Origin of the sequence: Streptomyces sp. M92, from assembly GCF_028473745.1 — a bacterium.
Taxonomy (GTDB): Bacteria; Actinomycetota; Actinomycetes; order Streptomycetales; family Streptomycetaceae; genus Streptomyces.
Genome location: NZ_CP101137.1, coordinates 2,502,664 through 2,611,542, shown reverse-complemented (window position 1 = coordinate 2,611,542; position 108,879 = coordinate 2,502,664). Strand labels below are relative to the sequence as shown.

Annotated in this window: 120 protein-coding genes, 4 tRNA genes and 2 pseudogenes (2 of these 126 cut by a window edge); 32 read left to right on the top strand and 94 right to left on the bottom strand. The window is 70.0% G+C overall.

The features are described 5' to 3' along the window. On the top strand, positions 1-298 hold the 3' portion of the coding sequence (locus M6G08_RS12010) for a hypothetical protein (RefSeq protein WP_272587131.1). It extends 257 nt beyond the left edge of the window; the window shows 298 of its 555 coding nt (coding positions 258-555); its start codon lies off the left edge, out of view; the stop codon is at positions 296-298. Between the two features lie 24 nt (positions 299-322). Here the strand turns inward: M6G08_RS12010 and M6G08_RS12005 are convergent, their stop codons facing one another. The 4 genes from M6G08_RS12005 to alr all read right to left on the bottom strand — a co-directional run bounded on the left by M6G08_RS12005 (position 323) and on the right by alr (position 3,676). After that, positions 323-484 (bottom strand): hypothetical protein, encoded by a 162-nt coding sequence (locus M6G08_RS12005; protein ID WP_272587130.1) that lies wholly within the window; start codon positions 482-484, stop codon positions 323-325. A gap of 164 nt (positions 485-648) precedes the next feature. Beyond that, the gene (gene tsaE / locus M6G08_RS12000) at positions 649-1,191 is read right to left on the bottom strand and encodes a tRNA (adenosine(37)-N6)-threonylcarbamoyltransferase complex ATPase subunit type 1 TsaE (protein WP_272587129.1); all 543 of its coding nucleotides are present in this window, start codon (positions 1,189-1,191) and stop codon (positions 649-651) included. Further along, entirely contained in the window at positions 1,157-2,416 is a 1,260-nt protein-coding gene (locus M6G08_RS11995; protein ID WP_272587128.1) for an alpha/beta fold hydrolase, read from the bottom strand. Before M6G08_RS11995 ends, tsaE begins: the two co-directional genes overlap by 35 nt. Before the next feature lie 93 nt (positions 2,417-2,509). Then, entirely contained in the window at positions 2,510-3,676 is a 1,167-nt protein-coding gene (gene alr, locus M6G08_RS11990) for an alanine racemase (protein ID WP_272587127.1), read from the bottom strand. A gap of 81 nt (positions 3,677-3,757) precedes the next feature. Here alr and M6G08_RS11985 point away from each other — a divergent pair, with 81 nt between their 5' ends. Next, positions 3,758-4,129: a holo-ACP synthase gene (locus tag M6G08_RS11985; RefSeq protein ID WP_272587126.1), complete on the top strand. Its 372-nt coding sequence runs from the start codon at positions 3,758-3,760 to the stop codon at positions 4,127-4,129. A 16-nt stretch (positions 4,130-4,145) separates the two neighbouring features. Here M6G08_RS11985 and M6G08_RS11980 read toward each other — a convergent pair whose 3' ends face one another. Next, positions 4,146-4,775 (bottom strand): helix-turn-helix domain-containing protein, encoded by a 630-nt coding sequence (locus M6G08_RS11980; protein WP_272587125.1) that lies wholly within the window; start codon positions 4,773-4,775, stop codon positions 4,146-4,148. A gap of 69 nt (positions 4,776-4,844) precedes the next feature. Here M6G08_RS11980 and M6G08_RS11975 point away from each other — a divergent pair, with 69 nt between their 5' ends. Beyond that, positions 4,845-6,308 (top strand): NAD(P)H-hydrate dehydratase, encoded by a 1,464-nt coding sequence (locus M6G08_RS11975; RefSeq protein WP_272587124.1) that lies wholly within the window; start codon positions 4,845-4,847, stop codon positions 6,306-6,308. 123 nt (positions 6,309-6,431) lie between these two features. Here the strand turns inward: M6G08_RS11975 and glmS are convergent, their stop codons facing one another. Together glmS and M6G08_RS11965 are read right to left on the bottom strand one after the other, a co-directional pair. After that, entirely contained in the window at positions 6,432-8,279 is a 1,848-nt protein-coding gene (glmS, locus tag M6G08_RS11970; RefSeq protein ID WP_272587123.1) for a glutamine--fructose-6-phosphate transaminase (isomerizing), read from the bottom strand. Between the two features lie 100 nt (positions 8,280-8,379). Then, a complete protein-coding gene (locus tag M6G08_RS11965) occupies positions 8,380-9,192 on the bottom strand; it encodes a hypothetical protein (RefSeq protein WP_272587122.1) in 813 nt (270 codons plus the stop codon). A gap of 271 nt (positions 9,193-9,463) precedes the next feature. Here M6G08_RS11965 and coaA point away from each other — a divergent pair, with 271 nt between their 5' ends. Both coaA and M6G08_RS11955 read left to right on the top strand, forming a co-directional pair. Then, positions 9,464-10,432 carry a type I pantothenate kinase gene (gene coaA / locus M6G08_RS11960; protein WP_272587121.1) on the top strand — a complete coding sequence of 323 codons (969 nt, stop codon included), beginning with the start codon at positions 9,464-9,466 and terminating at the stop codon, positions 10,430-10,432. 31 nt (positions 10,433-10,463) lie between these two features. Beyond that, a complete protein-coding gene (locus M6G08_RS11955) occupies positions 10,464-11,405 on the top strand; it encodes a TIGR00271 membrane domain-containing protein (protein ID WP_272587120.1) in 942 nt (313 codons plus the stop codon). A 116-nt stretch (positions 11,406-11,521) separates the two neighbouring features. Here the strand turns inward: M6G08_RS11955 and glmM are convergent, their stop codons facing one another. From glmM to M6G08_RS11935, 4 genes are all read right to left on the bottom strand, one after another. Then, entirely contained in the window at positions 11,522-12,880 is a 1,359-nt protein-coding gene (gene glmM / locus M6G08_RS11950) for a phosphoglucosamine mutase (RefSeq protein WP_272587119.1), read from the bottom strand. A 221-nt stretch (positions 12,881-13,101) separates the two neighbouring features. Further along, positions 13,102-13,614 (bottom strand): 30S ribosomal protein S9, encoded by a 513-nt coding sequence (gene rpsI / locus M6G08_RS11945; RefSeq protein WP_073725049.1) that lies wholly within the window; start codon positions 13,612-13,614, stop codon positions 13,102-13,104. Positions 13,615-13,656: 42 nt separating this feature from the next. After that, positions 13,657-14,100 carry a 50S ribosomal protein L13 gene (gene rplM / locus M6G08_RS11940; RefSeq protein ID WP_043380986.1) on the bottom strand — a complete coding sequence of 148 codons (444 nt, stop codon included), beginning with the start codon at positions 14,098-14,100 and terminating at the stop codon, positions 13,657-13,659. Positions 14,101-14,307: 207 nt separating this feature from the next. Further along, positions 14,308-15,519: a glycosyltransferase 87 family protein gene (locus M6G08_RS11935; RefSeq protein ID WP_272587118.1), complete on the bottom strand. Its 1,212-nt coding sequence runs from the start codon at positions 15,517-15,519 to the stop codon at positions 14,308-14,310. Between the two features lie 74 nt (positions 15,520-15,593). Between M6G08_RS11935 and M6G08_RS11930 the strand changes: the two genes are divergently transcribed. Further along, positions 15,594-16,490 (top strand): hypothetical protein, encoded by an 897-nt coding sequence (locus tag M6G08_RS11930; protein ID WP_272587117.1) that lies wholly within the window; start codon positions 15,594-15,596, stop codon positions 16,488-16,490. Positions 16,491-16,501: 11 nt separating this feature from the next. Here M6G08_RS11930 and M6G08_RS11925 read toward each other — a convergent pair whose 3' ends face one another. Further along, positions 16,502-17,875 carry a cellulose binding domain-containing protein gene (locus tag M6G08_RS11925; protein ID WP_272587116.1) on the bottom strand — a complete coding sequence of 458 codons (1,374 nt, stop codon included), beginning with the start codon at positions 17,873-17,875 and terminating at the stop codon, positions 16,502-16,504. A 394-nt stretch (positions 17,876-18,269) separates the two neighbouring features. Between M6G08_RS11925 and M6G08_RS11920 the strand changes: the two genes are divergently transcribed. Together M6G08_RS11920 and M6G08_RS11915 are read left to right on the top strand one after the other, a co-directional pair. Beyond that, positions 18,270-19,463, top strand: a complete 1,194-nt coding sequence (locus M6G08_RS11920) for a glycosyltransferase family 2 protein (protein ID WP_272587115.1) — start codon at positions 18,270-18,272, stop codon at positions 19,461-19,463. A gap of 4 nt (positions 19,464-19,467) precedes the next feature. Continuing rightward, positions 19,468-19,677 carry a hypothetical protein gene (locus M6G08_RS11915; RefSeq protein WP_272587114.1) on the top strand — a complete coding sequence of 70 codons (210 nt, stop codon included), beginning with the start codon at positions 19,468-19,470 and terminating at the stop codon, positions 19,675-19,677. Between the two features lie 88 nt (positions 19,678-19,765). Here M6G08_RS11915 and M6G08_RS11910 read toward each other — a convergent pair whose 3' ends face one another. The 32 genes from M6G08_RS11910 to rpsJ all read right to left on the bottom strand — a co-directional run bounded on the left by M6G08_RS11910 (position 19,766) and on the right by rpsJ (position 38,885). Then, positions 19,766-21,268, bottom strand: a complete 1,503-nt coding sequence (locus M6G08_RS11910; protein WP_272587113.1) for a polysaccharide deacetylase family protein — start codon at positions 21,266-21,268, stop codon at positions 19,766-19,768. Between the two features lie 196 nt (positions 21,269-21,464). Continuing rightward, a complete protein-coding gene (truA, locus tag M6G08_RS11905; RefSeq protein WP_272587112.1) occupies positions 21,465-22,319 on the bottom strand; it encodes a tRNA pseudouridine(38-40) synthase TruA in 855 nt (284 codons plus the stop codon). A 140-nt stretch (positions 22,320-22,459) separates the two neighbouring features. Continuing rightward, a complete protein-coding gene (gene rplQ / locus M6G08_RS11900; RefSeq protein ID WP_272587111.1) occupies positions 22,460-22,951 on the bottom strand; it encodes a 50S ribosomal protein L17 in 492 nt (163 codons plus the stop codon). Between the two features lie 204 nt (positions 22,952-23,155). Next, the gene (locus M6G08_RS11895; protein WP_003966937.1) at positions 23,156-24,178 is read right to left on the bottom strand and encodes a DNA-directed RNA polymerase subunit alpha; all 1,023 of its coding nucleotides are present in this window, start codon (positions 24,176-24,178) and stop codon (positions 23,156-23,158) included. Positions 24,179-24,302: 124 nt separating this feature from the next. After that, the gene (rpsK, locus tag M6G08_RS11890; protein ID WP_007443997.1) at positions 24,303-24,707 is read right to left on the bottom strand and encodes a 30S ribosomal protein S11; all 405 of its coding nucleotides are present in this window, start codon (positions 24,705-24,707) and stop codon (positions 24,303-24,305) included. A gap of 66 nt (positions 24,708-24,773) precedes the next feature. Beyond that, positions 24,774-25,154 (bottom strand): 30S ribosomal protein S13, encoded by a 381-nt coding sequence (rpsM, locus tag M6G08_RS11885; protein WP_004984507.1) that lies wholly within the window; start codon positions 25,152-25,154, stop codon positions 24,774-24,776. Between the two features lie 202 nt (positions 25,155-25,356). After that, the gene (rpmJ, locus tag M6G08_RS11880) at positions 25,357-25,470 is read right to left on the bottom strand and encodes a 50S ribosomal protein L36 (RefSeq protein ID WP_003974245.1); all 114 of its coding nucleotides are present in this window, start codon (positions 25,468-25,470) and stop codon (positions 25,357-25,359) included. Between the two features lie 68 nt (positions 25,471-25,538). After that, on the bottom strand, positions 25,539-25,760 hold the full coding sequence (infA, locus tag M6G08_RS11875; RefSeq protein ID WP_003948620.1) for a translation initiation factor IF-1: 222 nt from the start codon (positions 25,758-25,760) through the stop codon (positions 25,539-25,541). Positions 25,761-25,910: 150 nt separating this feature from the next. Beyond that, entirely contained in the window at positions 25,911-26,747 is an 837-nt protein-coding gene (gene map / locus M6G08_RS11870) for a type I methionyl aminopeptidase (protein WP_272587110.1), read from the bottom strand. A 155-nt stretch (positions 26,748-26,902) separates the two neighbouring features. Then, positions 26,903-27,556, bottom strand: a complete 654-nt coding sequence (locus M6G08_RS11865) for an adenylate kinase (RefSeq protein ID WP_272587109.1) — start codon at positions 27,554-27,556, stop codon at positions 26,903-26,905. Next, positions 27,556-28,869, bottom strand: coding sequence for a preprotein translocase subunit SecY (gene secY, locus M6G08_RS11860; RefSeq protein ID WP_272587108.1), 1,314 nt, complete (start codon positions 28,867-28,869; stop codon positions 27,556-27,558). The genes M6G08_RS11865 and secY overlap by 1 nt, the downstream gene beginning before the upstream one ends. A gap of 241 nt (positions 28,870-29,110) precedes the next feature. After that, positions 29,111-29,566 carry a 50S ribosomal protein L15 gene (gene rplO / locus M6G08_RS11855; RefSeq protein WP_023547373.1) on the bottom strand — a complete coding sequence of 152 codons (456 nt, stop codon included), beginning with the start codon at positions 29,564-29,566 and terminating at the stop codon, positions 29,111-29,113. Positions 29,567-29,568: 2 nt separating this feature from the next. Further along, positions 29,569-29,751 (bottom strand): 50S ribosomal protein L30, encoded by a 183-nt coding sequence (gene rpmD / locus M6G08_RS11850; protein WP_003974250.1) that lies wholly within the window; start codon positions 29,749-29,751, stop codon positions 29,569-29,571. A gap of 2 nt (positions 29,752-29,753) precedes the next feature. Then, complete coding sequence (gene rpsE, locus M6G08_RS11845; RefSeq protein ID WP_004927232.1) at positions 29,754-30,359, bottom strand: 30S ribosomal protein S5; 606 nt, start codon at positions 30,357-30,359, stop codon at positions 29,754-29,756. 41 nt (positions 30,360-30,400) lie between these two features. After that, entirely contained in the window at positions 30,401-30,784 is a 384-nt protein-coding gene (rplR, locus tag M6G08_RS11840; RefSeq protein ID WP_043381015.1) for a 50S ribosomal protein L18, read from the bottom strand. A gap of 3 nt (positions 30,785-30,787) precedes the next feature. After that, the gene (rplF, locus tag M6G08_RS11835; RefSeq protein ID WP_043381017.1) at positions 30,788-31,327 is read right to left on the bottom strand and encodes a 50S ribosomal protein L6; all 540 of its coding nucleotides are present in this window, start codon (positions 31,325-31,327) and stop codon (positions 30,788-30,790) included. Between the two features lie 24 nt (positions 31,328-31,351). Beyond that, positions 31,352-31,750 (bottom strand): 30S ribosomal protein S8, encoded by a 399-nt coding sequence (rpsH, locus tag M6G08_RS11830; RefSeq protein ID WP_026248232.1) that lies wholly within the window; start codon positions 31,748-31,750, stop codon positions 31,352-31,354. Between the two features lie 209 nt (positions 31,751-31,959). Next, positions 31,960-32,145, bottom strand: coding sequence for a type Z 30S ribosomal protein S14 (locus M6G08_RS11825; protein WP_003948630.1), 186 nt, complete (start codon positions 32,143-32,145; stop codon positions 31,960-31,962). Between the two features lie 5 nt (positions 32,146-32,150). After that, complete coding sequence (gene rplE / locus M6G08_RS11820; protein ID WP_189229139.1) at positions 32,151-32,708, bottom strand: 50S ribosomal protein L5; 558 nt, start codon at positions 32,706-32,708, stop codon at positions 32,151-32,153. Further along, a complete protein-coding gene (gene rplX / locus M6G08_RS11815) occupies positions 32,708-33,031 on the bottom strand; it encodes a 50S ribosomal protein L24 (protein ID WP_003992365.1) in 324 nt (107 codons plus the stop codon). The genes rplE and rplX overlap by 1 nt, the downstream gene beginning before the upstream one ends. Positions 33,032-33,033: 2 nt before the next feature. Further along, positions 33,034-33,402 (bottom strand): 50S ribosomal protein L14, encoded by a 369-nt coding sequence (gene rplN / locus M6G08_RS11810; RefSeq protein WP_003992364.1) that lies wholly within the window; start codon positions 33,400-33,402, stop codon positions 33,034-33,036. A gap of 99 nt (positions 33,403-33,501) precedes the next feature. Continuing rightward, positions 33,502-33,789, bottom strand: a complete 288-nt coding sequence (gene rpsQ / locus M6G08_RS11805) for a 30S ribosomal protein S17 (protein ID WP_272587107.1) — start codon at positions 33,787-33,789, stop codon at positions 33,502-33,504. Then, positions 33,789-34,013, bottom strand: coding sequence for a 50S ribosomal protein L29 (rpmC, locus tag M6G08_RS11800; RefSeq protein WP_007494763.1), 225 nt, complete (start codon positions 34,011-34,013; stop codon positions 33,789-33,791). The genes rpsQ and rpmC overlap by 1 nt, the downstream gene beginning before the upstream one ends. Then, complete coding sequence (gene rplP / locus M6G08_RS11795; protein ID WP_019329635.1) at positions 34,013-34,432, bottom strand: 50S ribosomal protein L16; 420 nt, start codon at positions 34,430-34,432, stop codon at positions 34,013-34,015. The genes rpmC and rplP overlap by 1 nt, the downstream gene beginning before the upstream one ends. 5 nt (positions 34,433-34,437) lie before the next feature. Continuing rightward, positions 34,438-35,268, bottom strand: a complete 831-nt coding sequence (gene rpsC, locus M6G08_RS11790) for a 30S ribosomal protein S3 (RefSeq protein ID WP_019329636.1) — start codon at positions 35,266-35,268, stop codon at positions 34,438-34,440. Beyond that, positions 35,268-35,615: a 50S ribosomal protein L22 gene (gene rplV, locus M6G08_RS11785; RefSeq protein ID WP_003974262.1), complete on the bottom strand. Its 348-nt coding sequence runs from the start codon at positions 35,613-35,615 to the stop codon at positions 35,268-35,270. The genes rpsC and rplV overlap by 1 nt, the downstream gene beginning before the upstream one ends. Positions 35,616-35,659: 44 nt before the next feature. Further along, entirely contained in the window at positions 35,660-35,941 is a 282-nt protein-coding gene (gene rpsS, locus M6G08_RS11780; protein WP_003974263.1) for a 30S ribosomal protein S19, read from the bottom strand. Between the two features lie 12 nt (positions 35,942-35,953). Beyond that, the gene (rplB, locus tag M6G08_RS11775; protein ID WP_019329639.1) at positions 35,954-36,790 is read right to left on the bottom strand and encodes a 50S ribosomal protein L2; all 837 of its coding nucleotides are present in this window, start codon (positions 36,788-36,790) and stop codon (positions 35,954-35,956) included. A 41-nt stretch (positions 36,791-36,831) separates the two neighbouring features. Then, positions 36,832-37,251: a 50S ribosomal protein L23 gene (gene rplW, locus M6G08_RS11770; protein ID WP_107477109.1), complete on the bottom strand. Its 420-nt coding sequence runs from the start codon at positions 37,249-37,251 to the stop codon at positions 36,832-36,834. Continuing rightward, positions 37,251-37,907 (bottom strand): 50S ribosomal protein L4, encoded by a 657-nt coding sequence (gene rplD, locus M6G08_RS11765; protein ID WP_043381026.1) that lies wholly within the window; start codon positions 37,905-37,907, stop codon positions 37,251-37,253. The genes rplW and rplD overlap by 1 nt, the downstream gene beginning before the upstream one ends. A gap of 8 nt (positions 37,908-37,915) precedes the next feature. Beyond that, positions 37,916-38,560, bottom strand: a complete 645-nt coding sequence (gene rplC, locus M6G08_RS11760) for a 50S ribosomal protein L3 (protein ID WP_073725083.1) — start codon at positions 38,558-38,560, stop codon at positions 37,916-37,918. A 16-nt stretch (positions 38,561-38,576) separates the two neighbouring features. Then, on the bottom strand, positions 38,577-38,885 hold the full coding sequence (gene rpsJ, locus M6G08_RS11755) for a 30S ribosomal protein S10 (RefSeq protein ID WP_003948644.1): 309 nt from the start codon (positions 38,883-38,885) through the stop codon (positions 38,577-38,579). A gap of 517 nt (positions 38,886-39,402) precedes the next feature. On the opposite strand from rpsJ, the gene M6G08_RS11750 reads away from it, so the two are divergent. Next, complete coding sequence (locus M6G08_RS11750) at positions 39,403-39,840, top strand: hypothetical protein (protein ID WP_272587106.1); 438 nt, start codon at positions 39,403-39,405, stop codon at positions 39,838-39,840. A 116-nt stretch (positions 39,841-39,956) separates the two neighbouring features. Here M6G08_RS11750 and gdhA read toward each other — a convergent pair whose 3' ends face one another. Continuing rightward, entirely contained in the window at positions 39,957-41,315 is a 1,359-nt protein-coding gene (gene gdhA, locus M6G08_RS11745; RefSeq protein ID WP_272587105.1) for an NADP-specific glutamate dehydrogenase, read from the bottom strand. Positions 41,316-41,580: 265 nt separating this feature from the next. On the opposite strand from gdhA, the gene M6G08_RS11740 reads away from it, so the two are divergent. After that, entirely contained in the window at positions 41,581-41,847 is a 267-nt protein-coding gene (locus tag M6G08_RS11740) for a hypothetical protein (RefSeq protein WP_272587104.1), read from the top strand. A 152-nt stretch (positions 41,848-41,999) separates the two neighbouring features. Continuing rightward, on the top strand, positions 42,000-42,956 hold the full coding sequence (locus M6G08_RS11735) for a trypsin-like serine peptidase (protein ID WP_272587103.1): 957 nt from the start codon (positions 42,000-42,002) through the stop codon (positions 42,954-42,956). Between the two features lie 61 nt (positions 42,957-43,017). Here M6G08_RS11735 and M6G08_RS11730 read toward each other — a convergent pair whose 3' ends face one another. Together M6G08_RS11730 and M6G08_RS11725 are read right to left on the bottom strand one after the other, a co-directional pair. Then, entirely contained in the window at positions 43,018-43,230 is a 213-nt protein-coding gene (locus M6G08_RS11730; RefSeq protein WP_272587102.1) for a tautomerase family protein, read from the bottom strand. 1 nt (position 43,231) lies between these two features. Next, positions 43,232-44,005, bottom strand: a complete 774-nt coding sequence (locus M6G08_RS11725; protein WP_272587101.1) for an SDR family oxidoreductase — start codon at positions 44,003-44,005, stop codon at positions 43,232-43,234. A gap of 77 nt (positions 44,006-44,082) precedes the next feature. On the opposite strand from M6G08_RS11725, the gene M6G08_RS11720 reads away from it, so the two are divergent. Beyond that, positions 44,083-44,988, top strand: coding sequence for a helix-turn-helix transcriptional regulator (locus M6G08_RS11720; RefSeq protein ID WP_272587100.1), 906 nt, complete (start codon positions 44,083-44,085; stop codon positions 44,986-44,988). Here the strand turns inward: M6G08_RS11720 and M6G08_RS11715 are convergent. Both M6G08_RS11715 and M6G08_RS11710 read right to left on the bottom strand, forming a co-directional pair. Next, the gene (locus M6G08_RS11715; protein WP_272587099.1) at positions 44,936-45,136 is read right to left on the bottom strand and encodes a DUF397 domain-containing protein; all 201 of its coding nucleotides are present in this window, start codon (positions 45,134-45,136) and stop codon (positions 44,936-44,938) included. The two genes, M6G08_RS11720 and M6G08_RS11715, sit on opposite strands and share 53 nt — an antisense overlap. Then, positions 45,133-46,008, bottom strand: coding sequence for a helix-turn-helix domain-containing protein (locus M6G08_RS11710; RefSeq protein ID WP_272587098.1), 876 nt, complete (start codon positions 46,006-46,008; stop codon positions 45,133-45,135). The genes M6G08_RS11715 and M6G08_RS11710 overlap by 4 nt, the downstream gene beginning before the upstream one ends. Positions 46,009-46,166: 158 nt before the next feature. Between M6G08_RS11710 and M6G08_RS11705 the strand changes: the two genes are divergently transcribed. From M6G08_RS11705 to M6G08_RS11685, 5 genes are all read left to right on the top strand, one after another. Further along, positions 46,167-46,598 carry an ATP-binding protein gene (locus M6G08_RS11705; protein ID WP_272587097.1) on the top strand — a complete coding sequence of 144 codons (432 nt, stop codon included), beginning with the start codon at positions 46,167-46,169 and terminating at the stop codon, positions 46,596-46,598. Positions 46,599-46,838: 240 nt separating this feature from the next. Next, on the top strand, positions 46,839-47,705 hold the full coding sequence (locus tag M6G08_RS11700; RefSeq protein WP_272587096.1) for a helix-turn-helix domain-containing protein: 867 nt from the start codon (positions 46,839-46,841) through the stop codon (positions 47,703-47,705). 51 nt (positions 47,706-47,756) lie between these two features. Continuing rightward, complete coding sequence (locus tag M6G08_RS11695) at positions 47,757-48,623, top strand: hypothetical protein (RefSeq protein ID WP_272587095.1); 867 nt, start codon at positions 47,757-47,759, stop codon at positions 48,621-48,623. Between the two features lie 237 nt (positions 48,624-48,860). Beyond that, the gene (locus M6G08_RS11690) at positions 48,861-49,685 is read left to right on the top strand and encodes a hypothetical protein (RefSeq protein ID WP_272587094.1); all 825 of its coding nucleotides are present in this window, start codon (positions 48,861-48,863) and stop codon (positions 49,683-49,685) included. Positions 49,686-49,909: 224 nt separating this feature from the next. Next, the gene (locus M6G08_RS11685) at positions 49,910-50,248 is read left to right on the top strand and encodes a hypothetical protein (protein WP_272587093.1); all 339 of its coding nucleotides are present in this window, start codon (positions 49,910-49,912) and stop codon (positions 50,246-50,248) included. A gap of 18 nt (positions 50,249-50,266) precedes the next feature. Here the strand turns inward: M6G08_RS11685 and M6G08_RS11680 are convergent, their stop codons facing one another. Next, the gene (locus M6G08_RS11680; RefSeq protein ID WP_272587092.1) at positions 50,267-50,659 is read right to left on the bottom strand and encodes a VOC family protein; all 393 of its coding nucleotides are present in this window, start codon (positions 50,657-50,659) and stop codon (positions 50,267-50,269) included. Between the two features lie 73 nt (positions 50,660-50,732). On the opposite strand from M6G08_RS11680, the gene M6G08_RS11675 reads away from it, so the two are divergent. The 3 genes from M6G08_RS11675 (at position 50,733) to M6G08_RS11665 (ending at position 54,222) form a co-directional block, all read left to right on the top strand. Then, entirely contained in the window at positions 50,733-51,698 is a 966-nt protein-coding gene (locus tag M6G08_RS11675) for a helix-turn-helix transcriptional regulator (RefSeq protein ID WP_383140269.1), read from the top strand. Positions 51,699-51,762: 64 nt separating this feature from the next. Then, a complete protein-coding gene (locus M6G08_RS11670) occupies positions 51,763-52,710 on the top strand; it encodes a LysR family transcriptional regulator (protein WP_272587091.1) in 948 nt (315 codons plus the stop codon). 135 nt (positions 52,711-52,845) lie between these two features. Continuing rightward, on the top strand, positions 52,846-54,222 hold the full coding sequence (locus M6G08_RS11665; RefSeq protein ID WP_272587090.1) for a carbohydrate-binding protein: 1,377 nt from the start codon (positions 52,846-52,848) through the stop codon (positions 54,220-54,222). A 152-nt stretch (positions 54,223-54,374) separates the two neighbouring features. Here M6G08_RS11665 and M6G08_RS11660 read toward each other — a convergent pair whose 3' ends face one another. Then, positions 54,375-55,499 (bottom strand): serine/threonine-protein kinase, encoded by a 1,125-nt coding sequence (locus tag M6G08_RS11660; RefSeq protein WP_272587089.1) that lies wholly within the window; start codon positions 55,497-55,499, stop codon positions 54,375-54,377. A gap of 46 nt (positions 55,500-55,545) precedes the next feature. Continuing rightward, complete coding sequence (locus M6G08_RS11655; protein ID WP_272587088.1) at positions 55,546-55,914, bottom strand: hypothetical protein; 369 nt, start codon at positions 55,912-55,914, stop codon at positions 55,546-55,548. Between the two features lie 132 nt (positions 55,915-56,046). Here M6G08_RS11655 and M6G08_RS35990 point away from each other — a divergent pair. Further along, positions 56,047-56,355 (top strand): annotated as a pseudogene (locus tag M6G08_RS35990) (DUF5959 family protein); the annotation flags it as partial. A gap of 156 nt (positions 56,356-56,511) precedes the next feature. Here M6G08_RS35990 and M6G08_RS11650 read toward each other — a convergent pair. The 7 genes from M6G08_RS11650 to M6G08_RS11620 form a co-directional block, all read right to left on the bottom strand. Then, a complete protein-coding gene (locus M6G08_RS11650; protein ID WP_272587087.1) occupies positions 56,512-56,997 on the bottom strand; it encodes an SMI1/KNR4 family protein in 486 nt (161 codons plus the stop codon). Positions 56,998-57,142: 145 nt separating this feature from the next. Further along, entirely contained in the window at positions 57,143-57,808 is a 666-nt protein-coding gene (locus M6G08_RS11645) for a hypothetical protein (protein ID WP_272587086.1), read from the bottom strand. Between the two features lie 198 nt (positions 57,809-58,006). After that, a complete protein-coding gene (tuf, locus tag M6G08_RS11640; protein WP_073725144.1) occupies positions 58,007-59,200 on the bottom strand; it encodes an elongation factor Tu in 1,194 nt (397 codons plus the stop codon). 173 nt (positions 59,201-59,373) lie between these two features. Then, positions 59,374-61,500, bottom strand: a complete 2,127-nt coding sequence (gene fusA, locus M6G08_RS11635; RefSeq protein WP_272587085.1) for an elongation factor G — start codon at positions 61,498-61,500, stop codon at positions 59,374-59,376. A 39-nt stretch (positions 61,501-61,539) separates the two neighbouring features. After that, positions 61,540-62,010 carry a 30S ribosomal protein S7 gene (gene rpsG, locus M6G08_RS11630; protein WP_003974303.1) on the bottom strand — a complete coding sequence of 157 codons (471 nt, stop codon included), beginning with the start codon at positions 62,008-62,010 and terminating at the stop codon, positions 61,540-61,542. Positions 62,011-62,012: 2 nt separating this feature from the next. Beyond that, the gene (gene rpsL, locus M6G08_RS11625) at positions 62,013-62,384 is read right to left on the bottom strand and encodes a 30S ribosomal protein S12 (protein ID WP_003948652.1); all 372 of its coding nucleotides are present in this window, start codon (positions 62,382-62,384) and stop codon (positions 62,013-62,015) included. A 285-nt stretch (positions 62,385-62,669) separates the two neighbouring features. Continuing rightward, positions 62,670-63,698, bottom strand: a complete 1,029-nt coding sequence (locus tag M6G08_RS11620; RefSeq protein WP_272587084.1) for a glycosyltransferase — start codon at positions 63,696-63,698, stop codon at positions 62,670-62,672. A gap of 122 nt (positions 63,699-63,820) precedes the next feature. Here M6G08_RS11620 and M6G08_RS11615 point away from each other — a divergent pair, with 122 nt between their 5' ends. The 3 genes and pseudogenes from M6G08_RS11615 (at position 63,821) to M6G08_RS11605 (ending at position 66,625) form a co-directional block, all read left to right on the top strand. Next, positions 63,821-65,125, top strand: coding sequence for a putative hexosyltransferase (locus M6G08_RS11615; protein WP_272587083.1), 1,305 nt, complete (start codon positions 63,821-63,823; stop codon positions 65,123-65,125). A gap of 22 nt (positions 65,126-65,147) precedes the next feature. Continuing rightward, positions 65,148-65,522: pseudogene (locus tag M6G08_RS11610) on the top strand (Crp/Fnr family transcriptional regulator); the annotation flags it as partial. A 137-nt stretch (positions 65,523-65,659) separates the two neighbouring features. Beyond that, positions 65,660-66,625 carry a M48 family metalloprotease gene (locus tag M6G08_RS11605; protein ID WP_272587082.1) on the top strand — a complete coding sequence of 322 codons (966 nt, stop codon included), beginning with the start codon at positions 65,660-65,662 and terminating at the stop codon, positions 66,623-66,625. Positions 66,626-66,698: 73 nt separating this feature from the next. Here the strand turns inward: M6G08_RS11605 and M6G08_RS11600 are convergent, their stop codons facing one another. From M6G08_RS11600 to M6G08_RS11550, 11 genes are all read right to left on the bottom strand, one after another. Beyond that, entirely contained in the window at positions 66,699-70,598 is a 3,900-nt protein-coding gene (locus M6G08_RS11600; RefSeq protein ID WP_272587081.1) for a DNA-directed RNA polymerase subunit beta', read from the bottom strand. A gap of 97 nt (positions 70,599-70,695) precedes the next feature. Beyond that, positions 70,696-74,181 (bottom strand): DNA-directed RNA polymerase subunit beta, encoded by a 3,486-nt coding sequence (gene rpoB, locus M6G08_RS11595; protein ID WP_272587080.1) that lies wholly within the window; start codon positions 74,179-74,181, stop codon positions 70,696-70,698. Between the two features lie 588 nt (positions 74,182-74,769). After that, on the bottom strand, positions 74,770-75,159 hold the full coding sequence (rplL, locus tag M6G08_RS11590) for a 50S ribosomal protein L7/L12 (protein ID WP_217245510.1): 390 nt from the start codon (positions 75,157-75,159) through the stop codon (positions 74,770-74,772). A gap of 118 nt (positions 75,160-75,277) precedes the next feature. Beyond that, positions 75,278-75,808, bottom strand: a complete 531-nt coding sequence (gene rplJ, locus M6G08_RS11585) for a 50S ribosomal protein L10 (protein WP_052839547.1) — start codon at positions 75,806-75,808, stop codon at positions 75,278-75,280. A gap of 292 nt (positions 75,809-76,100) precedes the next feature. Further along, complete coding sequence (locus tag M6G08_RS11580; RefSeq protein ID WP_272587079.1) at positions 76,101-76,949, bottom strand: SCO4651 family lipoprotein; 849 nt, start codon at positions 76,947-76,949, stop codon at positions 76,101-76,103. A 177-nt stretch (positions 76,950-77,126) separates the two neighbouring features. Then, positions 77,127-77,936: an SCO4651 family lipoprotein gene (locus tag M6G08_RS11575; protein WP_272587078.1), complete on the bottom strand. Its 810-nt coding sequence runs from the start codon at positions 77,934-77,936 to the stop codon at positions 77,127-77,129. 117 nt (positions 77,937-78,053) lie between these two features. After that, on the bottom strand, positions 78,054-78,779 hold the full coding sequence (rplA, locus tag M6G08_RS11570; protein WP_272587077.1) for a 50S ribosomal protein L1: 726 nt from the start codon (positions 78,777-78,779) through the stop codon (positions 78,054-78,056). 81 nt (positions 78,780-78,860) lie between these two features. After that, the gene (gene rplK, locus M6G08_RS11565; protein ID WP_073725164.1) at positions 78,861-79,295 is read right to left on the bottom strand and encodes a 50S ribosomal protein L11; all 435 of its coding nucleotides are present in this window, start codon (positions 79,293-79,295) and stop codon (positions 78,861-78,863) included. A gap of 169 nt (positions 79,296-79,464) precedes the next feature. Then, positions 79,465-80,352 carry a transcription termination/antitermination protein NusG gene (gene nusG / locus M6G08_RS11560; protein WP_272587076.1) on the bottom strand — a complete coding sequence of 296 codons (888 nt, stop codon included), beginning with the start codon at positions 80,350-80,352 and terminating at the stop codon, positions 79,465-79,467. 80 nt (positions 80,353-80,432) lie between these two features. Next, positions 80,433-80,720 carry a preprotein translocase subunit SecE gene (gene secE / locus M6G08_RS11555; protein ID WP_073725168.1) on the bottom strand — a complete coding sequence of 96 codons (288 nt, stop codon included), beginning with the start codon at positions 80,718-80,720 and terminating at the stop codon, positions 80,433-80,435. Between the two features lie 108 nt (positions 80,721-80,828). Beyond that, positions 80,829-80,901, bottom strand: a tRNA-Trp gene (locus M6G08_RS11550). Between the two features lie 317 nt (positions 80,902-81,218). Here M6G08_RS11550 and M6G08_RS11545 point away from each other — a divergent pair. Together M6G08_RS11545 and M6G08_RS11540 are read left to right on the top strand one after the other, a co-directional pair. Next, positions 81,219-82,445 (top strand): pyridoxal phosphate-dependent aminotransferase, encoded by a 1,227-nt coding sequence (locus M6G08_RS11545; RefSeq protein ID WP_272587075.1) that lies wholly within the window; start codon positions 81,219-81,221, stop codon positions 82,443-82,445. 125 nt (positions 82,446-82,570) lie between these two features. After that, complete coding sequence (locus M6G08_RS11540; RefSeq protein WP_272587074.1) at positions 82,571-83,602, top strand: adenosine deaminase; 1,032 nt, start codon at positions 82,571-82,573, stop codon at positions 83,600-83,602. 359 nt (positions 83,603-83,961) lie between these two features. On the opposite strand, the gene M6G08_RS11535 is transcribed toward M6G08_RS11540, so the two are convergent. Beyond that, a complete protein-coding gene (locus M6G08_RS11535) occupies positions 83,962-84,567 on the bottom strand; it encodes a TetR/AcrR family transcriptional regulator (protein WP_272587073.1) in 606 nt (201 codons plus the stop codon). A gap of 104 nt (positions 84,568-84,671) precedes the next feature. Between M6G08_RS11535 and M6G08_RS11530 the strand changes: the two genes are divergently transcribed. Continuing rightward, the gene (locus M6G08_RS11530; RefSeq protein WP_272587072.1) at positions 84,672-85,304 is read left to right on the top strand and encodes an NAD(P)-dependent oxidoreductase; all 633 of its coding nucleotides are present in this window, start codon (positions 84,672-84,674) and stop codon (positions 85,302-85,304) included. 4 nt (positions 85,305-85,308) lie between these two features. Here M6G08_RS11530 and M6G08_RS11525 read toward each other — a convergent pair whose 3' ends face one another. The 8 genes from M6G08_RS11525 to M6G08_RS11490 form a co-directional block, all read right to left on the bottom strand. After that, positions 85,309-86,364, bottom strand: a complete 1,056-nt coding sequence (locus tag M6G08_RS11525) for a UDP-N-acetylmuramate dehydrogenase (protein WP_272587071.1) — start codon at positions 86,362-86,364, stop codon at positions 85,309-85,311. Positions 86,365-86,473: 109 nt separating this feature from the next. Further along, entirely contained in the window at positions 86,474-87,949 is a 1,476-nt protein-coding gene (locus M6G08_RS11520; protein ID WP_272587070.1) for a DHA2 family efflux MFS transporter permease subunit, read from the bottom strand. Between the two features lie 121 nt (positions 87,950-88,070). After that, positions 88,071-88,643, bottom strand: coding sequence for a TetR/AcrR family transcriptional regulator (locus M6G08_RS11515; RefSeq protein WP_272587069.1), 573 nt, complete (start codon positions 88,641-88,643; stop codon positions 88,071-88,073). 119 nt (positions 88,644-88,762) lie between these two features. After that, on the bottom strand, positions 88,763-89,191 hold the full coding sequence (locus M6G08_RS11510) for a MaoC family dehydratase (protein ID WP_272587068.1): 429 nt from the start codon (positions 89,189-89,191) through the stop codon (positions 88,763-88,765). 7 nt (positions 89,192-89,198) lie between these two features. Continuing rightward, on the bottom strand, positions 89,199-89,651 hold the full coding sequence (locus M6G08_RS11505; protein ID WP_272587067.1) for a MaoC family dehydratase N-terminal domain-containing protein: 453 nt from the start codon (positions 89,649-89,651) through the stop codon (positions 89,199-89,201). Positions 89,652-89,790: 139 nt separating this feature from the next. After that, positions 89,791-89,955: a 50S ribosomal protein L33 gene (gene rpmG / locus M6G08_RS11500; RefSeq protein ID WP_003948671.1), complete on the bottom strand. Its 165-nt coding sequence runs from the start codon at positions 89,953-89,955 to the stop codon at positions 89,791-89,793. An 89-nt stretch (positions 89,956-90,044) separates the two neighbouring features. Further along, positions 90,045-90,117 (bottom strand) — tRNA-Met (locus M6G08_RS11495). A gap of 46 nt (positions 90,118-90,163) precedes the next feature. After that, positions 90,164-90,236, bottom strand: a tRNA-Thr gene (locus M6G08_RS11490). 212 nt (positions 90,237-90,448) lie between these two features. Here M6G08_RS11490 and M6G08_RS11485 point away from each other — a divergent pair. Together M6G08_RS11485 and M6G08_RS11480 are read left to right on the top strand one after the other, a co-directional pair. Continuing rightward, entirely contained in the window at positions 90,449-91,714 is a 1,266-nt protein-coding gene (locus M6G08_RS11485; RefSeq protein WP_272587065.1) for an amidohydrolase family protein, read from the top strand. A gap of 137 nt (positions 91,715-91,851) precedes the next feature. After that, positions 91,852-92,508, top strand: coding sequence for an NAD(P)H-binding protein (locus M6G08_RS11480; protein ID WP_272587064.1), 657 nt, complete (start codon positions 91,852-91,854; stop codon positions 92,506-92,508). 47 nt (positions 92,509-92,555) lie between these two features. Here M6G08_RS11480 and M6G08_RS11475 read toward each other — a convergent pair whose 3' ends face one another. Next, positions 92,556-92,774, bottom strand: a complete 219-nt coding sequence (locus tag M6G08_RS11475; protein ID WP_272587063.1) for a hypothetical protein — start codon at positions 92,772-92,774, stop codon at positions 92,556-92,558. Positions 92,775-93,071: 297 nt separating this feature from the next. Continuing rightward, positions 93,072-93,153: transfer RNA gene (locus M6G08_RS11470), tRNA-Tyr, on the bottom strand. A gap of 237 nt (positions 93,154-93,390) precedes the next feature. Here M6G08_RS11470 and M6G08_RS11465 point away from each other — a divergent pair. Further along, positions 93,391-93,879 carry a YajQ family cyclic di-GMP-binding protein gene (locus M6G08_RS11465; protein WP_217245524.1) on the top strand — a complete coding sequence of 163 codons (489 nt, stop codon included), beginning with the start codon at positions 93,391-93,393 and terminating at the stop codon, positions 93,877-93,879. Positions 93,880-94,028: 149 nt separating this feature from the next. On the opposite strand, the gene M6G08_RS11460 is transcribed toward M6G08_RS11465, so the two are convergent. The 13 genes from M6G08_RS11460 to M6G08_RS11400 form a co-directional block, all read right to left on the bottom strand. Further along, positions 94,029-94,295 (bottom strand): GlsB/YeaQ/YmgE family stress response membrane protein, encoded by a 267-nt coding sequence (locus tag M6G08_RS11460; protein WP_272587062.1) that lies wholly within the window; start codon positions 94,293-94,295, stop codon positions 94,029-94,031. 214 nt (positions 94,296-94,509) lie between these two features. Beyond that, the gene (locus M6G08_RS11455) at positions 94,510-94,926 is read right to left on the bottom strand and encodes a YccF domain-containing protein (RefSeq protein WP_073725196.1); all 417 of its coding nucleotides are present in this window, start codon (positions 94,924-94,926) and stop codon (positions 94,510-94,512) included. After that, positions 94,923-95,786 (bottom strand): zinc metalloprotease HtpX, encoded by an 864-nt coding sequence (htpX, locus tag M6G08_RS11450; protein WP_073725198.1) that lies wholly within the window; start codon positions 95,784-95,786, stop codon positions 94,923-94,925. Before htpX ends, M6G08_RS11455 begins: the two co-directional genes overlap by 4 nt. A 314-nt stretch (positions 95,787-96,100) precedes the next feature. Next, the gene (locus tag M6G08_RS11445) at positions 96,101-97,648 is read right to left on the bottom strand and encodes an NADH-quinone oxidoreductase subunit N (RefSeq protein WP_272587061.1); all 1,548 of its coding nucleotides are present in this window, start codon (positions 97,646-97,648) and stop codon (positions 96,101-96,103) included. Next, on the bottom strand, positions 97,645-99,219 hold the full coding sequence (locus M6G08_RS11440) for a complex I subunit 4 family protein (RefSeq protein WP_272587060.1): 1,575 nt from the start codon (positions 99,217-99,219) through the stop codon (positions 97,645-97,647). The genes M6G08_RS11445 and M6G08_RS11440 overlap by 4 nt, the downstream gene beginning before the upstream one ends. A 6-nt stretch (positions 99,220-99,225) precedes the next feature. After that, complete coding sequence (locus M6G08_RS11435) at positions 99,226-101,220, bottom strand: NADH-quinone oxidoreductase subunit 5 family protein (protein WP_272587059.1); 1,995 nt, start codon at positions 101,218-101,220, stop codon at positions 99,226-99,228. Beyond that, positions 101,217-101,654 carry an NADH-quinone oxidoreductase subunit NuoK gene (gene nuoK / locus M6G08_RS11430; protein WP_272587058.1) on the bottom strand — a complete coding sequence of 146 codons (438 nt, stop codon included), beginning with the start codon at positions 101,652-101,654 and terminating at the stop codon, positions 101,217-101,219. The genes M6G08_RS11435 and nuoK overlap by 4 nt, the downstream gene beginning before the upstream one ends. After that, positions 101,654-102,298, bottom strand: a complete 645-nt coding sequence (locus tag M6G08_RS11425) for an NADH-quinone oxidoreductase subunit J family protein (protein ID WP_272587056.1) — start codon at positions 102,296-102,298, stop codon at positions 101,654-101,656. Before M6G08_RS11425 ends, nuoK begins: the two co-directional genes overlap by 1 nt. Continuing rightward, a complete protein-coding gene (locus M6G08_RS11420; RefSeq protein ID WP_272587055.1) occupies positions 102,295-102,900 on the bottom strand; it encodes a NuoI/complex I 23 kDa subunit family protein in 606 nt (201 codons plus the stop codon). The genes M6G08_RS11425 and M6G08_RS11420 overlap by 4 nt, the downstream gene beginning before the upstream one ends. Positions 102,901-102,902: 2 nt before the next feature. Next, on the bottom strand, positions 102,903-103,871 hold the full coding sequence (locus tag M6G08_RS11415; RefSeq protein WP_272587054.1) for a complex I subunit 1/NuoH family protein: 969 nt from the start codon (positions 103,869-103,871) through the stop codon (positions 102,903-102,905). Continuing rightward, positions 103,868-105,259, bottom strand: a complete 1,392-nt coding sequence (locus tag M6G08_RS11410) for an NADH-quinone oxidoreductase subunit C (protein ID WP_272587053.1) — start codon at positions 105,257-105,259, stop codon at positions 103,868-103,870. Before M6G08_RS11410 ends, M6G08_RS11415 begins: the two co-directional genes overlap by 4 nt. Next, a complete protein-coding gene (locus M6G08_RS11405) occupies positions 105,256-105,903 on the bottom strand; it encodes an NADH-quinone oxidoreductase subunit B (protein ID WP_272587052.1) in 648 nt (215 codons plus the stop codon). The genes M6G08_RS11410 and M6G08_RS11405 overlap by 4 nt, the downstream gene beginning before the upstream one ends. Further along, positions 105,894-106,289, bottom strand: a complete 396-nt coding sequence (locus M6G08_RS11400; RefSeq protein ID WP_217170232.1) for an NADH-quinone oxidoreductase subunit A — start codon at positions 106,287-106,289, stop codon at positions 105,894-105,896. The genes M6G08_RS11405 and M6G08_RS11400 overlap by 10 nt, the downstream gene beginning before the upstream one ends. 252 nt (positions 106,290-106,541) lie before the next feature. Between M6G08_RS11400 and abrC1 the strand changes: the two genes are divergently transcribed. Both abrC1 and abrC2 read left to right on the top strand, forming a co-directional pair. Next, positions 106,542-107,780 (top strand): sensor histidine kinase AbrC1, encoded by a 1,239-nt coding sequence (abrC1, locus tag M6G08_RS11395; protein WP_272587051.1) that lies wholly within the window; start codon positions 106,542-106,544, stop codon positions 107,778-107,780. Positions 107,781-107,929: 149 nt separating this feature from the next. After that, positions 107,930-108,879, top strand: the 5' portion of a protein-coding gene (abrC2, locus tag M6G08_RS11390; protein WP_272587050.1) for a sensor histidine kinase AbrC2. The gene runs 421 nt beyond the window's last position; 950 of the gene's 1,371 nt are visible here — the first part of the coding sequence; the start codon lies at positions 107,930-107,932; its stop codon lies off the right edge, out of view.

Genomic DNA, 108,879 nt, shown 5'->3' with positions numbered 1-108,879 from the left:
CAACCGGGTCCGGCGCACCTTCGAGGTCACACCCAGCACGGTCGACCCGGCGCCGGGCACCTACGCGGTCACGTCCCGGTCCAACCGCGTCACCGGATCGGACGGCGTCCCGGTGGAACACGTCGTGCGCTTCACCAGCGTCGACGGCGTGGTCATCGGGTTCAGCGCGGCCGTGAACGGCTCGACGGCGAAACCCGACCCGGGCGAGCGCACCGGCGGCATCCGCGAGACACGGGCGGACGGCGACGCCATGTGGCGGTTCGCGACGATCGGGCAGCAGGTCGTCGTCGTCCGCTGACCCTCCGCCGGGACGACCGCGGGATCAGGCGGCCTCGCGGTGCTCCGGGAGGGGCGCCCGGCGGGCCTCCGGCTCGGGCGCGTACGGCGGTGTCGAGACCGCCGCGGCGGCGGCGCAGGACGCGAGCAGGTCGGACATGGACACACCGGTGGGCACGGGCCCCGGCTGCGGCTTGGTCTCCGGCATGGACGCCTCCTGATGGGCGGGGGCGGGCGTAGTTAGGCATGCCTAACTACGAGCTGGGTACCATGTGACCACGCGCGAGACCCCGAGCGCAATATCTTGCCGACGTCTTGTCGGAACATCGGCGTCCTGCCGGAACGCCCCACGGCGGGCGCGGGACCGGCGGCTCAGACGGCCAGCACGCTCAGGTCGGCCGAGGCCCAGCGCTCGCCGATCCCGGCCAGTGTCACGTGCCGCACCTCGTCGGTGGTGTCGCCCTCGGCCCGGTGGATCCGCAGCTGGAGCCGGTCGTCGGTCAGCTCCTCGACCTTGCCCTCGCCCCACTCCACGACGATCACCGAGTCCGGCAGCGAGACGTCGAGGTCGAGGTCCTCCATCTCGTCGAGGCCGCCGGAGAGCCGGTAGGCGTCGACGTGGACGAGCGGCGGGCCGTCGCCGAGCGAGGGGTGGACGCGGGCGATCACGAAGGTCGGGGAGGTGACGGCGCCGCGCACGCCCATGCCCTCGCCGAGTCCCCGGGTCAGCGTCGTCTTGCCCGCGCCCAGCTCCCCGCTGAGCATCAGCAGGTCACCGGCGCGCAGCACCTTGGCGAGCTTGCGGCCCAGTTCCCGCATCTGCTCCGGGGAGGTGACGGTGATCTCGACGGCGGGGGCGGAGTGGGAGGCCCCGGAGGGGTCAGCCGGGTCCTGGTGTGCTGCTGGTGCTTCCATAGCCATTCACGGTAGCGGCTGCCGGGACGGCACCGGCGCGGGCGAGCAGGTCGGCGAGCCGGTCGGTGACCAGCTCCGGATGCTCCAGCATCACCAGATGGCCCGCGTCGGGCACGAGCACCAGCTCCGCGTCCGGCAGCAGGCCGGCGATGGCCTCGCTGTGCTCGCTGGGCGTCACCAGGTCCCGCACCCCGGCCAGCACGAGCACCGGCAGATCCGCGAAGCGGGCTAGGGCGTCGGTCTTGTCGTGGTCGTTGAAGGCCGGGTAGTACTCGGCGACCACGTCGATCGGCGTCGACTCGATCATCCGCTCGGCGAACCGCGCCACGGCCGGGTCGACGTCCCGGGAGGCGAACGAGTACCGCTTGATGATCCCGGCGAACAGGTCCGCCGTCGCCCGCCGCCCCTTCTCCACCAGCTCGGCCCGCTGCCCCAGCGCCTTCAGCACGCCCGGCAGCACCCGCCGCACCGCGTTCACCCCGGCCACGGGCAGCCCGAAGTTCACCTCGCCGAGCCGCCCGGAGGAGGTGCCGACGAGGGCGACGCCGACGACCCGCTCGCGGATCAGGTCGGGGTACGCGTCGGCCAGCGCCATCACCGTCATGCCGCCCATGGAGTGCCCGACCAGCACGATCGGGCCCTCGGGGGCGGCAGCGTCGATCACGGTCCTCAGGTCACGGCCCAGCTCGTCGATGGTGACCGGCCGGTCCTCCCGCACCTGGGCCACGCCCCGGCCGGACCGGCCGTGGCTGCGCTGGTCCCAGTGGACGGTGCGGACGACACCCCTGAGGGCCGCCCGCTGGAAGTGCCAGGAGTCCTGGTTGAGGCAGTAGCCGTGGCTGAAGACGACGGTCACGGGGGCGGGGGCCTTGCGGCCGAAGAGCCGGCGCCGGCGCCGGGTGAGCGCGGTCTCCGTCTCCGGCTCGACGTCGTCGACCTCGTAGTACAGCTCGGTGCCGTCGTCGGCGTACGCCCTGCCGGGGGTGCCGCGCAGTCCGCCGTACGGTCCTGCCGAGTCGAGGGCGACCCGCGCCCTGTGGCGCATGCCGCGGCCGACGGTCAGCCGCTCTATCGCCACGCCGGCCGCGGCCCCCGCCGCGACCACGCCTATCGCGACGCCGGCGATGCCGGTCGCCCGGCGCCAGCCGCCGGCGGCGGCCTCCGTGGCGGCCTCGGTGGCGGAGGCGACGGCCGACGCGACGGCCTGCGCGTTGCTCTCGCTCACGTACACCGCTCCTCTTCGCCGGGCCCGCGGGCTGCTGTGCGGACACCCGCTGGTCGTTGACTCGACTGAACCTGAAAGCGCGGACCGCGCGCGTCACTCGTCGACGTAGACGCGCGGAACGCGTGATCCGATCCGGGTGACGATCTCGTACGCGATGGTGCCGGCCGCCTGCGCCCAGTCCTCGGCGGTGGGCTCGCCGCGGTCGCCGGGGCCGAAGAGCACCGCCTCGGCGCCCGGCTCCGGCCGCTCCCCGCCCAGGTCGACGACGAACTGGTCCATCGCGATCCGCCCCGCGACCGTGCGCCACTTGCCGCCGACCAGGACCGGCCCGGCGGACGAGGCGTGGCGCGGGACGCCGTCGGCGTAGCCGAGGGGGACGAGGCCGAGGGTGGTCTCGCCGGGGGTGGTGTAGTGGTGCCCGTAGCTGACGCCGTGGCCGCCGGGGACCTGCTTGACCAGGGCCAGCGAGGCGGACAGCGTCATCACGGGGCGCAGTCCGAAGTCGGCGGGGGCGCCGATCTCGGGGCTGGGCGAGACGCCGTACATCGCGATGCCGGGGCGTACGAGGTCGAAGTGGGTCTCGGGGAGGGTGAGCGTGGCCGGCGAGTTGGCGATGTGCCGCACCTCCGGGCGTACGCCCTGCCGCTCCGCGTACGCCGTCATCTCGCGGAAGCGGGTGAGCTGCGCGGCGATGGAGGGGTGGCCGGGTTCGTCGGCGCAGGCGAAGTGCGACCAGAGGCCGGTGACGCGGAGCAGCCCCTCGCTCTCGGCGCGCAGGGCCGCGCGGACCAGTTCCTCCCAGTCCCCGCCCGGCTGGCAGCCGCCTCGCCCGAGTCCGGTGTCGGCCTTGAGCTGCACCCGCGCGGGCAGCGCGGCGCGGCGTGCGGCCGCGACGACCTCCTCCAGGGCCCACATCCCGCTGACGGACACGTCGAGTCCGGCTTCGACGGCCTCCCGCCAGGGCCCGCCCGGCGTCCACAGCCAGCACATGATCCGCACGTCGTCCGGCAGTGCCGGGTCCGCGCGCAGGGCGAGGGCCTCCTGCGGCGTGGCGGTGCCGAGCCAGGTCGCGCCCGCCGCGACGGCCGCGCGGGCGCACGGCAGCGCGCCGTGACCGTAGGCGTCGGCCTTGACCACGGCCATGAGAGCCGCCCCGGGGGCCCGTTCGCGCAGCGCGCGGACGTTGGCCCGCAGGGCGGCCAGGTCGATCTCGGCACGGGCCCGCGTCCCCGCGTCCCGCCCAGCAGCTGTCTCACTCATCGTGGCCCCAGTCTCTCAGAGCGCCCGCCCCCCGCTTCCGCCACGGACCGCGCCCCGGCCTCACTCGCTAGGGTGCCCGGCATGAGCATCATCGGGGTCGGTATCGACGTGGCCGAGATCGAGCGGTTCGGCGCGGCGTTGGAACGTACGCCGGCCTTGGCCCGGCGGCTCTTCCGGGAGAGCGAGTTGCTGCTGCCCGGCGGGGAACGCCGGGGCGTCGCCTCGCTCGCCGCCCGGTTCGCGGCGAAGGAGGCGCTGGCGAAGGCGCTGGGCGCGCCGGGCGGGCTGCACTGGACGGACGCGGAGGTGTACGTCGAGGACAGCGGGCAGCCGCGCCTGCGGGTGACGGGGACGGTGGCGGCGCGGGCGGCGGAGCTGGGGGTGGCGTCGTGGCACGTGTCGCTCAGCCATGACGCCGGGGTGGCGTCGGCGGTGGTGATCGCGGAGGGGTGATCCGGGCCCGGTGGGGTCAGTTCCCGGCCGGCTGGACGCGGATGTGCATGCGCTCGCCCTGTGCTCCGTACAGGGCGATCCATTCGACGGGCCGGTCCCCCGCGTTGGCGATCCCGTGCGGGACGCGGGTGTCGAACTCCGCCGTCTCACCGGCCGTCAGGACGAGGTCGTGGTCGCCGAGGGCGAGGAGCAGGCGCCCGGAGAGGACGTAGATCCATTCGTGGCCCTCGTGGGAGCCCTGTTCGGGGCGCGGGGTCCACTCGGTGCGGGCGGTCGCGGGGGCGGGCAGGATCTGCTTGTACGCGTGCAGCCCGTCGTTGGGGTTGCGGGTGAGGGGGACCCAGGTCTGGCCGTGCCGGGTGAAGGGGCGCGGGTGGACGCGCGGGTCGCCGGTGCGGGAGCCGACCAGTTCGTCCAGGGGCAGCCGGTGGGCCCTGGCCAGCGGCAGCAGGTGCCGCAGCCCCGGCTCGCGCCGCCCCGACTCCAGCCGGGACAGGGTGGACACCGAGATGCCGGTGACGGCGCCGAGCTGCGCCAGCGTGAGACCCCGGGCCTGCCGGATGGCGCGCAGGCGGGACCCGAGCGAGGTCATGACCTGTGCCGTCTCCTCGTCGCCGATGCCACCCGTGCCACCCGTGTCACCCATGGAACTACTGTCCACCATCGCGGACGGCGGGCCGTGCGTGATCACGGTGCACGGGGAAGACTCGATGCCATGCGGACTGCGTACAGCGTGGAGACGGTCAGGAACGCCGAACGGGAGCTGATGGCGCGGCTCCCCGAGGGGACGTTGATGCAGCGGGCGGCGGCCGGGCTGGCCGTCGCCTGCGCCCAGGTGCTCGGCCGGGTGGCCGGCCGGGTCTACGGCGGCCGGGTGGTGCTGCTGGTCGGCAGCGGGGACAACGGCGGCGACGCCCTGTACGCCGGTGCCCGGCTGGCCCGGCGGGGCGCGGGGGTGACGGCCGTGCCGCTCTCCCCGGAACGGGCGCACGGCGGTGGGCTCGCGGCGCTGCGCCGGGCGGGCGGCCGCGTCGCCGGGAGCGCCGGTGCCCGGGACCTGATCGAGCGGGCGGACCTGGTCGTCGACGGGATCGTCGGGATCGGCGGCAAGGGCGGACTGCGTGAGGAGGCGGTGCCGCTCGCGGACGCGGCGGCGCGGTCGCGGGCCTCCGTCGTCGCGGTCGACCTGCCGAGCGGGGTCGACGCGGACACCGGACAGGTGCGCGGGGCGGCCGTGCGGGCCGACCTGACGGTGACGTTCGGGGCGCACAAGCCGGGGCTGCTGGTCGATCCGGCGCGGGAGTACGCGGGGTCGGTGCGGCTGGTGGACATCGGGCTGCCGCTGCCGGACGAAGCGGCCGAACTGGAGGCGTTGCAGCACGCGGACGTGGCGCGGCTGCTGCCGGTGCCGGGGGCGGAGAGCGACAAGTACCGGCGGGGGGTCGTGGGCATCGCCGCCGGGTCGGCGCGCTACCCGGGCGCGGCCGTGCTCGCCGTCGCCGGTGCGCTGCGGGGCGGGGCGGGGGCGGTGCGGTACGTCGGTCCGGCCGGGGACGCGGTGATCGCGCGGTACCCGGAGACGCTGGTGTCGGACCAGGGCCCGAAGCGGGCGGGGCGGGTGCAGGCGTGGGTCGTCGGGCCGGGGGCCGGGGACGACGCCGGGACCGTGGCCCAGGTGCTGGCGGCCGAGGTGCCGGTCCTGGTCGACGCGGACGGGCTGCGGCTGGCGGACGCCACGGCGGTGCGGGTGCGCAGGGCGCCGACGCTGATGACGCCGCACGCCGGGGAGGCGGCGGCGCTGCTCGGGGTGGGCCGCGAGGAGGTCGAGGGGGCGCGGCTGGCCTCGGCGCGGGAGCTGGCGCGGCGGTACGGGGCGACGGTGCTGCTGAAGGGCTCGACGACGGTGGTGGCCGGGGCGGAGGGCGGACCGGTGCGGGTCAACTCGACGGGGACGTCGTGGCTCGCCACCGCGGGCAGCGGGGACGTGCTGTCCGGGCTCGCGGGGTCACTGCTGGCGGCGGGGCTGTCGGCGCGGGACGCGGGGAGCGCGGGGGCGTACCTGCACGGGCTGGCGGGGCGGTTCGCGGCGGAGGGGGCGCCGGTGGGGGCGCACGACGTCGCCGGGGCCGTGCCGAGGGCCTGGCGGGATGTGGCCCGGGGCGGTGAGCACACGGTGTGACCTGTGTCGGTGCTCGTGGTGTGTCAGGCGTCGGGCTGCGGCCCTGCGGGTCCTCGGGCAACCTCTCGACCGGGGTGGAGCCTTCCCGCCTGCGCCGACCGGCTCGTCAGGGGGATCCTCCGCTCACTCCACCGTCACCGACTTCGCCAGGTTCCGCGGCTGGTCCACCTCGTTGCCCCGTGCCGTCGCCAGCTCGCAGGCGAAGACCTGCAACGGCACCGTCGCCACCAGCGGCTGGAGCAGCGTCGGGGTGGCCGGGACGCGGACCAGGTGGTCGGCGTAGGGGACGACCGCCTCGTCGCCCTCCTCGGCGATGACGACGGTGCGGGCGCCGCGGGCGCGGATCTCCTGGATGTTGGACACGATCTTGTCGTGGAGGACCGAGCGCCCGCGCGGGGACGGCACCACCACGACGACCGGCACGTCCTTTTCGATCAGCGCGATCGGCCCGTGCTTCAGCTCGCCCGCCGCGAAGCCCTCGGCGTGCATGTACGCCAGCTCCTTGAGCTTGAGGGCGCCTTCGAGGGCGACCGGATGGCCCACGTGCCGGCCCAGGAACAGCACCGTGTTCTTGTGGGCGAGGGAGCGGGCCAGCTCCCGTACGGGCGTCATCGTCTCCAGGACCTGCTCGACGGCGCCGGAGATCCGGGAGAGGTCGCGCACGACGTCGCGGATCTCGTCGCCGTACTGCGTGCCCCGCACCTGCCCGAGGTACAGGGCGACGAGGTAGCAGGCCACCAGCTGGGTGAGGAAGGCCTTGGTGGAGGCGACGGCGACCTCGGGGCCGGCGTGCGTGTAGAGGACGGCGTCGGACTCGCGGGGGATCGTCGAGCCGTTGGTGTTGCAGACGGCCAGCACCTTGGCGCCCTGTTCGCGGGCGTGGCGCAGGGCCATGAGGGTGTCCATGGTCTCGCCGGACTGGGAGATCGCGACGACCAGGGTCTGCTGGTCCAGGATCGGGTCCCGGTAGCGGAACTCGCTGGCCAGCTCCACCTCGCAGGGGACGCGCGTCCAGTGCTCGATGGCGTACTTGGCGATCAGCCCGGCGTGGAAGGCCGTACCGCACGCGACGACGACGACCTTGCCGACCTCGCGCAGCACGTCCGCGGGGATGCGCACCTCGTCCAGGCTCAGCGCGCCGGAGCCGTCGATGCGGCCCAGGAGGGTGTCGGCGATCGCCTGCGGCTGCTCGGCGATCTCCTTGAGCATGAAGGAGGCGTAGCCGCCCTTCTCGGCGGCCGAGGCGTCCCAGTCGACGTGGTAGGAGCGGACGTCGGCCGGGCTGCCGTCGAAGCCGGTGACCGTCACGCCGCCCGGCCGCAGCTCCACCACCTGGTCCTGCCCCAGCTCGACGGCGTTCCGGGTGTGTGCGATGAAGGCCGCCACGTCCGAGGCGAGGAAGGCCTCGCCCTCCCCCACGCCCACCACGAGCGGCGAGTTGCGGCGGGCGCCGACGACCACGTCCGGCTGGTCGGCGTGCACCGCGACCAGCGTGAACGCGCCCTCCAGACGCCGGCACACCAGCCGCATCGCCTCGGCGAGGTCGGCGCAGGCGGAGAACTCCTCGGCGAGCAGGTGGGCGACGACCTCGGTGTCGGTCTCGGAGGCCAGCGCGTGGCCGCGCTCCTCCAGCTCGGACCGCAGCGGCGCGAAGTTCTCGATGATGCCGTTGTGGACGACGGCCACCCGGCCCGCGTTGTCGAGGTGTGGATGGGCGTTGGCGTCGGTCGGCGCGCCGTGCGTGGCCCAGCGGGTGTGACCGATGCCGGTCACGGCGCTCGGCAGCGGCCGCTCGGCCAGTTCCTTGTCCAGGTTGACGAGCTTCCCGGCGCGCTTGGCGGTGGCGAGGCCGCCGTCCGCGAGCACGGCCACGCCCGCCGAGTCGTATCCCCGGTACTCGAGTCGCTTCAGCCCGGCCATCACGACGTCGAGCGCCGACTGAGACCCCACGTATCCCACGATTCCGCACATGACCGGCAGCCTACGATCAGATTCGATCGCGAACCGGCCTTCCCGTGCCCGAAATCGGAAATTCCCACCGGGGTACGAACGTCACCGGACGCACCCCGCGTCAGCCGAGCTTCGCGACCTGCGCGTCCACGACGTCCATGGGGACCTCGAAGTCCGCACCGCTCATCATGGAGGAGAGGTTGGTGGCACTGAAGGTGGCGAGCGTGCCGCCCTCGCGGACCAGGACGATCTTCATGGGCGAGGCGGTCTCCTTGCCGATGTCGATGCCGACGGTGGCGGCGACGCCTTCGTCCCCGCCCTCGGGGGCGGCGGTCGTGGTGACTGCGGCGACCCGCATCTTCTCGCCGTCCACGGTCGCGTTGAAGCCGCCGGCGCACTTCTCGGTGGCCGTCTTCAGCTCCGTCAGCGCCTGCTCGGCGCCGCCGCCCGCGTACGAGGCGACGTTCAGCCTGATCATGTTCACCTGGGTCTCGGTCATGTCCTGACCGTCCGGGCCCGATCCCTCGGAGAGCGTGTCCGTCCGCCCCTCCCAGGATCGCTTCACCTCGGCCCCCGGCTCGCCCTGGGCCACCGCCGCGACGGCGAGCGCGACCGGCAGACAGGCCTCGTCGTCCGTGGAGACCTTGTCCCTGGAAACATCCTCGTCGGCCGGGATCTCGGTGGCGACCTTGCCGCTCTTGACGTCGACCTGGGCGAGAGCGACCTTCTCCAGTTCCGCGGCGCCCAGCGCGCCGCCCTCGGGGGCGGCCTGCTCCGACTCCGTCTTGCCGTCACCCGCCGGAGCGGACTGGTCCGACGTGGCCTTCGCCTCGTCGCCGTCTTCGTCGGACGAACCCCCGCAGGCCGTGACGAGCAGGGCAAGGGCGGCGGCCGAGGCCGCGAGGGCGGCGCGGCGGACAGCGGTCGGTCTCACGTCGGCACTCTTTCATCGGGGTGATGTCGGATCACGCGGCGGATCGTGTCGGATCACGTCGAGGTCTGCCGGGACAGGCAGACGGATTCCGTTCGAAGTTGTGCACCATACACACGGCAATCGCACCTGTGATCGATAACCAGCCACCCGTACCCGCCCGTAACTTCGGCGGAGTCGTCGATCGCCGGCGGCCCGGCCGACGTGACACACCCCACCTGCCGCCCCGTTCGAACTCCGTTAACAATGGACTGTGATCTCTCCGGTCTCCTCGATGCCCCGGAGCGCCCACCGGCAACGTCCGGAGGCGACTCCCTACGTCGACCTCACCCGCCCCGAGTGGAGCGCGCTGCGCGACAAGACGCCGCTTCCGCTGACCGCCGAGGAGGTCGAGAAGCTGCGCGGCCTCGGTGACGTCATCGACCTCGACGAGGTCCGCGACATCTACCTCCCGCTGTCCCGGCTCCTCAACCTCTACGTCGGCGCCACCGACGGTCTGCGCGGCGCGCTGAACACCTTCCTCGGCGAACAGGGCTCCCAGTCCGGCACCCCGTTCGTCATAGGGGTCGCCGGATCGGTGGCCGTCGGCAAGTCCACCGTCGCCCGCCTGCTCCAGGCGTTGCTCTCCCGCTGGCCCGAGCACCCGCGCGTCGAACTGGTCACCACCGATGGCTTCCTGCTGCCCACGAAGGAGCTGGAGGCCCGGGGACTGATGTCGCGGAAAGGTTTCCCCGAGTCCTACGACCGCCGGGCTCTGACCCGTTTCGTCGCGGACGTCAAGGCGGGCAAGGCGGAGGTGACCGCGCCCGTCTACTCCCACCTCATCTACGACATCGTCCCCGACCAGAAGCTCGCCGTCCGCCGCCCGGACATCCTGATCGTCGAGGGCCTGAACGTCCTCCAGCCCGCGCTGCCCGGCAAGGACGGCCGCACCAGGGTCGGCCTGGCCGACTACTTCGACTTCAGCGTGTACGTCGACGCCCGCACCGAGGACATCGAGCGCTGGTACCTCAGCCGCTTCCGCAAGCTGCGCGAGACCGCCTTCCAGAACCCGTCCTCGTACTTCCGCAAGTACACCCAGGTGTCGGAGGAGGAGGCCCTCGACTACGCCCGCACCACCTGGCGCACCATCAACAAGCCCAACCTGGTGGAGAACGTGGCGCCCACCCGCGGCCGGGCCACCCTCATCCTGCGCAAGGGACCCGACCACAAGGTGCAGCGGCTGAGCCTGCGCAAACTGTGACGGCGCCCGTCCCAGCCGGTAGAAATGCCGGATGCTGCATCTGCGCCTGATCACCCCGGCCGACCGCACCGACGGGGTCGTCCACCTGATCGACCGGACGGTCGGCACCACGCACCTGGTCGTCCTGCCGGGCGCCGCCCGGGATCCGGTGGGCGACGTGGTCATGTGCGACGTGGCCCGCGAGGCCGGCGACGAGCTCATCAACCGGCTCCGCGCCCTGGGCGTCGACAGCTACGGCGCCATCACCGCCGAGAAGATCGACCTGTCGTTGTCCGAGCGGGCCGACCGGGCGGAGAAGGAGGCGCCGGGCGAGCCCGCCGACGCGGTGCTGTGGGAGCAGCTGGAGGAGGCGACGCAGGAGGAGTCGACCCTCTCGATCACCTACATCGCCTTCATCACGCTCGCCACGATGATCGCGGCCTGCGGTGTGGTGCTCGACAACGCGATCCTGATCGTGGGCGCGATGGCGGTCGGCCCGGAGTTCGGCCCGCTGGCCGGCATCTGCACGGCGATCGTCCAGCGGGCCCCGCGGCTGGCGCTGCGCTCACTGATCGCCCTGCTGGTGGGGTTCGCGGTGGCGATGGCCGTGACGGTCGGTTTCAGCCTCTTCATGGACGCCGTGGACCTTTTCAGCGAAGCCCAGTTGGACGCGGAGCGCCCCAACACCGGGTTCGTGTACGCCCCCGACTGGTTCTCCTTCGTGGTGGCGATCCTCGCCGGCATCGCGGGGACGCTGTCGCTGACGTCGGCGAAGTCCGGCGCCCTGGTGGGCGTGGCCATCTCCGTCACCACGGTCCCGGCCGCCGCGAACGCGGCCGTCGCCCTCTTCTACGAGGACGCCCACCAGGCCTGGCTCTCGACCGAGCAGCTACTGCTCAACCTGGCCGCGATCATCCTGGCCGGCACCCTGACGCTCCTGACCCAGAAGGCCCTGTGGGCAACCCGAAGACGCCGGATGACGAAACGCACCTAAGGGGCGCGGGGGCTCTGTCGATGTGCGGCTCCGCCGCGTGGGCGCGCCCGGCCACGACGAACCCCGCAGCCCGCAACGACACAGAACCCCCCACCCCGAACCCGGCAGCCGGAAAACTACCCCAGCGCCGACTTGACCGAATCCGCCAGCCGCCCGGCAACAGCCCGAGCCTGCTCGATGTCCGCCGCCTCGACCATCACCCGCACGAGCGGCTCGGTCCCGGAGGGACGCAGCAGCACCCGCCCGGTGCTCCCCAGCTCCCGCTCGGCCTCGCAGACCGCCGTGGCCAGCTCGGCGGAGCTCGTCACCCGCGACTTGTCCACGTCCGGCACATTGATCAGCACCTGTGGCAGCCGCTCCATGACGGCCGCGAGGTCCCGCAGCGTACGCCCGGTCTGCGCCACCCGCGCCGCCAGCATCAGGCCGGTCAGCGTGCCGTCACCCGTCGTGGCGTGGTCGAGGATGATGACGTGCCCGGACTGCTCGCCGCCGAGGGCGTAGCCGTGCTCCTTCATCTCCTCCAGGACGTACCGGTCGCCGACACCGGTCTGCGCGAACCGGATGCCCTCGCGCTCCATGGCCAGCTTGAAACCCAGGTTGGACATGACGGTCGCGACGACGGTGTCGGAGCGCAGCGCGTCCCGCTCCCGCATCGCCAGCGCCAGCACGGCGAGGATCTGGTCGCCGTCCACCTCCGCGCCGGTGTGGTCCACGGCCAGGCAGCGGTCGGCGTCGCCGTCGTGGGCGATACCCAGGTCGGCGCCGTGCTCGACGACGGCGGCCCTGAGCAGGTCGAGGTGGGTGGAGCCGCAACCGTCGTTGATGTTGAGGCCGTCCGGCACGGCACCGATGGTGACGACCTCGGCACCGGCCCGCGCGAACGCCTCGGGCGAGACCCGGTGGGCGGCGCCGTGCGCCTCGTCGAGGACGATCTTCAGCCCGTCGAGGCGGTTGGGCAGGACTCCGACGAGGTGGGCGACGTACTGGTCGAGCCCCTGGTCGTAGTCGCGGACACGGCCGACGCCGGCGCCGGTCGGGCGGTCCCAGGGGGCGCCGGTGCGGTGGTCGGCGTAGACGGACTCGATGCGGTCCTCCAGCTCGTCGGCGAGCTTGTGGCCGCCGCGGGCGAAGAACTTGATGCCGTTGTCGGGCATGGCGTTGTGGCTCGCGGAGAGCATCACGCCGAGGTCGGCACCGAGCGCGCCGGTGAGGTGGGCGACGGCGGGCGTCGGCAGCACGCCGACGCGCAGCACGTCCACGCCGGCGCTGGCCAGGCCGGCGACCACGGCGGCCTCCAGGAACTCCCCGGAGGCGCGCGGGTCCCGTCCGACCACGGCGGTCGGCCGGTGTCCGGCGAAGGTGCCCGCCTCGGCCAGTACGTGCGCCGCGGCGACGGAGAGACCGAGCGCCAGCTCGGCCGTCAGATCCGCGTTGGCGACGCCGCGCACGCCGTCCGTGCCGAAGAGTCGTCCCACTTGTCCTCCTGAGGAAACGTCACGGACGGGAGCGCTGCCGGTGCGGCCCACGCAGCGGGCTCCCATCGCCCCCGGGCGCGCACCGCCCGACATCCGATCACATGAGCCTAAGAACGTCTTGTGCCGTTATACGCCCAACGGCGGGGATAAACGAATGCCCCGGCAGCACAGTGGCGTGCCGCCGGGGCGTTCGGAGTACAGCCGTTACCAGCCGGTGCGACTTAGCGCTTGCTGTACTGCGGGGCCTTGCGGGCCTTCTTCAGACCGGCCTTCTTGCGCTCGACCGCACGGTCGTCGCGCTTGAGGAAGCCGGCCTTCTTCAGCGGGCCGCGGTTGTTGTCGACGTCGGCCTCGTTCAGGGCGCGGGCGACACCGAGACGGAGCGCACCGGCCTGGCCGGAGACACCGCCACCGGCGATGCGGGCGACGACGTCGTAACGGTCGTCCAGCTCGAGCACCTTGAAGGGCTCGTTGACCTCCTGCTGGTGCACCTTGTTGGGGAAGTAGTCCTCAAGGGTGCGGCCGTTGATCTTCCACTTGCCGGTGCCCGGGACGATCCGGACACGGGCGATGGCGTTCTTGCGGCGGCCCAGGCCGGCGGCCGGCTGGGGCTCACCGAAGGCGGAGGCCATGGACTCCGAGGTGTACTCGCCCTCGACGGGGACCTCGGACTCGGTGGTGTAGCTGTCGATGTCGATCTCTTCGAGCGGCTGCTCGGCAGTGGTCTCGGCCACGATGCTCCTCAGATTCTCTTCAGTCTTAGGGGGTGGCCGGACTTACTGCGCGACCTGGGTGATCTCGAACGGCTGCGGCTGCTGCGCGCCGTGCGGGTGCTGGTCACCCTTGTAGACCTTCAGCTTCGAGAGCATCTGACGGCCCAGGGAGTTCTTGGGGAGCATGCCCTTGATGGCCTTCTCGACGGCCTTCTCCGGGTTCTTGTCCAGCAGCTCGTCGTAGCGCACCGAGCGCAGACCGCCCGGGTAGCCGGAGTGGCGGTACGCCATCTTCTGGGTCCGCTTGTTGCCGGAGAGGTGCACCTTGTCGGCGTTGATGATGATGACGAAGTCACCAGCGTCGACGTGCGGCGCGTAGATCGGCTTGTGCTTGCCGCGCAGGAGGGTGGCGGCAGTGGTGGCGAGACGGCCCAGGACGACGTCCTGAGCGTCGATGACGTGCCACTGGCGCGTCACATCGCCGGGCTTGGGGCTGTACGTACGCACGGTTCGTAGCCTTCGCTTCTTCAGTGAGTGGTCCTGACATGGTCACCGAAGACGATCACGACAGCCCTGACCGCACCGCGGTGACGCAAACCGCGTGCTGGTCGCTGGTCATCGGTCCCGGTGGACCGGTGTAAGGGCCCCTCACGTGAGAATGAGCAAGCCAATACACATACGACTGTGCAGAGTACCCGGGGTGGCACAGCCTGGTCAAAACGGAGCCGCGGCGGCCCGCGCATCCCTCGCCCCGGCCCCGGCGCCCGCCTCGTCGACTCCGTCCGCGGACGGACGCCCCGTATTCGCCTGCCGGGCGACCGTCACCGCCAGCACACACAGTGTGAACGCGTCCCGGAAGGCCCGCCGCTTCTCCGACTCCAGCCAGGGCCAGGTCACCCCCGGCACCTGCGGCACCAGGGAGATCCAGAACCAGACCACGCGGGCCGCCGAACCGGCGTACGGCAGTCCGGCGAGCAGTAGCGGCAGGACGACCAGCAGGTAGTGGTCGTAGGAGGGCCGGGAGACGAGGAAGGCCGCCAGCATCAGCCCCGCGCCGGTCTCCGCGAGCCGCAGCGGACCGGGGTCGGCGCGGCGCCAGCGGACGTACGCGCACAGCACCGCGGCCCCGGCCGCCGCCACCGCCAGGGCCTGGGCGAGCGCCTCCGGCACCCCGAGCCGGGGCAGCACGGCCGCCGGGGAGGCCTCGTACAGCCGGACGAAGCCGTCGTCGCCGTGCAGGAGGAAGGGCAGGGTGCGGGTGAAGAAGCCGGCCGGGTCGGGCAACAGCAGCGCCGCGGCGCCGGAGGCGAGCGCGGGCAGGGCCACGGCCGCCGCCAGCGCCCGCCACCGCCCGGCGAACACGAAGAGCAGGACGACGGGCGCGAGCAGCGGCTTGAGCGCCACCGCGGCGCCGATCACCACCCCGGCCCCCGTCCACCGCCCCCGGCTCGCCAGCAGCAGGGACAGCGGCAGGGCGACGGCCGCCGTCACCGTCCAGTTGCCGAGCCGCACCAGGTGCCCGAACGGCGCGAAGCCCGCCGCGAGCCCGGTGAGCCCGAGAACCGCGAGCCTGCTGCCGAGCGGCACCCGGTGCAGCCGCAGCGCGCCCGCCCAGCCCGCCGCCAGCAGGGCGGTCACCGCGCACGGCACCAGCCACCGCAGTACCGGACCGGGCAGCATCGCCTGCGGTGCGGCGGCCAGGACCGCGCTCGGAAGGTAGAGGAAGTGCGGATCCTCGTACGGGGAGCCCCCGGCCAGCCAGGTGCGGGCGGCCCGCACGACGATCGCGTTGTCCATTCCCCCGTCCGGGGTCGCCCGTGCCGCGTGCCCCGCGCACGCCGCCAGCACCGCCAGGAGCGCCGCCCACAGCGGCCCACCCGCCGGCCGCGCCAACCACCCCGAGATGTCGCTTTTGCCCGTCCGCATGGACGGAACGCTAGGTCCTGCGGGGCCTCAGGAGCCGCACCAGCACGCCGCACGGCCCGTCTAAGATGCCGCCCATGAGCTTTGGGCAGGGGGGACCTCAGTCGCAGTGGGATCCCTGGAAACCGCAATCGCAGCAGCCGTCCCAGCAGCCCTGGAACAGCGGTCAGGGCGACAACACCCCTGACTGGGCCGCCCTCGCCGAGGCTTCCGAGGCCCGCGCCAAGCGCCGCCGGCTGCTCTTCATCGGCGGCGGCGCCCTGGCCACCGTGGCGATCGCCGGCGCCGTCGCCGTGGCCGTGGTCTCGGCGAACGGCTCCGGGCAGGCGTCGGACGGGCCCTCCTCGCAGCTGCCCGCGACGGCGGACATACCCAGCGCGTCGGCCACCGCCCCCTCGTTCGCGCCGACCAGCGCCCCGCCCCCGCTGGACCCCAAGGACTTCGTCTCCAGCGCCAAGAAGGACAAGGCCCCCCTCAGCCCCGACGGGCTCTTCCCCGGCACCCAGCTCACCATGGGCGGGACGGTCTACAGGAAGGGCCCGACGGCGGACACCCGGACCTGCGGATCCGCGGCCCAGAAGACGCTGCCGAAGGTCCTCACCGACAACGACTGCACCCGCTTGATGCGGGTCACCTACACCCAGGGCGACGTGGCGGTGACGGTCGGCGTGGCCGTCTTCGACACCGAGGCGCAGGCCGTCAAGGCCAAGCAGCAGGCCGACGAGAAGAGCATCATCCGCTCCCTGTCCGGCGGCGGCGTGAAGTCCTTCTGCACCGGCGCCGTCTGCCGCTCCACGACCAACTCCTACGGCCGCTACGCCTACTTCACCGTCGCCGGCTTCACCGACGGCAAGGACGTGACGGAGAAGACCACCGAGGTGTTCAAGGCCGGCGACGACCTGGCCGAGTTCGCCTTCCGCCAGATCCGCCGCCGCGGCGAGGCCCAGGCGTCGGCGGCGGCCCAGGCGGGCTGACCGCCGCCCGGTCAGTCACTCCCCGCGAGCGTGTTCACGTGCCTGGTGCCCGCGGCGGCGTAGGCGGCGGCGGCCTTCGCCGCCTCGTCCGGGGCGACGACCTCACCGGTCATGAGGTAGACCCAGTCGACCTTCATCTCCCAGGAACGCTCCCCCTTGAAGGGGAGGTCGATGAACCAGTTGCTGAAGTTGACGCTCATCGGCTCGCGCGGGAGGTACTTCCTCCCGCTGGTGAACAGCGTCTCGCCGTCCACCGAGTAGGTGACCTTGCCGTCGGCCGCGGTCATCGCCAGGGTGTGCCAGCCGCCGAGCTTCAGCTGGTGGGGCTGGGTGACCCGGTCGCCCTCTTCGCTGTTGCGCCAGCTGGTGGTGTCGAGAAGCGGACCGTAGCGGCCCCAGCCGCCGTTCGCCATGTACTCGAAGTCGAGTTCGCTGTACTTCTCCGACCTGTGGTCCGGCGAGATGGCGAAGACGGACTGGGAAGCGTGATCACCGTCCTCGCCGGTCACCGGTTCGTCGGTGAAGTACACGCGGGCGACGAACGTGCCTTCCCGGAACACCGGGCGCGCGGTGTGGAATTCGGACTGCACCGTGCCCTTCTCGGTGCCGTCGGTACGGGCCTCCAGCCGCAGCGCCTGCCCGCCCTCGCCCTTCTCGCCGGCGGGGAACGTGACCCCCTTCGCCGACCACGAGTCCTCGACGCCCGGGCCGCCCGCGCCGTCGCGCACCTCCCAGCCGTTGGCGGCGAGCGCCGGGTCCTCGGGACCCGTGTAGGCGAAGTCGTCGAAGAGGAGGCCGTCGGGCGGCCGCACCGCTTCGGCGGGGGCTCCCGCGTTCGTGCGCTTCCCCGATCCCGTGGTCTCCCCCCGCGGCCCCTCGCCCCACACCTGGGCCCCGGCCAGATAGGCCGTGACCCGCTCGGACTCCTGGTACGACGTCTTCTCCGCGTCGAACGAGTAGTCGTCCGCCTGGTCCAGCTTCTTGTCGTCGACGCGGTACAGCTGGAGCCCGATCGCCTGGGTCGTGCCGCCGGGCTTCAGGGTGCCGGCCTCTCCCGTGAAGCCGATCTCCAGATAGCGGTCGGCCTTCGGACCGGCCTTCTGCGCGGGGGCCGTGCGCAGGGTGACCTTGGAGCAGTCGAGGGACGTCTGCACGCAGTTGGCCGCGAACTGGGCGCCGTCGTCGGCGGTGTAGTGGTACCGGACGGTGACGTCGGCGAGGTCGACCGCCTTGCCCGACGTGTTGACGACTTCCAGCCACGGCTTGGCGGCGTCCGTCACCGTCGAACCTTCGGTGCGGTAGCGGACGGTCAGGGCCGTGGACTCCTCGTCCGACGGCCACCATCGATAGGCGGCCGCACCGGCGGCGGCCAGGAGGACCACCACAAACACAATGATAAGGGCACTTCGCCCTTTACCAGATGATTTATTGCGATGGGACACGAAATACCCCGGATTCGACGGCCGACTGTCGTGCGAATCTTAGGCACACGCTCACCTCACCCTCACAGCCAACCCCATCCCGTCACGGCAGTGACCTTCATCACGCCGAAATAGCACAACCCCTGCCGTGATTGCCTGAATTGCTTGGGTTCACAAACCGATGACGGATAACGGGGGTCTAACGCCATGTCCAATTTGCGCTGGATACCCCTACAAGTAGTGACCTGCTCAACCACTCAGGAGTCGGACATGCTTGCGGTATCTTCACAAGCGCCTTCGCACTGCCCACAGGGAGTGGGTGTGTCATCTCAGAAGAAAACAGGGTGGGGGGATCGCCTTGTCCGTCATCGACACGGGCCACGACCGGGCTGAGTCGCAGCCGCCGGCCCGGAGCCGTCACCGAAGAGGCCGCGGTGGGGACGTCCGCGCCGCCCCCGCCCAGACCACCATGGTCTACGAGACCGTCGTCCTGGTTCCCGCGAGGAACGAGGAGGTCGGAGTCTTCACCTCTCTTGAGTCCCTGTCCCAGCAGACCCGCCGGCCCGACCTGATCGTCGTGGTGGTCAACAACTCCACCGACCGTACCGAGGACTACGCGCTCCAGTTCGCCGAGGACGAGAGCACGCCGCCGACCGTCGTGCTGAACTTCCCGGACAACCCCCACAAGAAGGCCGGCGCCCTCAACTACGGTCTGAGCTGGCTCAGACAGGCCGTCGGCGGCCGTCTCAACGGCCGCGTGGGCCACATCCTCGTCATGGACGCCGACACCGAACTGCACTCCCGGTTCATCGAGCGCGCCCGCAACGTCATCTTGTCCGATCCCGAGATCGGCGGTGTCAGCGCGGCCTGCTTCGGCCGTACCGACCTGTGGCGCAGCCCCTGGCAGCGGTTCCTGGTCGGCATGCAGATCATCGAGTACGGCCGGGCGGCCAACTCGCGCTTCCGCAAGGACGTCCACACCATGTCGGGCGCCGGCTCCTTCTACCGGGCCGAGGCGCTGCAGGGCCTGATCGACTGGCGCGGCGAGGTGTTCTGGGAGGACCACCGCAACCTCGTCGAGGACTACGAGACCACACTGGCGCTCAAGGAGTCCGGCTGGAAGGTCACGGCCAATCAGCTGTGCATCGCCTACACCGACCTCATGCCCACCCTGCGCGAGCTGATCCAGCAGCGCGAGCGGTGGAGCCGGGGCACCGTGGACGCACTGCGCCGCCGTGGCTGGACCAAGTTCACCTGGCACTCCATCATCACGATGATCCTGGGCCTGTTCGGCTTCTCGTACATCTTCATCTGGGGCGCCCGCCAGCTCATCGCCGCGGCCCAGTACAGCCTGAGCACCCACCCGCTGCTGTGGGCCCTGCTCGCCTTCTGGATCATCTATCCCGCGCTGCGGGTACGGACCCTGGGCTGGAAGGCGATGCTCGTCGAGGCCCTGCTCATCCCCGAGTTGGTCTACACCGTCGTACGGGCGTACTGGCTCGTGTCGTCCATCCTCAAGTCCTACGTGACGCGTGTGTCCGCCTGGAAGTAGAAGAATGAACACCCTCAGAGGCCTCGGAGCCTGCGCGGTCCTCGCCGGCATCGCCTACACCGTCACGAAGGTCACCCAGGTCGAGATCGTCGTCCTCGGCTTCACGTGCCTGGCCGTCACCCTGACCCTGCTGGGCTGGATACTCTCCGTCAAGCGGAGCCGGCACGACCGCCGGGCGGCCGGCGGCGGCAGGAGGCGGGCGCGCCGCTCCTGACCGCACGCCGCACGCGTACGAACGCCGGGGGCGCCGCACAGATCCTGTGCGGCGCCCCCGGCGTCGTCGTGCGGACGGCCCGAAGGCCTTAGGTGTAGTGCGCCATCGCCTCCTGCACCGTCAGCACCTCGATGCCCCGCTCGTCGATCTCCCGCATCAGGCGTTCGAGGCCCTCGGTGCTCAGCTCCGTGTTCTGCGTGGGAACACCCTGGACGATCCGGTGCAGGCACAGGATGAGCCAGTCGCCGTTCTGCGCACAGCGGTCCAGCGCGCCGCCCTTCTCGATCACGTCGGCCAGCGTCTCACCGCCGATCTTCTTCCCGTCGTTGATCCCGGTCAGCGCCTTGAGCCGGTACGGCATCGCCGGGGCGAAGCTCTCGGTCGTCTCGGAGATGATGGAACGCGCGGTGGTGAAGTGCCGGGCCGCCAGCAGGTCGACGGGCACGCCGTCGCGGGTCTTGCCGAACGCCCCGTGCGGATAGGCGAAGTGCTCACTGGTGAAACCCCGGCCGACCAGCCACTCGCGCAGCTTGCGGAAGTCGTCGTCGACCTCCTCCGCGGTGAGTTTCGGGTAGCTCGCCTCATGGGCCTTGAGCGAGTAGGCGTGTCCGGCCATCTCCCAGCCGGACGAGTCCTGCAGGGAACGCATCTGCCCGATGCTCATGAAGGGCTCGGTGTCTATCGCGTCGGCGATGTTGTAGAGCGTGCCGGGCATCTGGAACCGGTCCATGACCGGGCGGGCGAAATCGTGCACCGACCCGTGCGAGTCGTCGAAGGTGATCGAGACGACGCCCTTGGGGAAGACGTCCGTGGTGTCCGGCACCACCTCGACGGCCTGGAGGCGGTAGGTGACCGGCCCCTTCCCGTCGTCGTACACGGCGAACGACATGTCGGTGAAGCCTGACCGGTCCGACGGCTCACCGCGCGACGACAGCTCGTAGTCGCCGGCCGCCCCGGTGACGTCCGCCCACTGCAGGTGGACGGTGACCCACTCCCCCGACTGCACGTAGTTGGTGCCCTCGGCCGCGTGGTAGTGGAAGACCCAGCTGAAGTTGTCCGCCAGCTTCCGGCTGCCCAGGTAGAACTCCATCCGCTCCAGATGGGCGACGTCCTCCACCTGGAAGACGAGCCGGAGCATCTTCCCCTTGAGGCTCACCGCTTCCATGCCGGTACGGCGCACGAAGGACTGGACACCGTCGCCGCGCGTGGTGACCCGGTACGAGCGGTCACCCCGGGTGAAGACCTCGGCGTCGGAGTCGGAGGACGCGGTGCCCTCGCCGCCGGCCGACCACTCGTGCCCCTCCTGGAACTGCTCGCTCCAGGTCGCCCGCCGGTACTGCGGACGGCGCCCGGTCGGGGCGTACGTCGGCGGGGTCAGATTCTTGGCGCTCCCGCCCACACCGAGGTCGACGGCCCCGGCGGCGCTCTCCGCCGACGCGGGCAGGATCAGGTCCCTGCCCGCCACGCCCGCGGCCACGCCGCCGGCCGTCAGCAGGCCGCCGAGCCCCAGCAGGCCGAGGGCCGAACGCCGGCCCACCTTCGCCCTGGAGTCTCTGTCGGCGGTCGCCGAATGCTTTCTCGCTCTGCTCATAGTGCCCCCAGCTCGGATCGGACCCGGCCGCGCAGCGACGCACCGGACGGCCGCCCCCCGAGGGCGCGTCCGGTGTCCAGTGATGAAGTCGTGGCGGCCCGACGGTCTCGCCGTCCCGTCGGCGGGGTTCCGGCGGACGACACGGACGAGACAACGTCGAACGGGAGTCTAGCGGGGGCGCTTGTGCCTCATGCGCTCAGCAGCAGCCGTTCCCCGGCAGCGTCCGCCTGTTCCGCGCCTCGCGGTTGCGCGCCGCCAGCAGTTCGTCCGCCGGGTAGCCGACCTCCTCCAGGGTCAGGCCGTGCGGCCGTACGACGTGCACCGCCGAGTCCCGTACGCCGGCCGCGAGCACCTTGGCCGGCCAGTCGGGCGGGCGGTGGCCGTCTCCGACGAAGAGCAGGGCGCCGATGAGCGAGCGCACCATGTTGTGGCAGAAGGCGTCGGCACGGACGGTGGCGGTGATGATCCCGTCGTCGCCCCGGACCAGGCTCAGCTCCTGGAGGGTCCGGATGGTCGTGGCCCCCTCCCGCTTCTTGCAGTAGGCGGCGAAGTCGTGCTCCCCCAGCAGCCCGCGGGCGGCCTCGTTCATGGCGTCCACGTCGAGCGGCCAGTCGTGCCACAGGACGTGCCCGCGCAGCAGCGGGTCGACACCGCCGGGGTTGTCGGTGACGCGGTAGGCGTAGCGGCGCCAGACGGCGGAGAACCGGGCGTTGAAGCCGCTCGGCGCCTCCCGGAGCGCCCAGACCCGTACGTCCCTGGGCAGCCGCCCCGCGAGCCGCTTGAGCAGCTTCACGTGGTGCTCGGCCCACACCTCGCGCTCCAGATCGACGTGGGCGACCTGGCCCCGGGCGTGCACGCCCGCGTCGGTTCGCCCGGCCACGGTCAGGTCGTACGTCCGCCCGGACCGCGTGACCGTCCGCAGCGCGTCCTCGATCTCCCCCTGCACGGTCCGCCGCCCGCCGGCCTGCTTGGCCCACCCGGAGAACTCGGACCCGTCGTAGGAAAGATCCAGCCGCACCCGCACGAACCCGGGCTCTACTTCGTCACTCACCCAGAAATCCTCTCACCCACGAGAAAGCGGGCCCGCCCCTCGAAAGGAACGGACCCGCAACGCCCTGAAGGGGCGCGGGGAACTGCGCGACCAGCCACGACGGTGCCGCAGCCGCGACCGCACAGGCCCCGGCAGAACGCTTACGCGTCCTTGGACTCCTCGGCGGGAGCCTCGTCGGCCTTGGTCGTGTCGACCTTGGCCACGGAGCCCTCGGCGTCCTTGGCGGCACGCTTGGTGGCGGCCTCGGCCTCGCCGGTCGCCTCCTGCGCCACGGTCAGCGCCTCGACCAGCTCGATGACGGCCATGGGCGCGTTGTCGCCACGGCGGTTACCGATCTTGGTGATCCGCGTGTAGCCACCGGGACGGTTCTCGTAGCGCGGGCCGATCTCGGTGAAGAGCGTGTGGACGACGCTCTTGTCCGTGATCACCTGGAGCACCTGACGGCGGTTGTGAAGGTCGCCCTTCTTCGCCTTGGTGACCAGACGCTCGGCGTACGGACGCAGCTTGCGCGCCTTCGCCTCGGTGGTGGTGATCCGGCCGTGCTCGAAGAGGCTCTTCGCGAGGTTCGCGAGGAGCAGCTTCTCGTGCGCGGCGCTGCCGCCCAGACGGGCACCCTTGGTGGGCTTCGGCATGGTGATTCTCCTAGGTGTCTGCCCCGGCCGTATCAGGTACCGGAGTCAGTATCCGAGCAGGCGGCCGCCTGTCGGAGATCCGGGGCGGCCCCGAAGGGGCGCCCCGGAAGGGGCGCGGGGCGGTGTCGATATGCGACTCCGTCGCGTGGGCGCGACCAGCCACAGCGCACCCGCACCCGAGTACGGACCGAAAGGCCCGAGCTCTTAGTACTGCTCGGTCTCGACGAAGCCCGCGTCCGCGTCGTCGTCGGCACCGAACGCGTCCGCGGCGGCGGTCGGGTCGAATCCGGGCGGGCTGTCCTTCAGGGCCAGGCCCATGCCGGCCAGCTTCGCCTTGACCTCGTCGATGGACTTCGCACCGAAGTTGCGGATGTCCAGGAGGTCGGCCTCGGAGCGGGCGACCAGCTCACCCACGGAGTGGATGCCCTCGCGCTTGAGGCAGTTGTACGACCGAACGGTGAGCTCCAGCTCCTCGATCGGCAGCGCCAGGTCGGCGGCGAGCGCGGCGTCCGTCGGGGACGGACCCATGTCGATGCCCTCGGCGTCGATGTTCAGCTCGCGGGCGAGACCGAACAGCTCGACCAGCGTCTTACCGGCGGAGGCCATGGCGTCGCGCGGACGCATCGCCTGCTTGGTCTCGACGTCGACGATCAGCTTGTCGAAGTCGGTGCGCTGCTCGACACGCGTGGCCTCGACCTTGTACGTGACCTTGAGAACCGGCGAGTAGATCGAGTCGACCGGGATGCGCCCGATCTCCTGACCGACCTGCTTGTTCTGCACGGCGGAGACGTAGCCGCGACCGCGCTCGACGGTCAGCTCCATCTCCAGCTTGCCCTTGCCGTTGAGCGTGGCGAGGACGAGGTCGGGGTTGTGCACCTCGACACCGGCCGGGGGCGCGATGTCGGCGGCGGTGACCAGACCCGGGCCCTGCTTGCGCAGGTACATCACGACCGGCTCGTCGTGCTCCGAGGAGACGACCAGCTGCTTGATGTTGAGGATCAGGTCGGTGACGTCCTCCTTGACGCCCGGCACGGTGGTGAACTCGTGCAGGACGCCGTCGATGCGGATGCTGGTGACAGCAGCGCCGGGGATCGACGACAGGAGGGTGCGGCGGAGGGAGTTGCCGAGGGTGTAGCCGAAGCCCGGCTCCAGCGGCTCGATGACGAACCGGGAGCGGAACTCGTCGACGACCTCTTCGGTCAACGAGGGACGCTGAGCGATCAGCATGTGGTGATCCTTCAGTCAGGGGCGCCCGCTATTTGACGCCCGACTAGTACTGCAAGGGTACGGGCGATACGACCCGAAAGAGCCGTACCGCCCGAAAAACCCTGGTGAAGCAGGTGAAGCGAGATCAGACGCGACGACGCTTCGGCGGACGGCAGCCGTTGTGCGGGGTGGGCGTGACGTCCTGGATGGAGCCGACCTCGAGGCCGGTCGCCTGCAGGGAGCGGATGGCGGTCTCACGACCGGAACCCGGGCCCTTGACGAAGACGTCGACCTTGCGCATGCCGTGCTCCTGCGCGCGGCGGGCAGCCGACTCGGCGGCCATCTGCGCGGCGAACGGCGTGGACTTCCGGGAGCCCTTGAAGCCGACGTGGCCGGCGGAGGCCCAGGAGATCACGTTGCCGGTCGGGTCCGTGATGGACACGATCGTGTTGTTGAACGTGCTCTTGATGTGCGCGTGGCCGTGAGCGACGTTCTTCTTTTCCTTGCGGCGCACCTTCTTGGTCGCGCCCTGACGTCCCTTGGGGGGCATGTCGTTCTCCTACGGGAGGTGGTCGGTCCTACAGCGAAGACCGCTGGACGGCGAGTCCGCTGCGGACTACTTCTTGCCCGGCTTCTTCTTGCCGGCGATGGCGCGACGCGGGCCCTTGCGGGTGCGGGCGTTCGTGCTGGTGCGCTGACCGCGGACGGGCAGACCGCGACGGTGACGGAGACCCTGGTAGGTACCGATCTCGACCTTGCGGCGGATGTCGGCCTGGATCTCGCGACGGAGGTCACCCTCGGTCTTGATGTTGTTGTCGACGTACTCGCGGATCGCGACGAGCTGCTCCTCGGAGAGGTCCCGAACACGGGTGTTCGGGTCCACGCCGGTCGCGGCGAGCGTCTGCTGCGAGAGGGTCCGGCCGATGCCGAACACGTAGGTGAGGGCGATCTCCACGCGCTTTTCGCGCGGGATGTCAACACCGGAAACGCGTGCCATTCAATGGCTCCAGTTGATTGTCGGAGGTCTTCCACAGAACCGGATCCCGGCCGCCGGCACCTTCTTCAAAGGCTTGGTACGGCTCGGGTCCCCGGCCTCCGAACCGGGGGTGTCAGGCGGTCTTCCGCCCGGGTCCTGCGTATGAACATGTTCAGCTCGCGTCGCGCGAAGTCATGCGAATCGCGGAGGGAACGGTCAGGCGTCAGCCCTGGCGCTGCTTGTGGCGCGGGTTGTCGCAGATGACCATGACCCGACCGTGACGGCGGATCACCCTGCACTTGTCGCAGATCTTCTTGACGCTCGGCTTGACCTTCATGGGTGTGAGGTTCTCCGGGTCAGTTGCCGGCGGACCCGCGCGCGGGGCGCGCGGGACGTGGGCAAGATCTACTTGTACCGGTAGACGATCCGGCCACGTGTCAGGTCGTACGGAGACAGCTCCACCACGACCCGGTCGTCAGGGAGGATGCGGATGTAGTGCATGCGCATCTTGCCGCTGATGTGTGCCAGGACCTGGTGGCCGTTCTGGAGCTCCACCTTGAACATGGCGTTCGGAAGAGACTCGACGACAGTGCCTTCGATCTCGATGGCACCTTGCTTCTTGGCCACGCTTCGCCCTTCGAATCGACTACCTTGATCGGCTCCCGTGCGATGTAGCGTTCGCATGCGGACATGCGGGTGCACCAGAGCCGACGAGTCAGTCTACGTCAGCGAACCCGGAAAGGCGAAACGGGGAAGTCTGCCCCGGATACCTGATCGTTATGCGAGGGGGTCGGGAGCGGCGGCGACGCCCAGCTCCGCCAGCTTCTCCCGGCCCCCGTCGACCGCCGTCAGGACCAGCGGACCCTGCTCCGTCAGGGCCACCGAGTGCTCCCAGTGGGAGGACCAGGTGCCGTCCGTCGTGATGACCGTCCAGTCGTCCTCGAGGACCTCCGTGCGCGGGGTGCCGAGGGAGACCATCGGCTCGATGGCCAGGCAGAAGCCGGGGACCAGCTTGGGGCCCTTGCCGCGCTTGCGGTCGACGTAGTTCAGCAGGTGCGGGTCCATGTGCATCTCGGTGCCGATGCCGTGGCCGCCGTAGTCCTCGATGATCCCGTACTTGCCGCCGCCGGGCTTCGGCTGGCGGCGGATGTACGTCTCGATGGCCCGGGAGACGTCGACCAGGCGGTTGCCCTGCTTCATCGCCGCGATGCCCGCCCACATCGATTCCTCGGTCACCCGGGAGAGCTCGACCAGCTCCGGGGAGTGACCGGAGCCGACGAAGGCCGTGTAGGCGGCGTCACCGTGCCAGCCGTCGATGATCGCGCCGCAGTCGATGGAGATGACGTCACCGTCCTTGAGGACCACGTCGTCGGAGGGGATGCCGTGGACGACGACCTCGTTCACGGAGGTGCAGATGGTCGCGGGGAAACCGCCGTAGCCCAGGAAGTTCGGCTTGGCGCCGTGGTCCGCGAGGACCTTGCGGGCGACCTGGTCCAGGTCCCTGGTCGTGGCGCCGGGCACGGCGGCCTCGCGCGTGGCCGCGTGGATGGCGGCGACGACCAGCCCCGCCTCACGCATCTTGGCGATCTGCTCGGGGCTCTTGATCTGCACCATGGGGACTGCGGCCTTTCTGGACCGATGGGGACGGGCACACGTTCCGACGGGGTTCCCGGGAACGCTTCCAACGATACGGGGCGGGGTCCACCCGCCCCACACAGCTCAGCCGCGGCCCCCGGGCGAGGGACCGCGGCTGCAGCCAAAGCGATCTACTACTGGTCGCGCTTGAGCGCCTCCAGCGCGCGGCCCGTGACCTCGCCCACCGGTCCCGTCGCCGCGATGGTGACGACCAGGCCCTGCGCCTTGTAGTAGTCGATGATCGGCTCGGTCTGCGTGTGGTAGACCTCCAGCCGCTTGCGGACCGTCTCCTCGGAGTCGTCGTCCCGCTGGTACAGCTCGCCGCCGCAGACGTCGCAGACGCCTTCCTGCTTCGGCGGCGTGTACGTCACGTGGAAGACGTGCGCCGAGTCGTTGCGGCAGACGCGCCGGCCGGCGATCCGCTTGACGACCTCGTCCTCGGGAGCCTCCAGGTCCAGCACCGCGTCGAGCTTCATTTCCTCGGTCTCGAGCAGCTCGTCCAGCGCCTCGGCCTGCGACACGTTGCGCGGGAAGCCGTCCAGCAGGAAGCCGCCCTCGGCGTCGGGCTGCTCCATGCGGTCCTTCGCCATGGCGATGGTGACCTCGTCGGGTACGAGGTTGCCGGCGTCCATGTAGGACTTCGCGAGCTTGCCCAGCTCGGTCTGCTGGCTGATGTTCGCGCGGAACAGGTCGCCCGTGGAGATGTGCGGGATGTGCAGCGTCTCGGCAAGGCGGGTGGCCTGCGTACCCTTTCCAGCACCCGGCGGCCCGACGAGGACGATTCGCATCAGCGGAGGAACCCTTCGTAATTGCGCTGCTGGAGCTGGCTCTCGATCTGCTTCACCGTCTCGAGACCGACACCCACGATGATCAGGATGCTGGTCCCGCCGAACGGGAAGTTCTGGTTTGCCCCGAAACCGGCCAACGCCATTGTCGGTACGAGAGCGATCAGGCCCAGATACAGCGAACCCGGCCAGGTGATCCGGTTGAGTACGTAGCTCAGATACTCAGCGGTCGGTCGGCCAGCCCGGATGCCCGGGATGAACCCACCATACTTCTTCATGTTGTCCGCGACTTCCTCGGGGTTGAACGAGATGGCCACGTAGAAGAAGGCGAAGAAGACGATCAGGAGGAAGTACAGCGCGATGTGCGGCGCGGCCTCGGGGTCGGCGAGGTTCTTCTGGATCCAGGTGGCCCAGCCCGCGGTCGAGCCGGAGAACTGGACGATCAGCGCCGGGATGTAGAGCAGCGACGAGGCGAAGATGACGGGGATGATGCCCGCCTGGTTCACCTTGAGCGGGATGTACGTCGACGTACCGCCGTAGGAACGGCGGCCGATCATGCGCTTGGCGTACTGCACCGGGATGCGGCGCTGGGCCTGCTCGACGAAGACCACCAGGCCGACCATGACGAAGCCGACCAGCATGACGATGCCGAACTCGATCCAGCCGCCCGCCAGGTCGCCCTCCTGCTTGATGGCCCACAGGGCGGAGGGGAAGGTCGCGGCGATCGAGATGAACATCAGGATCGACATGCCGTTGCCGATGCCGCGGTCGGTGATCAGCTCACCGAGCCACATGACGACGGCCGTACCGGCGGTCATGGTGACGACCATGACGACGGTGGTGAAGATGGCCTGGTCGGGAACGATCTGGCCGGCGACGGTGCAGCCGGAGAACAGGGCGCCGCTGCGGGCGGTGGCGACGAGGCCGGTGCCCTGGAGGATGGCGAGGGCGATGGTCAGGTAGCGGGTGTACTGCGTGATCTTCGCCGTGCCCGCCTGGCCCTCCTTCTTCAGGGCTTCCAGGCGCGGGATCACCACGGTCAGCAGCTGCAGAATGATGCTCGCCGTGATGTACGGCATGATGCCGAGCGCGAAGACCGTGATCTGCAGCAGGGCGCCACCGCTGAACATGTTGACCAGGCCGAAGAGACCCTGGTTGCCGGACGCCTGGTCCACGCACTCCTGGACGTTCTTGTAGTCGACGCCTGGAATGGGGATGTGGGTACCGAGCCGGTACACCACGATGATGCCGAGCGTGAAGAGCAGCTTCTTGCGCAGGTCGGGCGTCTTGAACGCCCGGGCGAACGCGGTGAGCACGGTGCCTCCTGCGACCCCCGCGCTACTGCGTCAAGGGTGACGGTCTTGAGGTTCGACTGACGACAAAGTAAGTAACGGTCAACTGCCGCTCAGGGTGCCTCATGTGACGCACCCGTGAAAGAGGGCAGCGCAGGCCACCTTACCGGCGGGAGCACTTCCCTTGGAACGACCAACCGGGGATACCCCTTTTGTGGGGCATCCCCGGTTGGGATCGCTCATGTCATCGACACGCCTGAGTAGTTCAGACGAGCTCGGTGACGGTACCGCCGGCGGCGGTGATCTTCTCCTTGGCGGAGCCGGAGACGGCGTCGACCGTCACCTGCAGCGCCACGGAGATCTCGCCCTGGCCGAGGACCTTGACGAGGCTGTTCTTGCGAACGGCACCCTTGGCCACCAGGCCCTCGACGGTGACCTCGCCACCCTCGGGGTACAGCGCGGCCAGCTTGTCGAGGTTCACGACCTGGAACTCGGTCTTGAACGGGTTCTTGAAGCCCTTCAGCTTCGGAAGACGCATGTGGAGGGGCATCTGGCCACCCTCGAAGCGCTCCGGAACCTGGTAACGGGCCTTCGTACCCTTCGTACCACGACCGGCCGTCTTACCCTTCGACGCCTCACCACGACCGACACGGGTCTTGGCGGTCTTGGCGCCGGGGGCCGGACGGAGGTTGTGGATCTTGAGCGGGTTCTGCTCCGCCATGATCAGTCGACCTCCTCGACCGTCACGAGGTGGCGGACGGTGTGCACCATGCCGCGGAACTCGGGGCGGTCCTCCTTGACGACCTGCGTGTTGATGCCCTTGAGACCAAGGGAACGCAGGGTGTCACGGTGGTTCTGCTTGCTGCCGATGTAGGACTTGACCTGCGTAATCTTGAGCTGCGCCATGATTACGCACCCGCCCCGGCACGCGCACGGAGAAGAGCCGCGGGGGCGACGTCCTCGAGCGGCAGACCGCGGCGGGCCGCGATCTCCTCGGGACGCTGCAGGCCCTTCAGGGCCTCCACGGTCGCGTGCACGATGTTGATCTGGTTGTCGGAGCCGAGCGACTTCGACAGCACGTCGTGGATACCGGCGCACTCGAGCACGGCGCGCACCGGACCACCGGCGATAACACCGGTACCGGGGGACGCGGGCTTGAGCAGCACGACGCCGGCAGCCTTCTCACCCTGGATGGGGTGCGGGATGGTGCCCTGGATGCGGGGGACCTTGAAGAAGTGCTTCTTGGCCTCCTCAACGCCCTTGGCGATGGCGGCCGGCACCTCCTTGGCCTTGCCGTATCCGACACCCACGGTGCCGTCACCGTCGCCCACCACGACCAGCGCGGTGAAGCTGAAGCGACGACCACCCTTCACAACCTTGGCGACGCGGTTGATCGCGACGACGCGCTCAACGTAAGCGGTCTTCTCGGCGGCAGCTGCGCCGCCGTCACGGCCCTTCCGGTCCCGCCGCTCGCCGCCACCGGCACCGCCACCGCGGCGCTGGGGTCCAGCCATTGGAATTACCTCTCTCTGTTTCCGCTAGCTACGGAACCGGCTCAGAACTTCAGACCGGCTTCGCGGGCGGCGTCCGCCAGAGCGGCGATGCGCCCGGCGTACTGGTTGCCACCGCGGTCGAACACGACGGCCTCGACACCCGCGGCCTTGGCGCGCTCGGCGACCAGGGCGCCGACCTGCTTGGCCTGCGCGGACTTGTCGGCCTCGCCGCCACGGATCGAGCTGTCCAGGGTGGACGCCGACGCAAGGGTGTGACCCTTGAGGTCGTCGATCACCTGGGCCACGATGTGGCGGTTCGAGCGAGTAACGACCAGACGGGGACGCTCCGCCGTACCCGAGAGATTCTTGCGAATCCGGATGTGACGGCGCTTGATCGCGGCGCGCTTGTAGGCGTCGCCCTTGAGGATCTTCTGCCCGTATGCCATGGCTTACTTACCCGCCTTTCCGACCTTGCGGCGGATGACTTCGCCCTCGTACTTGACGCCCTTGGCCTTGTACGGGTCGGGCTTGCGCAGCTTGCGGATGTTGGCCGCAACCTCGCCGACCTTCTGCTTGTCGATGCCCTCGACCGAGAAGCGGGTCGGGGACTCCACCTTGAAGGTGATGCCCTCGGGGGCCTCGACGGTGATCGGGTGGCTGTAGCCCAGGGAGAACTCCAGGTTCGAACCCTTGGCGACAACGCGGTAACCGACACCGCTGATCTCGAGCTTCTTCACGTAACCCTGGGTCACGCCGGTGATCATGTTCGCCACCAGCGTGCGGGACAGGCCGTGCAGGGCCTTGCTCTGACGCTCTTCGTTGGGGCGGGTGACGTTCAGAACGCCGTCCTCACCCTTGGCGATGTCGATCGGTGCCACGACGGTGTGGGTCAGCGTGCCCTTGGGGCCCTTGACCGAAACCGTACGGCCGTCGATGGTGACGTCCACGCCGGCGGGAACCGCGATGGGGAGCTTGCCGATGCGCGACATAGCTGTTTCCTCCGTTCCCTTCCGCTACCAGACGTAGGCGAGGACTTCCCCACCCACGCCCTTCTTGCCGGCCTGCTTGTCGGTGAGGAGCCCGTGCGACGTGGAGATGATCGCCACGCCGAGGCCGCCCAGCACCTTGGGCAGGTTGGTGGACTTCGCGTACACCCGGAGACCGGGCTTGGAGATCCGCTTGATGCCCGCGATGGAGCGCTCACGGTTCGGGCCGAACTTCAGCTCGAGGACGAGGTTCTTGCCGACCTCGGCGTCCTCGGTCTTCCAGCCCGTGATGAAGCCCTCCTGCTGGAGGATCTCCGCGATGTGAGACTTGATCTTGGACGCCGGCATCGTCACGGAGTCGTGGTACGCCGAGTTCGCGTTCCGCAGACGCGTAAGCATGTCTGCGATCGGATCAGTCATGGTCATGAATTGGCCTTCGGCCTCTCTCGCCGGGGTTTCCTGGTGCGCCATCCCTCTCCCCGATCCGAGACGGGACGGGTGCGGCGCGGTGGACCTACGGCGTAGTAAGTCGTACGGGCGGCAGACGCCCAACCCCACAAGCCTAAGGCATGTGAGGGCGGGCCCCTGCCGACCCAGATGCTTACCGAGAGTCTGAATAACCCGGGATTACCGGATTACCAGGAGCTCTTGGTCACGCCCGGCAGCTCGCCGCGGTGAGCCATCTCACGAAGGCACACGCGGCACAGGCCGAACTTGCGGTAGACGGAGTGCGGGCGGCCGCAGCGCTGGCAGCGGGTGTAGCCACGCACACCGAACTTGGGCTTGCGAGCAGCCTTAGCGATCAGAGCCTTCTTCGCCATCTCGCTCACGCCTCCTTGAACGGGAAGCCGAGGTGACGAAGGAGCGCGCGGCCCTCAGCGTCGTTGGTCGCCGTGGTCACCACGGTGATGTCCATACCCCGGACGCGGTCGATCTTGTCCTGGTCGATCTCGTGGAACATGACCTGCTCCGTGAGACCGAAGGTGTAGTTGCCACGGCCGTCGAACTGCTTGGGGGACAGGCCGCGGAAGTCGCGGATGCGCGGCAGCGCGAGCGACAGGGTGCGGTCCAGGAACTCCCACATGCGGTCGCCACGGAGCGTGACGTGGGCACCGATCGGCTGACCCTCACGCAGCTTGAACTGCGCGATGGACTTGCGGGCCTTGGTGACGGCCGGCTTCTGACCGGTGATCGTGGTGAGGTCGCGGATGGCGCCCTCGATCAGCTTGGAGTCGCGGGCGGCGTCGCCCACACCCATGTTGACCACGATCTTGACGAGGCCCGGAACCTGCATGACGTTCTCGTACGAGAACTCCTCACGCAGCTTGCCGGCGATCTCCTCGCGGTACTTCGTCTTCAGACGCGGAGTGGTGGTGGTCGTCATCAGATGTCCTCACCCGTCCGCTTGGCAACGCGGATCTTGTTGCCTTCGTCGTCGAAGCGGTAACCGACGCGGGTCACAACCTTGTTGCCGTCCTTCTCCACGACCAGCTGGACGTTGGAGACGTGGATCGGGGCCTCGGTGGTGACGATGCCGCCGGCCTGCGAACCGCGAGCGGTCGGCCCGGCCTTGGTGTGCTTCTTGACCCGGTTGACACCCTCGACCAGGACGCGGTCCTCGCGGGGGAAGGCCGCGATGACCTTGCCCTGCTTGCCCTTGTCCTTGCCGGTGATGACCTGGACCAGGTCGCCCTTCTTGATCTTCATGCTCACAGCACCTCCGGCGCGAGGGAGATGATCTTCATGAACTTCTTCTCGCGCAGCTCACGGCCGACGGGGCCGAAGATACGGGTGCCGCGGGGGTCGCCGTCGTTCTTCAGAATGACGGCGGCGTTCTCGTCGAAGCGGATGTACGAGCCATCCGGACGGCGACGCTCCTTGACGGTGCGAACGATGACCGCCTTGATGACGTCACCCTTCTTCACGTTGCCACCGGGGATCGCGTCCTTGACGGTGGCGACGATGACGTCACCGATGCCCGCGTAGCGGCGACCGGAGCCACCGAGCACACGGATGCAAAGAATTTCCTTCGCACCAGTGTTGTCGGCGACGCGCAGTCGCGACTCCTGCTGGATCACGTCTATCTCCTGATTGTCTGCCGGTTCCCGGCAGGGGGCCCAGTACGAGCACCCCTGCCGAGCCTGGCGGAACTGACCTGCGGGGAATTACCGCAGGAATTACTTGGCCTTCTCGAGGATCTCGACGACGCGCCAGCGCTTCGTCGCGGACAGCGGCCGGGTCTCCATGAGGAGGACGCGGTCGCCGACACCGGCGGCGTTCTGCTCGTCGTGCGCCTTGAGCTTCTCCGTACGGCGGATGACCTTGCCGTACAGCGCGTGCTTGACGCGGTCCTCGACGGCGACGACGACGGTCTTGTCCATCTTGTCGCTGACGACCAGACCCTCGCGGGTCTTGCGGAAGCCGCGGGCGGCCTTCGTCTCTTCAGTCACGTTGTTCTCGCTCATCAGGCGTTCTCCACCGTCTCGATGCCGAGCTCACGCTCACGCATGAGGGTGTAGATCCGGGCGATGTCCTTGCGGACCGCCTTGAGACGGCCGTGGTTCTCGAGCTGACCCGTGGCCGCCTGGAAGCGGAGGTTGAACAGCTCTTCCTTGGCCTCGCGGAGCTTCGCGAGAAGCTCCTCGTTGCCCAGCTCGCGCAGCTCGGACGCCTTGGTACCGGCCGACATCACGCTTCACCTGCCTCGCGCTTGACGATCCGGCACTTCATCGGCAGCTTGTGGGCCGCACGAGTCAGCGCCTCACGGGCGATCTTCTCGTTGGGGTAGGACAGCTCGAACATGACCCGACCCGGGTGCACGTTCGCGATCCACCACTCCGGAGAACCCTTACCGGAACCCATGCGGGTCTCGGCCGGCTTCTTCGTGAGCGGGCGGTCCGGGTAGATGTTGATCCAGACCTTGCCGCCACGCTTGATGTGGCGGGTCATCGCGATACGGGCCGCCTCGATCTGGCGGTTGGTCACGTACGCCGGCGTGAGGGCCTGGATGCCGTACTCGCCGAACGCAACCTGCGTACCGCCCTTGGCCAGACCACGGCGCTTCGGGTGGTGCTGCTTGCGGTGCTTGACCCTACGGGGGATCAGCATGACGGTCAGGCCTCCGTTCCGGTGCTCTCAGCCGGAGCGGCAGCGGCGGGCGCCTCGGCCTTGGGGGCCTCGGCGGCCGGAGCCGACTGCTGCTGCGGCTTGCGCCCGCGACGCTCGCCACCGCGGCCACCACGGGCCGGGCGGTCGTTGCCACCACGAGCCGGGCGGTTGCCCGCACGGGCGGCGGCGTTCTCGGCGCGGACCTCGGCGATGTTCTTGACGTCGCCCTTGTAGATCCAGACCTTCACACCGATGCGGCCGAAGGTCGTCTTGGCCTCGAAGAAGCCGTAGTCCACGTTCGCGCGGAGCGTGTGCAGGGGCACACGGCCCTCGCGGTAGAACTCCGAGCGGGACATCTCGGCGCCGCCGAGGCGGCCACCGCACTGGATCTTGATGCCCTTGGCGCCGGCCTTCATCGCCGACTGCATGCTCTTGCGCATGGCACGGCGGAAGGAGACGCGGGAGGAGAGCTGCTCGGCGACGGCCTGGGCAACCAGCTGAGCGTCGGTCTCGGGGTTCTTGACCTCGAGGATGTTCAGCTGGACCTGCTTGCCGGTGAGCTTCTCGAGGTCACCGCGGATGCGGTCGGCCTCGGCGCCGCGGCGGCCGATGACGATGCCCGGACGAGCGGTGTGGATGTCCACCCGCACGCGGTCACGGGTGCGCTCGATCTCGACCTTGGAGATGCCGGCGCGCTCCATGCCGGACGTCATCATCCGTCGGATGGCGACGTCTTCCTTGACGTAGTCCTTGTACAGCTTGTCGGCGTACCAACGCGACTTGAAGTCGGTCGTGACACCGAGCCGGAACCCGTGCGGGTTTACCTTCTGGCCCATTACCGGGTTCCTTCCTTGCTGCTGACGACCACGGTGATGTGGCTGGTCCGCTTGCGGATCCGGTAGGCGCGGCCCTGGGCACGCGGCCGGAACCGCTTCAGGGTCGGGCCCTCGTCGACGTAGGCCTCGGAAATGAAGAGGCTGTCGGCGTCGGTGTGGTCGTAGTTGTGCGCGGCGTTGGCAATGGCGCTGTCCAGCACCTTGCCGACCGGCACGCTCGCGGCCTGCGGGGCGAAACGCAGGACCGCCTGAGCCTCCGTGGCATCCATGCCACGGATGAGGTCCACCACGCGGCGGGCCTTCATGGGCGTGACGCGGATGTACCGCGCCTGGGCCCTGGCTTCCATGGTTGTCCCTTCAGTGTTTGTCATGGTCTTTCACACCCCGCTGACTAGCGGCGCTTCGACTTCCGGTCGTCCTTGACGTGACCCCGGAAGGTGCGCGTCGGCGAGAACTCGCCGAGCTTGTGGCCGACCATGGACTCGGTGACAAACACCGGGATGTGGGTCTTGCCGTTGTGCACCGCGATCGTGTGGCCGAGCATCGCCGGGACGATCATCGAGCGACGGGACCAGGTCTTGATGACGTTCTTGGTACCGGCTTCGTTCTGCGTGTCCACCTTCTTGATCAGGTGGTCGTCGACGAAGGGTCCCTTCTTCAAGCTACGAGGCATCTCAACCCGTCCTTAGCGCTTCTTGTTCGTCTTGCGGCGGCGGACGATGTACTTGTTCGACGCCTTCTTGGGCGAACGAGTACGGCCTTCCTTCTTGCCCCACGGGGACACGGGGTGACGACCACCGGAGGTCCGGCCCTCACCACCACCGTGCGGGTGGTCCACCGGGTTCATGACCACACCACGGACGGTCGGGCGAACGCCCAGCCACCGCTTGCGGCCCGCCTTGCCCCAGTTGATGTTGCTCTGCTCGGCGTTGCCGACCTCGCCGACGGTGGCGCGGCAGCGCACGTCGACCAGGCGGATCTCTCCGGACGGCATGCGCAGGTGGGCCATCTGGCCCTCCTTCGCGAGCAGCTGCACGGAGGCACCGGCGGAGCGGGCGAACTTGGCACCGCCACCGGGACGGAGCTCGATCGCGTGGATCGTGGTACCGACCGGGATGTTGCGGAGGGCCAGGTTGTTGCCCGGCTTGATGTCGGCCCCGGGACCGTTCTCGACGCGGTCGCCCTGCTGCAGGTTGCGCGGGGCGAGGATGTAGCGCTTCTCGCCGTCGGCGTAGTGCAGCAGCGCGATACGCGCGGTGCGGTTGGGGTCGTACTCGATGTGCGCGACCTTCGCCGGCACGCCGTCCTTGTCGTGACGACGGAAGTCGATCACGCGGTAGGCGCGCTTGTGTCCGCCACCCTGGTGGCGAACGGTCACACGACCGGCGTTGTTACGGCCGCCCTTGCTGTGCAGCGGGCGGACCAGCGACTTCTCCGGCGTGGACCGCGTGACCTCGACGAAGTCGGCGACGGAGGAGCCACGGCGGCCCGGCGTCGTCGGCTTGTACTTGCGGATTCCCATTTCTCAGTCCTCGTCCGATATTCGGACGATCCGGACCTCCGTCAGGAGGTCGGACCGCCGAAGATGTCGATACGGTCGCCCTCGGCAAGGGTCACGATCGCGCGCTTGCTGTCGGCACGCTTGCCGAAGCCCGTGCGGGTCCGCTTGCGCTTGCCCTGGCGGTTGATCGTGTTGACCCCGGTGACCTTGACCGAGAAGACCGCCTGGACGGCCTCCTTGATCTCGGTCTTGTTGGAGCCCGGCGCGACGATGAACGTGTACTTGTTCTCGTCGAGGAGCGCGTAGCTCTTCTCGGACACGACCGGCTTCAGCAGCACGTCACGGGGGTCCGTGAACGACTTGCTCGCCGGGGTGACGACGGTGTTCTTGCCTTCGGCGGCGTGCCGACGCGCCTTCTTGACGCGCGCTTCCTTGGCCTTCTTCGCGGCCTTGGAGGCGATGGCGGGGTGACGGATGGCCATCAGGCCTCGCTCCCTTCGGTGTCATTGGCCTTCGGGCCGGACACGAAGGACTCGAAGGCGGCCTGGGTGAAGACCACGTCGTCCGAGACGAGAACGTCGTACGTGTTCAGCTGGCCCGGCTCCAGGATGTGGATCTGGGGCAGGTTGCGGGCGGACAGCCACGCGGCCTCGTCGGCGCGGTCGACGACCAGGAGCAGGTTCTTGCGCTCCGAGATCTTGCCGAACAGCGTCCGGGCGGCCTTCGTCGACGGGCTGTCGCCCTCGACGACGCCGGAGACGACGTGGATGCGGTTGTGACGGGCCCGGTCGGTGAGGGCGTGACGCAGGGCGGCAGCCTTCATCTTCTTCGGGGTGCGCTGCGAGTAGTCGCGCGGCACGGGACCGTGCACGACGCCACCACCGGCGAACTGCGGCGCGCGGGTCGAGCCCTGACGGGCGCGGCCGGTGCCCTTCTGGCGGTACGGCTTCTTGCCACCGCCGCGGACCTCGCCACGAGTCTTGGTCTTGTGCGTGCCCTGACGGGCAGCGGCCAGCTGCGCGACGACGACCTGGTGGATCAGCGGGATGCTGACCTTCTCAACGTCGAAGATCTCCGCGGGGAGCTCGACGGTGCCGGCCTTGTCGCCCGCCGGCGAAAGGATGTCAACAGTGCTCATCGGTTACCTCAGGCCCCCTTGGCCGCGGTGCGGACCAGGACGAGGCCGCCGTTCGGACCGGGAACCGCGCCCTTGATGAGCAGCAGACCCTTCTCCGCGTCAACGGCGTGGACGGTCAGGTTCTGGGTGGTGACCCGCTCGTTGCCCATACGGCCGGCCATGCGGAGGCCCTTGAACACGCGGCCCGGGGTGGCGCAGCCACCGATGGAACCGGGCGAGCGGTGCTTGCGCTGGGTGCCGTGTCCGGCGCCGAGGCCCTTGAAGTTGTGACGCTTCATGACACCGGCGAAGCCCTTGCCCTTGCTCTTGCCGGTCACGTCGACCTTGATGCCGGCCTCGAAGACCTCGGCGGTGACTTCCTGGCCGAGCGTGTACTCGGCGGCGTCGGCCGTGCGGATCTCGACGAGGTGGCGGCGGGGGGTGACGTCGGCCTTGGCGAAGTGACCCTTGAGGGGCTTGTTCACCTTGCGCGGGTCGATCTCGCCGAACGCGATCTGGACGGACTCGTAGCCGTCGACGTCGTTCGTGCGGACCTGGGTGACGACGTTGGGGCCGGCCTTGACGACGGTGACCGGAACAACACGGTTGTTCTCGTCCCACACCTGCGTCATGCCGAGCTTCTCGCCCAGGATGCCCTTGATCTGCTTGTTCATCTTCAGATCACCGGCCTCAGAGCTTGATCTCGATGTCGACACCGGCCGGGAGGTCGAGTCGCATCAGAGAGTCAACGGTCTTGGGGGTCGGGTCGAGGATGTCGATCAGGCGCTTGTGCGTGCGCATCTCGAAGTGCTCGCGCGAGTCCTTGTACTTGTGCGGCGACTTGATGACGCAGTACACGTTCTTCTCAGTGGGCAGCGGCACCGGGCCCGCGACCGACGCACCAGTGCGGGTCACCGTCTCGACGATCTTCTTCGCCGAGGAGTCGATGACCTCGTGGTCGTAGGCCTTGAGCCGGATGCGGATCTTCTGTCCCGCCATGGCTACTTCGTAGTCCTGTCTCTCGTAACGCTCTGGTACCCGGCGGTTCCTTGCAATCCCGCTCCCCCTCCGACCCACGCGGTCGGGCGTGTCGCACTCCCGCTGACACAGATGTCCCTTGTTCGAACATCCCTGCTCTGGGAGGTGCGGGCCCTACCGGAACCGCGGACCGGGGGCGAGAGGCCCACCGGGCGCCTGGCCGGTACCCCGCTGACGCTTCCCGGAAGATTCCCGTACGTCCGCTCCTGATCAGGGGCGACGAGTACTGTGGGACTCGCTTCCGGTCCCCCCGGCGGGAGGCGCGCAGCATCGGCACTCGACCGAGCAACCCCGCTAGTCTGCCATACGGGGCGTGTCGCTGGCCAATCGAAGCGGATGACTGTACCCCACGTGATCGCGGGGTACACCTCGCGGCGTCCGAGGCTCCGGACCCGGCGACAGGGCTCGGGGGTGCCGCACCGGTCACCGCACTAGGGTCGTGGTCCATCGTGACGGGACCGAACACCTGGGGGATCACTTGACGGCCGACGACACCGCCACCGGCAGACACACCGCGGACGTGGGCGACGAGGACGGCTCACCGGCAGGCGACGGAGACCCGGCAGCGGCGACCGGGCCTTCGCGGGACCTGAGGGACGCGAGCCGTGCGGACAAGTGGTCCGTCGCGTTCGTCATGCTCGCGGCCGCGCTGTGGGCGTACTTCGCCTACCTCATGCTCGCCTCGTACGGCCCCGAGCTCCACGACGGTGAACCCCGTTGCAAGGGGCCGCTGATCGAGCCGTTCGAGCAGGACGGCTACTACTGCCACAGCGAGCTGCGTCAGTGGCCGGCGCTGCTCGGCATCCTGGCCCTGTCGACCGTGGCCTCCGTGATCGCGGCGGCGACCACGGTCCACGCCCGGGTGCTGGCGCGGCTGGCCGGGCGCGCGCCCTCCGCGCCCGTACCGCCCTCGTGAAGAGCGGCGACGCTTCCGGCCGGGCTCGAACGGGCGGCCGGTGGTGACCTTCGGCTGAGGGCGGAGCCGTACTGCGCGAGGGGGCCGTGGCGCCACGGCCCCCTTCGTTCGCCCGGTCAGATCACGCCCTGCGCCAGCATCGCGTCCGCCACCCGCTCGAAGCCCGCGATGTTCGCGCCGGTGACGTAGTCGCCGGGGGCGTCGTAGCGCTCGGCGGTCTCGTGGCAGGTGGTGTGGATGTCGTTCATGATGTGCGTCAGCTCCTCCTCGACGCGCGCCGCCGTCCAGGACGTACGCGCGTGGTTCTGCGCCATCTCCAGGGCGCTGACCGCGACGCCGCCCGCGTTGGCCGCCTTGCCGGGGCCGAAGGCGACGCCGGCCTTCTGGAGGAGGTGGACGGCCTCGGGGGTCGTCGGCATGTTGGCGCCCTCGGAGACCGCCTTGACGCCGTTGCGGATCAGGGTCTCGGCGTCGGCCTCGTCCAGCTCGTTCTGCGTGGCCGACGGGAGGGCGATGTCCGCCGGGACCTCCCAGACGCGGCCGCCGGGCACGAAGCGGGCCGAGGCACCCCGGCGCTTGGCGTAGGCGTCGACGCGGCCGCGCTCGACCTCCTTGATCTGCTTCAGCAGGTCGAGGTCGATGCCCTTCTCGTCGACGACGTAGCCGGAGGAGTCCGAGCAGGTGACGGCGTTGGCGCCGAGGGCGGCCAGCTTCTCGATGGTGTAGATCGCCACGTTGCCGGAGCCCGAGACGACCGCGGTCTGGCCCTCCAGGTCCTCGCCGCGCTCCCGCATCATCGCCGCCGCGAAGAGCACGTTGCCGTAGCCCGTCGCCTCCGGGCGGATCAGCGAGCCGCCCCAGCCCTGGCCCTTGCCGGTCAGTACGCCGGCCTCCCAGCGGTTGGTGATGCGGCGGTACTGGCCGAAGAGGTAGCCGATCTCGCGGCCGCCGACGCCGATGTCACCGGCCGGGACGTCCGTGTGCTCGCCGATGTGCCGGTACAGCTCCGTCATGAACGACTGGCAGAACCGCATGACCTCCGCGTCGCTGCGTCCGTGCGGGTCGAAGTCGCTGCCGCCCTTGCCGCCGCCGATGCCGAGGCCGGTCAGGGCGTTCTTGAAGATCTGCTCGAAGCCCAGGAACTTGATGACGCCCAGGTTCACGGAGGAGTGGAAGCGCAGGCCGCCCTTGTACGGGCCCAGCGCGCTGTTGAACTCGACGCGGAAGCCCCGGTTGACGTGGACGCGGCCCTGGTCGTCCTGCCACGGCACCCGGAAGATCACCTGGCGCTCAGGCTCGACGAGCCGCTCGATGAGGCCCGGCTCCGCGTACTCGGGGCGGGCCGCGATCACCGGCGCGAGCGTTTCCAGGACCTCGTGGGCGGCCTGGTGGAACTCGGGCTGGGCCGGGTTGCGGTGCTCGATCTCGGCGAGGAGTCGGTTGAGCGCGGTCGTGGTGTCGGATCGCGTCGTCACGGGGGTCCCTTCTGGCACGGCTGACGCCGGATTCCCGGACAAGCGTGCGGGCATGTCGGGTCCGACGGAGAGCGCTCGGCGCCGTTGCCGCGCGCGGAACAGCGACCGTCCCGGAACTGCGCTGGGCGCACCGCGAAACGGCCGACTCCCCAGTGTCGCTCGCGTGTCAAGGTCCCGGCCAGAGGGCGAAACCATGTCGTCCGCCATATGGGACGCGCCGTCCCCGTGCTGCCGCGCAAGACCGCCGCGGCCTCAGCGGGTCGGCATGACCGGGTCCCCACTCTCCTCGACAGTCCGGCTCCAGTCCGGGTCGGCCGTCACCTCGGGTTCGGTCGCCGGAATCCTCGTGGACGAGGGGCTCACGGTGGACGCCGAACTCGGAGCGGGCGTCGGGGCCGACGGGCGAACCTCACCCGGGTCGGCGTTCTCCTCCTCGCACCCCGCCGCCCCCAGAACGAACAACGGGAGCAACAACGCCCAGCGGGCGACACGCACAGGCAAGGGCACGATGGCACTCCTCCAACGGACGTGACCCGACGCGTCGCGGCACTTCACGACCAACGACAGCACTGTGACTCACTTCACGATCATGCTTGGCATGGACATTCTAAGCCAAGGGCAGCCTGCCTCCGCTCGGCCCGAGCGTAGAGACGCAACCGTGCTTGGAGAAGAATGCGCACCTCGTTGCAGAGATCCTCGGCGGCGGCCTTCCTTGTCGCGCTGGTCGCCCTGTTCCTGCCGGAAGCAGCCACCGCACGCACTCAGGAACCGGGCACGGCGGTGGTGCACCACGCCGCCGAAGCCCGGTCCGCCCAGTCGGGCACGGAGTACTGGACCCCCGAGCGCCGGGCGGCGGCCGTCCCCCGGGCCCTGGGCGAGGTCGAAGTCCCGGACTCCGTCCGCCCGCAGGCCGCCTCCGACGCCCGGACCGCGCCGACCGTGCTCGCCGAACCCACCTCCCCCGCCGCATCCCCCCTGGCCGCCCCCCTGGGCGCGGCAGCCGTCTCGCACGCCACGGTCGGCAAGGTCTTCTTCACCGTCGACGGGGCGGGCTACGTGTGCTCCGCGTCGGTCGTGAGCAGCGCCGGCAAGAACATGGTCTTCACGGCCGGGCACTGCCTGCATGACGGCAACGGAGGCTCCTGGGCGGAGAAGTTCACCTTCTACCCCGGCTTCGAGAACAACACCGCACCGTACGGCGGGTACGAGTTCGAGACCCTGGTCACCACCGTGGGCTGGGCCGAGGACGGAGACTTCGACTACGACTTCGGCATCGCCCTCATGGGGCAGTTCCAGGGATACGAGGTCGTGGAGGTCGTCGGAGGCAACGGCGTGTGGGCCGGTTACAGCGGTACCCAGAACTTCCTTGCCATGGGCTACTCGGCCGCAGGGGCCTACGACGGAATGACCCTCCAGGTCTGCGACGCGCAAGCCGAGCCCGAAGGCGGGCAGTACGAGATGGACTGCACCAACCAGACGGGCGGTGCCAGCGGCGGCCCGTGGGTCGAGAACACCGGTTCCGTACCGTACGTCTCCGGCGTGAACAGCAACGCGGACGACCGCGACAACCCCACCGTGATCAGGTCGCCGCACTTCGGCTCCTGGGTCATCGACCTGTACAACGAGTACGCGCAGGGCTGACCGATCTCTTCGGTGCCGGTCCGCCTGCCGCGAGAACAGCAGACGGACCCGCCGTCGGCCGTCAGTCTCCGTCCGCGTTGAGCATCTCGGCGGTGAGGACGTTGCCCGCGACGCCCCAACCGCCGTCGGGGACCTCGTCGACGAGGACGACGGTGGTGGGGCGGGCGCGCTCCCCGTAGATCTCGGCGTAGAGGTCGGTGGTGCGTTCGACGATCTTCCGCTTGTCCTCCGGGGTGAGGGTGCCCTCGGGGACCTTGAAGTGGGCGAAGGGCATCTCAGATCATCCCCCCGTTGGCACGCAGGATCTGGCCGTTCACCCAGTGACCGGCGGGGCTGGAGAGGAAGGCGACCACCTCGGCGATGTCCTCCGGGGTGCCCAGCCGCTCCAGCGGCGGCGTCTTCGCGAGCTGGTCGATCTGCTCCTCCGTCTTGCCGGTGAGGAACAGGTCCGTGGCCGTGGGGCCGGGGGCCACCGTGTTCACGGTGATGTCCCGTCCGCGCAGCTCACGGGCGAGGATCAGCGTCATCGCCTCCACCGCGCCCTTGCTCGCCGCGTACGCCCCGTACGCCGGGAACTGCGTGCCGACGACGGATGTCGAGAATCCCACGAAGGAGCCCCCCGCCCGCAGGCGCCGGGCGGCCTCCCGGGCGACCACGAAGGTGCCGCGGATGTTGGTGCGGTGCATGGCGTCCAGGGCGTCCAGGTCCAGGTCGGCGATGGGCGACAAGGTCATGCGGCCGGCCGAGTTCACGACGACGTCCACGCCGCCGTACTCGGTCTCCGCCCGGTCGAACAGCGCGGCGATCTCCTTCTCCTCCGCCACGTCCGCCGCCACGGCGATCGCCCGGCCGCCGGTCCCGGTGATCGCCGCCACCGTCTCGTCGGCGGAGGCGGCGTCGCTGGCGTAGTTCACGACGACGGCCAGGCCGTCCTCGGCGAGCTTGCGCGAGACCGCCCGGCCGATGCCGCGCGACCCGCCGGTGACGATCGCTACGCGGGTGTCGGCCGCTGGGTTCTGGTTCCTGCTCGTGTTCGTTCTCGTGGTCATGCGTCCACGATGCGCCCGGCCCACCCGCGCAGCCAGGGGATGTCATCCCCTGGGTCACCGGCCCCGCCCGGCGCAGAATGGAGGGCATGAGCGCTGTGAAGTACGCCGAGCTGGGAGCGTTCCTGCGGTCGCGGCGGGAGCGCATCCGCCCGGCCGACGTCGGGCTTCCGGCCGGCCCTCGGCGCCGGGTGCCGGGGCTGCGGCGCGAGGAGGTCGCCCAGCTCGCCGGGGCGTCCGTGGACTACTACAACGAGCTGGAGCGCGGGGCCGGGTCGCAGCCGTCCGAGCAGATGATCGCCGCGCTGGCGCGTGCGCTGCGGCTCTCCTCCGACGAGCGGGACTATCTGTACCGGCTCGCGGACCGGCCGGTGCCCGTGCAGGGCGGGGCCGCTTCGCACGTGCACCCGGGCATGCTGGACCTGCTCGGGCGGATGACCTCGACCCCGGCGCAGGTGATCACCGACCTGCACGTCACCCTCGTGCAGAATCCGCTGGCGGTGGCGCTGCTCGGGGACCACTCGGGTTTCCGGGGGCCCAGGGCCAGCTTCGTCCACCGGTGGTTCACCGAGCCCGACGCCCGGCGCCTGTATCCGGAGGCCGACCACGAGGGCCAGTCCCGCTCCTTCGTCGCCGACCTGCGGGCCGCGGCGGCACGGAGGGACGCGAAGGACCCCGAGGTCGGGTCGATGATCCGGACGCTGCTCGCCGTCTCGCCCGAGTTCGCCTCGCTGTGGGCCGACCACGAGGTGGCCGTCCGGCGGAAGGACCGCAAACGGCTCGTCCATCCCGTGCTCGGCGTGATCGAGGTCAACTGCCTCCATCTCTTCAGCGAGGACGGACGGCAGCGACTGCTCTGGTTCACGCCGGCCGTGGGGACGGAGAGCGCGGGGCTGCTGGAGCTGTTGGCGGTGGTGGGGACGCAGGAGGTGGTCAGCGCGGCTCCGACGCGTACGGGAGGAAGGTCGCCCAGGCGGTCGGGGTGAGGGTGAGGCGGGGGCCGCCACCTGGTACGTGCTTGGAGTCTCGGACGTGGATCGTGCCGGGGGTGGTCGCGATCTCGACGCAGGACTCGCCGTTGGTGCCGCCGCTGTAGGTGCTCTTGAACCAGACCAGTTCGGCCTCGCGGATCATGTTTCTCCCAGCAGTTTCTCGATGAAGGCCAGCGACTCCCTAGGGGGGAGTGCCTGCGCCCGGATGGTTCCGTACTGCAACTCCAGGATGCGGAGTTGCCTCGGTTCAGAGACGGGACGTCCGTTGAACAAGCCGTCGGCGCGCCCCACCGCTGTACCGTCCTGGAACTTCAACAACTCGATCCTGCCGTCGAGCCCTGGATGAGCGTCAACGTTGGTCGGCATGACTTGGAGCGTGACACTGGCCAACCTCCCAACCTCCAACAGACGTTCGAGCTGCCGTCGCCATCCCATTGTGCCCCCGATCTGCCGACGCAGGGGCGCCTCTTCCAACACGAAATGAATCGATGGAGCCGGATCGCGCTCGTACACCGATTGCCTGGCCAACCGGGCTGCCACCATGCGTTCGACATCGTCGGGTGAGTAGGGCGGCTGCGCAGCCTCGATCAGCACCCGAGCATGCTCCGGCGTCTGCAACAGCCCCGCGACGATGTTGCACTCGTACACCCCGATCTCGACGGCCTTCGCCTCCAGCTTCCCCAGCTCCCGCACCTTCTTCGGGTACCGGACCTTCTTCACGTCCTCCCACGCCGCCGAGATCAGCCCGCCCGCGTCCAGCGCCTCGTCGGCCCGGTCCAGGTACTCCTGCCGGGGAATCCGCTTCCCGCCCTCGATCTTGTAGACCATGTCCTCGCCGTACCCGACCGCCGCCCCGAACTCGACGGCCCGCATCCCCGCCGCCTCGCGCCGCAGCTTCAGCTGCCGACCGACGGTCGTGATGACGGCGATTCCCCACTCGTCGTCCGGGTCGACCTCCCAACCCGGCTCGTCCGCCTCACTCTTGAGCCGTCCCGCGTCCGTCTCGACTGTCATGCCGTGCCCCTCCGTCGTGCCCGTATCGGATGCACCAGCGCCCTACCCGTACCGACCGCCGTGACAGCCCCGTACACACCGGACAACAACCGGACAGTCACCGTACGTACCCGCTGAGTCACTTCTCACCGTACGCACGCACCGCCACGCTGAGTGACGTGAACCAGAAATCCGCCGAACTCCCGACGTCCGTCCGCAACTTCAGTGTGCAGCTGTCCCCCACGCCGCGCGGCGCCCGCCTCGCCCGTCTGCTGGCGACGGAACAGCTCCGCAGCTGGGGCCTCCCGCTCGACCCGGCCCGCCAGCTCGTCGCCGAACTGGCGAGCAACGCGGCGGCCCACGGACGCGTCCCCGGCCGCGACTTCCGGCTCACGCTCTACGTCGTCGGCGCGACCCTCCGTATCGAGGTCACCGACACCCGGGGCGAAGAACTCCCCCGCCCGCAGACACCCGCCCCCGACGCCGAATCGGGCCGTGGCCTGCTGCTCGTCGAGGCGCTGGCGGACCGCTGGGGAGTGACCGAGGAACGCTTCCCGCGCAAGACCGTGTGGGCGGAACTGCCCTGCACACCGCCGGAACCCGCGTTCTGAGGCTGCGGTGCCGCCGGTGCCCTACCAAGGAAAGAACCCGGGGAGAAAGCACCCCACCAAGCCCCGCCTTTCCACCCGAGGCGCGTCATCACCCGGGCGGGTGAACATCACCGCCTGGGCTGGATTTCCGAACCCCCAACTCCCCTACGCTCAGCGCAAACGACCGCAGACATACGTCGGCCCCCGCCGGGACTGCCATCCCAATACGAGGGCCTACCACCAAGGAAACGAGACTTCCCGATGGATACCCAAGACCCTAACGCGCCCTCCCACGCCCAGTCAGCCCTCACCGCCGATCCGACCCGTACGCGTCACCACGGCGGCGGCATCACCCACGACAACACCCGTCACACCACCCGCTTCGTGGTGATCGGCAATCACCTGGCCCAGCACAAGGAGCTGTCGCTGCTGGCGATCGGTCTCAGCTGCCACCTCCAGTCGCTGCCCACGGGTGCGGGCGCCGACATCAAGTCCCTCACCGCGCGCTTCCCCGAGGGCGCCACCCGCATCGCCGCCGCCCTGCGCGAGCTGGAGGCCCACGGCTATCTGCGCCGCGAGCGCGTACGCACGTCCACCGGCCGGATCGTCACCCGTACCGTCTCCTGCAACCAGCCGAAGGCCGCCCGCCGGGCGGAGTCCTCCACGACCTGCCCGGACCGCCCCTCCCGCCCCCGTGAGCCCCGCCCCCGCAAGGCGCTCCCCGCCGTACCGCAGCCCGACTGCAAGGTCCCCGGGCTCTTCCGGGCGGCCACCGATCTCCTCGCCGACCTGCGCCGACACGACTCCCGCCTGGTGCTCTCCGCCGCCGAGACCGCGCACCTGGCGCCCGGCGTCGCCGCCTGGCTGGAAAGGGACGTGCTCCCCGGCGCCGTACGCCGCGCCCTGACGGCCGACCTCCCGGACGAGCCCCTGCGCCGCCCGGCCGCTCTCCTGGCCCACCGCCTCACCGACCGGCTGCCACCCCCGCCCCCGTTCCGCACGCCGCCGGCCGCCGTACCGCCGCCGCGCCACCCACTCCAGAACTGCGAGGGCTGCGACCGGGGCTTCCGCGCCCCCGAGACCGAAGACCGCTGCCGCGACTGTCGGGCAGTCACGGCAGCCGCCTGACACCACAGTCCCCCGCTCCTCATCCATCACCTTCAGAAGCCCGAGGCCACCATGTCCGACCCGCCCGCCGAATCCCTGCACCGCCTCTTCCGACACGATCCCGGCCTGTTCGCCCGCGTAGCACCGCTGCTCGGGATCGCCGTTCCCGCCGTCACCAAGGCGAGTGTGCTGTTCTCGGGCGTCGGCAACTGGGGAGCTCTCGGTTGTCGGGGAAACACGTTGCTCCAGCTCGAGACGGCGGGGCAGGAGACCTTCCTCCTGTTGATCGAGGCACAGGACCGCCAGGACCACCTACGACCCGCGCACTGGGCACACCACGTCGCATGCCTGTGGACCGAGTATCGGTTGCCCACGGCTCTGTTGATCGTGTGCCCCGACCAGGACACAGCACGTTGGGCCGCACAGCCCGTGGCGAGCGGGCCTGTTCAGCCGCCCGCGCTCACCCTCCACCCCTTCGTCGCGGGACCTGCCAACCTGCCGCTGATCACCGACCCCGAAGCAGTTCAGGCCGACCCGGCCCTGTCCGCGCTGTCGGCCATCATGCACCCGGCCGCACAGGGAATCGGATCTGCGCTGGACACATTGTCCACGATCTTGCGGGATCTCCCGGACGTGGACGCCAACCCACTCATAGCTCTGACGGCCCAGGGCCTCCACACGCACCCGGCCGGGATCGTCTGGAAGCACCTCGTGAGCGCGATCATCTTGGATCGGGAACGCGAGAAGGATCGGGTCGAGCGCATCACGAAGTTCCGCACGGAGCACCTTCTGCTTCTCCTGGGAGAGCGCGGTCTCGTCCTCTCGGAGAGCACCCGCGAAGAGGTCGCCGACTGCCAGGACCCCGAAACCCTGCTCCGCTGGCTGCTCCGCGCCGTCACCGCGTCCACCACGGAAGAGATCTTCGACGAAGACGAATGACCGACTGCCCGAGGCACGTCGCCGTGGCGAGTCACACACACCAACGCAAGGTCCTGTCGGCTCGGCCGTCGGAGGAGAGTCGTGTCGTCCACCGCCCGCTTCGAAGGGGCGCCACTCGCCGGTCCCGTCCACGGCGACGGCCTCGTGCGGGTGACAGCTTCGCGGATCGCGCCGAGCATGGTGACGGGCTTCGCATACTGTGACGCCGGGAACCGTGACCGTGGAAGGAGGGACATCATGAGGATCGAACTCGCGCTGAGGCTACTCGGCCCGCACGCCGGCATGGACGCGCAGGAATCGCTCCAGGCCCTCACCACCGTGCTGTCCCTCCTGCGTGAACTGGAAGCCACCGAGACGGCGCGGCCGAGCGGGAACGGAACACGCTGGACGTTCAACGAACTACGACTCGGCAGCGTCGCCTGCACTCTGGAACCACTGCGGATCGCCGAGCACTCGACCTACGACGTGGTCGAACGAGTGGCCCGCAGCGCGGTCGGCGGGCTGCACGAGGCCGAGTCCACCGCCCGCATCCCCACCGGTTGGACACTGCGGGCCGCGAATCTCGGGCGCCGAGTCGCCAAGTCGCTCGGCGCGTCGCCGGACGTCGGCATGATCCTCGAGGTCCGGGGAGACGGAGAGCCCCTGCGTACTGTGGAGATCACCCAGCGGACCGCGCTGCATCTGGAGTCCGCGACGAAGACCCGCCACCACACGTTCGGTTCTCGCAGGGGACGCCTCAGCGGGCTGCACGAGGGCGGCAGACAGCGGCGGCCCCGGGCCCTGCTGCGCACCGAGGTCGGAGAAGAGGTGATCCCCGTGTACTTCGGGGACGACCTCGATCCCGAACTGCGTCGGGCGTGGCGACGCGACCGCGTGGAGATCACCGGTGAGATCACCGAGAACGCTCAGGGGCAGAGCATGTGGATGCGTGCGCGGGACATCGAGCTCCTGCCGACACAGCCCCAGCTGTCGGACGACGATCTGCGGGGCGGCTTCTGGCCGGACATGACCGGCGGTCAGGACGCCGTGGAGTACGTGGAGGCCCTTCGTGGGGACACCTGACCGCCCCGAGTCGGTTTACCTGGACAAGCACCAGCCCTTCCGCCTCGGCTCAGCCCACGGTTGCAGCGAAGGATTCTGGGGCACCCCCCGCCGATCGGTCCGAACCGGCCCCGAAGTCTTCCGTTTCCGCCGCCGCCCCACCGGCTGAAACCCCCTCGTCATCCGCTCCGTCGCCCGAAAAGACACAGACGGACGACTGCCGCGGTCGGACGGTGGTCGAGGACGTGACCGTCGACGTGTGTCTCCGCCGCGAGGGCACCAAGGCCTACATGGTGTACGAGTTGACCGGGACAGAAACGCCGAAGCTGGTCGACGTGTACATGTGGCTGGAGGAGACGGCCACGAAGCGGGTCATCGACTACGTGGCTGCCACGGACACGCCGTATGGGTGGCACGACATGCGAGCCGATCTCACCCCCGTGCGCCGGGAACATGTGGTGGAGGTGAGACTGATGCCGGGCACGTCTTACGAAATCTGCGTCGGGGTCGTGCCCCCCGATGACCCGGCCCCGCAGTTCCGGTCTCCGAACGTGGGCGGCGTCATGCACAGCTTCGTCTATTGATCCCTGCCGTTCCCGCCCTCACGCCACCGTCGACACACAGAACGGATGCCCCGCCGGGTCCAGCAGCACCCTCCAGCGGTCCGGGGACGGCTGGAAGTCGGGCTTCGTCGCGCCCAGGGCGAGCAGGCGGGTCTCGCCCGCGTCCAGGTCGTCGACGCCGACGTCGATGTGGGCCTGCTTCTCCTGGCCGGCGCCCGGCCAGGTGGGCGGGCGGTAGTCGGGGAGGCGGTGGAAGCCGAGGCCGGGGGCGCCGTCCTGGCCGCCGAGGAAGTAGAAGTCGTCGGTGTGGAAGGAGACGGTGAGGCCGAGTGCCTTGCCCCAGAAGCGGGCCATCGCGGCGGGGTCGGGGCAGTCGAAGGTGACGGCCGAGTAGCGGAAGGCCGGGGCCGGGGTGTTCTGCGTTGTCGTCATGGGGAGACCGTAGGACGTGATCAGGACAGATTCGGTCCTGGTCGTCGGTGGGTGCGTGGGAGACTTCGGGACCGTGCTCAGTACTTCCGCCCGGCTGCTGCGGCTGGTCTCCCTGCTCGCCGTCCGTCCCGCCTGGACCTGCGGTGAGCTGGCCGAGCGGATGGAGGTCACGGAACGGACCGTGCGGCGGGACGTGGCGCGGCTGCGGGAGCTGGGGTACGCCGTCGACTCCGATCCGGGACCGTGGGGCGGGTACCGGCTGCGGCCGGGGACGCGTACGCCGCCGTTGATCCTGGACGACGAGGAGGCGCTCGCCGTGGCCGTCGGGCTGCGGGAGGCCGCGCTGAGCGGGGCGCTGGGCGGGGACCAGGCGGCGTTGTCGGCGTTGCTGAAGCTGCGGCAGGTGCTGCCCAAGCGGCTGGGCGACCGGCTCGAGGACATGGACGCCGCGTTCGTGCAGACGCCGCGGGCCGGTGAGCCGCAGGTCGCGGCGGGGACGCTGCTGGAGCTGGCCGCCGCGTGCCGGCGGGGCGAGCGGGCCCGGATGGCGTACCGGGACTGGGGCGGGCGGACCAGTGTGCGGGACGTGGATCCGTACCGGCTCGTGCACACCGGGCGGCGCTGGTACTTCGTGGCCCGGGACGTGGCCCGGGACGAGTGGCGAACCTTCCGGGCCGACCGGGTCGAGCGGGTGCAGCCGACGGGGCGGGCCGTGGAGTTCACCGAACCGCTGCCCGATCCGGCGCTGCTCGTGTCCCGGGCGAGCGCGACCGGGCCGTACGCGGTGCTGGCCACCGTACGGCTGCCGGTGCCCATGGAGGAGGCGCTGCGGTCCATTCCCGCCACGGTCGGGCTGCACCGGGCCGACGGGCCGGACGCCACGGTCGTCGAGATCGGCGGGTCGAGCGCCGAGGGGCTGGCCCGCTATCTGTTCAGCCTCGCCACGCCGTTGCACGTGCTGGCGCCGGACTCCGTGCGGGAGGCACTGCTGCGCCGGGCCCGGGAGTTGCTCGCCGCGAACGGGGAAGCAAGTACTTGAAGTTTCCTCCACAGGTCCGTACCAACCTCTTGCCCCCGCACTCCCCGCGTCGCAAGCTCCCCTCATGGAGCTGGAGTTGCGGCATCTCAAGACGGTCCGGGCCATCGCCGACGCCGGCAGCCTCACCAGGGCGGCGACGGTGCTCGGCCTCGCGCAGCCCGCGTTGAGCGCACAGCTCAAGCGGATCGAACGGGCCCTGGGCGGGGCGCTGTTCGAGCGGGGCCGGCACGGGGTGCGGGCGACCGCGCTGGGGGAACTGGTGCTGGAGCGGAGCCGGATCGTGCTGCCCGCGGTGACCGAGTTGCAGCAGGAGGCGGCGCGGTTCGCGCGGGCGCCGCGGACGGCACGGCACCTGCGGCTGGGCGGGACGCACGGGCCCTTGCTGGGGGCGCTGGTGGACCGGCTGGCGGACGTGGCGCCGGAGGCCCGGATGACGACCTGTACGTCGTGGTCGGAGCGGGAGCTTGCCGACCAACTGGCCGAGGGCAGGCTGGACTTCGCGCTCGCGGGGACGTGCGGTTCCGCCGAGCCGCCCGGCGCGGCAGGCCTGGTGTGGCGGGAGGTCGCCGTCGATCCGGTGTTCGTGATGGTGCCCGAGAGGCATCCGCTCGCCTCGCGCGCCGAGGTGGACCTGACGGAGCTGGCGAGCGAGGAGTGGGCCTGCGTGCCCGGCGACGGCTGCTTCGGCGACTGCTTCACCGCGTCGTGCGCCCGCGCCGGGTTCACGCCGCGCCGCATGTACGAGACGGACACCGCCTCGCTGGTGCACCTGGTGAAGGTGGGGCGGGCGGTGGGCCTGTGCCGGGCGACCTTCCCGACGACGCCCGGCATCGTCACCCGGCCGCTCACCGGAACACCGCTGGCCTGGCGGCACCTGCTGGGCTGGCACGCGGTGACCGGGCGGCAGGACACCGCGGCGACCGTGCTGGCGCAGGCCCGCATGGCGCACGCGGGAGTGGCGGCGAGCAGCGACAGCTACACCGAGTGGATGGCCGCGCACCGGGTGCCCTGACCACCCCCGGCGCCCCCTGGCGCCCCTCACCCGCCTTCCATAACGCCGGGGGGAGGGCCGACCGACGTCTTACGGCGCCCGGTCGGCCCTCCCTACGGTTTCGGCACCTCCCCACCGAAACCGAGGAGATCCCCCATGCCCCACCGTCACCGACACACCAGAGCCGCGGGTGCCGCCGCCGTGGCGGCTGCCGCCCTGCTCGTGGCCGGGCTCAGCGGCTCCGCGAGCGCCGGGACGGCACCCGCCGACTCCGCCCCCACCGCGGCCGAGACCCTGCGCACCGACGCCGCGCCGCCCGCCCTGCTCCGGGCCATGGAGCGCGACCTCGGTCTCGACCGGCAGCAGGCCGAGCGCCGTCTCGCCAACGAGGCCGACGCGGGCGCCACCGCGGGCCGGCTCCGTGCCGCGCTCGGCGCCGACTTCGCGGGCGCGTGGGTGCGGGGCGCCGAGTCCGGCACGCTGACCGTGGCGACGACCGACGCGGCCGACGTCGCCGCGATCGAGGCCCAGGGCGCCGTGGCGGAGGTCGTACGGCACTCGCTCGCCGACCTCGACGCGGCCAAGGCCCGCATCGACCGGGCCGCCGCCGAGCGGGGCGGGGACGCCACCGACGCGGCCGTCCGGTACGTCGACGTACGGGCGAACACGGTCACCGTGCAGGCCACGCGGCCCTCCGCCGCCCGTGCCCTCGTCGAGGCGGCCGGGGTCGACGCCGGAGCCGTACGCGTCGAGAAGGCGGCCGAGAAGCCGCGTCCGCTGTACGACCTGCGGGGCGGCGAGGCGTACTACATCAACAACAGCGGGCGCTGCTCGATCGGCTTCCCCGTCACCAAGGGCGGTCAGGAGGGCTTCGCCACGGCCGGTCACTGCGGACGGACCGGGGCGAGCACCACCGGGTCCAACCGGGTGGCGCAGGGCACCTTCCAGGGCTCGGTCTTCCCGGGCCGGGACATGGCGTGGGTGGCGGTCAACTCCAACTGGCGGGCGACCCCGTACGTCAGCGGTGCCGGCGGCCAGAACGTCCAGGTGACCGGGTCCACCCAGGCGCCGGTCGGGGCGTCGGTGTGCCGTTCCGGTTCCACCACCGGCTGGCACTGCGGCACCGTCCAGCAGCACAACACCAGCGTGACCTACCCCGAGGGCACCATCAGCGGCGTCACCCGGACCACGGTGTGCGCGGAGCCCGGCGACTCGGGCGGCTCGTACATCTCCGGCAGCCAGGCGCAGGGCGTCACCTCCGGCGGCTCCGGCGACTGCCGCAGCGGCGGCACGACGTTCTTCCAGCCGATCAACCCGCTGCTCCAGAACTACGGGCTCACCCTGAAGACGACCGGTGACGACGGCGGCGAGGAGCCGCCGCCCGGCGAGGGCGGCACCTGGGCGGCCGGCACCGTCTACCAGCCGGGCGACACGGTGACGTACGGCGGCGCCACCTACCGCTGCATCCAGGGGCACCAGGCCTACCCGGGCTGGGAGCCGCCGAACGTTCCGGCGCTGTGGCAGCGCGTGTGAACGGCTGGATGAACGGCTGAATGACCCACGGGGGACGGCCCCTGGGACGGCCCGCGGGGGGTACGGCCCACGGGGTGACGGGGACGGGCCCGGGCGCGCGAAGGGAGAGCGCCCGGGCCCGGTCACGTCGACGTCCGGCCGACGGAGGTGGGTCAGGTGCGGGTGACCGTGCCGCACTCCTCCCCCTGCGTCTCCCTCATCTCCCCGCTGCGGTCGTACGGGTCGACGGAGGGCCCCGTCGCCCGCGTCCGGTCCTCGGGGAAGACGGGGTGCAGGTAGCCGTCGTACACGTCGCACGCGGTGTTGAACGTGTTGACCTTGTACTCCTCGATCGCGAGCTTGCCCGGCGTGGCGTACCAGCGGTCCGGGTCCAGCAGCAGCGTCGTGATCTCACGGCGCACGATGGTGCGCTCGACGTGGTCGCCCCCGTCCGACTTCGCCAGCGGGTACACGAAGGTGTAGTCGGCGTGCACCTTTATCTCGCCCGGCTTCCCGCCGGCCAGCGACATGCGGCCGCGTACCTTGACCACCTCGCCCGCGAGCCGCACCTCATCCGGATCGAACCGGCTGAACAGCCCCGTGGGGTCGTACTCGCGCGACGGCTCGCGCAGCCCCCGCCGCTGGTCCGGCAGCAGGTCCTTCTGCGCCTCGGGGTCGAGCAGGCCCAGCGCCTTGTCGGGCCGCCCGCCCGCGATCACGTCCGGGTCGAGGTTGGCGGCGACCAGGAACTCCTTGGTGCGCCGCAGGGCCAGCTCCGCGTCGGCCTTGCTCATCCCGGCCACCGCCCTGGCCTCCGGCAGCTCGATGGCGTCGGCGCCGTCGGCCCAGCGCAGGGCGGGAGAGCCGCGGAACGGGTGCTCGCGCGTGGCCTGTCGCGCCCCGTCGGTGCCTCCGGGAGCGCCGGTGGGCCGCGCCGTCTCGGCGGGCAGCGGCGTCGGCGAGGCGGCGGCCTCCGCCCCTCCGCCGGGGAGGTGGTCCGTCACCAGGGAGGGCCGCAGGGCGATCACCGCGACCGCCGCCAGCGCCACCACGCCGACGACCGTGCCCCACCGGCGCCGACGCTTCGGGGCGGGTCGCGGGGCACGCCAGGGCGCCGGCTCCTCCTGATCCCGCAGCCGCGCCGCCACCATCCGCGCCCGCGCCGACGGCTCCTTGGGCGTGGCGGCGCCACCACCTTCGGCGGCCTCCCGCAGGAACGACTCCAACTGCTCGTCGGATATGGGGGACGGCTCGTCGGACGGACCGTCGGCGTGACCGGAGGGCGGGGGCGAATTCACGGATGTCCTCCCTGTGGACCGGAAGCGTTCGCATGGCGGCTGCCCGTCACGACACCCGCACCGTTCTGTCGTCGCCGAGGAACAGGTCCGGCAAGCCCCGCCGGGTCGCGTCGCCCGAGACCAGTCCCGCGAGGAGGGACACCAGTCCCTTGTCGTACTCCCACCAGTCGTCGTTCCCGGTGCTCACCACGGGCCAGCAGTCTGGATCCGTGCCGCCCGTGCGCCAGTAGAAGAGATCGCCGGAGCTCGTCTCGGCGCAGTGCAGCAGCCCGCCAGCCCGGGAGTGGGGGGCGTAGCGACCGGCCATGTCGTCCTCGGCCGGGTCCTCCAGCGCCTCCAGCTTGGCTCGCGCGGATGTTCCTGGGCCGCTCCGCGCGCTGTGCGCGCAACCCCGGCACCACGCGTTCGACCTCACCGACACCGCTCAACACGGGTGGCCCTTCCTCTGCCGGTCCGCCACGGGAGTGATGAAGCGTACCCCTCGCTCCGTCACGGTGACTGGTCCCCCCCCTGGGTACCTCTGGCGACCGCCCGTACGCCGAGGACGATGACCCAGTCCAATCCGGCCCTCATGGGCCCCGCCCCTTACGGGGACCCCATGCCCGATTCCCCGCCGACCGAGCTGATTTCCCTTTCGGACGACGCCTGGGAAGAAGCACTGAACACCGTTGAGGCAGACCAGGGGGCGACCTGGCTGGAAAGCGGACGATCACCGCGCGTCCAGGTCACTCCGCCCGCTATCAACGAAAGCGAGTGCGTGGAAGTGAGTGTGTGTGACATCTCCGCTTCCCAGGTCTGCGTCACGGTTCCGGTGGCGGCGCCGGACGACTGGATCGAGCGGCACCGAGCGCTCCTCGCCGCCGTCCGATGCCGCTCCCCCTGGTCTAGGGAGGGGTTGCACCCGCAACCGGTGCGTCGCAGGGCCAGCTCCGTGTCGGCCTTGCTCAGCCCGGCCACCGTCTTCGCCTCGGCACGTGTGCCGATGCCGACCGGACGAGAGCCGACGAGAGTTTCAGAGCGGGTACGGGGTGGAGAACGGCGGCGTGCGACCGGTCGCCCCGACTCCTGCGAAGCCCTCGAACGACTCGTCCGCCAGCAGCCGGTGGACGAACTCGCTCATGGACATGTCGTAGCCGCGCGCGTGCTGGGCGTCGTCACGGGCCAGCACCGTCCAGGCGTCCGGGGACAGGGAGTCGTCCGCGAGCCAGAAGAACTCGTCGCCCCGCGCACTCGCCCCCCACTGGAGCAGCCCGGAACCCGACCCCGGCCGGTACAGCCCCTGCGGCAGGTAGTACTCGGCCCCCGCCTCGTCCTCCGCGGCGATCCGCCGGTTCTCCTCGTGGATTTCGGCCACCTGCGAGTCCGTGCCGCCCCCGGAGGAGTAGACGGTGAGGTACTCCTGGAATTCTCCCCGGCCGAACGTCTCGCAGAACGCCTTGTAGTCGGCGGGCAGCGCGGTGCCCAAGCGCCTCTCGATCACGGGCCAGTCGACGCTCACGCTACGGTACCTTCGGCCGACCGTCTCGGCCGGCCGAAAACCCCGATCCATCCTGACTCCCAGCCTGTCGCGGCGTTCTGTCGATTCATCACAAGAATCCCAGCTCGACCTCAACGGTCAGCTGTCAACGAACCTGAGCCACCGCTCATAGGTCGGCGGCCATGATCTGCCTCCAGAGTTCCGCGGCCGGCGTCTTGCCGAGGCCTTGTTCCGTGAGCTCGATGAAGATGCTTGCCGTGTTCTCGTCGTCGGCCGACAGGCCCTTCAGGGCCGACGCCAGCGCTTTCAGTATGGCATCGGCGTCCGGGTCCCGGCGGTGCAGAGCAGCCGACAGTACGGTCAGCGGGATGTCGCGCGCCGCCTCGTCGGGGCTGTCGATCACGGGCAGCTGGTCCGGCCCGAGGACCAGTGGCCGCACGGTGAGCGAGGGCCACTGCGGTGGGCCGATGTCGACCTCCCGGGACGCCCAGGCAGCCGTACGCCGGTCGGCGCAGACGACCAGCAGGACCGGCGGCAGCCGGTACTTGGCGTGCAGGTGCGACAAGTAGTACGCCCAGCTCGCGGGCTTGTCGCGGTCCTGATTGCCCTGCGACTCGACGGCGAGCAGGAAGCTGCCGTTGTCGCCGGTCTCCATGCGCAGCAGCGTGTCGACCCGCCGTTCCACCGGGCGGTTCTCGGTGAGGTCGGTGGTAAGTGGTACCGCGGAGACCGGTTCGGCGAAGGAGACGCCGAGCGCCTTGACGGCACGGGCGAAGAGCGCCGGATCCTCCTGGAAGATCCGGTGCAGCGCCTCGTGGGATGAACTGACCATGCGGCGAACGTAGGAGAGCACCGGACATTGCCAGGAGCATATGCCGACAGTTACCGCGCACGAGTGACAACTGGGCCACCACCGTTGACGCTTCAAGGCCCCCGGCAACGACGAAGGGGCCCGCACGACCGAAGTCGTACGGGCCCCTTCTCAGGCATCAGCCCATGTCAGGTCAGTTGACCGACAAGCAAGCGGAACTTACTTGTTGATCTTGGTGACCTGGCCGGCGCCGACCGTCCGGCCACCCTCGCGGATGGCGAACTTCAGACCCTCTTCCATGGCGACGGGCTGGATGAGCTCCACCTTCATCTCGGTGTTGTCACCCGGCATGACCATCTCGGTGCCCTCGGGGAGGGTCACGACGCCGGTCACGTCCGTCGTACGGAAGTAGAACTGCGGACGGTAGTTGTTGAAGAACGGCGTGTGGCGGCCACCCTCGTCCTTGGACAGGATGTAGGCCTGGGCCTCGAACTCGGTGTGCGGGGTGACCGAGCCCGGCTTGATGATGACCTGGCCGCGCTCGACGTCCTCGCGCTTGATGCCGCGGAGCAGCAGACCGACGTTCTCACCGGCCTGGCCCTCGTCGAGCAGCTTGCGGAACATCTCGATGCCGGTGACCGTGGTGGTGGTCTTCTCGGTCTTGATGCCGATGATGTCGACGGTCTCGTTGACCTTGAGGACACCACGCTCGATGCGGCCGGTGACGACCGTACCGCGACCGGTGATGGTGAAGACGTCCTCGATCGGCATCAGGAACGGCTTGTCGACGTCGCGCTCGGGCTCCGGGATGGCCTCGTCCACGGCCTTCATGAGCTCGAGGACCGAGTTGCCCCACTCCTTGTCGCCCTCGAGGGCCTTCAGAGCGGAGACCTTGACGACCGGAACGTCGTCGCCCGGGAACTCGTACTCGGAGAGGAGCTCACGGACCTCGAGCTCGACGAGCTCCAGGATCTCCTCGTCGTCCACCATGTCGGCCTTGTTCAGGGCGACGACGATGTACGGAACGCCGACCTGGCGGGCCAGGAGCACGTGCTCCTTGGTCTGCGGCATCGGGCCGTCGGTGGCGGCGACCACGAGGATGGCGCCGTCCATCTGCGCGGCACCCGTGATCATGTTCTTGATGTAGTCCGCGTGACCGGGGCAGTCGACGTGCGCGTAGTGACGCGTCTCGGTCTGGTACTCGACGTGCGCGATGGAGATGGTGATACCGCGCTGGCGCTCCTCGGGCGCCTTGTCGATCATGTCGAAGGCCGAGGCCTCGTTCAGGTCCGGGTACGCGTCGTGCAGCACCTTGGTAATGGCGGCCGTGAGGGTCGTCTTACCGTGGTCGATGTGACCGATGGTGCCGATGTTGACGTGCGGCTTAGTCCGCTCGAACTTCGCCTTCGCCACTGGGGTCCTCCTGTGGAGTGGTTCTGTACGCCTTACTCATCGGCGCCAGGTGATCTTTGCTGGAAAGCCCGGGTGCCGGGGGCATTCCGCCGGGTTCACGGCGGAATGCCCCATGCAGGCTCCGGGGTCAAGCCTAAAGCGTGAGAACGGGGTCCGTTAAACGGAGTAGCCCGTTACTCGCCCTTGGCCTTCGCGATGATCTCCTCGGCGACGTTCCGGGGAACCTCGGCGTAGGAGTCGAACTGCATCGAGTAGCTTGCGCGACCCGACGTCTTGCTGCGGAGGTCGCCGACGTAGCCGAACATCTCCGACAGGGGCACGAGGCCCTTGACGACGCGGGCGCCCGCACGCTCCTCCATGGCCTGGATGTGGCCACGGCGGGAGTTGATGTCGCCGATGACCTCACCCATGTAGTCCTCGGGCGTGGTGACCTCGACGGCCATCATCGGCTCCAGGAGCACGGGCGAAGCCTTGCGCGCGGCCTCCTTGAAGGCCTGCGAACCGGCGATCTTGAAGGCGAGCTCGGAGGAGTCGACCTCGTGGTAGCCACCGTCGATGAGCGTGACGCGGACGCCCGTCATCTCGTAGCCGGCCAGGATGCCGAACTGCATGGCCTCCTGCGCACCCGCGTCCACCGAAGGGATGTACTCCTTCGGGATGCGGCCACCGGTGACCTTGTTCACGAACTCGTACGAGGCGTCGCCGCCCTCGATCGGCTCGATCGCGATCTGCACCTTGGCGAACTGACCGGTACCACCGGTCTGCTTCTTGTGGGTGTAGTCCACGCGCTCGACGGTCTTGCGGATCGTCTCGCGGTACGCGACCTGCGGCTTGCCGACGTTGGCCTCGACCTTGAACTCGCGCTTCATCCGGTCGACCAGCACCTCGAGGTGAAGCTCGCCCATACCGCCGATGACGGTCTGGCCGGTCTCCTCGTTGGTGTGCACCTGGAAGGAGGGGTCCTCCTCCGCGAGACGCTGGATGGCGACACCCAGCTTCTCCTGGTCGCCCTTGGACTTGGGCTCGATCGCGACCTCGATGACCGGCGCCGGGAAGTCCATGGACTCCAGGATGACCGGGTTCTTGTCGTCGGACAGCGTCTCACCGGTGGTGGTCTGCTTCAGGCCCATGACGGCGACGATGTCGCCGGCGCCCACCGACTCGATCTCCTCACGCTTGTTGGCGTGCATGCGGTAGATCTTGCCGATGCGCTCCTTCTTGCCCTTGACGGAGTTCAGCACCGCGGTGCCGGACTCCAGGCGGCCCGAGTAGACCCGGACGAAGGTGAGCTTGCCGAGGTGCGGGTCGCTCATGATCTTGAACGCGAGCGCGGCCAGCGGCTCGTCCTCGGACGGCTTGCGCTTGATGACGACCTCGGGGTCCTTGACGTCCTGGCCCTCGATGGCCTCGACGTCGAGCGGGGTCGGCAGGTAGCGCACGACCGCGTCGAGCAGGGGCTGGACGCCCTTGTTCTTGAACGCGGTGCCGCAGAACACCGGGGTGACGGTGGTCTCGTCGGACTTGCCGGACGCGATGGTGATACGACGGATCGCGGCGTACAGCTGCTCCTCGGTGGGCTCCTGGCCCTCCAGGAACAGCTCCATGATCTCTTCGTCGTTCTCCGCGACGGCCTCGACCAGCTTGCCGCGCCACTCCTCGGCGGCCTCGGTGTGCGTGGCCGGGATGTCGACGGTCTCGTACATCTCGCCCTTGGCCGCCTCGGCGGACCACACGAGCGCCTTCATGCGGACGAGGTCCACGACGCCCTGGAAGTCGGCCTCGGCACCGATCGGGAGCTGCATGACGAGCGGCTGGGCGCCCAGGCGGTCCGAGATCATCTCCACGCAGCGGTGGAACTCGGCGCCGGTGCGGTCCAGCTTGTTGACGAAGCAGATGCGCGGCACGCCGTAACGGTCGGCCTGACGCCACACCGTCTCGGACTGCGGCTCGACACCGGCGACACCGTCGAACACGGTCACGGCACCGTCGAGCACACGCAGGGAACGCTCCACCTCTACGGTGAAGTCGACGTGCCCCGGGGTGTCGATGATGTTGATCGTGTAGTCGTTGTCCTCGAGCGGCCAGTGGCAGGTGGTCGCAGCAGACGTGATCGTGATGCCACGCTCCTGCTCCTGCTCCATCCAGTCCATCGTGGCGGCGCCGTCGTGGACCTCACCGATCTTGTACGACACACCCGTGTAGAACAGGATCCGCTCGGTGGTGGTCGTCTTGCCCGCGTCGATGTGGGCCATGATCCCGATGTTGCGGACCTTGGCCAGGTCAAGTGAAGTGGTAGCCATAAGGCTTCAGTCTTCTCTCGGTCTCGATGTGGGTAGCGACTACCAGCGGTAGTGCGCGAAGGCCTTGTTGGACTCGGCCATCTTGTGCGTGTCCTCGCGCTTCTTCACAGCGGCACCGAGGCCGTTGGAGGCGTCGAGGAGCTCGTTGAGCAGACGCTCGGTCATGGTCTTCTCGCGACGGGCGCGGGAGTAACCGACCAGCCAGCGCAGCGCGAGGGTGTTGGCGCGACCGGGCTTGACCTCGATCGGCACCTGGTACGTCGCACCACCGACACGGCGGGACTTGACCTCGAGGGTCGGCTTGATGTTCTCGAGAGCGCGCTTGAGCGTGATGACCGGGTCGTTGCCGGTCTTCTCGCGCAGACCCTCCATGGCGCCGTAGACGATGCGCTCAGCGGTGGAGCGCTTGCCGTTCAGCAGCACCTTGTTGATCAGGGAGGTCACCAGAGGAGAACCGTAGACCGGGTCGATGATGACCGGGCGCTTCGGGGCGGGGCCCTTACGAGGCATTCTTACTTCTCCTTCTTGGCGCCGTAGCGGCTGCGGGCCTGCTTGCGGTTCTTCACACCCTGGGTGTCAAGCGAACCGCGGATGATCTTGTAGCGAACACCCGGCAGGTCCTTCACACGGCCGCCGCGCACGAGCACGATGGAGTGCTCCTGCAGGTTGTGCCCCTCACCCGGAATGTAAGCGGTGACCTCGATCCCGCTGGTCAGACGCACACGCGCGACCTTACGCAGGGCCGAGTTCGGCTTCTTCGGGGTGGTCGTGAACACACGCGTGCAGACGCCGCGACGCTGAGGGGAACCCTCGAGTGCGGGCGTCTTGTTCTTCTCGACCTTGTCCTGCCGGCCCTTACGGACCAGCTGCTGGATCGTAGGCACTACTTCTCCGGTTTCTGTGTGCCGAATGGTAAAGCTAACCTGGAACGTCACCGACCCACGCGGTCGGGTGTGTCGAAGCCGCGAGCTCCGGCCGCAGGGCGGAAGAAGACGCGATTTACGGTGGCCACGCACGCCCCGGTGCGGTCGTAGGCACGCACGAGGGCCAGGGCACACCCCAGGCACAAGGTCTGAGCGTACCTATCGCATTCGCTGCGGTCAAAACAAATGGGCGGGACCGGCAGCGACACCCGGACTGTTCCGGTTCGTCCCGGTCGGCTCCAGGGATCAGACCCTGGGCACGGGCACCCGCGCTTCGGACTCCCGGGGCTCCCCGGCGGGCTCCCCGCCCTTCGTCGACGCCGCCGTGTCGTGCCGCACGAAGTACGTCGGCCGGTTCTGCACGGCCGTGTAGATGCGCCCGACGTACTCCCCGAGCAGACCGACACAGATCAGCTGCACGGCGCCGATGAACACGATGCTCGCGAGCAGGGAGGTCCAGCCGGGCACCGTCCACCCCAGCGCGAAGGCGGTCAGGGTGTAGCCCAGCAGGCCCAGGCAGACCAGGAAGGCGCCGGCACCCAGCCAGGTGGCGATGCGCAGCGGGGCGGCGGAGAAGCCCGTGACGCTGTCGACCGCGAGGCGGATCATCCGGCCCAGCGGGTACTTGGTGCGCCCGGCGGGGCGCGGGACGCGCTCGTAGGTCACCTGACCGCTCGGGAAGCCCAGCCAGGGCACCAGGAGGCGGTAGACCCGCTGCTGGTCCGGCAGCGCCTTCAGGGCGTCCACCGCCGCGCGGCTGAGCAGCCTGAAGTCACCGGCCTGCGCGGTGACCGACGGGCCCGCCAGGCGCCGCATCAGCCGGTAGTAGGCGCCCGCCGTCCACCGCTTGAACCCGGTGTCGCTGCTGCGGTCGGCCCGCACCCCGTAGACGATGTCGAGGCCCTCGGCGCGGGCCAGCGCCAGCATCTCGGGAATCTTCTCCGGCGGGTCCTGGAGGTCGGCGTCGATGCTGACGACGTAGGCACCCGCCGCCCGGTCCAGACCGGCGGTCAGAGCCGCCTGATGGCCGGAATTGCGCCGCAGCGCGACCACGCGCAGCTCCGGCCAGCCGAGCCGGAAGGCGGCGAGCAGCTCCGCCGTGCGGTCCCCGCTGCCGTCGTCCACCGCGACGACCTCGTGCGGGACGCCCAGCTCGTCGAGGACCGGCCGCAACCTGCTGACCAGCGCGGGCAGGACCTCTTCCTCGTTGTACATCGGAATGACGACCGACAGCACGACCGGCTGCCGCCGTTCCGCGTCCGGTTCCTCGGGCACCACGCCTCCCCTCCCCCGAGTCCTGAGCACTGAGCACTGAGCACTGAGCACAAATGTGCGACTCTTGTGCGATCTTATGGCAGCAACTGACGCTTGAGGGCGTACCGAGGGGGATGACAGCCATGGACACGGCTGCCGACGACACGGTGACCGACGGGTCACGCGGCACCCGGGACGGACTGTCCGACGACTCCCGCAAGGAGCGCCCTCCGCGCGACCGGCGGACCTGGCTCCCGCCCCTGCCGGACACCGCCCGCCCCTACCTGCCCGCGCTCGCCCTGTACGCCGTCACGAAGCTCGTCGGCCTCGCGGTCTTCGCCTCCCTGCTGGAGTACGCCGGGGACTACAAGGGCAAGAACCCGCGCTTCGGCGGCGGCGCCCACTGGTGGGACGTCCTGGCCACCTGGGACGGCTGGTGGTACCTCCAGGTCGCCGAGCACGGCTACAGCCCCTCGCTGGTCCGGCTCGGCGGCGACGGCATCTTCACGGTCCAGCAGAACTCGGTCGCCTTCTTCCCGCTCTACCCGGCCCTGATCCGCATGGTCTCGGAGACCACCGGCCTCGGCCTGTACGGCTCCGGCATCCTCGTCTCCGTCGTCTTCTCCTTCATCGCCGCGGCGGGCGTCTTCGCCGTGGTCCGCCTGGTCGCCGGGGCCCGCGCCGGCACCGTCGCCGCCGGCCTGTGGGCCGTTGCTCCGGGCGCCGGTGTCGAGTGGGCGGTCTACTCCGAGTCCCTGTTCGTCGCCATCGCCGCCTGGGCCTGCTACGCCGTGATGACCGGCCGCTGGGTGACGGCCGGCCTGCTCGCCTTCACCGCCGGCCTGAACCGCCCCACCTCCGCCGTCCTCATCGGCGCCGTGGGGCTCGCCGCGCTGGTGACCGTCGCCCGCCCGGCCGGCCGTCGCGAGCACGGGATACGGGGCCCGGTCTACGCCATGGTCATGGCGCCCCTGGGCCTGCTCGGCTACATAGCCTGGGTCGGCTACAGCACCGGCGAGGCCACCGCGTACTTCACCCTCCAGCGCGAGGGCTGGGCGCACTTCTTCGACTACGGCGCCTACACCCTGGACGTGCTGCGCAACCTCGCGGTGGGCAAGGGCGACTACGTCTTCGCCTTCTCCACCCCGGACCTGCTCTCCCTCCAACTGGTCCTGGCGCTGCCCTTCCTCATCGCCCTGATGCTGCGCAAGAAGCCCCCGCTGGTCCTCGTCGCCTACACCCTGGCGACGATCATCACGGTCCTGGGCACCCAGCAGATGTTCGGCAACACCATGCGCTACCTGCTGCCGGCCTTCCCACTGCTCCTCGCCCCGGCCGCGGCGCTGGCCCGCCTCAAGCTCCCGAGCCTGGTGGTCTTCTTCTCCACGGCCGCGCTCGCCTCCGGCTGGTACGCGCACTACGTCATCTTCGAGCTGGGCGTGCCCTAGCCGATTTGGCCGGATCGCGCTGGGCTGGACCAAGGTCACCGCCTCCGCCGCCAACGGGTACGAGGCCCTGCTCGCCCTGCGCGGCCCCGGTGACGTCATCGGCGGGTCGGCCGCGCTGACCGGCCGGCCGCGATCGGCGACGGTGACCGCCCTGGAGCCGGTGCGGGCGGTGGCCATGGAGCACGAGCGCTTCAAGGATTTCCTGAACCGTTCGCCCGCCGCCTCGTTCGCCCTGCTCGGCCTCACCGCGGACCGCACCCGGGCCGCCGACCGGCGCCGCCTGGAGTTCGCGTCGATGAACGTGCGCCAGCGCTTCGCGGTGCTGCTGCTCGACCTGGCGCGCACCCACGGACGCCGCACGAGCGGGGGCGTCGCGCTCGCCGTCCCGCTCAGCAAGCCCCCCAGCCACTCCCGCCCCACCCCGACATCACCGCCGCCCCCTGCCCCGCCCCGCAGTACCCCGCCGGCGGGCTTCCCCACCCGGCGTCCGTAGCTCCTCCGCAGCCCGGACCCGCCCCCTTCATGCCGCGGCCGGTGACCGCCCCGGACCACCTCGACTACCGCCACGAGGGCTCACGCGTCCACGTGGCCGAGCGTCAGCGGGGCGCCGATGCCACCGCCGTCTGGCAGCTCGCGACCCAGATCCCCGGGTTCCTGGTGAGCCTCGCCGTGGTCGCGGTGTTCACCTTCACGACGTTCGGGCCAGTCATGGGCCCGGTGCTCCTGCTGGCCTGGCTGGCGTCCGGTGCCCTCGTCTTCCACCGACCCACCGAACTGCTCTTCGCCCGGCGGGTGCTCGAACTGCGGGCCCCGCTCGCCGAGGAACGCACCCGCCTGGAACCGATCTGGCGCGAGGTGACCGCCCGCGCGGGCATCGAGGGCGACACCTACGAGCTGATGATCGAGAACAGCACCGACCTGAACGCGAGCGCGGCCGCCGGCCACATCGTCGGCGTCACCACCTACGCCCTCAACCGGATCCCGAGCAGCAACCTGGCCGCCGTACTCGCCCACGAACTGGGCCACCACACGGGCGGCCACGCCTGGGCCGGACTGCTCGGCTACTGGTACTCGCTGCCCGGCCGGATCGCCTGGGCCGTCGCCCGCGGGTTCGCCCGGGCGGCGCTCGCCGTCTCCCGCGTGTTCTCGGTCGCGGCGACCGGGGTCCTGTACCTCTTCCTGGGCTGTGTGCTGGTGGCCGCCTTCATGGCCGTCCCGTACATCGCCGTCCCCCTGGTGGCGGCGCCGCACCTGCTCGCCTACGCCGGCCGCCAGGGTGAGCTGCGCGCCGACCAGGCGGCGGCCGCCCTGGGCTTCGCCCCGCAGCTCACCGAGGTGCTGCACCATTTCCAGGCCGAGGAGGACACCGCGAAGGCCCTCGCCGCGGCCCAGGGCCAATGGCTCAAGCAGCCCTCGGGCCTGGCGAAGCTGCTCTCCTCGCACCCCGACAACTACACCCGCATGCGCGCCCTGGAACCCCACCTCCAACGGACCCGCTGACGCGCCCGGACACGCCGAAGGGCGGCCACCCCACGGGGGTGGCCGCCCTTCGGTCGGTCAAGCGAGCACTCGCTTACTGGTTGTACGGACCGTAGTCGTAGTCCTCCAGCGGAACGGCCTGGCCGGAGCCCGTGCCGAACGGCGAGTAGTCGATGTCGTCGTAGCCGACGGCCGAGTACATCGCGGCCTTGGCCTCCTCGGTCGGCTCGACCCGGATGTTGCGGTAGCGGGACAGACCCGTACCGGCCGGGATGAGCTTACCGATGATGACGTTCTCCTTGAGGCCGATGAGGCTGTCGGACTTGGCGTTGATCGCCGCGTCCGTCAGGACTCGGGTCGTCTCCTGGAAGGAGGCGGCCGACAGCCAGGATTCCGTCGCCAGCGAGGCCTTGGTGATACCCATCAGCTGCGGACGACCGGAGGCCGGGTGACCGCCCTCCTGGACCACACGACGGTTCTCGGTCTCGAACTTCGAGCGCTCCACCAGCTCGCCGGGCAGCAGCTCGGCGTCGCCGGACTCGATGATCGTCACGCGGCGCAGCATCTGCCGGATGATGATCTCGATGTGCTTGTCGTGGATCGACACGCCCTGCGAGTTGTAGACCTTCTGGACCTCGCCGACCAGGTGGACCTGGACGGCACGCTGGCCCAGGATGCGCAGCACGTCGTGCGGGTTGGTGGCACCCACGGTGAGCTTCTGGCCCACCTCGACGTGGTCGCCCTCGCCCACCAGCAGACGGGCACGCTTCGAGATCGGGAACGCCGTCTCGTCGCTGCCGTCGTCCGGGGTGACGACGATCTTCTTGGTCTTCTCGGTCTCCTCGATCCGGACGCGGCCGGAGGCCTCGGAGATCGGGGCGACACCCTTCGGGGTACGGGCCTCGAAGAGCTCGACGACACGCGGCAGACCCTGGGTGATGTCGTCACCGGCCACACCACCGGTGTGGAAGGTACGCATCGTCAGCTGGGTACCGGGCTCACCGATGGACTGGGCGGCGATGATGCCGACCGCCTCACCGATGTCGACCAGCTTGCCGGTGGCCAGCGAGCGGCCGTAGCACATGGCGCAGGTGCCGACCTGGGACTCGCAGGTCAGGATCGAGCGGGTCTTGACCTCCTCGACACCGTGGCGCACGAGCTGGTCGATGAGCACGTCACCGAGGTCGACGTTGGCCGGCGCGATCACCTTGCCGTCGATGACGACGTCCTCGGCGAGCATGCGGGCGTACACGCTGGTCTCGACGTCCTCGGCCTTGTGCAGCGTGCCGTCCGCGTCGCGCGTGGCGATCGGCAGCTTGAGACCGCGCTCGGTGCCGCAGTCCTCCTCGCGAATGATGACGTCCTGGGAGACGTCGACCAGACGACGCGTGAGGTAACCCGAGTCGGCGGTACGCAGAGCGGTGTCCGCCAGACCCTTACGGGCACCGTGCGTGGAGATGAAGTACTCCAGCACGGACAGGCCCTCACGGAAGGAGGCCTTGATGGGACGCGGGATCGTCTCGTTCTTCGCGTTCGACACCAGACCACGCATACCGGCGATCTGACGCATCTGCATCATGTTGCCTCGTGCACCCGAGTTCACCATCATGAAGATCGGGTTGGTCTTCGGGAAGTTGTCGTTCATCGCCTCGGCGACCTCGTTGGTCGCCTTGGTCCAGATCGCGATGAGCTCCTGCGTGCGCTCGTCCTTGGTGATCAGACCGCGCTCGTACTGCTTCTGGACCTTCTCGTCCTGCGCCTCGTAGCCGCGGACGATCTCCTTCTTCGCCTCGGGAACGACGACGTCGGAGATGGCCACGGTCACGCCGGAACGGGTGGCCCAGAAGAAGCCGGCCGCCTTCAGGTTGTCGAGCGTCGCCGCCACGATGACCTTCGGGTAGCGCTCGGCGAGGTCGTTGACGATCTCGGAGAGCTGCTTCTTGCCGACCTCGTAGTCGACGAAGGGGTAGTCCTCGGGCAGCAGCTCGTTGAAGAGCGCGCGGCCCAGCGTGGTCTTCAGGGTGAAGGTGTCACCCTGCTGCCACTCCGGCTCACCCTCCTCGCGGGCCGGGGGCTCCCAGCCGCGGGGCGGGATGGTGCCCACCGGGAAGCGGATGTCGACCTTCGACTGGAGCGACAGGTCGCCCGCGTCGAACGCCATGATCGCCTCGGCGGCGGAACCGAAGGCACGGCCCTCGCCCTTGAGGTCGCGGCCCTCGCCGTCGGTGGTGAGGAAGAACAGCCCGAGGACCATGTCCTGGGTCGGCATCGTCACCGGACGGCCGTCGGCCGGCTTGAGGATGTTGTTCGAGGACAGCATCAGGATGCGGGCCTCGGCCTGCGCCTCCGCGGAGAGCGGCAGGTGGACGGCCATCTGGTCACCGTCGAAGTCCGCGTTGAACGCGGTGCAGACGAGCGGGTGGATCTGGATGGCCTTGCCCTCGACCAGCTGCGGCTCGAAGGCCTGGATGCCGAGGCGGTGCAGCGTGGGCGCACGGTTCAGCAGAACCGGGTGCTCCGCGATGACCTCTTCGAGCACGTCGTACACGACCGTGCGGCCGCGCTCGACCATGCGCTTGGCGCTCTTGATGTTCTGCGCGTGGTTCAGGTCGACCAGGCGCTTCATCACGAACGGCTTGAAGAGCTCCAGCGCCATGGCCTTGGGCAGACCGCACTGGTGCAGCTTCAGCTGCGGGCCGACGACGATGACGGAACGCGCCGAGTAGTCGACTCGCTTGCCGAGCAGGTTCTGACGGAAGCGGCCCTGCTTGCCCTTGAGCATGTCGCTCAGGGACTTCAGCGGACGGTTGCCGGGGCCCGTGACCGGGCGACCGCGACGGCCGTTGTCGAAGAGGGCGTCCACGGCCTCCTGGAGCATGCGCTTCTCGTTGTTCACGATGATCTCGGGCGCGCCGAGGTCGAGAAGCCGCTTCAGGCGGTTGTTGCGGTTGATGACACGGCGGTACAGGTCGTTCAGGTCGGAGGTCGCGAAGCGGCCACCGTCCAGCTGCACCATCGGACGCAGGTCCGGCGGGATGACCGGCACGCAGTCGAGCACCATGCCCTTGGGGCTGTTGCTGGTCTGCAGGAACGCGGAGACGACCTTGAGGCGCTTGAGCGCACGGGTCTTCTTCTGGCCCTTGCCGGTGCGGATGATCTCGCGGAGGCGCTCGGCCTCCTCGTCGAGGTCGAAGGACTCCAGGCGCTTCTGCAGCGCGGCGGCGCCCATCGAGCCGTCGAAGTAGGTGCCGAAGCGGTCGCGCAGCTCGCGGTAGAGCAGCTCGTCGCCCTCCAGGTCCTGGACCTTGAGGTTCTTGAACCGGTTCCACACCTCGTCGAGGCGGTCGATCTCGCGCTGCGCACGGTCGCGCAGCTGCTTCATCTCACGCTCGGCACCCTCGCGCACCTTGCGGCGCACGTCGGCCTTGGCGCCCTCGGCCTCCAGCTCGGCGAGGTCGGTCTCGAGCTTCTTGGCGCGGGCCTCCAGGTCGGAGTCGCGGCGCTGCTCGATCTGCTGGCGCTCGACGGAGACGTGGGCCTCCAGCGAGGGCAGGTCGCGGGTGCGGCGCTCCTCGTCCACGAAGGTGATCATGTACGCGGCGAAGTAGATGACCTTCTCGAGGTCCTTCGGCGCCAGGTCCAGCAGGTAGCCCAGGCGCGACGGGACGCCCTTGAAGTACCAGATGTGGGTGACGGGGGCGGCCAGCTCGATGTGGCCCATCCGCTCACGGCGCACCTTGGCGCGCGTGACCTCGACGCCACAGCGCTCACAGATGATGCCCTTGAAGCGGACGCGCTTGTACTTGCCGCAGTAGCACTCCCAGTCCCGGGTCGGACCGAAGATCTTCTCGCAGAAGAGTCCGTCCTTCTCGGGCTTGAGGGTGCGGTAGTTGATGGTCTCGGGCTTCTTGACCTCGCCGTGGCTCCACTGACGGATGTCGTCAGCGGTGGCCAGACCGATCCGGAGCTCGTCGAAGAAGTTGACGTCGAGCACTATGCGTCAATCCCTCTCAGGGTTGTAAGTCTGTGGTCTGAAACGGGGGTCGCGGGATCGGCGGGGCCTCCGGGTGGGAGGCCCCGCCTGACTCCCGTCAGACCTCTTCGACGCTGCTCGGCTCGCGCCGGGACAGGTCGATGCCGAGCTCCTCCGCAGCGCGGAAGACGTCCTCGTCGGTGTCACGCATCTCGATGGACATGCCGTCCGAGGACAGCACCTCCACGTTGAGGCACAGGGACTGCATCTCCTTGATGAGCACCTTGAAGGACTCGGGGATGCCGGGCTCAGGGATGTTCTCGCCCTTGACGATGGCCTCGTAGACCTTCACGCGGCCGGTGACGTCGTCGGACTTGATGGTCAGCAGCTCCTGGAGGGCGTACGCGGCGCCGTAAGCCTCCAGCGCCCACACCTCCATCTCACCGAAGCGCTGGCCACCGAACTGGGCCTTACCACCCAGCGGCTGCTGGGTGATCATCGAGTACGGACCGGTCGACCGGGCGTGCAGCTTGTCGTCGACCAGGTGGTGGAGCTTGAGGATGTACATGTACCCGACCGAGATCGGGTCCGGGAACGGCTCACCGCTGCGGCCGTCGAACAGCCGCGCCTTGCCGGACGGGAGCACCATGCGCTCGCCGTCGCGGTTCGGGATGGTGTGCTGGAGCAGGCCGGCCAGCTCGTCCTCGCGGGCACCGTCGAAGACGGGGGTGGCGACGTTGGTGCCGGGCTCGACCTTGTCGGCGCCGATCGCCTGGAGGCGCTGCGCCCACTCGTCCGCGAGGCCGGAGACGTCCCAGCCGCGGCTGGCGAGCCAGCCGAGGTGGATCTCCAGGACCTGTCCCGGGTTCATTCGGGACGGGACACCCAGCGGGTTCAGGATGATGTCGACGGGCGTGCCGTCCTCCAGGAACGGCATGTCCTCGATCGGGTTGATCTTGGAGATGACGCCCTTGTTGCCGTGGCGGCCGGCGAGCTTGTCACCGTCGGTGATCTTGCGCTTCTGTGCGACGTAGACGCGGACCAGCTGGTTCACGCCGGGCGGCAGCTCGTCGCCCTCCTCGCGGTCGAAGACGCGGACGCCGATGACCTTGCCGATCTCGCCGTGCGGCACCTTCAGGGAGGTGTCGCGGACCTCGCGCGCCTTCTCACCGAAGATCGCGCGGAGCAGGCGCTCCTCCGGGGTCAGCTCGGTCTCACCCTTGGGCGTGACCTTGCCGACCAGGATGTCGCCGGCGACGACCTCGGCACCGATGCGGATGATGCCGCGCTCGTCGAGGTCGGCGAGGACCTCCTCGGAGACGTTCGGGATGTCCCGGGTGATCTCCTCGGGGCCGAGCTTGGTGTCACGGGCGTCGACCTCGTGCTCCTCGATGTGGATCGAGGAGAGGACGTCGTCCTGCACGAGGCGCTGCGACAGGATGATCGCGTCCTCGTAGTTGTGACCCTCCCACGGCATGAACGCGACCAGCAGGTTCTTGCCGAGCGCCATCTCGCCGTTCTCGGTGGCCGGGCCGTCGGCCAGGACCTGGCCCTCGATGACCCGGTCGCCCTCGGCGACGATGACCTTCTGGTTGACCGAGGTGCCCTGGTTGGACCGGGAGAACTTGGCCAGGCGGTACGTGATGTACGTGCCGTCGTCGTTGGTCGTGGTGATGTAGTCCGCGGAGACCTCCTGGACCACACCCGCCTTCTCGGCCTTGACCACGTCGCCGGCGTCGGCGGCGGAGCGGTACTCCATGCCGGTGCCGACCAGCGGGGACTCGCTCTTGATGAGCGGCACCGCCTGACGCATCATGTTCGCGCCCATGAGGGCACGGTTGGCGTCGTCGTGCTCGAGGAACGGGATCATGGCGGTCGCGACCGACACCATCTGGCGCGGCGAGACGTCCATGTAGTCGACGTCGTCACCGGGGACGTAGTCGACCTCTCCGCCACGGCGGCGGACCAGGACGCGGGCCTCGGAGAAGCGCATGTCGTCGTTGAGCGTGGCGTTGGCCTGCGCGATGACGAAGCGGTCCTCCTCGTCGGCGGTCAGGTAGTCCACGTCGTCCGTGACCTGGCCGTCGACGACCTTGCGGTAGGGCGTCTCGATGAAACCGAACGGGTTGATCCGGCCGTACGAGGCGAGCGAGCCGATCAGACCGATGTTCGGGCCTTCGGGCGTCTCGATCGGGCACATGCGGCCGTAGTGCGACGGGTGCACGTCGCGGACCTCGAAGCCGGCCCGCTCACGGGAGAGACCACCCGGGCCGAGGGCGTTCAGACGACGCTTGTGCGTCAGCCCCGACAGCGGGTTGTTCTGGTCCATGAACTGGGACAGCTGGCTGGTGCCGAAGAACTCCTTGATGGAGGCGACGACCGGCCGGATGTTGATCAGGGTCTGCGGCGTGATCGCCTCGACGTCCTGGGTGGTCATGCGCTCGCGCACGACGCGCTCCATACGGGCCAGCCCCGTACGGACCTGGTTCTGGATCAGCTCGCCGACGTTGCGGATGCGGCGGTTGCCGAAGTGGTCGATGTCGTCGGTCTCGACGACGATCTCCCGGCCGGACTCGCCGATCGTCTCGGTCTCACCGGCGTGCAGCTTCACCAGGTACTTGATGGTGGCGATGACGTCGTCGGTGGTGAGCACGCCGGCGTCCAGCGGCTCGTCCGCGCCGAGCTTCTTGTTGACCTTGTAGCGGCCGACCTTGGCGAGGTCGTAGCGCTTCGGGTTGAAGTACAGGTTCTCCAGCAGCGTCTGCGCGGCCTCACGCGTGGGGGGCTCGCCCGGACGCAGCTTGCGGTAGATGTCGAGCAGCGCGTCGTCCTGGCCCTGGGTGTGGTCCTTCTCCAGGGTGGCGCGCATGGACTCGTACTCGCCGAACTCCTCGAGGATCTGCTCGGTGGTCCAGCCGAGCGCCTTGAGCAGGACGGTCACGGACTGCTTGCGCTTGCGGTCGATGCGCACACCGACCATGTCGCGCTTGTCGATCTCCATCTCCAGCCAGGCACCCCGGGACGGGATGATCTTGGCGGAGAAGATGTCCTTGTCGGACGTCTTGTCGATGGAGGAGTCGAAGTAGACGCCCGGCGAGCGGACCAGCTGCGACACGACGACACGCTCGGTGCCGTTGATGACGAAGGTGCCCTTGTTGGTCATGAGCGGGAAGTCGCCCATGAAGACCGTCTGGGACTTGATCTCGCCGGTCTCGTTGTTGGTGAACTCGGCGGTGACGAAGAGCGGGGCCGCGTACGTGAAGTCGCGGTCCTTGCACTCGTCGATGCTGTTCTTGGGGGGCTCGAAGCGGTGGTCGCGGAACGTCAGCGACATCGACCCGGAGAAGTCCTCGATCGGCGAGATCTCCTCGAAGATCTCTTCCAGACCGGACTTGGTGGGGACGTCCTGACCGGACTCCAGAGCCGACTCGACGCGAGCCTTCCAGGCGTCGTTGCCGAGGAGCCAGTCGAAGCTCTCGGTTTGCAGCGCGAGAAGGTTCGGAACCTCGAGGGGCTCCTTGATCTTTGCAAAGGAGATGCGCAGCGGGGCGGTGCTGGCAGCGTTGTTCGTATTCGCGGTCGAGGCATTGCGCGAGGCGGCCAAGAGGGGGTCCTTCCGAGGGCTCGGACTCACTACGCGCGTACCGGCCCCTCTTCCGTGCACGGAGACAGGGGGTGCCTTTCGTGGCTAAAGAGCCAGGTCGGGCATGCTCTGGTCGTCAGTGCTCGGGCGAGGGCAGACCCCTGGTGACGGGCAGGGGGCAGCTAACAGGCAGCGCAAAGGGTCAGTGTAGCCACTTGGCACACTGATGTCCAGTGCGGTTCTCGCGGACCGTGTTCGCTCCTCGTTGTTCTCACCACCTGTGCGGCAAGGCCTCGCCCTCAACGCACCCAGATACTGCCCTCTTCGCCGTCGATCCATGCCTCGGATTCGGATCCTTTGACGACGCCCTGAGAATTGCGCGCTGCGTGCGGTTCGTCAAGGCCCCCCTAGGCCCGAACCGGTTGCCTCCAGCGGCTCTCAGGGCCCCGGAGACGGCACGACGAAGATCACCATACTCTTCGCCGTCACACGTGCAAGGCAGCCGCCGCCCAACCCCCGGTACGCCGAAGAGCGACCACCCGGATGGATGATCGCTCTTCGGTGCTACGGCGTTACAGACCCTGACGGATCCGTGGTGCCGGTGCGGTCTTACTTGACCTCGACGGAGGCGCCGGCGCCCTTGAGGGACTCGGCGGCCTTGTCAGCGGCCTCCTTGTTGACCTTCTCGAGGACCGGCTTCGGGGTGCCGTCGACGAGGTCCTTGGCCTCCTTCAGACCCAGGGAGGTCAGCTCACGCACGACCTTGATGACCTGGATCTTCTTGTCGCCGGCGCCGGTGAGGATGACGTCGAACTCGTCCTTCTCCTCGGGGGCGTCAGCAGCGGCGCCACCAGCGGCACCACCGGCGACGACGACCGGCGCGGCAGCGGCGGCGGTGACGTCGAACTTCTCCTCGAAGGCCTTCACGAACTCGGAGAGCTCGATGAGGGTCATCTCCTCGAACTGGGCGAGCAGGTCGTCCTGGCTGAGCTTCGCCATGATGGCGGTCCTTCCACTAATTCGGCAGGTGCCGGATGTACGGGGTGAGGCGGGCGTACGTCGGGCCCGCTGCGATCCGTGCCGTTTTCAGGCGGCCCGGATCAGAAAGCGAGCCGAATTACTCGGCACCGCCCTGCTCGTCCTGCTTGGCACGGAGCGCGTCCACGGTGCGGACGAGCTTCGACGGCAGCGCCTGGAAGACGGAGGCAGCCTGGGACTGCTTCGCCTTGAAGGCACCGGCCAGCTTGGAGAGCAGAACCTCGCGGGACTCGAGGTCCGCGAGCTTCTTGATCTCGTCGGCGGACATCGCCTTGCCGTCAAGGACTCCGCCCTTGATGACGAGGTTCGGGTTGTCCTTGGCGAAGTCGCGCAGACCCTTCGCCGACTCCACCGGGTCACCGGTGACGAAGGCGACGGCCGTCGGACCAGCGAAGAGCTGGTCGTCGAGCGTGATCCCGGCCTCGTTGGCCGCAATCTTGGTCAGCGTGTTCTTCACCACGGCGTACTGGGCGTTCTCACCGAGCGACCGGCGCAGCGTCTTGAGCTGCGCCACGGTGAGACCGCGGTACTCGGTCAGCACGGCGGCGTTGGAGCTGCGGAACTTGTCCGTCAGCTCGGCAACCGCGGCAGCCTTTTCGGGCGTCGCCATAGAGCCTCGGCCTCCTTCCGGGTGATTCGGACCGCGCGGACCCGAAGGAGGACTGGGGAAAACGAAACGCCCCGGCGCAGGCGCACGGGGCGTGACTCGACCGGTCGGCACGCGCCTGAGGCGCGCACTCCGGGAGTTCATCCACAGTCACCTGCGCGGGTCGTCCGCAGTTCAGCGGATCCTTCGGCCACCGTGACTCTCGCGAGCACACGGCAACGACCAGCGGTCTTTGGCTTCGTGGAAGAGCGTACGGGAACGGGGCAGTGTCAAGCAAATCCACCCGTACGGCGACTCAGCCCTGCTGGGCCTCCTTCATCATCTCCGCCAGGTCGACCGTGTCCTTGGCCGGCGGGGCGGTGACCTTCACGGGCTCGTTGATGCCGAGGAAGGTGATGGTCATGTCCAGCGGGCCCTTGTCGGCGTCGCCGCGCATCCGGAACTGCTTGGTCTGGTCGTCGCCGTCGACCCACATGTCCATCGTGAGCTTGTCGATGCCCATCTTCTCGTACTGCTCGATGCTCTTCTGCCGCTTCTCCTGGGTGGCCTTGTCCTCGTCCGCGAGGGACTTCTCCAGGTCGGCGAGGGCGACGGTGCCCTTGTAGTGGGTGGTCTCGACGCCGTCCACGGTCTCGGTGCCGACCTTCTCCACGTCCTTGGCGCCGGTGAGGAAGGTGGACTCGGTCGCCGGGTTCTTGTCGGCCTGGGAGGCTCCGCCCAGCTGGTTCAGCTCGTCGCCGGCGCCCATCGCGGCCAGGTCGAACTTCATCCAGCTCTTGCCGTCCATCTCCTTGGCCGCCGCGGCTCCGCCGCCGATGTACATGGCCTTGTCGACGATCCGGATCTCCGCCTTGGCGTCGGCGCCCTGGTCGAGCGCCGTCATCTTCATGCTCATCGCGAGCGTCGGCTCGATCCGCATCTGGGCCTCGGCCTCGACCCGGCCCTCCTCGGGAGCCTGCCCGGTCATGCGGTAGCTGAAGGAGTCGATCTCCTCCGTCTTCTTCGCCGCCTCGGCAACGGCCGCCGCCGGCGTCATCTCCGGGGACTCACCGGCCTCGTCCTCCTTGGAGCAGCCCACCGCACCGGCGGCGAGCAGCAGCGCGGCCAGTCCGGCACCGACGGGCATGCGTACGGAAGTCTTCATACGTTCCCCCCACGGGAATCAGTGAGCACGGGGCCACAGACGGCTTCTCCACAGCACGGAGATCGCTTCCCCACAGCCGCCTCTCAGACAGCCGCCGCTCAACAACGAGGACGCGAGCTTAACCGGAATGGTTCGAACGATCTTGTGATTTACGAGCGGTCCTGTGCTCTCTGTTGCTCATTCGTTGTCCCGCGCCTGCCGCAGCAGCTCCGTGAAGTCCGCGGTGTCGGAGGCCGGCGGGCGGTCGGCGGCCACCGCCACGCCGTAGTCGCTGTAGTACGCGGTCTGGGTCAGCTCCCCGGTCTCCGTCCGTCCCCGCTCGACCTTCTTGACCAGCAGGTCCCGGTCGTCCACCCAGATGTCGACGGTCTGCCCGGCCTGCCCGGCCGTGCCGCCCACGGTGCCGGTCCAGTGCGTGGTGCGCCGGCCGCAGGTCGTCTCCTGGCCCACCCTGCGTACGTCGTCGGAGGCCAGGAGCCGCTCCACCGTCCGGTCGGGCGTGGTACGGCGCATCCCGTCCGCGACACCGGCCGCGCCGCTCGAGAGGTCCTCCAGGTCGGCGTAGCCGTACTTGATCCAGTGCCGGCCGCCCACCCGGTCGGCGAACTCGTCGCCCATCCGGGCGTAGTACGCGTCGGGCAGGTACCGGGCCTCCATGGCGGTGGTGCCCAGCCTGCGCATCGTCTCGGCGGTCGTACCGCCCGTGTAGGTGATCTTCAGGGTGCCGGTGAGGCCGCCGTCCCAGCCGAGGACCCCCGTGGCTTCCAGGGAAAGCTCGCCGCCCATGGCGGTCGTGGACTCGACCCGCGCGGAGCCCGCCTGCTCGGTGGCCCGCTTGACCGAGCGCAAGGGCGCGGTGGACGGGTCGGCGGACTCCGTGGGGCCGGCGGGCCCGCCGGAGGAGGTGCAGGCCGTGACGCACCCCAGCGCCACCGTCACCGCGATCGACGCGACCGCACGGCGTGCCCCGCTGCTCGTGCCCCTCATCCGCCCACCCCCTGCCCCGCACGTTAACGCAGGGCCGCGGCACCCGTACGGAAAACCGAACGGGCCCCGCACCTCGGAAGGTGCGGGGCCCGTGAACCGGTGGGGCGAGCCGTGGGCTCAGACCGCGGCCGGGTCCTCCTCGACGAGGAGGTTGCGGGTGCGGTTGGAGTCCAGCGGAATGCCGGGGCCCATCGTGGTGCTGATGGCGGCCTTCTTGATGTACCGGCCCTTGGCGGCCGACGGCTTCAGACGGAGGACTTCCTCCAGCGCCGCGGCGTAGTTCTCCACCAGCTTGGTGTCGTCGAACGACGTCTTGCCGATGATGAAGTGCAGGTTCGAGTGCTTGTCGACGCGGAACTCGATCTTGCCGCCCTTGATGTCGTTGACAGCCTTGGCGACGTCCGGGGTCACGGTGCCGGTCTTCGGGTTCGGCATGAGACCACGGGGACCGAGCACGCGGCCGAGGCGGCCGACCTTGCCCATGAGGTCCGGGGTGGCGACGACGGCGTCGAAGTCCAGACGGCCCTTCGAAACCTCGTCGATCAGCTCGTCGGCGCCGACGATGTCGGCGCCCGCGGCACGCGCGGCCTCGGCACGGTCACCGGTCGCGAAGACCAGGACCCGGGCGGTCTTACCGGTGCCGTGCGGGAGGTTCACGGTGCCACGGACCATCTGGTCGGCCTTGCGCGGGTCGACACCCAGGCGGAAGGCGACCTCGACGGTGCCGTCGAACTTGGTCGTGGAGGTCTCCTTGGCGAGACGGACGGCCTCGAGCGGGGCGTAGAGCTTCTCCCGGTCGATCTTGGCGTCCGCAGCGCGGAGAGACTTGCTGCGCTTGCTCACTACTGCTCCTGTTGGCTTCTTAGGAGTCGTGGTCCGGGCCGAGCAGGCCCTGCCACTTCTGCTTGGTTACGGGGGTGGAGGTCAGCCCTCGACCGTGACGCCCATGGAACGCGCGGTACCGGCGATGATCTTCTCCGCCTGGTCCAGGTCGTTGGCGTTGAGGTCGGGCATCTTGGTGGTGGCGATCTCACGGACCTGCTCGCGCGTGATCTTCGCGACCTTGGTCTTGTGCGGCTCGCCGGAGCCCTTCTCCACGCCCGCGGCCTTGAGGATCATCTTGGCGGCCGGCGGCGTCTTGGTGATGAAGGTGAAGGAGCGGTCCTCGTAGACCGTGATCTCCACCGGGATGACCCAGCCACGCTGCGACTCGGTCGCGGCGTTGTAGGCCTTGCAGAACTCCATGATGTTCACGCCGTGCTGACCCAGCGCGGGGCCGACCGGCGGAGCCGGGTTGGCGGCACCGGCCTGGATCTGGAGCTTGATGAGCCCCGTGACCTTCTTCTTCTTGGGAGGCATAGCTCTCCGGGTCCTTTCGATTCGGGTCCTGCCCGCGTTTCGGGGACCACCCGGACGCAGGCATACCGCACAACGATAACGGGTATGGATGTGCGGCTGAAAACCGAGCAGGTCAGACGGGCAGCGAGGGCCCGTCCGACCTGTTCGGAAGCTGTACGTCCAGAAGAAGCTAGTTCTTCTGGATCTGGTCGAAGCTCAGCTCGACCGGGGTCTCGCGGCCGAAGATCTCGACGAGGCCCTTGACCTTCTTCGAGTCGGCGTTGATCTCGTTGATCGTGGCCTGCAGCGTGGCGAACGGGCCGTCGGTGACGGTGACCGAGTCGCCGACCTCGAAGTCCAGGACCTGGACCTCGACCTTGCGCTGCGGAGTCGGCTTGCCCTCGGCCTCGGCGGCCTCGCGGGCGGCCTTCTCCTCGGCCTCCGGGGCGAGCATCTTGACGATCTCGTCCAGCGTCAGCGGGTACGGGTCGTAGGCGTTGCCGACGAAGCCGGTGACGCCGGGGGTGTTGCGGACGACACCCCAGGACTCGTTGGTCAGGTCCATGCGGACGAGGACGTAGCCGGGCAGCTTGTTCTGCCGGATCGTCTTGCGGTCGCCGTTCTTGATCTGGACGACCTCTTCCTGCGGCACCTCGGCCTGGAAGATGTAGTCCTCGACGTTGAGGGAGACGGCGCGCTGCTCGAGGTTGGTCTTCACGCGGTTCTCGTAACCGGCGTAGGTGTGGATGACGTACCACTCGCCGGGGAGGACGCGCAGCTCACGGCGGAGCGCCTCGATCGGGTCGAGCTCGGGCTCCTCGGGCGCGGCCTCGGCCTCGTCGGCCCCGGCCTCGTCCGTCTCGGCTTCGTCGGCGTCCGGGGTTTCGGCCTCGGCGGCCTCGTCGGCGTCCGGGGTGTCGGCCTCGGCGATCTCGTCCGCGTCCGCGGCGGCGTCGTCGGCAGCCTCGGTCTCGGCGGAGACCTGGGTGTCCTCGTTGTCGGCGCCCTCGACGGTGCCGAGCTCGTCCTCGACGGACTCGACCGGCTCGATGGCGTCGTTCACGTTCGGGTCAGACACGGTGGCTGCTTCTTCCTGGATACATAGGGGTGGAACACGCGAAAGGGGCGCCGGGTACCTCGGCGCCCTTCGCTCTCGACTCAGCCGAAGACGTACTTGGCGGCGTGAGAGAAGCCATAGTCAATCAGAGTCACCAGGCCGATCATGATGACCACGAAGATGATCACCACGGTGGTGTACGTCGACAGCTGACTGCGAGTCGGCCAGACAACCTTGCGCAGCTCCGCGACGATCTGGCGGTAGAAGAGCGCCAGCCGCTTCAGCGGGCCCTTCTTGGCGCGCTTGCCGCCCTTGCGGGACTTCTTCTTGGAGTCCGGAGCCTCGTCCTCGGCATCAGGCATGTCGATGGAGCCCACGGCGTCCGTCACTCGTCCTCACCTGATTCCGGGTCGTGGCCGTGCCGCGCCCGGTCTGAGCCGCACGGCGGTGCATTGCTGTACGTACATGCGCACACATCCTGGCGAAGGTGTGTGTAGCAGGGCCGGAGGGACTTGAACCCCCAACCGCTGGTTTTGGAGACCAGTGCTCTACCAATTGAGCTACGACCCTTTGTGTGTCCCCAACGTACCGCATCCGCCCGGGTGCTCGGTGTGCACCGGATGAGCGCGGGCCGCTGAAGGCCAACGAGGTGAGAGTGTACGTGCTCAACGGCCGGGCGTCGAACAGAAAGGACGACCGGACTGATGTTCAGGGCTCCGCCCGGTCCGGTGGCGGGTCCCGTGCGAGCCCGGTCCGGTGCGGTATCGGGTCCTGGGCCGGTGCGGTATCGGGGTCCTGGGTCGGTGCGGTATCAGGTCCCGGTCCGGTTCTGTTCAGTCCGTGAAACCCCTGTGCCCGGGAAGTTTCCGGTCTGGAACGATGGGGCCATGAGCGCTGCAACTCCTCCCACCGAGCGCCGGGTCTCCGCCCGAGTCGGCGCGATCTCCGAGTCCGCCACCCTGGCCGTGGACGCCAAGGCCAAGGCCCTCAAGGCCGCCGGGCGACCGGTGATCGGCTTCGGCGCCGGTGAACCCGACTTCCCGACGCCGGACTACATCGTCGAGGCCGCGATCGAGGCCTGCAAGAACCCGAAGTTCCACCGCTACACGCCGGCCGGCGGCCTGCCCGAGCTGAAGGCCGCGATCGCCGCGAAGACGCTGCGCGACTCCGGCTACGAGGTCGACCCGTCGCAGATCCTGGTCACCAACGGCGGCAAGCAGGCCATCTACGAGGCGTTCGCCGCGATCCTCGACCCGGGCGACGAGGTCATCGTCCCGGCGCCGTACTGGACGACGTACCCCGAGTCGATCCGGCTGGCCGGCGGTGTCCCGGTCGAGGTCGTCGCCGACGAGACCACCGGCTACCGCGTGAGCGTGGAGCAGCTGGAGGCCGCGCGCACCGAGAAGACGAAGGTCGTCCTCTTCGTGTCGCCGTCGAACCCGACGGGTGCTGTGTACAGCGAGGCCGAGACCGAGGCGATCGGCAAGTGGGCCGTCGAGCACGGGCTGTGGGTGCTGACGGACGAGATCTACGAGCACCTCGTCTACGGCGACGCCTCCTCGGTTTCCATGCCGGCGGTCCTGCCCGAGCTGCGCGACAAGTGCATCGTGGTCAACGGTGTCGCCAAGACGTACGCGATGACCGGCTGGCGCGTCGGGTGGGTCATCGGCCCGAAGGACGTGGTCAAGGCCGCGACGAACCTCCAGTCGCACGCCACGTCCAACGTGTCCAACGTCGCCCAGGCGGCGGCGCTGGCCGCGGTCTCCGGTGACCTGGACGCCGTGGCGAAGATGCGGGAGGCCTTCGACCGGCGCCGCCGGACGATCGTGCGGATGCTCAACGAGATCGACGGCGTGCTGTGCCCGGAGCCGGAGGGGGCGTTCTACGCCTACCCGTCGGTGAAGGGGCTGCTCGGCAAGGAGATCCGCGGTAAGCGTCCGCAGGACACGGTGGAGCTGGCCGCGCTGATCCTGGAGGAGGCCGAGGTCGCGGTGGTGCCGGGTGAGGCGTTCGGTACGCCCGGGTACCTGCGGCTGTCGTACGCGCTCGGGGACGAGGACCTCGTGGAGGGCGTGAGCCGGATCCAGAAGCTGCTGGCGGAGGCGCGGGACTGACCGCCGCGTCCGCCCCGCAGGGCCACCCCTCGACGTTGGGGGGTGGCCCTGTTTGTTTGTGCGAGCAAGACCACGTACGGGGAAAGTGCTGTCGGGCCGGGCGTGTCGTGCGGCAGGATCACGGAATGGAGCGTGTACGTGATCTCTCTGAACTGCCGAAGGCCCATCTGCACCTGCACTTCACCGGGTCGATGCGGCCCACGACCCTGCTGGAACTGGCCGACAAGCACGGTGTGCGGCTGCCCGAGACGCTGACCGAGGCGCTCGGCCGCGGCGAGTCGCCGAAGCTGCGGGCGACGGACGAGCGGGGGTGGTTCCGCTTCCAGCGGCTGTACGACGCGGCGCGGTCGTGTCTGCAGGAGCCGGAGGACATCCAGCGGCTGGTGCGGGAGGCCGCGGAGGAGGATCTGCGGGACGGGTCGCGCTGGCTGGAGATCCAGGTGGACCCGACGTCGTACGCGCCGCGGCTGGGTGGGCTGATCCCGGCGCTGGAGATCATCCTGGACGCGGTCGAGACGACCGTGCGGGACACCGGGATCGGGATGCGGGTGCTGGTGGCCGCGAACCGGATGAAGCATCCGCTGGACGCGCGGACGCTGGCGCGGCTGGCGGTGCGGTACGCGGATCGGGGGGTCGTCGGGTTCGGGCTCTCGAACGACGAGCGGCGGGGGATGGCGCGGGACTTCGACCGGGCGTTCGCGATCGCGCGGGACGGGGGGCTGCTGAGCGCGCCGCACGGGGGTGAGCTGACCGGGCCGGCGTCGGTACGGGACTGTCTGGACGATCTGGAGGCGGACCGGGTCGGGCACGGGGTGCGGGCGGCGGAGGACCCGCGGCTGCTGAAGCGGCTCGCCGACCGGCAGGTGACGTGCGAGGTGTGTCCGGCGTCGAACGTCGCGCTGGGCGTGTACGAGAAGCCGGAGGACGTGCCGCTGCGGACGCTGTTCGAGGCGGGGGTGCCGATGGCGCTGGGCGCGGACGATCCGCTGCTGTTCGGGGCGCGACTGGCGGCGCAGTACGAGATCGCGCGCGATCACCACGGGTTCACGGACGTGGAACTGGCGGAACTGGCGCGGCAGTCGGTGCGGGGTTCGGCTGCGCCGGAGGAGGTGAAGGGGAAGTTGCTGGCTGGGGTCGACGAGTGGCTTGCGGGGTAGGTCGGCGGGGTGCCTGCGGCGGCCTGCGGCTGTTCGGTGGGGGTGCGCGTAGCGCGGTGTGTTGCGTGGTGGGTCGGGGCCGCGCCGGGGGTGTCCGTCCTCGGAACGGCGCGGAATCGGTCGGCTACGGGGGTGGGCGGCGCGTGCGCGCCAACCGCTGGGGGCGGACACCCCGGCACGTCCCCTTCCCGTCGTACGCGGCCAACCGCCCGCGCGGGGCGCGCCGCCGCCCTCCCGCCCCGGCTGCGGGCAGTCGTGCCGCTGGGGCGGCACGGGTGGGCGCAGCGGCACCCCGTCGCGCCGGGCCGCGCCTCCCGACGCCCGCCCCCGCGCCGGGTGACCAGGAAAACCGGGTGCCGTCACCCACCTCCGCCGATCCCCACCAGCACCGTCCGCACCAGCCTCCGCGCAAAGGCGTCAGCCGCCGGCCTCCCGCCCTCCCCCACCGCGTCGTAGGCGAACGCCCGCTGCGCACAGGCCCCCAGCAACAGCGACGCCGCCGCGAACGTGTCCGCGTCCTCCCGTACCCGCCCCGTGGCCTGCTCGGCGCGCAGGTAGGCGTCCAGACCCTCGATGGGCAGGTGCGGGCCGGTGCCCAGTTCCCGCATCGCCTCGTCGTGCCGTCGCTTCAGTTCCGTCTGGGCGTACAGCGACGCGGCGATCGGGAAGCTCTGTTCGTAGAAGAGCGCCGCGCGGTGGGCGATCTCCGTGAGGTTCTCCTCGAGCGAGCCCCGCTCCGGCTCGGCGGCCAGGCTGTGCAGCAGCGGCGCCAGCCGGGGCAGCCGCTCGGAGAGGACGCGGATGAACAGCTCCTCCTTGCTCGCGAAGTGCTTGTACAGCGCCGCCTCTGAGCAGTCCGCCCCCTTGGCGATCTCCTTGGTGGTGGTACGGGCGAGCCCGACGGTGAGCATCAGTTCGTGTGCGGCGTCCAGGAGGCGTTCCCGGGCCGGCTTGGTGGGCGGCATGGCTGCTCCAGTCGGGGCTTGACCGGTGGGTGAGTACTTACTCACTATAGGAGAGACCGGGGTGAGTGAGTACTCACCCACCGGATCGTCGGATGGGGCACGCCATGAAACTCACCGTCTTCGGTGCCACCGGAGGCATCGGCCAGGAGGTCGTACGCCAGGCGCTCGGCGCGGGGCACCACGTCACCGCCGTCGTCCGGGACCCCGCGCGGCTGACCGTGAGCGGGGAGCGCCTGGAGGTGTTCCGCGCGGATCTGAGCGACCCGGCGTCGGTGCGTCCGGCCGTGGCCGGGCGGGACGCCGTGTTGTCCGGGCTCGGCGCCCGCAGCCGGAAGGACGCGGGCGTCGCGACCCGGCTGACCCGGACGGTGCTCGGCGCGATGCGGGCGGAGGGCGTGCGCCGGGTGCTGGTGGTCAGCGCCGCCCCGGTGGGGCCGCCGGCGCAGGGCGACGGCCCCCTGGACCGGACGGTGCGCGGCATCGTCTCCGCCGTGCTGAAGGACGTGTACGCCGACCTGCGCGCCATGGAGGAGGAGCTGGCGCGCAGCGGCACGGACTGGACGGTCGTCCGGCCGCCGCGACTGCAGGACAAGCCGCTCTCCGGCCGGTACCGGACGGTGGTGGGCGGTTTCCCGGCCAAGGGGCGTTTCGTCGGCCGGGCCGACGTCGCTCACGCGATGCTGGCGTTGACCGAGGACGCGGCGACCGTGAAACAGGGCGTGGGCGTGGCCTACTGAGCCCCTAAAGGCTGACGCCGACCGTCACCGGTTCATTGACCAGCGTGACGCCGAAGGCGTCCCGGACGCCGACGACGACCTCGCGGGCCAGGGCGAGCAGGTCCTCCGTGGTCGCCTCGCCGCGGTTGGTGAGGGCCAGGGTGTGCTTGGTGGAGATGCGGGCGGGGCCGGCGCCGTAGCCCTTGGTGAAGCCCGCCTTGTCGATCAGCCAGGCGGCGGAGGTCTTGATCCGGCCCTCACCCGCGGGGAAGGCGGGGGGGGCCACGGAGTCACCGAGGCGGTCGGCCACGCGGGAGCGGAAGGCGGTGAACTCGTCGTCCGTGAGGATCGGGTTGGTGAAGAACGAGCCGGCCGACCAGGTGTCGTGGTCCTCGGGGTCGAGAACCATGCCCTTGCCCGCGCGGAGTTTCAGCACGGTGTCGCGGGCGGCGGTCAGCGATACCCGGTCGCCGGCCTCGACACCCAGGGCGCGGGCGGTCTCGGCGTAGCGGAGGGGCGCGGAGAGCCCGTCGGCGTCCTCCAGCTCGAAGCGGACGCTCAGGACGACGTACCGCTCGGGCTCCGCCTTGAAACGGCTGTGGCGGTAGGAGAAGGCGCAGTCGGCGTTGGTGAGGGTGACCGTCTCGCGGTTCCTGCGGTCGTAGGCGGCGACCTCGGTGATCGTCGAGGAGACCTCCTGGCCGTACGCGCCGACGTTCTGGATGGGGGTGGCGCCCGCCGAGCCGGGGATGCCGGCCAGGCACTCGACGCCGGCGAGTCCGGCCTCGACGGTGCGGGCGACGGCGTCGGTCCAGATCTCGCCGGCCGCCACGGTGAGCGTCGTGCCGTCGAGGGTGAGGCCGCGCGTGGCGATGTGCAGGGCGGTGCCGTCGAAGCCCTTGTCCCCGATGACCAGGTTGGACCCGCCGCCGATGAGCAGCAGGGGCGTGCCGGTGTCGTCGGCCTCGCGGACGGCGGCGATGACGTCGGCATCGGTGGTGGCCGTGATCAGGCGGGTCGCGGGGCCGCCCAGCCGGAAGGTGGTCAGCGGGGCGAGGGGGGCGTCGTGGAGTTCCTGCACGCGGTCAAGAGTACGAGACGGCGGTGACAGGGCTGGGCAGCGGGAAACGCCCCGGCCGGTCGGCCGGGGCGTTCCTCGGTTCGGGTCGGGCACTCCAGCGCGCCGACGGTCAGTGGGTGGCCGCTTCGGCGGGCGGGAGGGGTGCCGGGGCGGTGGGCGACTGGGCCTGGCGGTGGCCCGTGGGTGCCGCGCCGTTCCCGCGGCGGGCCGGGATCAGCAGGGCCGCGACGCCCGCGAGGGCGACGACCGCGGCGCCCACCGCGATCGCGGGCCGCAGCCCGTCGACGAAGGACTGCGCGGACCCGTAGCCGCCCTGGGCCGCGAAGATCGAGGACATCACCGCGATGCCGAGCGCGCCGCCCACCTCGCGCAGGGCGTTGTTGGCGCCCGAGGCGATGCCCTGTTCCCTCGGGACGACGCTGGACATCACCAGGGCGGAGGCCGGGGCGAAGAAGAGGGCCATGCCGATGCCGCTGAGGATCAGGCCGGGCAGCTGGGCGGCGTAAGTGACGTCGTCGGTGACCACGGAGGCGAGGTAGCCGAGTCCGGCCGCCTGGAGGAAGAGGCCGGCCGCGACGACCGGGCGGCCGCCGATCCGGTCCGAGAGGATTCCCGCGAGCGGCGCGACCAGCATCGGCATGCCGGTCCAGGGCAGCATGCGCAGGCCCGCCTCGGTGGGCGTGTAGCCGAGCACGTTCTGCATGTACTGGCTGAGCAGGAAGATCGAGCCGAACATCCCCAGGAACATCAGCAGGCTCGCCGCGTTGACACCGGCGAAGGCGCGGGAGCGGAACAGCCGCATCGGGAGCATGGGGTTCCTCGCCCGGGTGCTGTAGAGGACGAAGGCGACGAGGAGCGCGGCGCCCGCGAACAGGCTGGTCAGCACCACCGGACCGGTCCAGCCGTCGACGGGCCCGCGGACCAGGCCGTAGACGACGCCGAAAAGTCCGCCGCTGGCGAGCAGCGTGCCGGGGAGGTCGAGCGGGGCGCCGGTGCCGTGGGACTCGGCGAGGCGGAGGCGGGCGAGCGGCAGGAGGGCCAGGCCCAGCGGGACGTTCAGCCAGAAGATCCACTGCCAGGAGATGTGCTCGGTCAGGCTGCCGCCGACCAGCGGACCCGAGGCGACGGCGAGGCCGTTGACGGCGCCCCAGATGCCGTACGCCATCCCGCGTCGTTCGGCGGGCACGGCGGCCGTCAGCAGGGTCAGGGTGAGCGGCATCATGATGGCCGCGCCGACGCCCTGCACCGCGCGGGCGGCGATCAGCGAGTCGATGCCGGGGGCCATGGCCGCGGCGGCGGAGGCCGCGGTGAAGACGGTGATGCCGACGAGGAACAGCCTGCGGCGGCCGAAGCGGTCGCCGAGGGCCGCGCCGAACATCAGGAGGACGGCGAAGGTGAGCGTGTAGGCGCTCACGGTCCATTCGAGGTCGTGCAGCGCGCCGCCCAGGTCCTCGCGGATGGCGGGCAGGGCGGTGGTGACGACGAGGTTGTCCAGGGCCGCCATGAAACCGGCGACGCTGGTGATGACGAGGGCCCAGGCCGTTCCCCCGCGGCGGGCGCTCCCTTGTGTGCCGTGCTGTGACATCTCTCCCCCAGAGGGTGTGCACTGCTTGCGTCGGACGTCTGTAGATTAGTAATTGATGACTAACTTCTGCGGTCATGCGGAGACGCAGGTGAAGGGCAAGCCCGCGCGGGGCGTCGTGAAGCTACACCTCGCCCTGACCGGCCTTGGCCCTCGCCGAGATGTAGAAGCCCTCCCAGATCCGGTGCTCCGGCGGGAAGCCCATGCCGACCAGGGCGTTGACGAGCATGCCGTACGCCATGAAGGTCGTCGTCTCACCCACGTCGCCACCGAGCGGCACGTGGACGGCGTCGAAGAGGTCCATCCAGTACTCACGGACCATCTCGCCGAACTCGAGGTCCCCGGCGGCTTCGGCCGCCGCCACCGCCACGTACGTCTGCAACTGCATCTGGAGCTTCTCGGGCTGCTCGGTGATCAGCTGCGTGTAGGCGTTCGCCATGGCGTGCAGCGCCTCTTCGCCGTGGAGGCCATCGGAGGCGTCCACGAAGACGCTGCGCGCATCCTGGAAGCACCGCTCGACCACTGCCAGGAAAATCGCCTTCTTGCCCGGGAAGAGCCGGAAGAGGTACGGCTGGGAGACCCCCACCCGCTTGGCGATGGCCTCGGTAGACGTGCCGTAGTAGCCGCCCCGGGCGAACTCGCTCATCGCCGCGCGGATGACGCTCTCGCGCCTCTCTTCTGCGCTCATCCTGACCATGACGAGTAAGTTAGTACTCAATCACTAACTGGTCAACCGCTGACGGGACTGCGGGCACACGTAAGGGGCGCACCTCAATGGAGGACGCCCCTTACCCCTGCCGGACACGCCTGTCGGCGTCAGGCCAGTCGTACGACCGCGCGGGACATGCCCAGCACCTTCTGACCGGCACTGGTCGCCGTCAGGTCGACGCGGACGGTGTTGTCGTCCAGCTTGGCGGCGACCTTGCCGCTGACCTCGATGACGGCCCCCTTGTCGTCGTTCGGGACGACGACGGGCTTGGTGAAGCGGACGCCGTACTCGACGACCGAGCCCGGGTCACCGGTCCAGTCGGTGACCACACGGATCGCCTCGGCCATGGTGAACATGCCGTGCGCGATGACGTCCGGGAGGCCGACCTCCTTGGCGAACTTCTCGTTCCAGTGGATGGGGTTGAAGTCGCCGGAGGCGCCCGCGTACCGGACGAGCGTGGCGCGGTCCACCGGGAAGCTCTGGGCGGGCAGCTCGGTGCCGACCTCGACGTCGGAGTAGGAGATCTTCGCCGTCATCGAATGCTCACGCCCCCTCGGCCGCGCGGGCCACCAGCTTGATCCACGTGGTCACGACGTGCTCGCCGGCCTCGTCGTGGACCTCACCGCGGATGTCCAGGATGTCGTTGCCCGCCATCGACTTGACCGCCTCGATGGACGAGGTGACGCTCAGCCGGTCACCGGCGCGCACCGGGCGGGAGTAGGCGAACTTCTGGTCGCCGTGCACCACCCGGCTGTAGTCCAGACCGAGCCGCGGGTCCTCGATGACCTGCGCGGCCGCACGGAACGTGACGGAGAACACGAAGGTCGGCGGCGCGATCACGTCCGGATGGCCGAGCGCCTTGGCGGCCTCGGCGTCCGTGTACGCCGGGTTCGCGTCCCCCACCGCCTCCGCGAACTCACGGATCTTCTCCCGGCCCACCTCGTAGGGCTCGGTGGGCGGATAGGTCCGCCCCACGAAGGACTGGTCGAGCGCCATGGGCTCGGCACCTCCTGCTGGTCTCTGTCTGCCTGCTGCGGTCGCCTGCGAAGTCTGCATGCGAATGTCTGCCCGCGAGAGTCGAAACGACGTGAGGCCGCCCCCGAGCTTCGGGGACGGCCTCACGTACGAGCCTGATTTATCGCGTTTCGCGGTGCGCGGTGTGCGCGTTGCAACGCGGGCAGTGCTTCTTCATCTCCAGTCGGTCCGGGTTGTTACGCCGGTTCTTCTTGGTGATGTAGTTCCGCTCCTTGCACTCCACGCAGGCCAGCGTGATCTTCGGGCGGACGTCGGTGGCAGCCACGTGAGTGCTCCTTGACGAACGGATTGATGGTATTAACGCAGGAAAGAGTAGCCGATTGAAGGACCGACCCCGCAATCGGCTACTAGGAGTAGCGGTGACCGGACTTGAACCGGTGACACAGCGATTATGAGCCGCTTGCTCTACCGACTGAGCTACACCGCTGTGATGCGATCGGGCCCCGCCTCGCGGCGGGAACCTCTCACACCAGAGCCCCAAAACGGAATCGAACCGTTGACCTTCTCCTTACCATGGAGACGCTCTGCCGACTGAGCTATTGGGGCGAGCGATGAAGACATTACACGGTCGCCCGCCGTTCGCCCAAATCCGTTTCGCCGCCCCTGCCCCGGCCCGTCCCGACCACCGTGGAGCGACGGCCCGCGCCGGTACGACTATTGCGCTCCTCCGCGCCACGAGCTGATCACCGTCCTAGGCTCGACTCACTCTGCGTGATCTTGCGTCCCCCACTGCGCAGCCCCGAGCCCAGAGGAGCGCGATGCCCGACAGCCAGCCGCAGCCGTCCCCCTCGCCCTCCCCCTCCGGTGCCGCCGGTCCCGGCTCGCTCCTGCTGGCCGGGGCACGCCTGACCGACGGCCGGACCGTGGACGTACGGCTGCACGGCGGACGCATCGAGGCGGTCGGCACGGCCGGCAGCCTGTCCCCGGCCCGAGCCTGCGGCCCGGGCGCGCGCGTGGACCTCGGCGGCTACCTGCTCCTGCCCGCCCCCGCCGACCCCCACGTCCACGGCGACACCGCGCTTACGGGCGAGACTCCGGGCCCCGTCTCCTGCGACCCGCCGGACGTCCAGCGGCGGGCCACCGAGGCCGCCCTGCTCCAGCTGGGGCACGGGGCGACGGCGCTGCGGGCGCACGTACGCGTGGGCGACGTTCCGGGGCTCGGCGCGCTGATCGGCGTACTGCGGGCCCGGCGCTCGCTGCGCGGGCTGACCGACCTGACCACGGTGGCGATGCCGAGGGTGCTGACCGGGGCGGCCGGCGCCGACGGGCTGGCGCTGCTGCGGGACGCGGTCAAGATGGGCGCGGACGCGGTGGGCGGCTGCCCGGACCTGGACCCCGATCCGACGGGGTACGTGGAGGCGGTCCTCGAGGTCGCCGCCGAGCACGGCTGCCCGGTCGACCTGCACACGGACGCCGCCGACCCCGCACGACTGGCCCGGCTGGCGGCGATGGCGGGCGGACTGCGCCCCGGGGTGACCCTGAGCCCCTGCGAGGGCCTCGCCCGGCTCCCCTCCGACGTGGCCGCCCGGGCGGCGGACCGCCTCGCCGCGGCCGGAGTGACCGTGGTGTGCCTCCCGCAGGGCACCTGCGGCGCCGTGGAAGGCCGCGACGGCACGGCCCCGGTACGGCTGCTGCGCGCGGCCGGCGTGCGGGTCACCGCCGGGAGCGGCGCCCTGCGGGACGTGTCGAACCCGGTCGGGCGCGGCGACCCCCTGGAGGCGGCGTACCTGCTGGCCTCGCGTCACGGGCTGCGTCCCGAGGACGCCTACGACGCGGTGAGCGCGGCGGCACGGACGGCCCTGGGGCTGCCCGAGGTACGGGTGGAGGCGGGCTTCCCGGCCGAACTCCTCGCGGTGCGCGGGGACCGGCTGGCGGGGGCACTGTCGCTGGCGTACAGCCGGATCGTGGTGCACCGGGGGCGCGTGGTCGCACGGACGAGCGCGGTACGGGAGTACGGCGACTCGGCGGCCGCGACCGACCTGGGGCTGCCGCGGCAGGGGCGTGGGGGACCTGGGAGGCGTTGACGCGCTGGGGGAGGGCGGCGCGGCACGCGGCCACCGGGACGCCCGGAAACAGCTGTCGGCGGCGCGCGCCGGGCGGCCGACGGGACTTGGTGCAAGTCGTGCGGCGCGGGCGGCCGTCGCGGCGTACGGTCGAAGACATGCGCATTGTCATCGCTGGTGGTCATGGTCAGATCGCGCTGCGGCTGGAGCGGTTGCTCGCCGCGCGCGGCGACGAGGTGGCGGGCATCATCCGCAAGGCCGAGCAGGCCGACGATCTGCGTGCGGCCGGCGCCGAACCGGTCGTCCTGGACCTGGAGTCGGCCTCCGCGGAGGAGGTCACGGAGCGACTGCGCGGCGCGGACGCCGCGGTCTTCGCCGCGGGCGCGGGCCCCGGGAGCGGGGCGGCCCGCAAGGACACGGTGGACAAGGCGGCGGCGGTCCTCTTCGCGGACGCGGCGGTCCGGGCGGGCGTACGGCGCTTCGTGGTCGTGTCCTCCATGGGCGCCGACCCGGAGCACCAGGGCGACGAGATCTTCGACGTCTACCTGCGTGCCAAGGGTGAGGCCGACGCGCACGTGCGATCCCTGGAGGCGCTGGACTGGACGATCCTGCGGCCCGGAATGCTGACGGACGACGCCGGCACCGGCCTGGTGCGCCTGGAAGCACACACCGGCCGAGGTCCCGTGCCGCGTGACGACGTGGCCGCCGTACTGGCGGAGCTGGTCGACACGCCGGCCACGGCGGGCCTGACACTTGAGCTGATCGCGGGTTCGGCGCCGGTGTCGGTGGCGGTGAAATCGGTGGCCGGGAACTGAGGAAGCGGCGCCGGCTCGGCGGGGGACGCTGGGGCCGCGCACATCGGTCAGAACAGGGGCAGTTGCCCGGGGAAGTCGGGGACGGCGTACCCGTCCAAGGACGGCTGCACCGCTCCCAGTCGCGCCGCCCGGCGCGACCCGGGGCAGGAGACGAGCTCGCCGCTCTCCCGCGCGCCGGGCGGGTCGTGACGCGCGTACCGCCCCGCGACCACGGCGATCTCGCGACGGCATTCGGGGCAGATTCTGCGGCGGGAGGACGGGACCATGAGCCCAGTCTGCCCGCAGCGCGCGAGCGGGTGCCGGCGTCGCGCCCCCTCACCGCCGAGCCTCAATCTCTCGCGCCCGCTCAGTGCCCGTCGCGGCCGACGGAACGCCCGTATGACGTTCGTGATCTTCGCCACGCCGCCGCGCCCGCCTGGCTCGGCGAGCGAAAGCTGTCCCACACATGCCCCGCGCCTGCCCCACGCACGCCCCAAACGCGTCATAGCGATCAGGTCGGGCTCATGAACGCCGAAAGGGTCTGTGATCAGCATTGCTGCTGTTCACAGACCCTTTCGGTCTTGTGGCGGCGCCAGGATTCGAACCTGGGAAGGCTGAGCCGGCAGATTTACAGTCTGCTCCCTTTGGCCGCTCGGGCACACCGCCGGGGTTCGCTGCCAGTCGAACCGCCTTGCGGCGGTGCTCCCCGGCAACGACGTAAACAATACCTGATGTGGAGGGGTGCTTCGCCACCCGATTGATCGCCGCCCGGGCGACGGCGGGTGGCTAGGCTTGTCCGAATGCGGCCGGGGGACCTCTGCGGAGCTCGGCGGCCGTAGCTGCATGCCGGTACGGAGCCGATACGCGGCCCGACACGCACCCAGATACAAGGAGCCACAGGACATGGCCGACTCCAGTTTCGACATCGTCTCGAAGGTCGAGCGGCAGGAGGTCGACAACGCCCTCAACCAGGCCGCCAAGGAGATCTCTCAGCGCTACGACTTCAAGGGCGTGGGCGCCTCGATCTCGTGGTCCGGGGAGAAGATCCTCATGGAGGCCAACTCGGAGGACCGGGTGAACGCCATCCTCGACGTCTTCCAGTCCAAGCTGATCAAGCGCGGCATCTCGCTGAAGGCTCTGGACGCGGGCGAGCCCCAGCTCTCCGGCAAGGAGTACAAGATCTTCGCGTCGATCGAGGAGGGCATCTCCCAGGACAACGCGAAGAAGGTGGCCAAGCTCATCCGGGACGAGGGCCCCAAGGGTGTGAAGGCCCAGGTGCAGGGCGACGAGCTGCGGGTCTCCTCCAAGAGCCGGGACGACCTGCAGACCGTGATCGCCCTGCTGAAGAACCAGGACTTCGACTTCGCGCTGCAGTTCGTCAACTACCGGTGAGCTGCTGAAGGGGCGTACCGGGAAGGGCGGGTGCCGACGGCGTGCCCGCCCTTCGTCTGCCCGCCCTTCGTCTGCCCGCCCTTTCGTCTGCCTGGGCTTTCGTCTGCCTGGGCTTTCGCCCCCCGCCCGCTCGGTCGGCGCCGGTCGCGTCAGTCGCGGGAGTTGCCGAACAGGAGCCGGTAGGCGATCAGCAGCACCAGGGAACCGCCGATCGCGGCCGCCCACGTGGCTCCGTCGTAGAAGTCCTTGCTGATCGGGTGATCCAGCCAGCGGGCCGATATCCAGCCGCCGGTGAACGCGCCCGCGATGCCGATGAGGGTGGTGCCGACGAGCCCGCCCGGGTCGCGGCCCGGGAGCAGGAACTTGGCGATGGCCCCGGCCAGCAGTCCCAGGATGATCCAGCTGATGACGGTCATGCCCCGCCCCCGCCCTTTCTCTTCGCGGCCGAGCCGTCCCACTGCTGTGGGCTGCTCGTTCCTCCGCGCGCGTTGCCGTTCTCTCGGTGTGAAGGACGTCGTGAAGCCGCCCGGTGGTTTCGGTGATCGTCGGTCATGGGTTCATCATGCGGGCCGCGACCGGCAGGCGTGCGGGCCTGTGGACAACTCCACGCCTGTGGAGAACCGCGGGCTCCTACCAACCGGTCCGCTGGGTGCCGGCGGTGGCCGTGAACGGCTGGTCCGTCCGTACGATCTCGCGTCCCATGGGGAGCAGCGAGACCGGGATCAGCTTGAAGTTGGCGATGCCCAGCGGGATACCGATGATCGTGACGCACAGCGCGATGCCGGTGACGATGTGGCCGATGGCGAGCCACCAGCCGGCGAGGATCAGCCACAGGACGTTGCCGATGCAGGAGGGGGCGCCCGCGTCCCGTCGCTCGACCGCCGCGTACCCGAAGGGCCACAGTGCGTATACGCCGATGCGGAACGCGGCTATGCCGAACGGGATGCCGATGATCGTGATGCAGAGCAGCGCGCCCGCGACGACGTAGCCGAGGAACAGCCAGAAGCCGCTGAGCACGAGCCAAATGACGTTCAGGATGGTCTTCACTGCTGACGACCTGCCATCTTTTCGAGTCGGGCGATTCGCTCCGCCATCGGCGGATGGGTGGAGAACATCTTCGAGAGGCCCTGTCCGGGGCGGAACGGGTTCGCGATCATCATGTGGCTCGCCGTCTCGATCCGGGGCTCCGGGGGCAGCGGGAGCTGTTTGGTGCCGTGCTCCAGCTTGCGCAGGGCTCCGGCGAGGGCGATCGGGTCTCCGGTGAGCTGGGCTCCGGACGCGTCCGCCTCGTACTCCCGGGAACGGCTGATCGCCAGCTGGATGACGGTGGCGGCGAGCGGACCGAGGAGCATGATGAGGAGCATGCCCAGCAAACCGGGTCCGTCATCGTCGTTGGACCGGCCGATCGGGATGAGCCAGGCGAAGTTGACCAGGAACATGATCACCGAGGCGAGGGCTCCGGCGACGGATGAGATCAGGATGTCGCGGTTGTAGACGTGGCTGAGTTCGTGGCCGATGACGCCGCGCAGCTCGCGCTCGTCGAGCAGACGCAGGATGCCCTCGGTGCAGCACACGGCCGCGTTGCGCGGGTTGCGGCCGGTCGCGAAGGCGTTCGGCGCCTCCGTCGGTGAGATGTACAGGCGGGGCATGGGCTGGCGGGCCTGGGTGGAGAGCTCCCGCACCATGCGGTACAGCGCCGGGGCCTCGAACTCGCTGACCGGGCGGGCGCGCATCGCGCGCAGGGCGAGCTTGTCGCTGTTCCAGTACGCGTACGCGTTCGTGCCGAGCGCGACGAGGACGGCGACGACGAGCCCCGCTCGGCCGAAGAAACTGCCGATGACGATGATGAGCGCGGACAGTCCCCCGAGGAGTACTGCGGTCCTGAGCCCGTTGTGCCGGCGGTGCACGGTACGCCCTCCAAGTGGTGCAGCAGGGGAACCCTTTGCTTGCTGGTGTCGCTCGCTGTGGTTGCTTCCTGGTCTCCGAAGCCACCGGTGCCGTGGCATCACGTCCAGTGGACCCTTCCGTACTGGTCAACGCCAGGCGAGGGCGGCCAGTTCCCCGGCGTCCGCGGGGGCGCGCGTGGTCCGTACGGGTGACGGCGTGGTGCGCGGCACGCGCGCGTGGGGGCCGGGTGCCCGCCCGCGCGGGTGCCGGGCGTGGTCCCGCTCGCGTGCGCTACTGCCCCTCCCGCCGGGTCGGGGCGGGAGGCGGCCGCTGCTCAGAAGAGGCCGGTGCCGACGAAGCGCAGGATCAGCTGGGGGGCGCCCGAGAGGGCGACGGCGAGGACGGCGGTCACGGTGATCGCGGCCGTGAGGGGCGCCGGAACGCGGTGTCCGGCGGTCGCCTCCTCGGGAGCCCGGAACAGCAGAGCCGTCCACTGGAGGTAGTAGAACAGCGCGATGGCGACGTTGACCGCCATGACGACGGCCAGCCAGCCGAGCCCGGCGTCCACGGCCGCGGAGAACACCGTGACCTTGGCGAAGAGGCCGATGACGCCGGGCGGCAGGCCGGCCAGGCAGAGCAGGAAGAAGGCCAGGAGCAGGGCGGTGAGCGGGTTGGAGGCGTACAGGCCGCGGTAGTCGGCGACGCGGTTCAGGGACCTCGTACGGCCCACGAGGGCGGCCACCGCGAAAGCTCCGAGGTTCACCGCGGCGTACATGAGGGCGTAGGCGACCGTGGAGCCGATCGAGCGTTCCGGGTGGTCGGAGTACGCGGCGGCGGCGATCGGCACCAGCAGGTAGCCGGCCTGCCCGACGGAAGACCAGGCGAGCAGGCGTACCGCGCTGTACGCGCGCGTGGCCTGCTGGCGCAGGGCGCCGACGTTGCCGACGGTCATGGTGAGCGCTGCCAGGGCGGCAAGGGCCGGTCCCCAGACGTCGGCGTAGGACGGGAGGGCGACGACCGTGACGAGGATCAGGCCGGTGAAGCCGACCGCCTTGCCGATCACGGACAGGTAGGCGGCGATCGGCAGGGGTGCGCCCACATAGGTGTCGGGCACCCAGAAGTGGAAGGGTACGGCGGCCGTCTTGAAGGCGAAGCCGACGAGGGTGAGGACGACGCCGGTCTGGGCGAGCGTGGTGAGCTGTCCGTCCACGTCCTGGATGCGTTCGGCCACCTGGGTGAGGTAGAGGGTGCCGGTGGAGGCGTACACGAAGCTGATGCCCATGAGGCTGACCGCGGTCGCGGTGACCGAGGACAGGAAGAACTTCAGGGCCGCTTCGGAGGACCGGCGGTCACCCTGGCGCAGGCCCACGAGTGCGAAGGCGGGGAGGGAGGCGACCTCCAGGGCGACGATCAGCGTGGCGAGGTCGCGGGAGGCGGGCAGGAGCGCGGCGCCGGCCGCGGAGGAGAGCAGCAGGAACCAGTACTCGCCCTCGGGGAGTCCGCGGTCGGCGTCCTTCACGGCGGTGACCGAGAGCAGGGCGGTCACCAGGGCGCCGCCGAGGACCAGGAACTGGATGGCGAGGGTGAAGGTGTCCGCGGTGTAGCTGCACACGTCGGCGTCGCCGGTCAGGCAGAACGTCGAGCGGTCGTCGTTCACCAGGGGCAGCAGCATGAGCGCGGCGGCGGCGAGTCCGGCGACCGAGATCCAGCCGAGCAGGGACTTGCGGGCGTCCTTGACGAACAGGTCGGTGACGAGGACGGCGAGTCCGACGACCGCCGTGATGGTGGGCGGCGCGATGGCGAGCCAGTCGACGGACTGGACGAGGTTCTGGGCCAGGGACTGCGGCAGGGCCTCGGCGAGGGGCTGGGCCGGGGTGCTCATCGGGTGCCTCCTGAGAGGAGCTGCTGCACGGCCGGGTCGGTCAGCCCGAGGAGGGTCCTGGGCCACAGTCCGGCGACGACGGTGAGGGCGACGAGCGGCGTCCAGGCGGCGAACTCGTAGGTGCGTACGTCGGTGAGCTTCGGGGCCTCGCGCGGTACGGCGCCCATGCAGACTCGGCGGACCACGATCAGCATGTAGGCGGCGGTCAGCAGCGTGCCGAACGCGGCGATCGCCATGAAGGTGAGGAAGGCGGGGCGGCTGAGGTCCTCGTGGGGGTCGAAGGCGCCGAACAGGGCCAGCATCTCGCCCCAGAAGCCGGCCAGGCCCGGCAGGCCGAGCGAGGCGACGGCGGCGAAGGCGAGGAGGCCGCCGAGGCGGGGCGCCTTGCCGTACAGGGCGGCTCCGGTCTCCTCGGCCAGGGTGTCGAGGTCGGTGGTGCCGGTGCGGTCCTTGAGGGCGCCGACGACGAAGAAGAGCAGGCCGGTGATGAGGCCGTGGGCGATGTTGGCGAACAGGGCGCCGTTCACGCCGGTCGGGGTCATGGTGGCGATGCCGAGCAGGACGAAGCCCATGTGGCCGACGGAGGAGTAGGCGATGAGGCGCTTGAGGTCGCCCTTCGCGCCCCGCTTGGCGAGGGCCAGGCAGGCGAGGGAGCCGTAGATGATGCCGACGACGGCGAGGGCGGCGAGGTAGGGCGCGAAGGTGTGGAAGCCCTCCGGCGCGACGGGGAGGAGGATACGCACGAACCCGTACGTGCCCATCTTCAGCAGGACACCGGCCAGCAGGACCGATCCGACGGTCGGGGCGGCGGTGTGGGCGTCGGGCAGCCAGCTGTGCAGGGGCCACATCGGGGTCTTGACCGCGAGGCCGATCCCGATCGCCAGAACGGCGATGACCTGCACGGACGTGGTCAGCGACCGGCCATTGTCAGTGGCGAGTGCCACCATGTCGAATGTGCCCGCGTTGAGTCCGACCAAGAGCAGGCCGAGCAGCATGACTACGGAGCCGAGGAGGGTGTAGAGGATGAATTTCCAGGCCGCCCCGGCCCGTCCCTCCCCGCCCCAGCGGGCGATGAGGAAGTACATCGGGACGAGGACCATCTCGAAGGCGAGGAAGAACAGGACCAGGTCGAGTACGGCGAAGGTCGCGAGGGTGCCGGACTCGAGGACGAGCAGCAGCGCGACGAACGCCTTCGGGCTCGGGCCCGAAGGCATCTTGAAGTACGAGTAGAGCGCGCAGAGGAAGGTCAGCAGCGCGGTCAGGACCAGCAGGGGGAGGGAGATGCCGTCGATGCCGAGGTGGATGCGCACGTCGAGTGCGGGGATCCAGCTGATGTCGGTGCTGGCCTGCATCTTCGACGGTTGGTCGTGGTCGAAGCCGAGCACGAGGGCGATCGCGGCGACGAGGACGGCACCGGTGACGGTGACGCCGTGCCGCAGGACAGCCTGGTCGGGTGAGTTCCCCTTCAGCCCGGGAGGGGCGGGCAGGAGAGCGGCGGCGGCACCGATGAGCGGGCCGACGACGACCAACGCCAGAAGGAACTGCATCACGGACTCGTTGATATCGATCACGCCTGCTCACGCTCCCGTGGCGAAGAGGACGGCGGCGACCGCGAGGACGACGGTGCCGGCGAGCAGCGCGCTCACATAGGTCTGCACATTGCCGGTCTGGGCCCGGCGTACGGCGGTTCCCAGGACGCGCGGCAGGGCGCCCGCCCCACGTACGTAGGTGTCGACGACCTCCCGGTCGAGGAACCGCACGAGACTCGCGCCGGCCTGGACCGGGCGGACGAAGAGGGTCGTGTACACCGCGTCCAGGTGGAAGCCGACGGCCGCGTGCCGGTGCAGCGGGCCCAGCAGGAGCCGTCCGGGGTCGGACGGGTCGGGGGCGTGGGCGATGTCTCCGTAGGCCGGCTTGTGGCTGGCGATGGCCTCGGCCTCCACGAGCGCGGCGTCGCCCTCCGGATGGGCCGCGACCGCACCGAGCGGCGGGCGGGCCGCAAGGGCCGTGGTGTGGCGCCAGGCCGCGTAGGTGACGATGCCGCCGACCAGGGCCACGCCCGTACCGAGCACGGAGGTGGTGAGGGTCGGGGTGAGGTCGTGGCCGTCGAACCACTCGGGCAGGGGGCGGAAGGCGAGCCCGCCGAGGGCGAGTGACGGGATCGCTAGGACCCAGAGCACGGCGTTCATGGCCACGGGCTGCCGACCGTGGTCGGGGGCTTCGGCGCCCTGTCCGCGGAAGGCCAGGAGCCACAGGCGCACCGCGTAGGCGGCGGTGAGCAGGGCCGTGACCAGGCCGGCGAGGAGGACGGTCCAGCCCGCGGCGCCGGACGCGTGCCCGGTGTTGCCGGTGGCGGTGTGCTCGGCGACGACGAGGACGGCCTCCTTGGAGAAGAAGCCGCTGAAGGGCGGGATCGCGGCCAGGGCGAGCAGCGCCACGGTCATCGTCCAGTAGGCGTCCGGGACGCGGTCGCGCAGGCCCCGCATGCGGGACATGGCGGCCAGCGAGTTGGTGCCGGCGGCGTGGATGATCACGCCGGCGGCGAGGAACAGCAGCGCCTTGAAGGCGCCGTGGGTGAGGAGGTGGAAGACGGCGGCACCGCGGTCGCCGACGGCGAGGGCGCCGGTCATGTAGCCGAGTTGTCCGATGGTCGAGTAGGCGAGGACGCGCTTGATGTCGTCCTGGGCGAGCGCGGCGAGCGCCGAGCCGACCATCGTGACGGCGGCCATGACTGCGAGGACGACCATCGCGGCGTGCGAGGCCTGGAACAGCGGAAGGAGCCGGGCGACGAAGTAGACACCGGCGGCGACCATGGTCGCGGCGTGGATGAGCGCGGAGACGGGCGTCGGGCCCGCCATCGCGTCGGGAAGCCAGGTGTGCAGCGGGAACTGCGCCGACTTGCCCGCCACACCGGCCAGGAGCAGCAGCGCGATCAGCGTCGGGTGGTCGAGGGAGCCGCTCGCGACCGCACCGAGGATCTTGGTGATGCGGAAGGAGCCGGCCTCGGTGGCCAGCGCCAGCAGGCCGATCAGGAAGGGGACGTCACCGAGCTTGGTCACCAGGAAGGCCTTGAGGGAGGCGGCACGGGCCTCCGGGGTCTCCCAGTAGTGGCCGACCAGGAAGTACGAGCAGATGCCCATGATCTCCCAGCCGACCAGCAGCACCATCAGGTCGCCGGAGTAGACGACGAGGAACATGGCGGAGGTGAACAGGGAGACGAGAGCGGCGTACGAGGGGTAGCGCGGGTCGTCGCGCAGGTAGCCCGTCGAGTAGATCTGCACGCAGGTGGCGACGCAGCCGACCAGGACGGCTACGAGGGCGGCGAAGCCGTCGATGTGCAGGGCGAGTTCGACGGGGACGGAACCGGTGGGGGTCAGTTCCGTGACGGCGCCGACGGCACGGCCGCCGCCCTGGCGGGCCGCGACGACCACGGCGAGGACGAGGGCCGCCAGCGTCGGCAGGACGGCGAGCGGGCGGACGAAGCCCGGCGCCGAGCGGCCCAGGAGGAGACCGGCGGCTGCCCCGAGGAAGGGGAGGACTGGAACGAGTGCGGCGAGGGTCGTCGTGGTCACGCGGTGGCCTCAGCCTTCTCGGTGCCCGGCCCGGTCGCGGCGGCGCCGGTGCCGGGGCCCGCGCCGTGGGAGTCCTTGCCATCGGGGCCGTCGCCGTCGGGGCCGTAGCCGTCGGGTCCCTCGGCGGTGTCGCGGAGTTTGTCGATGTCCGAGGTGCCGCGGTTGCGGTGGACGGCGAGCACGATCGCCAGGCCGATGCCGATCTCGGCGGCCGCGATGGCGATGGTGAACAGGGTCAGGGCCTGGCCGGAGTGCAGGGTCTCCTCGGCTGCCTTGCTGAGCCAGACGTCGAAGGCGACCAGATTGAGGTTGACGGCGTTGAGCATCAGCTCGACCGACATCAGGACCAGGATCGCGTTGCGGCGGGCGAGGACGCCGTACAGGCCCGTGCAGAACAGGAGGACGGAGAGGACGGCGGGATAGGCGAGGTGCATCAGCGGTCACCGCCCTTGTCGGCGCTGTTCGGGGCGGCCGGGCGGCCGGCTTCTGCCGCGCGGTCCGTCTTCGCCCTGCGGGACAGGACGATGGCGCCGACGAGGGCGGCGAGGAGGAGGACCGAGAGGGCTTCGAAGGGAAGGACCCAGTTCTGGAACAGGCTCGCTCCGGTGACGGCGGTGGAGCCGGCGGCCGGACCGTCCAGGTCGATCCAGGTGGTGCGGAAGGCGTCGACGACGACCCAGACCAGGGCCGCGGCGGCGGCCACGGCCACCGTGAGGGCGGCCCAGCGGTTGCCGGAGTCGGCGTCCGCGGAACGGCCGATGGGGGCCCTGGTGAGCATCAGGCCGAACAGGATGAGGACGACGACGGCACCGACGTAGATGAGGACCTGCACCCAGGCGATGAACTCGGCGGTGAGGAGGAGGTACTCGACGGCAAGGCCCCCGAGGGCCACCACCAGCCACAGGGCGGCGTGGACCAGCTGCCGGGTGGTGACGGTGACGACGGCGGCGCCGAAGGTGACCAGGCCGACGAGGAGGAAGGCGATCTCGACGCCGGTCGGGGAGAGGAAGCCTTGCGATTCGGCGGCCACGGTCGTGGAGTCCGCGGCGAGGTGACCGAAGGTCACTGCGAGGGTCATTCCCGGCCCTCCTGTTCGGGGCCGGTCGCATCCGGTCCGGTCGCCTCCGGTCCGGTCGCCTCCGGTCCGGTCGCCTCCTGCTGGGCGGCCAGCTTGTCGGCGGTCTTGCGGGCGGCGGCGAGTTCCTTCGGTTCCTCCGCGCCGGGGTCGAGGGCGGGCGGGGCCGGCACCGTCCACATCCACTCGCGGAGCTTGTCGCGCTCGTGGGTGAGGTCACGGATGTCGGTCTCGGAGTACTCGAACTCCGGAGACCAGAACAGGGCGTCGAAAGGACAGACCTCGATGCAGATACCGCAGTACATGCAGAGCGAGAAGTCGATGGCGAAGCGGTCGAGGACGTTGCGGCTGCGGTCGCGCCCGCCGGGGGTCGCCGCCGGGACCGTCTCCTTGTGGGAGTCGATGTAGATGCACCAGTCCGGGCACTCGCGGGCGCACAGCATGCACACCGTGCAGTTCTCCTCGAACAGGCCGATCACGCCGCGCGTGCGGGGCGGGAGGTCGGGCTGGACGTCCGGGTACTGCTCGGTGACGGTCTTCTTCGTCATCGTGCGGAGGGTGACGGCCAGGCCCTTGGCCAGACCCGAGCCGGGGATGGGGGGCATGGTTACTGGATCACCACCTTGACGATGCCGGTGAGGGCGATCTGGGCGAGGGAAAGAGGGACGAGGAGAGTCCAGGAGAGCTTCTGGAGCTGGTCCTCGCGCAGGCGCGGGTAGGTCACGCGCAGCCAGATCACCACGAAGGCGAGGACGGCGGTCTTCAGCAGCGTCCACACCCAGCCGAGACCGTCGGCGCCCCAGGGGCCGTGCCAGCCACCCAGGAACAGGACGGTCGTCAGGCCGCACAGGACGACGATCCCGGCGTACTCGGCGAGGAGGAACAGCGCGAAGCGCAGGCCGGTGTACTCGGTGTAGGCACCGAAGATGATCTCCGAGTCGGCCACCGGCATGTCGAACGGGGGGCGCTGCAACTCGGCCAGACCGGCTACGAAGAAGACGATCGCGCCCACGATCTGCCAGGGCAGCCACCACCACTCGAAGGCGTCGAGGATGCCGACGAGCGAGACGGTGCCGGCCGCCATGGCCACCGAGGCCGCGGTCAGCAGCATCGGGAGCTCATAGGCGAGGAGTTGGGCGGCGGTGCGCAGACCGCCGAGGAGGGAGAACTTGTTGGCGGAGGACCAGCCCGCCATGAGGGAGCCGAGGACGCCCACGCCCATGACGGCGAGCACGAAGAAGATGCCCGCGTCGACGACCTGGCCGACCGCGCCCTCTCCGGGGCCGACCGGGATGGCCAGGAGGACCAGAAGGTACGGCAGGAGGGCCACGGCGGGGGCGAGTTGGAAGATGCGGCGGTCCGCGTCGGCCGGGACCACGTCCTCCTTCTGCGCGAACTTCACGCCGTCGGCGACGAGCTGCGCCCAGCCGTGGAATCCGCCGGCGTACATCGGGCCGAGACGGCCCTGCATGTGGGCCATGACCTTGTGCTCGGTCTGGCCGATGATCAGGGGCAGGGCGAGGAAGACGACGAAGACGATCAGGAGGCGCAGGGTGACGTCGAGCGCGTCGTTCACTGCGAGCCTCCTGGGGGGTTCGGGCGGGTCGAGCGGGGTGGGTTCGGGTCCGAGGACTGGTCCCGATCCGGAATCGGGTTCGAGGACTGGTCCCGGTCCGGGTTCTCGTTCTCGTTCTCGTTCGAGGTGCTCGGCCCGTTCGAGGTGCTCGGCCCGTCCGAGGTGCTCGGCCCGTCCGAGGTGCTCGGCCCGTCCGAGGTGCTCGGCCCGTCCGAGGTGCTCGGCCCGTCCGAGGTGCTCGGCCCGTCCGAGGTGCTCGGCCCGTCCGAGGTCGTGTCCGGCTGGCGTTCCGTGCCGGCGTCCGGCTCGGGCTCGGACTCGGACTCAGCGTCGTCGAAGGCGGGGCGGGCGTGGTGCCACGGGGCGTCCGTACTGCGCGGTGTGGCGGGGGCCGACGGCTTCGGAGCCGTTGCCTCGGGCACCGGGGACGTGCCCGTGTCATCACCGGCGCCAGGGCTGGGCGCCTGCGCGTCCGGGGCAGTCTTTGCCGGACGGGCGTCGGAGGCGGCTCGCTGCGACGCGGAGCCCTCACCGGCGGTGCGTGCGCGGCGCGGCCGGGCGGTCGGCCCGGAAACCGCCTGCCCGGTCTCCGCGCTCGCGTCCGTCTCGGTGATGGGCCCGGTTTCCGGCGCGCCCGTCCGCTGGGACGCGGAACCCCCGCTCGCGCTGCGTGCACGCCGGGGCGCCGGGGCACCCTGACTGGCGGAGCCTTCCGCCGCCGTACGGGAACGGCGGACCGGGCGTTCCCCCTCGGCGCGGGCCGGGCGTTCCCCCGCCGCGCGTCCGGCTCCCCGTGCCGGGCGGGCCGGAGCGGGAGGCAGCTGGCCCTTGAGCGGGCCCCACTCGTTGGGGTCGGGGACGCCGGGCGGCAGCATCTGCCGGCGGCGCGGACCGCCGTGGTCGGACTCGCCGGGCTCCTTGGCCCCCGGCCAGGCCTTGGCGACACGGGCGGCGAGGACGAAGTCCTTCCGCAGCGGGTGGCCCTCGAAGCCCTCCGGCAGGAGCAGGTGGTCCAGCGCGGGATGGTCCTGGAAGGCGACGCCGAACATTTCGTGGGTCTCACGTTCGTGCCAGGCCGCGCCCGCGTAGACCGCGATGGCACTGGGCAGGACCGGGGACTCGTGCGGGACCGTCGTGCGCAGCAGCAGCCGGCGTACGGGTCCCAGCGCCACGACGTGCGCCGCGACGCGGAAGCCCGTGCCCGGTTCGTCGACCGCGCTCAGCCAGTCGAAGTAGGTGCAGCCCAGCCGGTCCCGCGCGGTCTCGAGGGCAGAGATCCAGGACGCCGGCGGCACGTCCACGGTCAGGACGTCGTACGACTCGTCGGCGGCGGCCTGCGGACCGAAGAGTTCCGCGGTATCGGCGGGGAGCCAGCCGGCGGCGGTCATCGGCCCTCCCCCGGGTCCGCAGCCCGGTTCGCAGCCGTGCCCGCGTCGCGGTCCACGGCGGCACCCGGCGCCGGCGGCCGGACCAGGCCGCTCCGCAGCGCCGCCGTCGACGGCCGGTGCGATGTGGCGTACCGCTCCCCCAGCGACTCCCGCGCGATCTTCTCCTGCAGTTTGAGGATGCCCTGGAGGAGGGCCTCGGGGCGGGGCGGGCACCCGGGGACGTAGACGTCGACGGGGATGATCTGGTCGACGCCCTTCGTCACGGAGTAGGAGTCCCAGTAGGGGCCGCCGCAGTTGGAGCAGGCGCCGAAGGAGATGACGTACTTCGGCTCGGGCATCTGCTCGTACAGGCGCTTGACGGCCGGCGCCATCTTGTCGGTCACCGTGCCGGACACCACCATCAGGTCGGCCTGACGGGGGCCCGGCGCGAAGGGGATGACGCCGAGCCGGATGAAGTCGTGGCGGGCCATCGACGCGGCGATGAACTCGATGGCGCAGCAGGCGAGGCCGAAGTTGAAGACCCACAGGGAGTACCTGCGGCCCCAGTTCAGGACGACCTTCATGGGTTCGGGAGCGAGGCGTGCGAGCGCACCGAGCCGCTTGGGCTCGGGGAGCAGCACGGGTTCGGCGGGGTTCACGTCCACGACAGGACGCCCTTCTTGTATGCGTAGAGCAGGCCCACGGCGAGGAAGCCGAGGAAGATGAACATCTCCACGAGGGTCGTCGCTCCATAACCAGGATCGGCGAAGACCGTCGCCCAGGGGAAGAGGAAGATCGAGTCGACCGCGAAGATGACATAGAGGAACGCGTAGACGTAGTAGCGAACCTGGGTGTGGGCCCAGCCCTCGCCGACGGGGTCGACACCGCACTCGTACGTCAGCAGCTTCTCGGGCGTCGGGACCACGGGCCGCAGCAGGCGCCCGGCCCCGAAGGCGACGGCGACGAAGAGCACGCCGACGACGGCGAGCAGTCCGACGACCGAGTAGGACTGGAAATAGTCGGCCGCAAGGCCGACGGTCGGTTCCGGCACGTCCGTCCCTCGCTCCCCGCGCTCCCTGTCCCGAACGCTGCTGATCGACGATCTGTACGCACGGGAGTCTAGGGCCTGATAAAGAGACGGTAAGCAGCCCGTCACACCTTGGGACAGGGAGGCGGGCTCCGGAAGGCGGGCCCACGGGGGCGGGCTCCGAAAGGCGGGCCCCCGGGGGGTGGGGTTTTCCTCAGTGCGTCCTGGCGGTACACCTCATGGCGCGGCGTCGCGCGGCACGGCACGCTGACTCGTATGACCGAACGCCTCTCGACACCGACGCCTCGCGGGAACACCGGCGCAGCGCCCGGCGACCGCCCGCCGCCGGCCCGTTTCGCCTACGACCGGCACACCTGGATGGAGATCGCCCACCTGCTGGCGAACCTCCCGGCGTCGCTGCTCGGATTCGTGTACGTGGTGACGATGCTGTGCACCGGCGTCGGGCTGACGGTCACGGTGATCGGGTTCCCGTTGCTGGCCGCGGGGCTGATGGGTGCACGGCAGTTGGGCAAGCTGGAGCGTGCCCGGGCCCGGGTACTGCTCGGTGTGCGGGTGGACGAGCCGAGCCGGCTTCCGTTGCGCGGTGGGGGCGGATTCTTCCCCCAGCTGTGGATGGCGCTGAAGGATCCCGTGGGCTGGCGCACCGTGCTGTACGACTTCATACGGCTCCCCTGGGGCATCCTGACCTTCGTCGTCACGCTGACGTCGCTGTTCGTGCTGTGGCCGGTGCTGCCGTTCATCGCGCGGGGCCTGGCCAACGCGGACCGGGCGATGGTGCGGGCGCTGCTCTCCCCCTCCGACGAGCTGGAGCGGCGGATCGCCGAGCTGGAGTCGGACCGGGGCATCGTGGTCGACACGGCCGCGGCCGACCTGCGGCGCATCGAGCGCGACCTGCACGACGGAGCCCAGGCCCGTCTGGTCAACCTGGCCATGGGGCTGGGTCTGGCGAAGGAGAAGCTGCTGGAGGACCCCGACGCGGCGGCGGCCATGGTCGACGAGGCGCACGGCGAGGTGAAGCTGGCCCTGCAGGAGCTGCGGGACCTGGCCCGCGGCATCCACCCCGCGGTCCTGACCGACCGCGGCCTGGACGCGGCACTCTCCTCGGTCGCCTCACGCTGCACCGTGCCGGTCAAGGTGACCGTCGACCTCATGGAGCGCCCGGCCGCGGCCATCGAGGGCATCGCCTACTTCACCGTCTCGGAGCTGCTGCAGAACGTCAGCAAGCACAGCCGGGCGAGAACCGCCGCCGTGGAGGTGTGGCGGTCCTCCGACCGGCTGCTCATACAGGTGAGCGACGACGGCCGCGGGGGTGCCCGCCTCGACGGCGGTACGGGGATGAAGGGGCTGGCCGACCGGCTGAGCGCCGTCGACGGCCTCTTCGTCGTCGACTCGCCGGAGGGCGGCCCGACGACGGTGACCGCTGAGCTGCCGTGGCGCGACCGCACCGGCGACGACGCCACCGCGCGCGCTTCGGGCGCTTCGCGCGGGCGCTGAAAGAGCACGCCGCACGGGCCGGCATCCGCCCCGGGGTGGGGAAAACCCCCCTCTCGAGACGCCGACGGGCTCCATGGCCCGTGGGCGGGCGGTCGATCAGGGTGGAGTTACGACAGCACAGCCATAGGACGAGGAGAAGGACGGCACCGATGGCCACGGATTACGGACACAGTTACGGGTTCGGGAGCGGGTCCGGGCTTCCCGAGGGCACCGCCGCGCGACGCCGCCGGTTGCCGGCGGGGCTGCGCGCGCCGTTCGAGGCACGCAGCTGGCGGGAGTTCGGTTATGTGCTGTTGAGCCTGCCGATCGGCATCCTGCTCTTCACCTACGCCGTCACGATGGTGTCCCTGGGAGCGGGGCTGCTGGTGACGTTCCTGGGCGTGCCGGTGCTGGCGGCGGCGCTGGCCGGCTGCCGGGGCTTCGGTGCGATGGAGCGGGCACGGGCCCGGATACTGCTGGGGCTGCGCGTGTCCGACCCGGAGCCGCTGCGGATGAAGAAGCAGGGCGCGATGGGCTGGATGGGTGCCGTCCTGAAGAGCGGCGTGTCCTGGCGGAGCCTGCTTTACGCGGTGCTGCAGTTCCCGTGGTCGGTGTTCTCCTTCGTCGTCGCCGTGAACGTCTGGGCGTTCGGGTGGGCGATGCTCACGTACCCGCTGTGGTTCTGGGTGTTCCCGATGTACGCCGGCCAGGACGGGCTCCAGCTCTACGGTGACGAGACGCACCGGGTCTACCTGGACAACCCGTTCGAGATCACCATGACCGCGCTGGTCGGTCTGCTGTTCACGCTGGCGACGCCGTGGATCGTCCGGGCGTTGACGACGGTGGACCGGGTGATGGTGTACGGCCTGCTCGGGCCGTCGCGGCTGGCCACCCGGGTGGTGGAGCTGGAGTCGGACCGCGGGGTCGTGGTCGACACCGCCGCGGCCGACCTGCGGCGCATCGAGCGTGACCTGCATGACGGGGCCCAGGCCCGCCTGGTCAACCTGGCCATGGATCTCGGGCTGGCCAAGGAGAAGCTGAAGGAGGACCCGCGAGCGGCGGCGGCCATGGTCGACGAGGCGCACGGCGAGGTGAAGACGGCCCTCCAGGAGCTGCGGGA

What these genes read in the sequence shown, in the direction of transcription:
- M6G08_RS12005 (WP_272587130.1), bottom strand. Translation starts at nt 484, where the DNA reads ATGCCGGAGACCAAGCCGCAGCCGGGGCCCGTGCCCACCGGTGTGTCC.
- tsaE (WP_272587129.1), bottom strand. Translation starts at nt 1,191, where the DNA reads ATGGAAGCACCAGCAGCACACCAGGACCCGGCTGACCCCTCCGGGGCC.
- alr (WP_272587127.1), bottom strand. Translation starts at nt 3,676, where the DNA reads ATGAGTGAGACAGCTGCTGGGCGGGACGCGGGGACGCGGGCCCGTGCC.
- M6G08_RS11985 (WP_272587126.1), top strand. Translation starts at nt 3,758, where the DNA reads ATGAGCATCATCGGGGTCGGTATCGACGTGGCCGAGATCGAGCGGTTC.
- M6G08_RS11980 (WP_272587125.1), bottom strand. Translation starts at nt 4,775, where the DNA reads ATGGGTGACACGGGTGGCACGGGTGGCATCGGCGACGAGGAGACGGCA.
- M6G08_RS11975 (WP_272587124.1), top strand. Translation starts at nt 4,845, where the DNA reads ATGCGGACTGCGTACAGCGTGGAGACGGTCAGGAACGCCGAACGGGAG.
- glmS (WP_272587123.1), bottom strand. Translation starts at nt 8,279, where the DNA reads ATGTGCGGAATCGTGGGATACGTGGGGTCTCAGTCGGCGCTCGACGTC.
- coaA (WP_272587121.1), top strand. Translation starts at nt 9,464, where the DNA reads ATGCCCCGGAGCGCCCACCGGCAACGTCCGGAGGCGACTCCCTACGTC.
- M6G08_RS11955 (WP_272587120.1), top strand. Translation starts at nt 10,464, where the DNA reads ATGCTGCATCTGCGCCTGATCACCCCGGCCGACCGCACCGACGGGGTC.
- M6G08_RS11935 (WP_272587118.1), bottom strand. Translation starts at nt 15,519, where the DNA reads ATGCGGACGGGCAAAAGCGACATCTCGGGGTGGTTGGCGCGGCCGGCG.
- M6G08_RS11930 (WP_272587117.1), top strand. Translation starts at nt 15,594, where the DNA reads ATGAGCTTTGGGCAGGGGGGACCTCAGTCGCAGTGGGATCCCTGGAAA.
- M6G08_RS11915 (WP_272587114.1), top strand. Translation starts at nt 19,468, where the DNA reads ATGAACACCCTCAGAGGCCTCGGAGCCTGCGCGGTCCTCGCCGGCATC.
- M6G08_RS11910 (WP_272587113.1), bottom strand. Translation starts at nt 21,268, where the DNA reads ATGAGCAGAGCGAGAAAGCATTCGGCGACCGCCGACAGAGACTCCAGG.
- rplQ (WP_272587111.1), bottom strand. Translation starts at nt 22,951, where the DNA reads ATGCCGAAGCCCACCAAGGGTGCCCGTCTGGGCGGCAGCGCCGCGCAC.
- M6G08_RS11895 (WP_003966937.1), bottom strand. Translation starts at nt 24,178, where the DNA reads ATGCTGATCGCTCAGCGTCCCTCGTTGACCGAAGAGGTCGTCGACGAG.
- rpsK (WP_007443997.1), bottom strand. Translation starts at nt 24,707, where the DNA reads ATGCCCCCCAAGGGACGTCAGGGCGCGACCAAGAAGGTGCGCCGCAAG.
- rpsM (WP_004984507.1), bottom strand. Translation starts at nt 25,154, where the DNA reads ATGGCACGCGTTTCCGGTGTTGACATCCCGCGCGAAAAGCGCGTGGAG.
- rpmJ (WP_003974245.1), bottom strand. Translation starts at nt 25,470, where the DNA reads ATGAAGGTCAAGCCGAGCGTCAAGAAGATCTGCGACAAGTGCAGGGTG.
- map (WP_272587110.1), bottom strand. Translation starts at nt 26,747, where the DNA reads ATGGTGCAGATCAAGAGCCCCGAGCAGATCGCCAAGATGCGTGAGGCG.
- M6G08_RS11865 (WP_272587109.1), bottom strand. Translation starts at nt 27,556, where the DNA reads ATGCGAATCGTCCTCGTCGGGCCGCCGGGTGCTGGAAAGGGTACGCAG.
- rplO (WP_023547373.1), bottom strand. Translation starts at nt 29,566, where the DNA reads ATGGCGGAGCAGAACCCGCTCAAGATCCACAACCTCCGTCCGGCCCCC.
- rpmD (WP_003974250.1), bottom strand. Translation starts at nt 29,751, where the DNA reads ATGGCGCAGCTCAAGATTACGCAGGTCAAGTCCTACATCGGCAGCAAG.
- rpsE (WP_004927232.1), bottom strand. Translation starts at nt 30,359, where the DNA reads ATGGCTGGACCCCAGCGCCGCGGTGGCGGTGCCGGTGGCGGCGAGCGG.
- rplR (WP_043381015.1), bottom strand. Translation starts at nt 30,784, where the DNA reads ATGGCATACGGGCAGAAGATCCTCAAGGGCGACGCCTACAAGCGCGCC.
- rplF (WP_043381017.1), bottom strand. Translation starts at nt 31,327, where the DNA reads ATGTCGCGCATCGGCAAGCTCCCCATCGCGGTTCCCGCCGGCGTGGAC.
- rpsH (WP_026248232.1), bottom strand. Translation starts at nt 31,750, where the DNA reads ATGACCATGACTGATCCGATCGCAGACATGCTTACGCGTCTGCGGAAC.
- M6G08_RS11825 (WP_003948630.1), bottom strand. Translation starts at nt 32,145, where the DNA reads ATGGCGAAGAAGGCTCTGATCGCTAAGGCTGCTCGCAAGCCCAAGTTC.
- rplE (WP_189229139.1), bottom strand. Translation starts at nt 32,708, where the DNA reads ATGACGACCACCACCACTCCGCGTCTGAAGACGAAGTACCGCGAGGAG.
- rplX (WP_003992365.1), bottom strand. Translation starts at nt 33,031, where the DNA reads ATGAAGATCAAGAAGGGCGACCTGGTCCAGGTCATCACCGGCAAGGAC.
- rpsQ (WP_272587107.1), bottom strand. Translation starts at nt 33,789, where the DNA reads ATGAGCGAGAACAACGTGACTGAAGAGACGAAGGCCGCCCGCGGCTTC.
- rpmC (WP_007494763.1), bottom strand. Translation starts at nt 34,013, where the DNA reads ATGTCGGCCGGTACCAAGGCGTCCGAGCTGCGCGAGCTGGGCAACGAG.
- rplP (WP_019329635.1), bottom strand. Translation starts at nt 34,432, where the DNA reads ATGCTGATCCCCCGTAGGGTCAAGCACCGCAAGCAGCACCACCCGAAG.
- rpsC (WP_019329636.1), bottom strand. Translation starts at nt 35,268, where the DNA reads ATGGGCCAGAAGGTAAACCCGCACGGGTTCCGGCTCGGTGTCACGACC.
- rplV (WP_003974262.1), bottom strand. Translation starts at nt 35,615, where the DNA reads ATGGAAGCCAGGGCCCAGGCGCGGTACATCCGCGTCACGCCCATGAAG.
- rpsS (WP_003974263.1), bottom strand. Translation starts at nt 35,941, where the DNA reads ATGCCTCGTAGCTTGAAGAAGGGACCCTTCGTCGACGACCACCTGATC.
- rplB (WP_019329639.1), bottom strand. Translation starts at nt 36,790, where the DNA reads ATGGGAATCCGCAAGTACAAGCCGACGACGCCGGGCCGCCGTGGCTCC.
- rplW (WP_107477109.1), bottom strand. Translation starts at nt 37,251, where the DNA reads ATGGCCATCCGTCACCCCGCCATCGCCTCCAAGGCCGCGAAGAAGGCC.
- rplD (WP_043381026.1), bottom strand. Translation starts at nt 37,907, where the DNA reads ATGAGCACTGTTGACATCCTTTCGCCGGCGGGCGACAAGGCCGGCACC.
- rplC (WP_073725083.1), bottom strand. Translation starts at nt 38,560, where the DNA reads ATGAACAAGCAGATCAAGGGCATCCTGGGCGAGAAGCTCGGCATGACG.
- rpsJ (WP_003948644.1), bottom strand. Translation starts at nt 38,885, where the DNA reads ATGGCGGGACAGAAGATCCGCATCCGGCTCAAGGCCTACGACCACGAG.
- M6G08_RS11740 (WP_272587104.1), top strand. Translation starts at nt 41,581, where the DNA reads ATGACCGGGTCCCCACTCTCCTCGACAGTCCGGCTCCAGTCCGGGTCG.
- M6G08_RS11730 (WP_272587102.1), bottom strand. Translation starts at nt 43,230, where the DNA reads ATGCCCTTCGCCCACTTCAAGGTCCCCGAGGGCACCCTCACCCCGGAG.
- M6G08_RS11725 (WP_272587101.1), bottom strand. Translation starts at nt 44,005, where the DNA reads ATGACCACGAGAACGAACACGAGCAGGAACCAGAACCCAGCGGCCGAC.
- M6G08_RS11720 (WP_272587100.1), top strand. Translation starts at nt 44,083, where the DNA reads ATGGAGGGCATGAGCGCTGTGAAGTACGCCGAGCTGGGAGCGTTCCTG.
- M6G08_RS11715 (WP_272587099.1), bottom strand. Translation starts at nt 45,136, where the DNA reads ATGATCCGCGAGGCCGAACTGGTCTGGTTCAAGAGCACCTACAGCGGC.
- M6G08_RS11710 (WP_272587098.1), bottom strand. Translation starts at nt 46,008, where the DNA reads ATGACAGTCGAGACGGACGCGGGACGGCTCAAGAGTGAGGCGGACGAG.
- M6G08_RS11700 (WP_272587096.1), top strand. Translation starts at nt 46,839, where the DNA reads ATGGATACCCAAGACCCTAACGCGCCCTCCCACGCCCAGTCAGCCCTC.
- M6G08_RS11695 (WP_272587095.1), top strand. Translation starts at nt 47,757, where the DNA reads ATGTCCGACCCGCCCGCCGAATCCCTGCACCGCCTCTTCCGACACGAT.
- M6G08_RS11690 (WP_272587094.1), top strand. Translation starts at nt 48,861, where the DNA reads ATGAGGATCGAACTCGCGCTGAGGCTACTCGGCCCGCACGCCGGCATG.
- M6G08_RS11680 (WP_272587092.1), bottom strand. Translation starts at nt 50,659, where the DNA reads ATGACGACAACGCAGAACACCCCGGCCCCGGCCTTCCGCTACTCGGCC.
- M6G08_RS11670 (WP_272587091.1), top strand. Translation starts at nt 51,763, where the DNA reads ATGGAGCTGGAGTTGCGGCATCTCAAGACGGTCCGGGCCATCGCCGAC.
- M6G08_RS11665 (WP_272587090.1), top strand. Translation starts at nt 52,846, where the DNA reads ATGCCCCACCGTCACCGACACACCAGAGCCGCGGGTGCCGCCGCCGTG.
- M6G08_RS11645 (WP_272587086.1), bottom strand. Translation starts at nt 57,808, where the DNA reads ATGGTCAGTTCATCCCACGAGGCGCTGCACCGGATCTTCCAGGAGGAT.
- fusA (WP_272587085.1), bottom strand. Translation starts at nt 61,500, where the DNA reads ATGGCTACCACTTCACTTGACCTGGCCAAGGTCCGCAACATCGGGATC.
- rpsG (WP_003974303.1), bottom strand. Translation starts at nt 62,010, where the DNA reads ATGCCTCGTAAGGGCCCCGCCCCGAAGCGCCCGGTCATCATCGACCCG.
- M6G08_RS11615 (WP_272587083.1), top strand. Translation starts at nt 63,821, where the DNA reads ATGGACACGGCTGCCGACGACACGGTGACCGACGGGTCACGCGGCACC.
- rplL (WP_217245510.1), bottom strand. Translation starts at nt 75,159, where the DNA reads ATGGCGAAGCTCAGCCAGGACGACCTGCTCGCCCAGTTCGAGGAGATG.
- rplJ (WP_052839547.1), bottom strand. Translation starts at nt 75,808, where the DNA reads ATGGCGACGCCCGAAAAGGCTGCCGCGGTTGCCGAGCTGACGGACAAG.
- M6G08_RS11580 (WP_272587079.1), bottom strand. Translation starts at nt 76,949, where the DNA reads ATGAAGACTTCCGTACGCATGCCCGTCGGTGCCGGACTGGCCGCGCTG.
- M6G08_RS11575 (WP_272587078.1), bottom strand. Translation starts at nt 77,936, where the DNA reads ATGAGGGGCACGAGCAGCGGGGCACGCCGTGCGGTCGCGTCGATCGCG.
- rplK (WP_073725164.1), bottom strand. Translation starts at nt 79,295, where the DNA reads ATGCCTCCCAAGAAGAAGAAGGTCACGGGGCTCATCAAGCTCCAGATC.
- M6G08_RS11545 (WP_272587075.1), top strand. Translation starts at nt 81,219, where the DNA reads ATGAGCGCTGCAACTCCTCCCACCGAGCGCCGGGTCTCCGCCCGAGTC.
- M6G08_RS11540 (WP_272587074.1), top strand. Translation starts at nt 82,571, where the DNA reads ATGGAGCGTGTACGTGATCTCTCTGAACTGCCGAAGGCCCATCTGCAC.
- M6G08_RS11535 (WP_272587073.1), bottom strand. Translation starts at nt 84,567, where the DNA reads ATGCCGCCCACCAAGCCGGCCCGGGAACGCCTCCTGGACGCCGCACAC.
- M6G08_RS11530 (WP_272587072.1), top strand. Translation starts at nt 84,672, where the DNA reads ATGAAACTCACCGTCTTCGGTGCCACCGGAGGCATCGGCCAGGAGGTC.
- M6G08_RS11520 (WP_272587070.1), bottom strand. Translation starts at nt 87,949, where the DNA reads ATGTCACAGCACGGCACACAAGGGAGCGCCCGCCGCGGGGGAACGGCC.
- M6G08_RS11515 (WP_272587069.1), bottom strand. Translation starts at nt 88,643, where the DNA reads ATGGTCAGGATGAGCGCAGAAGAGAGGCGCGAGAGCGTCATCCGCGCG.
- M6G08_RS11510 (WP_272587068.1), bottom strand. Translation starts at nt 89,191, where the DNA reads ATGACGGCGAAGATCTCCTACTCCGACGTCGAGGTCGGCACCGAGCTG.
- M6G08_RS11505 (WP_272587067.1), bottom strand. Translation starts at nt 89,651, where the DNA reads ATGGCGCTCGACCAGTCCTTCGTGGGGCGGACCTATCCGCCCACCGAG.
- M6G08_RS11485 (WP_272587065.1), top strand. Translation starts at nt 90,449, where the DNA reads ATGCCCGACAGCCAGCCGCAGCCGTCCCCCTCGCCCTCCCCCTCCGGT.
- M6G08_RS11480 (WP_272587064.1), top strand. Translation starts at nt 91,852, where the DNA reads ATGCGCATTGTCATCGCTGGTGGTCATGGTCAGATCGCGCTGCGGCTG.
- M6G08_RS11475 (WP_272587063.1), bottom strand. Translation starts at nt 92,774, where the DNA reads ATGGTCCCGTCCTCCCGCCGCAGAATCTGCCCCGAATGCCGTCGCGAG.
- M6G08_RS11465 (WP_217245524.1), top strand. Translation starts at nt 93,391, where the DNA reads ATGGCCGACTCCAGTTTCGACATCGTCTCGAAGGTCGAGCGGCAGGAG.
- M6G08_RS11460 (WP_272587062.1), bottom strand. Translation starts at nt 94,295, where the DNA reads ATGACCGTCATCAGCTGGATCATCCTGGGACTGCTGGCCGGGGCCATC.
- M6G08_RS11445 (WP_272587061.1), bottom strand. Translation starts at nt 97,648, where the DNA reads ATGAGCACCCCGGCCCAGCCCCTCGCCGAGGCCCTGCCGCAGTCCCTG.
- nuoK (WP_272587058.1), bottom strand. Translation starts at nt 101,654, where the DNA reads ATGCACCTCGCCTATCCCGCCGTCCTCTCCGTCCTCCTGTTCTGCACG.
- M6G08_RS11425 (WP_272587056.1), bottom strand. Translation starts at nt 102,298, where the DNA reads ATGACCCTCGCAGTGACCTTCGGTCACCTCGCCGCGGACTCCACGACC.
- M6G08_RS11420 (WP_272587055.1), bottom strand. Translation starts at nt 102,900, where the DNA reads ATGCCCCCCATCCCCGGCTCGGGTCTGGCCAAGGGCCTGGCCGTCACC.
- M6G08_RS11410 (WP_272587053.1), bottom strand. Translation starts at nt 105,259, where the DNA reads ATGACCGCCGCCGGCTGGCTCCCCGCCGATACCGCGGAACTCTTCGGT.
- abrC1 (WP_272587051.1), top strand. Translation starts at nt 106,542, where the DNA reads ATGACCGAACGCCTCTCGACACCGACGCCTCGCGGGAACACCGGCGCA.